Origin of the sequence: Micromonospora sp. NPDC048868, from assembly GCF_043198195.1 — a bacterium.
GTDB classification, from domain to species: domain Bacteria; phylum Actinomycetota; class Actinomycetes; order Mycobacteriales; family Micromonosporaceae; genus Micromonospora; species Micromonospora reichwaldensis.
Window position 1 is genome coordinate 233266 of sequence record NZ_JBICUN010000005.1, and the last position, 115343, is coordinate 348608.

At 73.3% G+C, this 115343-nt stretch carries 92 protein-coding genes, 2 pseudogenes and 1 riboswitch (2 of these 95 only partly in view); of the genes and pseudogenes, 48 read left to right on the forward strand and 46 right to left on the reverse strand.

The genetic code is table 11. From position 1 onward, the window contains the following. Nucleotides 1-871, forward strand: partial view of an ATP-dependent RNA helicase HrpA gene (gene hrpA, locus ACGFNF_RS10560; RefSeq protein ID WP_393167134.1) — the final stretch only. Its footprint begins 3155 nt before the window's first position; 871 of the gene's 4026 nt are visible here — the last part of the coding sequence; its start codon lies off the left edge, out of view; it ends in the stop codon at nucleotides 869-871. Here the strand turns inward: hrpA and ACGFNF_RS10565 are convergent. Beyond that, entirely contained in the window at nucleotides 838-2178 is a 1341-nt protein-coding gene (locus ACGFNF_RS10565) for an FAD-dependent oxidoreductase (RefSeq protein WP_393167136.1), read from the reverse strand. The genes hrpA and ACGFNF_RS10565 overlap by 34 nt on opposite strands. 77 nt (nucleotides 2179-2255) lie before the next feature. Further along, nucleotides 2256-3185 (reverse strand): LysR family transcriptional regulator, encoded by a 930-nt coding sequence (locus ACGFNF_RS10570; RefSeq protein ID WP_132235862.1) that lies wholly within the window; start codon nucleotides 3183-3185, stop codon nucleotides 2256-2258. A gap of 35 nt (nucleotides 3186-3220) precedes the next feature. On the opposite strand from ACGFNF_RS10570, the gene ACGFNF_RS10575 reads away from it, so the two are divergent. The 7 genes from ACGFNF_RS10575 to ACGFNF_RS10605 all read left to right on the forward strand — a co-directional run bounded on the left by ACGFNF_RS10575 (nucleotide 3221) and on the right by ACGFNF_RS10605 (nucleotide 11892). Next, entirely contained in the window at nucleotides 3221-3952 is a 732-nt protein-coding gene (locus ACGFNF_RS10575) for a succinate dehydrogenase cytochrome b subunit (protein WP_357580610.1), read from the forward strand. Between the two features lies 1 nt (nucleotide 3953). Beyond that, nucleotides 3954-5891: a fumarate reductase/succinate dehydrogenase flavoprotein subunit gene (locus tag ACGFNF_RS10580; RefSeq protein WP_357580611.1), complete on the forward strand. Its 1938-nt coding sequence runs from the start codon at nucleotides 3954-3956 to the stop codon at nucleotides 5889-5891. After that, nucleotides 5888-6652, forward strand: a complete 765-nt coding sequence (locus ACGFNF_RS10585; protein ID WP_132235856.1) for a succinate dehydrogenase/fumarate reductase iron-sulfur subunit — start codon at nucleotides 5888-5890, stop codon at nucleotides 6650-6652. Before ACGFNF_RS10580 ends, ACGFNF_RS10585 begins: the two co-directional genes overlap by 4 nt. 769 nt (nucleotides 6653-7421) lie before the next feature. Then, nucleotides 7422-8606, forward strand: coding sequence for a zinc-dependent alcohol dehydrogenase (locus tag ACGFNF_RS10590; RefSeq protein WP_357580612.1), 1185 nt, complete (start codon nucleotides 7422-7424; stop codon nucleotides 8604-8606). After that, entirely contained in the window at nucleotides 8603-9547 is a 945-nt protein-coding gene (locus ACGFNF_RS10595; RefSeq protein ID WP_393167139.1) for an SDR family NAD(P)-dependent oxidoreductase, read from the forward strand. The genes ACGFNF_RS10590 and ACGFNF_RS10595 overlap by 4 nt, the downstream gene beginning before the upstream one ends. Nucleotides 9548-9633: 86 nt before the next feature. Beyond that, nucleotides 9634-10635 (forward strand): serine hydrolase, encoded by a 1002-nt coding sequence (locus ACGFNF_RS10600; RefSeq protein WP_393167141.1) that lies wholly within the window; start codon nucleotides 9634-9636, stop codon nucleotides 10633-10635. Between the two features lie 111 nt (nucleotides 10636-10746). Next, on the forward strand, nucleotides 10747-11892 hold the full coding sequence (locus ACGFNF_RS10605) for an MBL fold metallo-hydrolase (RefSeq protein WP_393167143.1): 1146 nt from the start codon (nucleotides 10747-10749) through the stop codon (nucleotides 11890-11892). A 6-nt stretch (nucleotides 11893-11898) separates the two neighbouring features. Here ACGFNF_RS10605 and ACGFNF_RS10610 read toward each other — a convergent pair whose 3' ends face one another. Continuing rightward, the gene (locus ACGFNF_RS10610) at nucleotides 11899-13410 is read right to left on the reverse strand and encodes a dGTP triphosphohydrolase (protein WP_311412862.1); all 1512 of its coding nucleotides are present in this window, start codon (nucleotides 13408-13410) and stop codon (nucleotides 11899-11901) included. A gap of 148 nt (nucleotides 13411-13558) precedes the next feature. Here ACGFNF_RS10610 and ACGFNF_RS10615 point away from each other — a divergent pair, with 148 nt between their 5' ends. Continuing rightward, nucleotides 13559-16045: a Tex family protein gene (locus tag ACGFNF_RS10615; protein ID WP_393167145.1), complete on the forward strand. Its 2487-nt coding sequence runs from the start codon at nucleotides 13559-13561 to the stop codon at nucleotides 16043-16045. A 506-nt stretch (nucleotides 16046-16551) separates the two neighbouring features. Next, on the forward strand, nucleotides 16552-16986 hold the full coding sequence (locus ACGFNF_RS10620) for a hypothetical protein (RefSeq protein WP_357578513.1): 435 nt from the start codon (nucleotides 16552-16554) through the stop codon (nucleotides 16984-16986). A 78-nt stretch (nucleotides 16987-17064) separates the two neighbouring features. On the opposite strand, the gene ACGFNF_RS10625 is transcribed toward ACGFNF_RS10620, so the two are convergent. Further along, nucleotides 17065-18024, reverse strand: a complete 960-nt coding sequence (locus ACGFNF_RS10625) for a DUF389 domain-containing protein (protein WP_393167147.1) — start codon at nucleotides 18022-18024, stop codon at nucleotides 17065-17067. A 218-nt stretch (nucleotides 18025-18242) separates the two neighbouring features. Here ACGFNF_RS10625 and ACGFNF_RS10630 point away from each other — a divergent pair, with 218 nt between their 5' ends. The 4 genes from ACGFNF_RS10630 to ACGFNF_RS10645 all read left to right on the forward strand — a co-directional run bounded on the left by ACGFNF_RS10630 (nucleotide 18243) and on the right by ACGFNF_RS10645 (nucleotide 22760). Beyond that, entirely contained in the window at nucleotides 18243-18953 is a 711-nt protein-coding gene (locus ACGFNF_RS10630) for a sugar transferase (protein WP_393167149.1), read from the forward strand. After that, nucleotides 18950-20098, forward strand: coding sequence for an aminotransferase class I/II-fold pyridoxal phosphate-dependent enzyme (locus ACGFNF_RS10635; protein WP_357578510.1), 1149 nt, complete (start codon nucleotides 18950-18952; stop codon nucleotides 20096-20098). The genes ACGFNF_RS10630 and ACGFNF_RS10635 overlap by 4 nt, the downstream gene beginning before the upstream one ends. Then, complete coding sequence (locus tag ACGFNF_RS10640; RefSeq protein WP_393167151.1) at nucleotides 20095-20739, forward strand: acetyltransferase; 645 nt, start codon at nucleotides 20095-20097, stop codon at nucleotides 20737-20739. The genes ACGFNF_RS10635 and ACGFNF_RS10640 overlap by 4 nt, the downstream gene beginning before the upstream one ends. A 149-nt stretch (nucleotides 20740-20888) precedes the next feature. Further along, complete coding sequence (locus tag ACGFNF_RS10645; protein ID WP_393167153.1) at nucleotides 20889-22760, forward strand: polysaccharide biosynthesis protein; 1872 nt, start codon at nucleotides 20889-20891, stop codon at nucleotides 22758-22760. 60 nt (nucleotides 22761-22820) lie between these two features. Here the strand turns inward: ACGFNF_RS10645 and wecB are convergent, their stop codons facing one another. From wecB to ACGFNF_RS10665, 4 genes are read right to left on the reverse strand one after another with little or no spacing between them, the layout of a single operon-like run. After that, a complete protein-coding gene (wecB, locus tag ACGFNF_RS10650; RefSeq protein WP_357578507.1) occupies nucleotides 22821-23945 on the reverse strand; it encodes a non-hydrolyzing UDP-N-acetylglucosamine 2-epimerase in 1125 nt (374 codons plus the stop codon). Continuing rightward, on the reverse strand, nucleotides 23942-25180 hold the full coding sequence (locus ACGFNF_RS10655) for a glycosyltransferase family 4 protein (protein ID WP_393167155.1): 1239 nt from the start codon (nucleotides 25178-25180) through the stop codon (nucleotides 23942-23944). The genes wecB and ACGFNF_RS10655 overlap by 4 nt, the downstream gene beginning before the upstream one ends. Beyond that, complete coding sequence (locus ACGFNF_RS10660; protein WP_393167157.1) at nucleotides 25177-26304, reverse strand: NAD-dependent epimerase/dehydratase family protein; 1128 nt, start codon at nucleotides 26302-26304, stop codon at nucleotides 25177-25179. The genes ACGFNF_RS10655 and ACGFNF_RS10660 overlap by 4 nt, the downstream gene beginning before the upstream one ends. After that, nucleotides 26298-27338: an SDR family NAD(P)-dependent oxidoreductase gene (locus tag ACGFNF_RS10665; RefSeq protein WP_393167159.1), complete on the reverse strand. Its 1041-nt coding sequence runs from the start codon at nucleotides 27336-27338 to the stop codon at nucleotides 26298-26300. The genes ACGFNF_RS10660 and ACGFNF_RS10665 overlap by 7 nt, the downstream gene beginning before the upstream one ends. Before the next feature lie 299 nt (nucleotides 27339-27637). Here ACGFNF_RS10665 and ACGFNF_RS10670 point away from each other — a divergent pair, with 299 nt between their 5' ends. Beyond that, a complete protein-coding gene (locus ACGFNF_RS10670) occupies nucleotides 27638-29077 on the forward strand; it encodes a hypothetical protein (RefSeq protein ID WP_393167161.1) in 1440 nt (479 codons plus the stop codon). A gap of 46 nt (nucleotides 29078-29123) precedes the next feature. Here ACGFNF_RS10670 and ACGFNF_RS10675 read toward each other — a convergent pair whose 3' ends face one another. The 6 genes from ACGFNF_RS10675 to ACGFNF_RS10700 all read right to left on the reverse strand — a co-directional run bounded on the left by ACGFNF_RS10675 (nucleotide 29124) and on the right by ACGFNF_RS10700 (nucleotide 36431). Next, nucleotides 29124-30275, reverse strand: coding sequence for a glycosyltransferase family 4 protein (locus ACGFNF_RS10675; RefSeq protein ID WP_393167163.1), 1152 nt, complete (start codon nucleotides 30273-30275; stop codon nucleotides 29124-29126). Then, entirely contained in the window at nucleotides 30272-31594 is a 1323-nt protein-coding gene (locus ACGFNF_RS10680) for a glycosyl transferase family 1 (RefSeq protein ID WP_393167165.1), read from the reverse strand. The genes ACGFNF_RS10675 and ACGFNF_RS10680 overlap by 4 nt, the downstream gene beginning before the upstream one ends. Next, nucleotides 31591-32883, reverse strand: a complete 1293-nt coding sequence (locus tag ACGFNF_RS10685) for a lipopolysaccharide biosynthesis protein (protein WP_393167167.1) — start codon at nucleotides 32881-32883, stop codon at nucleotides 31591-31593. Before ACGFNF_RS10685 ends, ACGFNF_RS10680 begins: the two co-directional genes overlap by 4 nt. Nucleotides 32884-33049: 166 nt before the next feature. Further along, a complete protein-coding gene (locus ACGFNF_RS10690; RefSeq protein WP_393167169.1) occupies nucleotides 33050-34168 on the reverse strand; it encodes an acyltransferase family protein in 1119 nt (372 codons plus the stop codon). A gap of 61 nt (nucleotides 34169-34229) precedes the next feature. After that, nucleotides 34230-35342, reverse strand: coding sequence for a glycosyltransferase (locus ACGFNF_RS10695; protein WP_393167171.1), 1113 nt, complete (start codon nucleotides 35340-35342; stop codon nucleotides 34230-34232). A gap of 144 nt (nucleotides 35343-35486) precedes the next feature. Continuing rightward, nucleotides 35487-36431: an NAD-dependent epimerase/dehydratase family protein gene (locus tag ACGFNF_RS10700; RefSeq protein WP_393167173.1), complete on the reverse strand. Its 945-nt coding sequence runs from the start codon at nucleotides 36429-36431 to the stop codon at nucleotides 35487-35489. Between the two features lie 209 nt (nucleotides 36432-36640). Between ACGFNF_RS10700 and ACGFNF_RS10705 the strand changes: the two genes are divergently transcribed. Next, complete coding sequence (locus ACGFNF_RS10705) at nucleotides 36641-37570, forward strand: NAD(+)/NADH kinase (RefSeq protein WP_393167175.1); 930 nt, start codon at nucleotides 36641-36643, stop codon at nucleotides 37568-37570. A 588-nt stretch (nucleotides 37571-38158) separates the two neighbouring features. Here ACGFNF_RS10705 and pgm read toward each other — a convergent pair. Both pgm and glgC read right to left on the reverse strand, forming a co-directional pair. Next, nucleotides 38159-39805 carry a phosphoglucomutase (alpha-D-glucose-1,6-bisphosphate-dependent) gene (gene pgm / locus ACGFNF_RS10710; protein WP_393167177.1) on the reverse strand — a complete coding sequence of 549 codons (1647 nt, stop codon included), beginning with the start codon at nucleotides 39803-39805 and terminating at the stop codon, nucleotides 38159-38161. Further along, nucleotides 39802-41034 carry a glucose-1-phosphate adenylyltransferase gene (gene glgC / locus ACGFNF_RS10715; protein ID WP_132235810.1) on the reverse strand — a complete coding sequence of 411 codons (1233 nt, stop codon included), beginning with the start codon at nucleotides 41032-41034 and terminating at the stop codon, nucleotides 39802-39804. The genes pgm and glgC overlap by 4 nt, the downstream gene beginning before the upstream one ends. 95 nt (nucleotides 41035-41129) lie before the next feature. Here glgC and glgA point away from each other — a divergent pair, with 95 nt between their 5' ends. Both glgA and ACGFNF_RS10725 read left to right on the forward strand, forming a co-directional pair. Beyond that, nucleotides 41130-42329: a glycogen synthase gene (glgA, locus tag ACGFNF_RS10720; protein WP_393167179.1), complete on the forward strand. Its 1200-nt coding sequence runs from the start codon at nucleotides 41130-41132 to the stop codon at nucleotides 42327-42329. Nucleotides 42330-42398: 69 nt separating this feature from the next. After that, entirely contained in the window at nucleotides 42399-42953 is a 555-nt protein-coding gene (locus tag ACGFNF_RS10725; RefSeq protein WP_357578494.1) for a Uma2 family endonuclease, read from the forward strand. A 30-nt stretch (nucleotides 42954-42983) separates the two neighbouring features. Here ACGFNF_RS10725 and ACGFNF_RS10730 read toward each other — a convergent pair whose 3' ends face one another. Next, nucleotides 42984-43217, reverse strand: a complete 234-nt coding sequence (locus tag ACGFNF_RS10730) for an AbrB/MazE/SpoVT family DNA-binding domain-containing protein (RefSeq protein WP_393167181.1) — start codon at nucleotides 43215-43217, stop codon at nucleotides 42984-42986. Between ACGFNF_RS10730 and ACGFNF_RS10735 the strand changes: the two genes are divergently transcribed. Beyond that, entirely contained in the window at nucleotides 43167-43757 is a 591-nt protein-coding gene (locus ACGFNF_RS10735; protein ID WP_393167183.1) for a class I SAM-dependent methyltransferase, read from the forward strand. The genes ACGFNF_RS10730 and ACGFNF_RS10735 overlap by 51 nt on opposite strands. Here ACGFNF_RS10735 and ACGFNF_RS10740 read toward each other — a convergent pair. Then, complete coding sequence (locus ACGFNF_RS10740; protein ID WP_393167185.1) at nucleotides 43754-44986, reverse strand: helix-turn-helix domain-containing protein; 1233 nt, start codon at nucleotides 44984-44986, stop codon at nucleotides 43754-43756. The two genes, ACGFNF_RS10735 and ACGFNF_RS10740, sit on opposite strands and share 4 nt — an antisense overlap. 500 nt (nucleotides 44987-45486) lie before the next feature. Here ACGFNF_RS10740 and ACGFNF_RS10745 point away from each other — a divergent pair, with 500 nt between their 5' ends. The 3 genes from ACGFNF_RS10745 to glgB all read left to right on the forward strand — a co-directional run bounded on the left by ACGFNF_RS10745 (nucleotide 45487) and on the right by glgB (nucleotide 50279). Continuing rightward, a complete protein-coding gene (locus tag ACGFNF_RS10745; RefSeq protein ID WP_327027548.1) occupies nucleotides 45487-45714 on the forward strand; it encodes a winged helix-turn-helix domain-containing protein in 228 nt (75 codons plus the stop codon). A gap of 381 nt (nucleotides 45715-46095) precedes the next feature. After that, complete coding sequence (locus tag ACGFNF_RS10750; RefSeq protein ID WP_357578490.1) at nucleotides 46096-48189, forward strand: maltotransferase domain-containing protein; 2094 nt, start codon at nucleotides 46096-46098, stop codon at nucleotides 48187-48189. Further along, entirely contained in the window at nucleotides 48177-50279 is a 2103-nt protein-coding gene (gene glgB / locus ACGFNF_RS10755) for a 1,4-alpha-glucan branching protein GlgB (protein WP_393167187.1), read from the forward strand. The genes ACGFNF_RS10750 and glgB overlap by 13 nt, the downstream gene beginning before the upstream one ends. 43 nt (nucleotides 50280-50322) lie before the next feature. Here the strand turns inward: glgB and ACGFNF_RS10760 are convergent, their stop codons facing one another. The 3 genes from ACGFNF_RS10760 to ACGFNF_RS10770 all read right to left on the reverse strand — a co-directional run bounded on the left by ACGFNF_RS10760 (nucleotide 50323) and on the right by ACGFNF_RS10770 (nucleotide 55299). Next, nucleotides 50323-51570, reverse strand: coding sequence for a PQQ-binding-like beta-propeller repeat protein (locus ACGFNF_RS10760; RefSeq protein ID WP_393167189.1), 1248 nt, complete (start codon nucleotides 51568-51570; stop codon nucleotides 50323-50325). 102 nt (nucleotides 51571-51672) lie between these two features. After that, entirely contained in the window at nucleotides 51673-53721 is a 2049-nt protein-coding gene (locus ACGFNF_RS10765; RefSeq protein ID WP_393167191.1) for a family 10 glycosylhydrolase, read from the reverse strand. Between the two features lie 537 nt (nucleotides 53722-54258). Beyond that, on the reverse strand, nucleotides 54259-55299 hold the full coding sequence (locus ACGFNF_RS10770) for a phosphatase domain-containing protein (RefSeq protein WP_311412832.1): 1041 nt from the start codon (nucleotides 55297-55299) through the stop codon (nucleotides 54259-54261). Between the two features lie 210 nt (nucleotides 55300-55509). Between ACGFNF_RS10770 and ACGFNF_RS10775 the strand changes: the two genes are divergently transcribed. The 4 genes from ACGFNF_RS10775 (at nucleotide 55510) to ACGFNF_RS10790 (ending at nucleotide 59877) form a co-directional block, all read left to right on the forward strand. Further along, on the forward strand, nucleotides 55510-57129 hold the full coding sequence (locus tag ACGFNF_RS10775) for a hypothetical protein (protein WP_393167193.1): 1620 nt from the start codon (nucleotides 55510-55512) through the stop codon (nucleotides 57127-57129). A gap of 61 nt (nucleotides 57130-57190) precedes the next feature. After that, complete coding sequence (gene yaaA / locus ACGFNF_RS10780; RefSeq protein WP_393167195.1) at nucleotides 57191-57988, forward strand: peroxide stress protein YaaA; 798 nt, start codon at nucleotides 57191-57193, stop codon at nucleotides 57986-57988. Between the two features lie 102 nt (nucleotides 57989-58090). Further along, a complete protein-coding gene (locus ACGFNF_RS10785) occupies nucleotides 58091-58765 on the forward strand; it encodes a hypothetical protein (protein WP_151454376.1) in 675 nt (224 codons plus the stop codon). A 137-nt stretch (nucleotides 58766-58902) separates the two neighbouring features. After that, on the forward strand, nucleotides 58903-59877 hold the full coding sequence (locus tag ACGFNF_RS10790; protein ID WP_393167197.1) for a TAXI family TRAP transporter solute-binding subunit: 975 nt from the start codon (nucleotides 58903-58905) through the stop codon (nucleotides 59875-59877). A 40-nt stretch (nucleotides 59878-59917) separates the two neighbouring features. Here ACGFNF_RS10790 and ACGFNF_RS10795 read toward each other — a convergent pair whose 3' ends face one another. The 3 genes from ACGFNF_RS10795 to ACGFNF_RS10805 all read right to left on the reverse strand — a co-directional run bounded on the left by ACGFNF_RS10795 (nucleotide 59918) and on the right by ACGFNF_RS10805 (nucleotide 62488). Further along, nucleotides 59918-61369 (reverse strand): ATP-binding protein, encoded by a 1452-nt coding sequence (locus ACGFNF_RS10795; RefSeq protein ID WP_393167199.1) that lies wholly within the window; start codon nucleotides 61367-61369, stop codon nucleotides 59918-59920. Nucleotides 61370-61378: 9 nt separating this feature from the next. Continuing rightward, nucleotides 61379-62035 carry a response regulator transcription factor gene (locus tag ACGFNF_RS10800; RefSeq protein WP_132235788.1) on the reverse strand — a complete coding sequence of 219 codons (657 nt, stop codon included), beginning with the start codon at nucleotides 62033-62035 and terminating at the stop codon, nucleotides 61379-61381. A gap of 141 nt (nucleotides 62036-62176) precedes the next feature. Then, nucleotides 62177-62488: a hypothetical protein gene (locus tag ACGFNF_RS10805; RefSeq protein WP_393167201.1), complete on the reverse strand. Its 312-nt coding sequence runs from the start codon at nucleotides 62486-62488 to the stop codon at nucleotides 62177-62179. A 115-nt stretch (nucleotides 62489-62603) separates the two neighbouring features. Between ACGFNF_RS10805 and ACGFNF_RS10810 the strand changes: the two genes are divergently transcribed. Beyond that, a complete protein-coding gene (locus tag ACGFNF_RS10810; protein ID WP_393167203.1) occupies nucleotides 62604-62942 on the forward strand; it encodes a DUF952 domain-containing protein in 339 nt (112 codons plus the stop codon). Between the two features lie 159 nt (nucleotides 62943-63101). Then, nucleotides 63102-63644, forward strand: a complete 543-nt coding sequence (locus ACGFNF_RS10815; RefSeq protein ID WP_357578476.1) for an acyltransferase — start codon at nucleotides 63102-63104, stop codon at nucleotides 63642-63644. A 57-nt stretch (nucleotides 63645-63701) separates the two neighbouring features. On the opposite strand, the gene ACGFNF_RS10820 is transcribed toward ACGFNF_RS10815, so the two are convergent. From ACGFNF_RS10820 to ACGFNF_RS10835, 4 genes are all read right to left on the reverse strand, one after another. Beyond that, nucleotides 63702-65447 carry a CDP-glycerol glycerophosphotransferase family protein gene (locus ACGFNF_RS10820; RefSeq protein WP_393167205.1) on the reverse strand — a complete coding sequence of 582 codons (1746 nt, stop codon included), beginning with the start codon at nucleotides 65445-65447 and terminating at the stop codon, nucleotides 63702-63704. Between the two features lie 175 nt (nucleotides 65448-65622). Next, entirely contained in the window at nucleotides 65623-66906 is a 1284-nt protein-coding gene (locus tag ACGFNF_RS10825) for a nucleotide sugar dehydrogenase (protein ID WP_357578474.1), read from the reverse strand. Between the two features lie 4 nt (nucleotides 66907-66910). After that, nucleotides 66911-68482, reverse strand: coding sequence for a glycosyltransferase family 2 protein (locus ACGFNF_RS10830; RefSeq protein WP_393167207.1), 1572 nt, complete (start codon nucleotides 68480-68482; stop codon nucleotides 66911-66913). Further along, nucleotides 68479-70050 (reverse strand): glycosyltransferase family 4 protein, encoded by a 1572-nt coding sequence (locus ACGFNF_RS10835; protein ID WP_393167346.1) that lies wholly within the window; start codon nucleotides 70048-70050, stop codon nucleotides 68479-68481. Before ACGFNF_RS10835 ends, ACGFNF_RS10830 begins: the two co-directional genes overlap by 4 nt. Nucleotides 70051-70336: 286 nt before the next feature. Between ACGFNF_RS10835 and ACGFNF_RS10840 the strand changes: the two genes are divergently transcribed. Continuing rightward, nucleotides 70337-71653: a hypothetical protein gene (locus tag ACGFNF_RS10840; RefSeq protein ID WP_393167209.1), complete on the forward strand. Its 1317-nt coding sequence runs from the start codon at nucleotides 70337-70339 to the stop codon at nucleotides 71651-71653. Between the two features lie 15 nt (nucleotides 71654-71668). Here the strand turns inward: ACGFNF_RS10840 and ACGFNF_RS10845 are convergent, their stop codons facing one another. Beyond that, the gene (locus ACGFNF_RS10845) at nucleotides 71669-73480 is read right to left on the reverse strand and encodes a hypothetical protein (RefSeq protein ID WP_393167211.1); all 1812 of its coding nucleotides are present in this window, start codon (nucleotides 73478-73480) and stop codon (nucleotides 71669-71671) included. Nucleotides 73481-73495: 15 nt separating this feature from the next. Continuing rightward, nucleotides 73496-75061, reverse strand: a complete 1566-nt coding sequence (locus ACGFNF_RS10850) for a glycosyltransferase family 4 protein (protein WP_393167348.1) — start codon at nucleotides 75059-75061, stop codon at nucleotides 73496-73498. A gap of 231 nt (nucleotides 75062-75292) precedes the next feature. Between ACGFNF_RS10850 and ACGFNF_RS10855 the strand changes: the two genes are divergently transcribed. Then, on the forward strand, nucleotides 75293-76468 hold the full coding sequence (locus ACGFNF_RS10855; protein WP_393167213.1) for an acyltransferase family protein: 1176 nt from the start codon (nucleotides 75293-75295) through the stop codon (nucleotides 76466-76468). Between the two features lie 140 nt (nucleotides 76469-76608). Here ACGFNF_RS10855 and ACGFNF_RS10860 read toward each other — a convergent pair whose 3' ends face one another. From ACGFNF_RS10860 to ACGFNF_RS10875, 4 genes are all read right to left on the reverse strand, one after another. Further along, the gene (locus ACGFNF_RS10860; RefSeq protein WP_357580615.1) at nucleotides 76609-79173 is read right to left on the reverse strand and encodes a glycosyltransferase; all 2565 of its coding nucleotides are present in this window, start codon (nucleotides 79171-79173) and stop codon (nucleotides 76609-76611) included. Nucleotides 79174-79256: 83 nt separating this feature from the next. After that, a complete protein-coding gene (locus ACGFNF_RS10865) occupies nucleotides 79257-80294 on the reverse strand; it encodes a Gfo/Idh/MocA family oxidoreductase (protein WP_357580616.1) in 1038 nt (345 codons plus the stop codon). Then, entirely contained in the window at nucleotides 80291-81400 is a 1110-nt protein-coding gene (locus tag ACGFNF_RS10870; RefSeq protein WP_393167215.1) for a DegT/DnrJ/EryC1/StrS family aminotransferase, read from the reverse strand. Before ACGFNF_RS10870 ends, ACGFNF_RS10865 begins: the two co-directional genes overlap by 4 nt. Nucleotides 81401-81494: 94 nt before the next feature. Continuing rightward, on the reverse strand, nucleotides 81495-82175 hold the full coding sequence (locus ACGFNF_RS10875) for a TetR/AcrR family transcriptional regulator (RefSeq protein ID WP_327031067.1): 681 nt from the start codon (nucleotides 82173-82175) through the stop codon (nucleotides 81495-81497). A gap of 151 nt (nucleotides 82176-82326) precedes the next feature. Between ACGFNF_RS10875 and ACGFNF_RS10880 the strand changes: the two genes are divergently transcribed. From ACGFNF_RS10880 to ACGFNF_RS10895, 4 genes are all read left to right on the forward strand, one after another. Further along, a complete protein-coding gene (locus ACGFNF_RS10880) occupies nucleotides 82327-83223 on the forward strand; it encodes an ABC transporter permease (RefSeq protein ID WP_357580618.1) in 897 nt (298 codons plus the stop codon). Beyond that, on the forward strand, nucleotides 83216-84031 hold the full coding sequence (locus ACGFNF_RS10885) for an ABC transporter ATP-binding protein (RefSeq protein ID WP_121395673.1): 816 nt from the start codon (nucleotides 83216-83218) through the stop codon (nucleotides 84029-84031). The genes ACGFNF_RS10880 and ACGFNF_RS10885 overlap by 8 nt, the downstream gene beginning before the upstream one ends. A gap of 144 nt (nucleotides 84032-84175) precedes the next feature. Beyond that, the gene (locus tag ACGFNF_RS10890) at nucleotides 84176-85678 is read left to right on the forward strand and encodes a D-ribitol-5-phosphate cytidylyltransferase (RefSeq protein WP_393167218.1); all 1503 of its coding nucleotides are present in this window, start codon (nucleotides 84176-84178) and stop codon (nucleotides 85676-85678) included. A gap of 36 nt (nucleotides 85679-85714) precedes the next feature. Further along, nucleotides 85715-87442 (forward strand): CDP-glycerol glycerophosphotransferase family protein, encoded by a 1728-nt coding sequence (locus ACGFNF_RS10895; protein ID WP_393167220.1) that lies wholly within the window; start codon nucleotides 85715-85717, stop codon nucleotides 87440-87442. A 66-nt stretch (nucleotides 87443-87508) separates the two neighbouring features. Here the strand turns inward: ACGFNF_RS10895 and ACGFNF_RS10900 are convergent, their stop codons facing one another. The 3 genes from ACGFNF_RS10900 to ACGFNF_RS10910 form a co-directional block, all read right to left on the reverse strand. Next, nucleotides 87509-88252, reverse strand: coding sequence for an alpha/beta fold hydrolase (locus ACGFNF_RS10900; RefSeq protein ID WP_393167222.1), 744 nt, complete (start codon nucleotides 88250-88252; stop codon nucleotides 87509-87511). A 105-nt stretch (nucleotides 88253-88357) separates the two neighbouring features. Beyond that, entirely contained in the window at nucleotides 88358-89203 is an 846-nt protein-coding gene (locus ACGFNF_RS10905; RefSeq protein ID WP_357580622.1) for a C39 family peptidase, read from the reverse strand. A 228-nt stretch (nucleotides 89204-89431) separates the two neighbouring features. Continuing rightward, nucleotides 89432-89572, reverse strand: a riboswitch (cyclic di-AMP (ydaO/yuaA leader). 319 nt (nucleotides 89573-89891) lie between these two features. Next, a complete protein-coding gene (locus tag ACGFNF_RS10910) occupies nucleotides 89892-91130 on the reverse strand; it encodes an acyltransferase family protein (protein WP_393167224.1) in 1239 nt (412 codons plus the stop codon). A 311-nt stretch (nucleotides 91131-91441) separates the two neighbouring features. Here ACGFNF_RS10910 and ACGFNF_RS10915 point away from each other — a divergent pair, with 311 nt between their 5' ends. From ACGFNF_RS10915 to ACGFNF_RS10925, 3 genes are all read left to right on the forward strand, one after another. Beyond that, nucleotides 91442-92767, forward strand: coding sequence for a polysaccharide pyruvyl transferase family protein (locus ACGFNF_RS10915; protein ID WP_393167226.1), 1326 nt, complete (start codon nucleotides 91442-91444; stop codon nucleotides 92765-92767). Nucleotides 92768-92870: 103 nt separating this feature from the next. Further along, complete coding sequence (locus ACGFNF_RS10920; protein WP_393167228.1) at nucleotides 92871-93506, forward strand: alpha-ketoglutarate-dependent dioxygenase AlkB; 636 nt, start codon at nucleotides 92871-92873, stop codon at nucleotides 93504-93506. 166 nt (nucleotides 93507-93672) lie between these two features. Beyond that, the gene (locus ACGFNF_RS10925; RefSeq protein WP_393167230.1) at nucleotides 93673-95031 is read left to right on the forward strand and encodes a uracil-xanthine permease family protein; all 1359 of its coding nucleotides are present in this window, start codon (nucleotides 93673-93675) and stop codon (nucleotides 95029-95031) included. A gap of 161 nt (nucleotides 95032-95192) precedes the next feature. Here ACGFNF_RS10925 and ACGFNF_RS10930 read toward each other — a convergent pair whose 3' ends face one another. The 4 genes and pseudogenes from ACGFNF_RS10930 to ACGFNF_RS10945 all read right to left on the reverse strand — a co-directional run bounded on the left by ACGFNF_RS10930 (nucleotide 95193) and on the right by ACGFNF_RS10945 (nucleotide 101074). Further along, the gene (locus ACGFNF_RS10930) at nucleotides 95193-97772 is read right to left on the reverse strand and encodes a DNA topoisomerase (ATP-hydrolyzing) subunit A (RefSeq protein WP_393167350.1); all 2580 of its coding nucleotides are present in this window, start codon (nucleotides 97770-97772) and stop codon (nucleotides 95193-95195) included. A 150-nt stretch (nucleotides 97773-97922) separates the two neighbouring features. Beyond that, nucleotides 97923-98753, reverse strand: a pseudogene (locus ACGFNF_RS10935) (LAGLIDADG family homing endonuclease); the annotation flags it as partial. Continuing rightward, nucleotides 98727-98987, reverse strand: a pseudogene (locus ACGFNF_RS10940) (DNA gyrase subunit A); the annotation flags it as partial. The pseudogenes ACGFNF_RS10935 and ACGFNF_RS10940, both read right to left, overlap by 27 nt. 29 nt (nucleotides 98988-99016) lie before the next feature. Further along, nucleotides 99017-101074, reverse strand: a complete 2058-nt coding sequence (locus ACGFNF_RS10945; RefSeq protein ID WP_393167232.1) for a type IIA DNA topoisomerase subunit B — start codon at nucleotides 101072-101074, stop codon at nucleotides 99017-99019. Nucleotides 101075-101533: 459 nt separating this feature from the next. Here ACGFNF_RS10945 and ACGFNF_RS10950 point away from each other — a divergent pair, with 459 nt between their 5' ends. Continuing rightward, the gene (locus ACGFNF_RS10950) at nucleotides 101534-102793 is read left to right on the forward strand and encodes a hypothetical protein (protein WP_393167234.1); all 1260 of its coding nucleotides are present in this window, start codon (nucleotides 101534-101536) and stop codon (nucleotides 102791-102793) included. Between the two features lie 94 nt (nucleotides 102794-102887). Here the strand turns inward: ACGFNF_RS10950 and ACGFNF_RS10955 are convergent, their stop codons facing one another. Further along, a complete protein-coding gene (locus ACGFNF_RS10955) occupies nucleotides 102888-103529 on the reverse strand; it encodes a class I SAM-dependent methyltransferase (RefSeq protein WP_393167236.1) in 642 nt (213 codons plus the stop codon). A 9-nt stretch (nucleotides 103530-103538) separates the two neighbouring features. Continuing rightward, nucleotides 103539-104150, reverse strand: coding sequence for an RrF2 family transcriptional regulator (locus ACGFNF_RS10960; protein WP_393167239.1), 612 nt, complete (start codon nucleotides 104148-104150; stop codon nucleotides 103539-103541). A gap of 102 nt (nucleotides 104151-104252) precedes the next feature. Here ACGFNF_RS10960 and ACGFNF_RS10965 point away from each other — a divergent pair, with 102 nt between their 5' ends. From ACGFNF_RS10965 to ACGFNF_RS10985, 5 genes are all read left to right on the forward strand, one after another. After that, nucleotides 104253-105533 (forward strand): globin domain-containing protein, encoded by a 1281-nt coding sequence (locus tag ACGFNF_RS10965; RefSeq protein WP_393167352.1) that lies wholly within the window; start codon nucleotides 104253-104255, stop codon nucleotides 105531-105533. 221 nt (nucleotides 105534-105754) lie between these two features. Continuing rightward, on the forward strand, nucleotides 105755-106972 hold the full coding sequence (locus ACGFNF_RS10970) for a glycosyltransferase (protein ID WP_357580654.1): 1218 nt from the start codon (nucleotides 105755-105757) through the stop codon (nucleotides 106970-106972). Between the two features lie 98 nt (nucleotides 106973-107070). Beyond that, nucleotides 107071-107934 carry an alpha/beta fold hydrolase gene (locus ACGFNF_RS10975; protein WP_393167241.1) on the forward strand — a complete coding sequence of 288 codons (864 nt, stop codon included), beginning with the start codon at nucleotides 107071-107073 and terminating at the stop codon, nucleotides 107932-107934. A 141-nt stretch (nucleotides 107935-108075) separates the two neighbouring features. Further along, nucleotides 108076-108711 carry a hypothetical protein gene (locus ACGFNF_RS10980; protein ID WP_357580656.1) on the forward strand — a complete coding sequence of 212 codons (636 nt, stop codon included), beginning with the start codon at nucleotides 108076-108078 and terminating at the stop codon, nucleotides 108709-108711. A gap of 162 nt (nucleotides 108712-108873) precedes the next feature. Continuing rightward, nucleotides 108874-109239: a hypothetical protein gene (locus tag ACGFNF_RS10985; protein ID WP_357580657.1), complete on the forward strand. Its 366-nt coding sequence runs from the start codon at nucleotides 108874-108876 to the stop codon at nucleotides 109237-109239. 96 nt (nucleotides 109240-109335) lie between these two features. Here ACGFNF_RS10985 and ACGFNF_RS10990 read toward each other — a convergent pair whose 3' ends face one another. The 3 genes from ACGFNF_RS10990 to ACGFNF_RS11000 form a co-directional block, all read right to left on the reverse strand. Beyond that, entirely contained in the window at nucleotides 109336-109863 is a 528-nt protein-coding gene (locus tag ACGFNF_RS10990) for a DinB family protein (RefSeq protein WP_393167244.1), read from the reverse strand. Nucleotides 109864-109923: 60 nt separating this feature from the next. Continuing rightward, on the reverse strand, nucleotides 109924-110115 hold the full coding sequence (locus ACGFNF_RS10995) for a hypothetical protein (protein WP_393167246.1): 192 nt from the start codon (nucleotides 110113-110115) through the stop codon (nucleotides 109924-109926). A gap of 102 nt (nucleotides 110116-110217) precedes the next feature. Next, entirely contained in the window at nucleotides 110218-111129 is a 912-nt protein-coding gene (locus tag ACGFNF_RS11000; protein ID WP_151455864.1) for a DUF72 domain-containing protein, read from the reverse strand. Nucleotides 111130-111342: 213 nt separating this feature from the next. Between ACGFNF_RS11000 and ACGFNF_RS11005 the strand changes: the two genes are divergently transcribed. The 5 genes from ACGFNF_RS11005 to ACGFNF_RS11025 all read left to right on the forward strand — a co-directional run. Further along, entirely contained in the window at nucleotides 111343-112197 is an 855-nt protein-coding gene (locus tag ACGFNF_RS11005) for a hypothetical protein (RefSeq protein WP_393167248.1), read from the forward strand. Between the two features lie 156 nt (nucleotides 112198-112353). Further along, nucleotides 112354-113109, forward strand: a complete 756-nt coding sequence (locus ACGFNF_RS11010; protein WP_393167250.1) for a Pr6Pr family membrane protein — start codon at nucleotides 112354-112356, stop codon at nucleotides 113107-113109. Between the two features lie 119 nt (nucleotides 113110-113228). Further along, entirely contained in the window at nucleotides 113229-114275 is a 1047-nt protein-coding gene (locus ACGFNF_RS11015; protein WP_393167252.1) for an NAD(P)-dependent alcohol dehydrogenase, read from the forward strand. A gap of 24 nt (nucleotides 114276-114299) precedes the next feature. Next, on the forward strand, nucleotides 114300-114815 hold the full coding sequence (locus ACGFNF_RS11020) for a 2'-5' RNA ligase family protein (RefSeq protein WP_393167254.1): 516 nt from the start codon (nucleotides 114300-114302) through the stop codon (nucleotides 114813-114815). A 101-nt stretch (nucleotides 114816-114916) separates the two neighbouring features. Then, a protein-coding gene (locus ACGFNF_RS11025; RefSeq protein ID WP_357577515.1) for a S1 family peptidase crosses the window boundary here: on the forward strand, nucleotides 114917-115343 show its start. The gene runs 440 nt beyond the window's last position; only the first 427 of its 867 coding nucleotides appear in the window; its start codon is at nucleotides 114917-114919; its stop codon lies beyond the right edge, outside the window.

Consider the following 115343-nt stretch of genomic DNA (forward strand, 5'->3'; position numbering starts at 1 on the left):
GGCCCGTACCGGGCTGCGCGAATGGAGCATCGGCGATCTTCCTCGCACCATCGAGCAGGTCCGCTCCGGCTACGCGGTGACCGCGTACCCGGCCCTGGTCGACGAGGGCGACACCGTCGGGGTGAAGGTCTTCGACTCGCCCGCCGAGCAGGAGGCCGCGCACTGGGCGGGCACCCGGCGGCTGCTCCGGCTGACCGTGCCGTCGCCGGCGAAGTTCCTCCAGGGGCGGCTGTCCAACGAGGCGAAGCTGGCGCTGAGCCGCAACCCGCACGGCGGCGTGCAGGAGCTGATCTCCGACGCGGCCGGGGCGGCCATCGACAAGCTGATCGGCGACGCGGGCGGCCCGGCCTGGGACGCCGAGGGCTTCGCCGCCCTGCGGGACAAGGTCCGGGCCGACCTGGTGGACACCGTGGTCGAGATCATGGACCGGGTACGCCGGGTGCTCGCCGCCGCGTACGCCGTGGAGCAGCGCCTCGGCGCCACGCGGAACCTGGCGGTGGTGGCCGCGCTGGCCGACATCCGGGCCCAGCTGAACGGCCTGGTGCACAAGGGCTTCGTCACCGAGACCGGGTACGCGCGCCTGCCCGACCTGCTGCGCTACCTCACCGCGATCGAGCGGCGGCTGGACCGGCTGCCGGGCAACCCGCAGCGCGACAAGCAGCAGCAGGACCGGGTCGCGGTGGTGCAGAAGGAGTACCAGGAGATGCTCGCCGCGCTGCCCCCGGGGCGCCGGCAGTCGACGGCCGTCCGGCAGATCCGCTGGATGGTCGAGGAGCTGCGGGTGAACGTCTTCGCCCAGGCGCTGGGCACCCCGTACCCGGTGTCGGAGCAGCGGATCTACCGGGCGATGGACGAGGCCGAGGGCAGGTAGGACGACCCGCGCAGCACCCGCAACAGCACCGGCGGGGAGAGCAGCCGCGTCGGCGGGTCGACGAGGTTCACCACCCGCAGGAACGCCGCGCCCAGCGCCGGGTCCCGGGTCGCCGCCTCGTGCAGCCGGCCCACGTACGCGTTGACCAGGCGTACCCGCGGCGAGCGGCGGCCGGGCACCTCGGGGAAGCGCAGGTCGGTGCCGACCGCGATGGACCACGGCCCCTCGATCAGCCGGGCCGCGCCCCGGAAGAACCGCCGGGCGAGCCGGTCGGACGGCCGCCGCAGCAGTCGGCGCAGCAGCAGGGCCTCCAGCGCGGCCACCGTCATGCCCTGCCCGTAGACCGGGTTGAAGCTGCACACGGCGTCGGCCACCACCAGGTAGCCGGCCGGGAAGCGGCGCAGCCGCTCGTAGCGCCGCCGCACGCTGGCCGGAAACTTCATCGTCGCCGGTGGGCTCTCCGGCCGCGCCGTACGCAGCAGGTCGGCGATCTGCGGGGCGGCGAGGGTCTCGGCGAAGGCGGTCATCCCCTCGTCGTCGGCCGGCGGCTCCTCGCCGAGCATGCCGCTGAGCGCCACCGCGAACCGGCCCTGCTCCTGCACGGCGACGATGCCGCCCCGGGGCTGGCCGGGCACGGCGTTGGTGAGCGCGCCGAGCAGCCCTTCCAGGTGGTGCGCCTCCCGCCGGTAGGTGCGGGTGAGGTAGGTGACGCCGACCTTGACCCGCTCCTCCGGCGCCGGCCGGTAACCCAGCTCGGCCAGCCACACCGGGCTGCGGGTGCCCCGGCCGCCGGCGTCGACGACGAGGTCGGCGGCGACGGTGGTCGGATCCCCGTCGCGGGGGCGCAGCCGTACGCCGGTGACCCGTCCCCGGTCGAGGGTGGTGGTCAGCCCCTCCACCTCGCAGCCCGCCACGATCCGCACCCCGGGCAGGGCGGCGACCCGCTCCCGGACGACCTGCTCCAGCAGCGGCCGGCTGACCCCGAGCGCGAACAGCGGGGACGGCGCGCGCCGCATCCGGTGGCCGTTGTTGTACCAGTGGACCTGCTCGTGCAGGTCGACCGTGGGCACGCCCCGCGCGCTCAGCTCCGCCGAGATCCCGGGCAGCAGCTCCTCGAACGCCTGCCGGCCCCGGGTCAGCAGGACGTGCAACTGCCGCCCCTGCGGTACGCCCCGGCGGCTCTCCGCCTGCTCGGGCAGCAGGTCACGGTCCACGAGGGTGACCCGCTCGTACGCCTCGGTGAGTGCGCAGGCGGTCAGCAGCCCGCCCATGCTCGCGCCGATCACCACGGCGCTGCCCGTTGCCATGCGGGCAGCGTAGGCGGGCCGGCGGGGCCCGGTCGTCTTCCGTCGTGCGCACCTGGCGGCGTCGGACGTCGGCGGCGTCAGAGGGGCTCGACGCCCGGCGGCAGGTCCCCGCCGGTGGTGGCGTCGCGGACGTAGTCCAGCAGTATCCGACGCAGCTCCCGGCCGGCGTGGGTGGGCACCACGTCGCGGCGCCGGGCGACCGCGATGGTCCGCCGGACGCCGGGTGGGGCCAGCCGGGTGACGCGCACGCCGGGACGCCGGGCCACCACGATGCCGGGGACCAGCGCGACGCCCAGCCCGGCCTCGACGAAGCTCAGCACCGCGTCCATCTCGCCGCCGTCCACGGCGATGGTCGGCTCGAAGCCGGCCTCCCGGCAGGCCTGGAGGGTGGCGTCGCGCAGGTCGTAGCCCTCCCGGAACATCACCATCGGCTGGTCGCGCAGGTCGGCGACGCGCAGCTGACCGGTCTCCGGGGTCACCGACAGCTCCTCGACGGAGGCGACCACCAGGCTCTCCCGCAGGATGGGGTCGGCGCGCAGCCCGGGGTCGGTGCCCTGGGCCGGCATGATGATCAGTGCCAGGTCGAGGTCGCCGCGGAGCAGGCCGCGGACCAGGTCCTGCGAGCCGCTCTCCTCCACCCGCAGGTCGATGGTGGGGTGGGCGTCGCGGAACCGGCGCAGCACGGGCGGGGCGAGCGAGGTGGCGAGGCTGGGGGTGGCGCCGAGCCGGACCCGGCCACGGCGCAGGCCGACCAGTTCCTGCACCTCGCGGGTCGCGGTGTCGACGTCGGCGAGGATCCGCTTGGCCAGCGGCAGCAGCACCTCACCGGCCGCGGTGAGCGTGATGTTGCCCCTTACCCGCTCGAACAGCGGGGCGCCGAGGCCGTCCTCAAGGGCGTGAACTTGCTTACTCAACGAAGGCTGGGTGATGCCCACGATGTCGGCGGCTTGGGTGAAATGTCGTACTTCTGCCACCGCAACGAAGTACTTCAGCTGATGGAGCTGCATCTACATAGCCTATAGCTATCAAGACTGCGAGGTCGATGCATTGGACGACTGAATCAAGTGCTCCTAGCGTCGATCGCGTGGTAGTCACGAGAACTCGGTCGCCCATCCGCTCCAGCGTCGGCCTGAAGGCCGTCATGGCGGTGACGGGCATCATCCTGGTGCTGTTCCTCATCGCGCACATGCTCGGCAACCTGAAGATCTTCACGGGGGCGACCTCGTTCGACCACTACGCGCACTGGCTGCGCGAGATCGGCGCCCCGATCCTGCCCGGCGTGTGGTTCCTGTGGATCCTGCGGATCGGCCTGCTGGCGTCGGTGCTCGGCCACATCTGGGCCGCGACCGCCCTCGCCGTGCGCGCCCGCGCCGCCCGCCCGGTGCAGTACGCGCACCGCAAGAAGGTCCAGGGCAGCTACGCGGCCCGCACCATGCGCTGGGGCGGCGTGATCATCCTGCTCTTCGTGATCTACCACATCCTGGACCTCACCACCGGCACGCTGAACCCGGTCGGCGACCCGAGCCGGCCGTACGCCAACGTGGTGGCCGACTTCGCCCCGGAGCGCTGGTACGTCACGCTCTTCTACACCCTGGCGGTCGTCACCCTCGGCTTCCACCTGCGGCACGGCCTGTTCAGCGCGCTGCGCAGCCTCGGCCAGCAGAGCCCGCGCGGCGAGCGGCGGGCCCGGGCCGTGGCGCTGGGCTTCGCCGTCGTGCTCTGCGCCGGTTACCTGGCGGTCCCGTTCGCCGTACTCACCGGATTGGTGTCCTGACATGGATCTCTACACCGAGGGCGACCCGATCGCCGACACCAAGGCTCCCGACGGCCCCATCGAGACCCGCTGGGAACGCCGCCGCTTCGAGGCCAAGCTGGTCAACCCGGCCAACCGCCGCAAGATGACCGTGATCGTGGTCGGCACCGGCCTGGCCGGCGGCTCGGCCGCCGCCACGCTGGGCGAGCAGGGCTACCGGGTCAAGACCTACTGCTACCAGGACAGCCCGCGCCGGGCGCACTCCATCGCCGCGCAGGGCGGCATCAACGCCGCCAAGAACTACCGCAACGACGGCGACTCGGTGCACCGGCTCTTCTACGACACCGTCAAGGGCGGCGACTTCCGCTCCCGGGAGTCCAACGTGCACCGGCTGGCCGAGGTCTCGGTCAACATCATCGACCAGTGCGTCGCCCAGGGCGTCCCGTTCGCCCGCGAGTACGGCGGCCTGCTGGACACCCGCTCCTTCGGCGGCGCGCAGGTGCAGCGCACCTTCTACGCCCGGGGCCAGACGGGCCAGCAGCTGCTGCTCGGCGCGTACCAGGCGCTGGAGCGGCAGATCGGCCTCGGCAACGTGGAGATGAACACCCGGCACGAGATGCTGGAGCTGATCGTCGTCGACGGCAAGGCCCGCGGCATCGTGGTCCGGGACATGGTCACCGGCGAGATCACCACCGAGTTCGCGGACGCCGTCGTGCTCGCCTCCGGCGGCTACGGCAACGTCTTCTACCTCTCCACAAACGCCAAGGGCTGCAACGTCACCGCCACCTGGCGGGCCCACCGCAAGGGCGCGTACTTCGCCAACCCCTGCTACACGCAGATCCACCCGACCTGCATCCCGGTCTCCGGCGACCACCAGTCGAAGCTGACCCTGATGAGCGAGTCGCTGCGCAACGACGGCCGGGTCTGGGTGCCCAGGACCAAGGGCGACACCCGCAGCCCGCGGGAGATCCCCGAGGACGAGCGGGACTACTACCTGGAGCGGATCTACCCCTCCTTCGGCAACCTGGTCCCCCGCGACATCGCCTCCCGCGCCGCCAAGAACGTCTGCGACGAGGGGCGCGGCGTCGGCCAGACGGGGCTCGGCGTCTACCTCGACTTCTCCGACGCGATCGACCGGCTCGGCCGCAAGGCCATCGAGGCCAAGTACGGCAACCTCTTCGAGATGTACGAGCGGATCACCGGCGAGGACCCGTACGAGGTGCCGATGCGGATCTACCCCGCCGTGCACTACACGATGGGCGGCCTCTGGGTCGACTACGACCTCCAGTCGTCCATCCCGGGTCTGTTCGTGATCGGCGAGGCGAACTTCTCCGACCACGGCGCGAACCGGCTCGGCGCCTCGGCGCTCATGCAGGGCCTGGCCGACGGCTACTTCGTGCTGCCGAACACCGTCGCCAACTACCTGGCCTCCGGCCCGTTCGAGAAGGTCGACGCCACGCACCCGGCGGCCGTGCAGGCCCGCGCCGACGTCGAGGACCGGATCCAGCGGCTGCTGGCCGTCGACGGCGACCGGACCGTGGACTCGTTCCACCGCGAGCTGGGCCAGATCATGTGGGAGCACTGCGGCATGGAGCGCAGCGAGGCCGGGCTGCGCAAGGCGATCGACGAGATCCGTGCCCTGCGCGAGCAGTTCTGGCAGCGGGTCCGGGTGCCGGGCACCGGCGAGGGGCTCAACCAGTCGCTGGAGAAGGCCGGCCGGGTGGCCGACTTCTTCGAGCTGGCGGAGCTGATGTGCATCGACGCCCTGCACCGCGAGGAGTCCTGCGGCGGTCACTTCCGGGCCGAGCACCAGACGCCCGACGGTGAGGCGGAGCGCGACGACGACCGCTTCGCGTACGTGGCGGCCTGGGAGTTCACCGCCACCGGCGAGCCCTCGGTGCTGCACAAGGAAGACCTGAACTTCGAATACGTCCACCCCACGCAGCGGAGCTACAAGTGAACCTGACCCTGCGCATCTGGCGCCAGTCCGGCCCCGAGGACAAGGGTCGGATGGTGACCTACAAGGTCGACGACGTCTCCCCGGACATGTCGTTCCTGGAGATGCTCGACGTCCTCAACGAGCGGCTGATCCTCGCCGGCGAAGAGCCGGTGGCGTTCGACCACGACTGCCGCGAGGGCATCTGCGGCATGTGCGGCCTGATGATCAACGGTGACGCGCACGGGCCGCAGCGCGGCACCACCGCCTGCCAGCTGCACATGCGGCAGTTCTCCGACGGCGAGACGATCGACATCGAGCCGTGGCGGGCCCGGGCCTTCCCGGTCATCAAGGACCTGGTGGTCAACCGGGGCGCCTTCGACAAGATCATCGCGGCCGGCGGCTACATCACCGCGCCGACCGGCAGCGCCCCCGAGGCGCACTCGACCCCGGTCGCCAAGGCCAACGCGGACGCCGCCTTCGAGGCGGCGGAGTGCATCGGCTGCGGCGCCTGCGTGGCGGCCTGCCCGAACGGCTCCGCCATGCTCTTCACCGCCGCGAAGGTCACCCAGCTCTCGCTGCTGCCGCAGGGCCAGCCGGAGCGCTACACCCGGGTCATCGGCATGGTCGACGCGCACGACGAGGCCGGCTTCGGCGGCTGCACCAACGCCGGTGAGTGCACCGTGGTCTGCCCGAAGGGCATCCCGCTGAACACCATCGGCCGGCTCAACCGCGACTTCCTGATGGCCACCTCGAAGCGGGGCGACAACACCCCCGGTTCCTGAGCCCGCACACCTCACGCCGGCGAGGTCGGCACAGGGCCGTCGCGTCTTCCGAACGCGGCGGCCCTCGCCGTAGCACCTGCCGATCGCCGGCCCGCCGTCCCCGTCCCCACCGCGACGCCCGCGCCCCGATTTCGACTTCGACTTCGACTTCGACTTCGACTTCGACTTCGACGGAGTTTGGTCTGCCCCGATACGGCCCACTGTCCCGCCCGGCCGGATCTCCCTGCTCGCCCGCCCGGCCGGATCTCCCTGCTCGCCCGCCCGGCCGGATCTCCCTGCTCGCGCCCTGTCGAGCTGAATCGTTTGCGACATCAGCTGAGTCGTCTGCGACATCAGCTCGACAGGCAGCCACCGGACCACCAGACCGTCGCACGCCACACCACCGAACCACCAGACCGCCGCACGCCACACCACCGAACCACCAGACCGCCGCACCATCGGACCGCCGGGCCACCGGACGCCAGGCCACCGGACACCGGGCCACCGGACACCGGGCCACCGGACACCGGGCCGGAGCCGCTTCGGGGACGACGCCCGGCCATGCGCATCCGGCTTCGACCATCCCCGCGGCGGCTGCGGGCCGTCACCCACGCGATCCCGGCCCTCGATGCCGCCCGAACCACCCGCCCCCGGCCCGGCTGTCGCGACCCGCCCCCTGGCCCCGCCATCGCGACCCGCCCGCCATCGGCCACCTCGGCGCTCCGTGCCGGTTCAAGTCGTCGGGGGCGGGTAGCAACCTCGGGGACGGCACGAGGAGGGACGACGGGACATGAAGGCACTGACCTGGCAGGGCAAGCGGGACGTACGGGTGGAGGAGGTGCCCGATCCGCGGATCGAGGAGCCGACCGACGCCGTCGTCCGGATCACCTCGACCGCGATCTGCGGCTCCGACCTGCACCTGTACGAGGTGCTCGGGCCGTACCTGAAGCCCGGCGACGTCCTCGGCCACGAGCCGATGGGCATCGTCGAGGAGGTGGGCGCGGGGGTGACCCGGCTCAAGCCGGGCGACCGGGTGGTGGTGCCGTTCAACATCTCCTGCGGCTCCTGCTGGATGTGCGACCGGCAGCTGTACGCGCAGTGCGAGACCACCCAGGTGACCGCCGAGGGCAAGGGCGCCGCGCTGTTCGGCTACACGTCGCTCTACGGCTCGGTGCCCGGTGGGCAGGCGGAGTACCTGCGGGTGCCGCACGCCCAGTTCGGCCCGATCAAGGTGCCCGACACCGGGCCCGACGAGCGCTGGCTCTACCTGTCCGACATCCTGCCGACCGCCTGGCAGGCGGTGAAGTACGCCGACACCCCGCCCGGCGGCACCCTCGCCGTCTTCGGGCTCGGGCCGGTCGGCCAGCTCTGCGCCCGCATCGGCCGGCACCTCGGCGCGGACCGGGTCATCGGGCTGGACCTGGTGCCGGAGCGGTTGGCGATGGCCCGCCGGCACGGCATCGAGGTGCTCGACGTCAGCCAACTGGACGACGTGCCCAGCGCGCTGATCGACCTCGTCGACGGGCGCGGCCCCGACGCCGTCATCGACGCGGTGGGCATGGAGGCCCACGGCGCGCCGCTCGGCAAGCTCGCCCAGACCGCCGCCGGGCTGCTGCCGGACAAGCTCGCGCAGACCATGACCGACAAGGCGGGCGTCGACCGGCTGGTCGTGCTCAAGGCCGCGCTCAAGGCCGTCCGCCGTGGCGGCACGGTCTCCATCTCCGGCGTCTACGGCGGCGAGGTCGACCCGATGCCCCTGATGGAAATGTTCGACCGGGGCGTCCAGCTGCGAATGGGGCAGTGCCACGTGCGCCGGTGGACCGACGAGATCATCCCGCTGCTCTCCGGCGACGACGACCCGCTGGGTGTGGAGGACCTGCGTACCCACCGGGTGCCGCTGGTGGAGGCGCCGCAGGCGTACGAGATGTTCCAGAAGAAGGAGGACGGCTGCGTCAAGGTCGTGCTCGCACCGTGACCCGGACGGTGGTCGTGACCGGCGCGACCAGCGGGATCGGCCGGGCGGCGGCCCGGGCCTTCGCGGCACGCGGGGACCGCCTCGTGCTCGCCGCCCGCTCCCCCGCCGCCCTCGCCGCGGTGCGCGACGAGTGCCGGGCCGCAGGCGCGCAGGTGCTCCAGGTGCCCACCGACATCACCGCCGACGGCGCGCTGACGGCGCTCGCCGACGCGGCCCTCGACCGGTTCGGCGGCATCGACGTCTGGGTGCACACGGCGGCGGTGATAGCGTACGGCCGGTTCGAGGAGACCCCGGAGCGGGTCTTCGAGCAGGTGGTGCGCACCGACCTGCTCGCCGCCGCCGCGGTCGCCCGGGTGGCGCTGCGCCGCTTCTCGGCGGACGGCGGAGGAACGCTGATCCTCACCGGGTCGGTGCTCGGCCACATCACCGCGCCCTACATGAGCGGCTACGTGGCGAGCAAGTGGGGGTTGCAGGGGCTGACCCGCACCCTCCAGCAGGAGGCCCGGGAGACCCCGGGGGTGCACGTCTGCATCGTCAACCCGGGCAGTGTGGACACCCCGGTCTACCAGCGGGCCGCGAACTACCTCGGCCGGGCCGGCCGGCCCCCGCCGCCCGTCACCACCCCGGAGCGGGTGGCGCGGGCCATCGTGGACTGCGCCGACCGGCCCCGCCGGGAGGTGTCGGTGGGCCGGGTCAACCTGGTCATGCGGGTCGGCTTCACCATGCTGCCGGGTGTCTACGACGCCCTCGTCGGGCCGTTGATGCGACTGCTCGGGCTGACCGACCGGCCGGTCGCACCGCACGACGGCACGGTGTTCGCGCCGGACCCGGCCGCCGCGTCGGTGCGCGGCGGCTGGCTGCCCGACCTCCAGCGGGTGGCGCGGGCCGTCGGGGAACTGCCCGGCCCGGTCGTGGCGGCCGTCCGGCGCCGGCTGCCGTGAGCGCCGGGCGGGATCACCGGCGTCGATCATTTCGCCTAGGGTGGTGGGCCGGCCCACCACGACGGGAGAGACGATTGACTATCCGGGTGAACCGCAGGACCGCGCTGGGACTGGGCACGGTGGCCACGGCGGGAACGGTGCTCGGCGCCGCCGCGCCGGCGTCCGCCGCCCCCGAGGTCGCCGAACCGGCTCCGGCGACGCCCGCGCAGGCCGCCCGCCGGGTGGCCGCGATCTACGAGCGGCAGACGGTGGCAGCGGGCGGCAACTGGCAGGCGTACGTCAGCGTCGCCGACCCGGCCGGCCCCCCGGTGGTGGCCGTGTCCGACGAGCCGGACCGGCGCATCGAGGCGTACAGCGTCAACAAGATCGCGGTCGCCGTGGCGGTGCTCGACAAGGTCGACCGGGGACTGCTGACGCTCGACCAGCGGGTCGAGGTGACCGAAGCGATCGTGGTGCCCGGCGGGGACGGCATGTTCAGCCTCGACGGGGCGTACCCGAGCTTCGTGACGCTCGGGCACGTGCTGGCCAACCTGCTGACCGTCTCCGACGACACGGCGGTACGGCTGTGCGGCCTGGTCTGCCCGGCCGCCGAGCTCAACGGGATCCTGCGCGGCAAGGGCTTCCCGAACACGCAGGTGCAGCCCGTCGCCAACCCCAACCGGTTCTTCCTCGGCACCAGCACCCCCCGGGAGACCCACGACCTGCTGCGCGCGCTGGTGGCCGGCACGCTGCTCTCGCCAGCCGGCACGGCGTTCGTGCTGCGGCTGCTACGCGCCCCCGTCGCGTACACCGACGGAATCCGGCGGGTCATGTCCTCGACCGAGCGGGCCCGCGTCGCCACGAAGGCCGGCTGGTTCGCCGACGCCCGGCACGAGGCCGGGGTGATCTTCGACACGGCCGGCGCGCCCGTGCTGACGTACGCCCTCTTCGCCGACGGGCAGGCCGAGCCGGGCGACTACGGCGCGACGCACCCCGCCGTCGAGGCCCGCGCCCGGATGGGCCGGCGCTTCCTGGCCTCGGTGGACCGCCTCACCGGCACCGGCGTCACCCACCGACCGACCGCCCAGCGGCCCAGCAACGGCGGCTGAGCCGCCCCGCGACGTGCGGGGCCCGCCGTCCCGGCGGGCCCCGCCGACCTTCCGCCGGTCCGCTGGTGGCCGGGCTACCGTGTACGACGGGACACCGGCGGAGGGACGACGATGGGCGCAGCACCGCGACGCGCGGGACTCGACCGGGCACTCGGGCGGCGGCTACGCGGGGCGGCCGGGCTGGCCGCGCTCGCCGGGCTCGCGTGGGTGGCCCGGGACGTGCCGGCGGCGCTCGGCGGCCGGCTCACCGGCGCCCGCGCGGAGCGGGCCGCCCGCTCGCCCCGGTTCCACGACGGCGTTTTCCGCAACCCGGGCGGCTCCCGCTCGATGGCCGGCACCCCCGACCGCAACCTCGTCCGTGAGCTGATCTTCGGCAAGCAGAAGCGCCGGCCGGGCGTCGCCGTGCCGCTGTCGCGCCCGGGCGCCGCCCCGGCCACCGACGCCGGGCGTGAGCTGAACGTCGTCTGGTACGGCCACGCCTCCGCGCTGATCGAGATCGAGGGCCGCCGGGTGCTGCTCGACCCGGTGTGGAGCGACCGGTGCTCCCCGTCGAGCCTGGTCGGCCCGCGCCGCCTGCACCAGCCGCCGGTACGCCTCGACGAACTGCCCCCGGTCGACGCGATCCTGATCTCGCACGACCACTACGACCACCTCGACATGTCGACCGTCCAGGCGCTGACCGCCCTGCAGTCGGCGCCGTTCCTGGTGCCCCTGGGCGTGGGCGCGCACCTGGACCGCTGGGGCGTACCGGCCGGACGGATCGTCGAGCTGGACTGGGAGGAGAGCCACCGGGTGGCGGGGCTGGAGATCACCGCCACCGCCGCGCAGCACTTCTCCGGCCGGGGGCTGCGCCGCGACGGGACGCTCTGGAGCTCCTGGGTGGTCGCCGGCGCGCACCGCAAGGTCTTCTACACCGGCGACTCCGGCTACTTCGACGGCTACGCCGAGATCGGCGAGCGGCACGGGCCGTTCGACGTCACGCTGGTGCAGATCGGGGCGTACGACCGGGCCTGGCCGAGCATCCACATGTTCCCCGAGGAGGCCGTCGCCGCCCACCTCGACCTGCGCGGCGGGCTGCTCCTACCGGTGCACTGGGCGACGTTCAACCTCGCCCTGCACGACTGGTCCGAGCCGGTGGACCGGATCTGGGCCGAGGCGAAGGCCCGGGACGTACGGCTGGCCGTGCCCCGCCCCGGGGAGCGGGTGGTGGTGGACGACCCGCCGGCCGTCGACGGCTGGTGGCAGGCCGTCGCCTGAGCGGCCTCAGAGGACGAAGGCGTCGGTCCAGAGCGCCCCGGAGCGGCCCGACAGGGCGTCCAGCATGGCGACCGCCTGGCCGTCGGTGAGCTGGGCGACGAAGTCGACGATCGCCCGCCCGCGGGCCTTGCCGATCCGGTCCGGCGTACGCGGGTGCAGCTCCGCCTCGGCCAACTCCACGAGGTCGTGCAGGCGGCGCGGCAGCCGGGACTCCTCCTCGGGGTCGAGCAGCCACTCCAGCAGCGCCTCCACCAGGGTGCCCAGCAGCCGGGCCTGCCCGCGCTGGTGCAGGGCCAGGTCCGGCCGGGCCAGCACGAACCGGTGGTGGACGAACTTGAGCACCTGCACCTCGTGCCACTGCGCGGGGGCGAGCAGCACGTGACCGGAGCGGACCGCCGGCTGCTCGACCACGGTGATCGCGTCGACGAAGCGGGTCGTCCACCGGGCGGAGAACCGGGCCACGTACTGCTCCGCCTCGATGGAGCCGTCGAAGGGCATGGCGAGCAGCCCCTCCACCAACTCCTCGCGGACGTGCTCGACGGCGGCGGCGAACGCCTCGTCGTCGGCGATCCAGGCGTCCTTGCGGTGCAGTTGCCGGCGCAGCCGCTCGATCGCCGAGCCGGGCCGACGGGCGGCGGCGGCCAGGGCCGCGTCGGTGATGGCCCGGAAGTGCCCGCTCTCGCGCTGCCAGGCCATCAGCTCGGCGGCCACCGCGCCCTGCTGGAGCACCCCGACCCGGTAGAAGTCCTCCACGTCGTGGATCGCGTACGCGACGTCGTCGGCAGTGTCCATGATCGACGCCTCGGGGGTCTGCTGCCAGTCCGGGATGCGCCCCACGAACGGCTCCCGGGCCTGCCGCAGGTCGCCGAGCTCGGTCCGGTACGCCCCGAACTTCGACGAGCCGCTGTCCGGGTCGTCCGGCGGCGGGGTGGCGCCGCGCGGCGGCGGGTCCAGCAGCCGGGGGTGCGGGTCGGGATGGTCCAGCCGCGTCCACGGGTACTTCAGCAGCGCCGCCCGCACCGCCGCCGTGAGGTCAAGGCCGGTGGTCGCCGCGCCGCGGATCTCGGTGCTGGTGACGATCCGGTACGACTGGGCGTTGCCCTCGAACCCGTCGGTCAACCCGAGCCGCTGCCGGGCCAGCCGGTCCAGCACCCGCTCCCCCAGGTGCCCGAACGGTGGGTGGCCGAGGTCGTGCGCGAGCGCGGCGGCCTCCACCACGTCCGGGTCGCAGCCGCCCAACTTCTCCAGCAGGTCGCGGTGCGCCTCGTCGGCGGTGAGCCGCTCGGCGATGGCGCGCGCCACCTGCGCCACCTTGAGGCTGTGGGTCAGCCGGTTGTGCACGAGCAGGCCGGAGCCGCCGGGGCTGACCACCTGGGTCACGCCGTTGAGCCGGGCGAAGAACGGCGAGGCGACGATGCGGTCGCGGTCGGCCCGGAACGGGCTGGTGGCGAGGTCGCCGAGCGCCCGGGCGCTGCCGCCGAAGAGCCGCCGGGCGCGCGGGTCCACGGGATGTTCCATGATCGCCACGCTAGCGCAGCGGGCGGCGTCGCGGGCGGGGCGGTGTAAGGAAGGGGTGGGGCGGCACGCCGGGGCGGGGGCGGCGACGGGCGTCGGTGCGGGCCGGCACAATGCAGGGCGGAACCCACACCGAAGGCGGATCGAGATCGTGACCCTCTCTGTTCATCAGCGGATCGCCGAGGAAATCGGCGTCGCCGAGCGTCAGGTACGGGCGGCCGTGGAGCTGCTCGACGGCGGCGCCACCGTGCCGTTCATCGCCCGCTACCGCAAGGAGGCCACCGGCCTGCTCGACGACACCCAGCTGCGCACCCTGGAGGAGCGGCTGCGTTACCTGCGCGAGCTGGACGAGCGGCGCGCGGCGGTGCTGGAGTCGATCCGCGGTCAGGGCAAGCTCGACGAGGCCCTGGAAGCGCAGATCATGGCGGCCGACTCGAAGTCCCGCCTGGAGGACATTTACCTGCCGTACAAGCCCAAGCGCCGGACCCGGGCCCAGATCGCCCGCGAGGCCGGGCTGGAGCCGCTCGCCGAGTCGCTGCTGGCCGACCCGGGGCAGGATCCGCGCCAGGCCGCCGCCGGCTTCGTGGACGCGGAGAAGGGCGTGGCCGATGCCGCCGCCGCCCTGGAGGGCGCCCGCGCGATCCTCATCGAGCGCTTCGCCGAGGACGCCGACCTGATCGGCACGCTGCGCGAGCAGATGTGGTCGCGGGGCCGGCTGGCCTCCCGGGTACGCGACGGGCAGGAGTCGGCCGGTGCGAAGTTCGCCGACTACTTCGACTTCGCCGAGCCGTACCCGAAGCTGCCCTCGCACCGGATCCTGGCCATGTTCCGGGGCGAGAAGGAGGGCGTGCTCGACCTGACCATGGAGCCCGAGGAGGCCGGCGAGGCCGACGCGGTGGTCACCGGGCCGAGCCGCTACGAGGCGGCGATCGCCGGGCGCTTCGGCATCACCGACAAGGGCCGGCCGGCGGACCGGTGGCTGGCCGACACGGTGCGCTGGGCCTGGCGTACGCGGATCCTCATCCACCTCGGGGCGGACCTGCGGATGCGCCTGTGGCAGGCGGCGGAGGAGGAGGCCGTGCGGGTCTTCGCCACCAACCTGCGGGACCTGCTGCTCGCCGCGCCGGCCGGCACCCGGCCCACGATGGGGCTGGACCCGGGCCTGCGTACCGGCGTGAAGGTCGCCGTCGTGGACGCCACCGGCAAGGTGGTCGCCACCGACACGATCTATCCGCACGAGCCGCGCCGGCAGTGGGACGCCTCGATCGAGACCCTCGCCCGGCTGGCCGGGGCGCACGGCGTCGAGCTGGTCGCCATCGGCAACGGCACCGCCAGCCGGGAGACCGACAAGCTCGCCGGCGAGCTGATCAAGCGGTACCCGCAGCTCAACCTCACCAAGGTGGTGGTCTCCGAGGCCGGCGCGTCGGTCTACTCCGCCTCCGCGTACGCCTCCCAGGAGCTGCCCGGGCTGGACGTCTCGCTGCGCGGCGCGGTCTCCATCGCGCGCCGCCTGCAGGACCCGCTCGCCGAGCTGGTGAAGATCGACCCGCGCTCGATCGGGGTCGGCCAGTACCAGCACGACCTGTCGGAGGTGAAGCTCTCCCGGTCGCTGGACGCGGTGGTCGAGGACTGCGTCAACGCGGTCGGCGTCGACGTCAACACCGCCTCCGCGCCGCTGCTGACCCGGGTCTCGGGCATCGGCGCCGGGCTGGCGGAGAACATCGTGCTGCACCGCGACGCGAATGGTCCGTTCCGCACCCGGTCGGAGCTGAAGAAGGTCGCCCGGCTCGGGCCGAAGGCCTTCGAGCAGTGTGCCGGCTTCCTGCGCATCCCCGGCGGCGACGACCCGCTGGACTCCTCCAGCGTGCACCCCGAGGCGTACCCGGTGGTCCGCCGGATCCTGTCCACCACGGGGCAGGACCTGCGGTCGCTGATCGGCAGGAGCGCCATCCTGCGGGGGCTGCGGGCCACCGACTTCGTCGACGACACCTTCGGTCTGCCCACCGTCACCGACATCCTCGCCGAGCTGGAGAAGCCGGGCCGCGACCCGCGGCCGGAGTTCCGCACCGCCACCTTCGTCGAGGGGGTGGAGAAGATCAGCGACCTGGTGCCCGGCATGGTGCTGGAGGGCGTGGTCACCAACGTGGCCGCGTTCGGCGCGTTCGTGGACGTCGGCGTGCACCAGGACGGGCTGGTGCACGTCTCGGCGATGTCCCGGACGTTCGTGAAGGACCCGCGCGAGGTGGTCAAGTCGGGCGACGTCGTACGGGTCAAGGTGCTCGACGTCGACGTGCCCCGCAAGCGGATCTCGCTGACCCTCCGGCTGGAGAACGACGCGGAGGCGGGCGCCGGGCGCGGCGGCCCGGACAGCGGGCGTCGCGACCGTGGCGGGCAGGGCGGGCCACGCGGCGACCGGGGCGCCTCGCGGGGCGAACGTGGCGGGCAGGGCGGCCAGCCCGGCCAGGGCGGTGGACGCGGTGACCGGGGCGCGCAAGGGGCCCAGGGCGGCGGGCGCGGCGGTCAGCCCGGGCAGGGCGGCGGGCGCGGCGGGGCGCAACGGCAGGGCCGTGGCGGAGCGGGACCCGCGCCGGCCAACGACGCCATGGCGGACGCGCTGCGCCGGGCCGGACTAGCCTGACACGACCCGGACCGGACTGGCCTGACACGGCCCACGCCCGGAGCGACGCGGCACGCAGGGTCTGGAATCCGGCCAGGGTCCAGGCCACCTGGCCTGACTCCGGGGCGGCGCGGGACGCACGCACGACGCTGTCGAGCTGATGTCGTAGACGATTCGACGACGGTTCAGGCAACCGCCCGATGTCGCAAACGACTCAGCTCGACAGCGTCGTGCCGACCTGTCGCCTGCGCGCCTGCGCGCCTGCGCACGACCATCAGCACGCGGCGGTGCGCTGTCGACCGACCGGGCCGGCGGCAGGGCGCGGTGGTGCTCCCGGAGCGCGCCACCCGACGGGCCGGACCGGGGCGAGGCGCGCCGGTGCGTCCCCGAGACGCGCCACCGCCAGACCGGACCGGCGGGGGCACGCCTGAGCTCCCCGGAACTCGCCCACCGGCAGACCGGGCCAGCGGCGTGGATCTCGCGGTGGTGTTTTCTGGTGGCGGGCGGCGGGGCGTACCGTCGCGGTCGTGAATCGAGGCGACGGCCTGGAGTGGCGGGAGCGGCAGCAGCGGGCGGTGCGGGCGCACGCGGCGGCCGACGAACGCCGGCGGGCGGCGGAGCACGCCGAGGCGGCGGAGCTGGTCGCCTGGTTCGTCGCCGAGGCGACCCGGCGCGGGCTGCCCACGGAACGGCTCACGGCCCGAGGGCTCGACGGGCGCGGGAGCTACCGGACGAGGCTGCGCGGCTGGTACGTCGACCGGGCCCGCACCCGGGCCGTCGACGTCGACGGCCGCTTCCATCTGCTGACCGTGGCGGGCGGCCCGCGCGCCCTGCTGCTCGGGGCCGAGCCGCAGCCCAGCCCGCCGCCGCTCGTGGTCGGCGCGGGCGGTCGCGACGGCGAGTCGATCCCGCTGCGCACGCTGCTGGAGCGCCGGTTGGAGGCGGGCGGCGCGACGCCCTGAGCGGGGCGCGGTGTTCGGAGCAGCGCGTGGGGGCAGGCCTCCGGGCTGGGGCGCGGGCGGCCAGGCGGCCCGGGCGGGTCAGCGGATGACGCCGCCCGGTCGGCGGAGCCGGCGCCGCCGGCCCAGGTGCCACCACCACGCCTGCTGCACCAGCAGTGTGGCCAGGCCGGCGAGCAGGATCGCGCAAAGGTTGATCACCAGTTGGAGCGCTGAGCCGGACGCCTCGTGCCAGACGCCGTAAGCGACGGCGACGGCCGCGTTGGCGGCGGCCGGCACGGTGGTCACCGAGATCAGCACGCCGACCAGGCTGCCGGACTTCTTCGAGGTCAGGGAGAGCATGCCGGCGACTCCTGCCAGCAGGCCGACCACCCAGGACAGCGCGTCGGGCCGCCAGATGAAGTCAGTCAGGGGGCGTTCGGACTCCAGCATCCCGCGCTCGACCAACCCCACCGCGTCCAGGCCCCAGGTGCTGAGGACGGTGACCACCATCGCGGCGAGGAAGCCGACCACGAGGGCCTGCACCGACCGGCCGATGACCATCGGGTTGCGGCGCAGCAGCGCGACGCAGAGCGCCGCCAAGGGGCCGAACTCGGGGCCGACCACCATCGCGCCGACAATGAGGATCGGCTGGTCGAGCAGGACGCCGACGCCGGCGAGCATGGTGGCGACGGTGAGCAGGACGAGGTACGTGGCGGAGAGTTCGGTCTGCTCGCCGGTCTTGGCGGCGATCTCGTCCCAGACCACCGCGTCCGCCCCGCTGCCCGGCGCCTTCTCGGCCGCCCGGCCGGCCGCCGCGGAGATGGACAACTCGACGTCGTCGGCCGAGATGGCGCCGCGCTCCTGCACGCCGAGCTGCCGTAGCGCGTGCAGGACGCTGTCGGCGCTCTCCCGGACCACGTCGCAGAGGATGAGGTCGCCCGCCGGTTGACGGGCGGCCCCCGGGAGCACCGCCAGGTGGGTCACCCCGGGATCGGCGGCCAGCAGGTCCGCCACGGCGGAGGACTGGTCGCTCGGCGCGATGACCCTCAGGTGCAGCACCGGCTCTCCCCCGCGTCGTGGACCGTCGAGCACTCTACCGCCGGCGCGGGCGGGTCGAGGTGCCACGTCTTCGGCGTCGGGCCGCGTCCTGACGGGCCGTTGCGCGGTTGACCTGTCGGGAACGGCGTGAGTGTCGCGATTTCGCACCACTGGCGCTTTCGCCCCTGTTAGAACGTGTTTGTCGACTGGTGCCCGACTCTGCCCTGGAGGTCGAAGCCTTGCCTGGTTCCGTGCACACGCCGGGAAGAAGCCTCGCGGAGCGGCCCCGACCGGAGGCCCTGAAGCGGGCGATCGACGTGCTGGCGGCCACGGTGCTGCTCGTCCTGACCGCGCCACTGGTCCTCGTCGTGGCGGTGCTGGTGGCGGTGGGACTCGGTCGGCCGGTGCTGTTCCGGCAGCCCCGCGTGGGACGGCACGGTCGGGTGTTCGAGCTGGTCAAGTTCCGTACCATGCTCCCGCCGGATCCGCTGCGGGGACGGGTGCGCGACGGGGACCGGCTGACGCCGCTGGGGCGCTTCCTGCGCTCCACCAGCCTGGACGAGCTGCCGACGCTGTGGAACGTGCTGCGCGGCGACATGAGCCTGGTCGGCCCCCGGCCCCTGCTCACCGAGTACCTGCCGCGCTACTCCCCCACCCAGGCCCGCCGGCACGAGGTCAGGCCGGGCGTCACCGGGCTGGCCCAGGTGCGTGGCCGCAACAGCCTGGGCTGGGAGGAGAAGCTGGACCTGGACGTCTGGTACGTCGACCACCGCAGCCTGCGGCTGGACCTGTCGATCCTCGCCGCGACCGTCCGCACCGTGCTGCGCCGCGAGGGGATCTCCGCGGCGGGCTCGGCCACGGCGCCCGAGTTCCTCGGCACGCCCCCGCTCGCTCCCGCAGTGCCGGCACCGGACGCCACCCTCACCGTCCCGGCCGGAGGTGGCCGATGAGCGGGACCATCCACCTGTCCCCGCCCGACGTCGGGCCGCTGGAGGAGTCGTACGTCGTCGCGGCCCTGCGGTCCGGCTGGGTCGCGCCCGTCGGCCCGGACCTCGACGCGTTCGAGCGCGAGGTAGCCACGCGGGTGGGCACCCGCGGGGCCGTCGCCGTGAGTTCCGGTACGGCGGCGCTGCACCTGGCGCTGCTCGGGGTGGGAGTCGGGCCCGGCGACGCCGTCATCGTGCCGACGCTGACGTTCGTGGCGAGCGCGAACGCGGTCCGCTACGCCGGCGCCCGGCCGGTCTTCGTCGACTGCGACCCGCACTCCGGGAACCTCGACGTGGCCCTCGTGGACGAGCTGATCCGGGCCCTCGTCCTGCGGGGACAGCGCGTCGGCGCGGTCGTCCCCGTCGACCTCTTCGGCAGCTGCGCCGACCACACCGCGCTGGCCCCGGTCTGCGCGGCGGCGGGCGTACCGGTGGTCGAGGACGCCGCGGAGGCCCTCGGCGCGACCCATCACGGCCGGCCCGCCGGCTCCTTCGGGCAGGTGGGTATCCTCTCCTTCAACGGCAACAAGATCATGACCACCTCGGGCGGCGGGATGCTCGTCTCCGACGACACGGCCCTGCTGGCCCGGGCCCGGTTCCTGTCGACCCAGGCCCGCGAGCCGACGCCGCACTACGAGCACCGCGAGACGGGCTACAACTACCGGCTGAGCAACCTGCTCGCCGCGTTGGGCCGCGCCCAGCTCGTCCGGCTGGACGGGATGATCGCCCGGCGCCGGCACCTGCGCGACCAGTACGCCAAGCTCTTCGCCCCGATCCCGGGTGTGCGGCTGCTCGGCGTGGAGGACCCGGGCTCCAACTGCTGGCTGACCACCATCGCGGTCGACCCGCAGCGGGCCGGCTGGCGGGCCGCCGACCTGGCCGCCCACCTGGCGGGGCGGGACATCGAGACCCGCCCGGTCTGGAAGCCGATGCACCTGCAACCGGCGTACGCCGACGCCGAGTGCCTCGTCACCGGGGTGGCCGAGCGGCTGTTCGCCGACGGGTTGGCCCTGCCCAGCGGCAGCGCGATGAACGAGCGCCAGGTCGGCCTCGTCCTCGCCGCCGTCGACGAGTTCCTGGCGGCCCGCACGGGAGGGTCGACGGCGTGACGGTCCCGCTGGTGGTCGTCGGCTGCGGCGGGCACGGCCGGGAGGTCCTCACGATCGCGCGGGCGATGGACGTCGCCGCCGGCCGGCCCCGCTGGCGCCTCCTGGGGTTCGTCGACGACCGGCCCTCCGAGGAGAACCTGAAGCGGGTGCAACGGCTCGACGTGCCCTATCTCGGGGGCGTCGCCTGGCTGCGCGACGCGCCCCCGGACGCGCACCACGTCATCGGCATCGGCGACCCGCGCGTCCGGCGGGCGGTCGCCGCCCGGGTCGAGGCGCACGGCACGCCGGCGGCGAGCCTCGTGCATCCGGCGGCGACGATCGGGCCGGACACGGTGCACGGCCCGGGCCTCGTCGCCTTCGCCGGGGCCCGGGTCACCACAAACGTCACGCTCGGCCGGCACGTGCACCTCAACCAGAACGCCACGGTCGGGCACGACTGCACCCTCGCCGACTTCGTCTCGGTCAATCCGCTGGCCGCCGTCTCGGGCGACTGCCACCTGGCGGAGGGGGTGCTCGTCGGCACGACGGCGGCCGTGCTGCAGGGCCTGCGGGTGGGCCGGGACAGCACCGTCGGGGCGGGCGCCTGCGTCGTCCGGGACGTGCCGGACGGTGTCGTGGTCAAGGGCGTGCCCGCCCGTTGACCCGACGAGCCCTCGGTCCCACGGACCAAAAATCGGTCATCGAACCCGAAAGACGCCAAAAATCGTGTTCGGGCATGTATCAACCTAAAGAGCCCTAAAGCTCCTTTCGCCCTGTGGCGGAAGCCCTCGGAGACGGACAGGGAGCACAGATGCCGCCCGCAACAGAGGCCACCCGACTCGGTGAACAGAGTTCACACCGGGCCAGGGCGCGTCGCCGCACCATCGGATTCCTCGCCACCGACAGCACCGCCTGGGTCGGTGGGTTCACCGCAGCGGTCTGGTTCCGGTACGAACTCGACCTGGCCTCCGGCCAGCTCGCGCGCGCCGCCACCTGCGGCGCGCTCGCCGCCGTCGTGCACGTCGCCGTCGCGGCGGTCCGCCGGATCTACTCCGGACGCCACCCGCTGGGCAGCCTCCAGGAGGTGCAGGGGGTCGCGGGCACGGCGGCCACCACGGCCGCGATCATGCTGATCGGGCTGCTGCCGGCCGGCGTACGACCGGTGCCGGCGAGCACGCCGCTGGTCGGCGGCGCCCTGGCGCTGCTGTTCATGCTGACCGCCCGGTTCACCTACCGGCACCGCCGTGACCTCGCCATGCGGCCCGACGCCCGGTCCTCCAACCCCGTGCTGCTGTTCGGGCTCGGCGACGCCGGGCAGGGGCTGCTGCGGGCCATGCTCGGCGATCCGCGCGGACGCTACCGGCCCGTGGGCGCCCTCGACGACGACCCCGACAAGCGGGACCTGCGCATCGGCGGCGTACGCGTGCTCGGCGGCCGTCAGGACGTGGCGGCGGCCGTACGGCGCACCGGCGCGACGACGGTGATCTTCTCCGTCGCCAACGCCGACGCCGCGCTGATCCGGCAGATCCGCGAGGCCACCCTCCGGACCGGGGCGACGTTCAAGGTGCTGCCTCCCGTCCGGGACCTCGTCGACCACCGGATCACCGTCACCGACGTCCGCGACGTGCAGATCGACGACCTGCTCGGCCGCCGGCAGGTCGTCGCCGACATGGCGCTGAGCGGCAACGGGCTCAGCGGCCGACGGGTCCTGGTCACCGGGGCAGGCGGCTCCATCGGCTCGGAGCTGTGCCGGCAGGTGATGAAGGCGGACCCGGGCGAGCTGATGATGCTCGACCGCGACGAGTCGGCCCTGCACGGCCTCCAGATGTCGCTCGCCGGCCGCGCCCTGCTGGACGGCCCCGAGCTGATCCTCGCCGATCTCCGCGACGACGAGGGCATCCGGCGGATCATCCGCGAGCGCCGGCCGGACGTCATCTTCCACGCCGCCGCGCTCAAGCACCTCACGCTGCTCCAGCGGCACCCCGGCGAGGCGGTGAAGACGAACGTCTGGGGCACCCTCTCCGTGCTCGACGCGTGCCGCGACGTGGCCCGCTTCGTCAACATCTCCACCGACAAGGCGGCCGACCCGATAAGCGTCCTCGGCTACTCGAAGCGGATCACCGAGCGGCTGACCGCGCACGCCGCCTCCCGGTTCCCCGGCACCTTCCTCAGTGTCCGCTTCGGCAACGTGCTGAGCAGCCGCGGCTCGGTGGTGACCGCGTTCCAGCGGCAGATCGAGCTGGGCCACCCGCTCACCGTCACCCACCCGGAGGTGACCCGCTACCTGATGACGGTGCAGGAGGCGGTGCACCTGGTGTTGCAGGCCGCCGAGATCGGCCGCGACGGGGAGGCGCTGGTGCTGGACATGGGCGAGCCCGTCCGCATCGCCGACCTGGCCCGACAGATGGCCGAGCAGGCGGAGAGCGGCGTGCCGATCGTCTACACCGGGCTGCGCCCCGGCGAGAAGCTGCACGAGGACCTGTTCGGCACCGGCGAGACCGACGCCCGGCCGCTGCACCCGCTGGTGTCGCACGTGGCGGTGCCCGCCCTGGACCCGATCGAGGTCAGCGGACTCGACCCGTACGACGATCCGGAGAAGGTGGCCGCGCAGCTGGCCGCGCTCTGCGACCACCCGGTCGTGCCGGTCCCCCGCGCCTCGGTGCAGGTGCCGTTGTCGCGCTGACGCCCACACGGTGAGGGCCGGCGACCGGGAAGCTCCGGTCGCCGGCCCTCGCGGTACGGCTCAGCGGCGGATGCCCGCCCAGTCGTGGTGCCGGCGGACGGTGGAGAGGATGAAGTCGACCACCCGGCGGGAGGTGTCCGGGACCCGGTAGTCCACGGGGCACGGCACCCCCTGGGCGGCGACCTGGGCCACGGTGACCTCGACCGCCTCCACGACGCCCTGCGGGTCGAGCCCGGTCATGATGATCCCGCCGGCGTCCAGCGCCTCGGGGCGCTCGATCGACTCGCGCAGCGTCACGGCGGGGAAGCCGAGGATCGCGGCCTCCTCGCTGATCGTGCCGCTGTCGGAGAGCGTGCAGAACGCCCTGGTCTGCAGGTGCACGTAGTCGAAGAGGCCGAACGGCTCGTGGAACGCGATCCCGTCGAGGGCGGCGGCGTCGGGCGCCAGGGCCTCCAGCCGCTTGCGGGTACGCGGGTGCGTGGAGACCAGCACCGGGTGCCCCCACCGGTCGCGGACGGCCCGGAGGCAGTCGAGCAGGCGCTGGAGGCGGTCCGGCTGGTCCACGTTCTCCTCGCGGTGCGCGCTGACCACGAAGTACCGGCCGGGTGCGAGGTCGAGCTGGCGCAGGACGCCCGACGCGGCGACGTCGGCGCGGTAGTGCTCCAGCACCTCCCGCATGGGCGAGCCGGTGTGCAGGATCCGGCGCGGGTGCAGCCCTTCGGCCAGCAGGTTGCGTCGGGCGTGCTCGGTGTAGACCAGGTTGAAGTCGGCCACGTGGTCGACGAGCCGCCGGTTGGTCTCCTCGGGGACGTTGAGGTCGAAGCAGCGGTTGCCGGCCTCCATGTGGTAGACCGGCACCCGCATCCGCCGGGCCATCAGCGCGGCGATGCAGCTGTTGGTGTCGCCGAGCACGAGCAGCGCGTCCGGCCGCGTCTCGGCGATCGCCGTCTCCATGCCGACCAGCACGCCGCCCAGCACCCGGCCGAGCGACGAGGTGTCCACCCGCAGGAAGCGGTCCGGCTCGCGCAGCCGCAACTCCTTGAAGAAGACGTCGGAGAGGGTGCTGTCCCAGTTCTGCCCGGTGTGCACCAGCAGGTGGTCCACGGTGTCGTCGAGCCGGGCGATCACCCGGGACAGTCGGATGATCTCCGGTCGCGTGCCGACCACCGTCATGATCCGGGTCATGCCCGTCCTCTCTCTGCTGCCAGCTTGGTCATGATGTCCTCGAACTGGTCCACGCCCACCCGCAGCGACATGCGCTCCTGGTAGACCCGTCGGGCCCGCCGGCCCAGTTCCGCCCGGGCGTCCGCGGACTCGGCCGCCGCGACGGAGAAGCGCGCGGCGAGCGCACGCCAGTCCCCCGGCGGGGAGACCAGGCCGACCCCGGCCGAGCGGACCAGGGCCGCGGCGTCGCCGCCCACCGACGCGATCACGGGACTGCCGCAGGCCAACGCCGCCTGCAACTTCGACGGGATGCTGCCGCGCAGCGCCGGCAGGTCGCGCAGGCAGACCAGCTGCCAGTCCGCGGCGGCGTACAGCGCGGCCATCCGTTCGGCGGGCCGCCGGCCGACGAAGCGCACGTTGTCGGCGCCGAGATCCGCGGCGAGCCGGCGCGCGGCCTCCTCGCCGGCACCGGAGCCCACCAGCACCAGGTCGATCCGGTCGCGCACGACGGCCGCCGCCCGGATCGCGGTCTCGATTCCCTGCAACAGGCCGATGTTGCCGGCGAACATCACCGTGCAGCGCCCACGGTGGCCGAGCACCGCACGGGCCTCGTCGGTGGCCGGCACCGGCCGGAACAGCGCGTCGTCGGTCCAGTTCCACACCACCCGCACCCGGTCCGGGTCCGCGCCCCGGGTTACGACCAGGTCGGCCATCGCCGGCGAGATCACCACCACGGCGCCGGCGAGGCGGTACGTCGCGCGCATCAGGGCGGCGACGCCGCGCTCCAGGGCCCGGCCCGCCCGGCCGGCGGGCGCCATGCCCGAGCCGAGCACCGACTCCGGCCACAGGTCCTGGACGTGCAGCACGATCGGCGTACGCCGGGCCAGGCGGACCAGCGCCGCCGCGGCCGCGGAGGTGGGTGGCGGGTGGTAGACGTAGGTGACGTCGACGCCCGCCAACCAGCGGACGCCGCCCAGCGCGCTGCTGGCCCCGAAGGACAGGTGGCTCAGCGCGCGCCGGGCGGCGGACGTGTCGTGGCTGGGATAGGCGGGCACCCGCCGCACGGCGACCGGCCCGTCGGCCTCGGTGTGTCGCCAGCGCTGCCGCCAGCCGGGGAAGATCCGGCCGTGCGGGTAGCTCGGGAAGGTGGTGAGCACCCGCACGTCGTGGTCGCGCTCGGCCAGTTGCCGCGCCAGGTTGCCGGGGATGAACACCCCTTCGGGCGGGTACCACTGGCTTACCAGGCCGATCCTCACGTGGCGGCCACGGCGCGCTCCGGCCGGCCCGTCTCCACCGGCTCGGGCCAGGTGTCCGGCCGTTCCGGGTCGAACAGCTCGTTCGTCCAGAACATGGTGACCAGGTCGTCGGCGCCGGTGTTGACCAGCTTGTGCGCCCACATGGTGGGCATGTCCACGAGTGCCGGCGCGTCGCCGGAGACCGCGAACCGCACCACCCCGGTGTCGCCGACCCGGCGCAGGCTGATCTCCGCCGTGCCCCGCAGCACGACGAAGCGTTCCACCTTGGCCAGGTGGAAGTGCTCGCCCCGGGTGATGCCGGGACGGGTGGTGGAGCAGAAGGTCTGGCCGCCTCCCCCGTGCGTCCGGACCGTCTCGACCAGCTCGCCCCGGGCGTCCGCCCGGCGCGGCAGCGCCAGCGGGTAGTGCGCCGGGAAGCAGTGCGAGCGGTAGGTGTTGAACAGCCGCACGTCGTGCCGGTCCACCAGGGCCGGCAGCTCGCCCGTGCGGTAGGTGGCGGCGACGTGGGCGAGCCGGTCGGCGAGGGCCCGTACGCCGGTCCGCAGCGCCGGCATGGCGGGGTCCCAGGAGCCGCCGGCCGGGACGCCGACGAGCCGGGCCGCCGCGTCGGTGACGTGCACCAGGCTCAGCTCGCGGTCGCCGTGCACCTCCGGTTGCCCGCCCTCGGCGAGCAGCCGGCAGAACGTCGCGACCGCCGAGTTGTAGTAGGGCTGGCCGTGCTCGCCGTAGAGGTTGGGCAGCAGGACGTCGTCGAACGGCAGGCCCGTGTCGGCCAGGATGCCGGCGGCGGCGGCCTTGGCGTCGCCGTAGGGGGTGCCGTTGCCGGCCTGCACCGAGTTGGCGAAGACCACCGCGCCGGGTGGCGTCGGGCAGTGCTTGAGGCCCTGCGCGAGCTGGGCGGCGAGCTGCACGTTGCCGGCAGCCACGTCGGCCGGCTCGCCCCGGTTGACCCCGGCCAGGTGCAGCACCCGGTCGACGCCGTCGAGCTTCGCCGCGACCCGCTCCGGGTCGGTCAGGTCGGCCCGGGTGACGACGACCGGCTCCGGCCGGCCGAGGACGCGCAGCAGCACCCGCACGTGCCAGCCGAGGAAGCCGCCGGCGCCGGTGACGGCCAGCCTCAGCACGCCAGCACCGGGTCCCGCAGGGCCAGCTCCGCGCGTACCTCCGGCAGCGTCCTCAGCAGCTCGACGATCTCCGGTACGCCCAGCCGCGGCGCGTCGGCGGAGTTGAAGTCCTCCCGCGGCCCCCGGCCCAGCTCGCCCTCGGAGACGTAGAGCGCGTAGTTGAGGTCGCGGGCGTCCAGCGGCACCCGGAGGAAGTCGCCGAAGTCGTCCGCCTGGGCGAGTTCCTCCCGGCTGGCCAGCGTCTCGTCCTGCTTCTCGCCGTGCCGTACGCCGATCACGTCGAGCTTCGCGGGCACGTCGAAGAGTTCGCAGACCGCCTCGGCCAGGTCGCCGACGGTGCAGGCGACGGCCTTGCGGATGAAGATGTCGCCGGGCCGGGCGTGCTGGAAGGCGTGCTCGACCAGCTCCACCGAGTCGTCCAGCGACATCAGGAAGCGGGTCATCCCCGGGTCCGTGACGGTGGGCGCCCGGCCCGCCTTGATCTGCTCGATGAACAGCGGGATCACCGAGCCGCGCGAGTACATGACGTTGCCGTACCGGACGCAGGAGACCGTGGTCGCGCTGTTCGGGTTGTTGCGGGCGTGCGCCTGGGCGACCTTCTCCATCATGGCCTTGCTCATCCCCATCGCGTTGACGGGGTGGACGGCCTTGTCGGTGCTCAGCACGACCACGGAGCCGACGCCGTTGCGCTCCGCCGCCTCGACGACGTTGGCGCTGCCCAGGACGTTGGTCCGCACCGCCTCCAGCGGGAAGAACTCGCACGAGGGCACCTGCTTGAGCGCCGCCGCGTGGAAGACGTGGTCGATCCCCCGGCTGGCCCGCAGCACCGAGTCGTAGTCGCGCACGTCCCCGACGTGGTAGCGGACCCGGTCGTCGCCGAGCTGCCGGCGCATGTCGTCCTGCTTGGCCTCGTCGCGGCTGAGCACCCGGACCTCGCCGACGCCGCGGTCGAGGAGGCGGCGGACCATCGTCTTGCCGAAGGAACCCGTGCCGCCGGTGATGAGGACCCGCTGGCCGTTGGTCGAATACGTCACTGGTTGCTCCCCGTCTCGGTTCTGGGATCGCGACAGCCTTGCCGCAGGTCACGGGCGGCGGTCACACCTCGCGCAACGAGCCAGGCGAGCGGGGGGAACGCTCAAAACGGACGAACATGCCGTCAAGTCGGCATCGCAACTGCTGGCCTTCGGTTGCCGGCCTTCGGGTCGACCGGCATTCATGAAACACCCGAGAACGCCCTCCCGGTGCTGCTATAACCAGGGCACTCACCCATCGAGCGGACATCCGTCGGACGATCCTCCGCCGACAAGGCCGTAAGGGCAGGAGCGCGGACCACATGACGACGACCATCTCGACGAGGGCGACGCCGCGCGGCGCGATACGGGACGACACGGGCGGCTGGAACGCCGCCTACATTCCACTCAAGCTGGCCGTCGCCTATCTGGCCGGCACCTACGTGCTCTTCCTGACGCTCGGCAGAGCGGCGGAAAGCCCCGACCTGACGACGCTCACCCTGTTCGTGTCGGCAACGATGGTGGCGTTGTGCGTCGGGTACGTCATATACGCGGCCCGTCGATCCTCGACCATGTCACTCCGGCCGGCCGCCGGCCGCCGTCATGCCGCACCGCGCACGCTGGTGGTCGTCTGCGCCACGTACGTTCTGCTCCTCGGGATCGCGCAGCTCAACGTGATCGGCATATCAGGTCCGGCCGAACTCGCACACGCCGTCACCAACCCCGGCGAGCGCTATTTCCTGCAACTACAGCAGGAGGGACAGTTCTCGCGCCCGGTGCAACTGCTCACGCTGCTATCCGCGCTGTACCCCCTCCTCATACCAGTCGCCGTTCTCCACTGGTCGAAGCTTGGTCGATTGCTGCAGCTCTACGTTCTCGGCAGTCTTGCCTCCTACGCGGTCTACTACATGGCGATCGGCATCCTCAAGGGACTGGGTGACATGCTGATCTGGTGGGCCGCCAGCTACCTCCTGCTGCTCGGCTCCAGGTCGACCCGCACGAGACGCGCGATGAGACTGGCGAACTGGCGGCACCTGGCGGCCTTCGCCGCAATGTTGGTGATCTTCCTCGGTTACATGTCCTTCAACCAGAGCGATCGAGCCCGGACATCGGGACAGGGCCCGGCCGTACAGGGCAGCCCCCTGGTCGCGGGTTTGATCGGAGAAGATCTCGCCGCAGGTCTCGCGATCACCATTTCCTATCCCACACACGGATATCTGGGCCTCAGTCACAACCTGAGCGTGCCCTTCGAATGGACCAGGGGAACCGGGTCGTCACCGGCGCTCAGCAGCTACCTGGAGCAGTACACAGATCTCGACTCCCAGCACGAGAAGCGGTACACCACTCGCACCGAGGCGGCGACCGGCTGGCCTGACGGGATGTACTGGTCGACCATCTACCCATGGCTCGCCTCAGATCTGACATATCCCGGTGCCATTCTGCTCATGGCGGTGGTGGGATGGTTCCTTGCCAAGTTCTGGCACGAGGCCGTCCTCCAGCGACGCGTCCTGTCGATGGCTCTCTTCGGCCAACTCGCCCTGCTGATCGCGTTCGTGCCCGCCAACAATCAACTCGGCCAGACAAGACCAGCACTGATCGGGTTCGTCTCGCTGTGCACGTTGTCGATACTTGCCCGGATCCAACGACGTGTGCCGCTGGAAGCCGCGCCTGCTGATTCGTCGTTCCCCACCGGTCGACACCACCGGGGAGCCACTGGTGGTGCCATCCGAGGTCGTCGTCCTGTCAGCCTCTCCAGGGCCTGAGCCGCCACCGGCAGCGCGGCCCGGCCGCCCTTGCCACGTGCCCTTCTCAGCCAGCGGCATCCTGGGTGACGGTCGACCTTGCACCGATCTCGGCCGACGCCGATCCATCGGTACGGGAGACCCTCCGCCACAGCCCCTCGTAGCGGTCGAAGACCACGGGCAGTGCGTACTCGTCGGCCGCCTTCGCGCTGGCTCGCTCGCCGAGCCGAACACGACAGGCCGGGTCGCCCATCACCGCCGCCAGCGCGGCAGCGAGTCGATCCGGCTCACGCGGCGGAACCACCACCCCGCACCCGTCACCCAGCATGTCCCCCACCGCCCCCACGTCGGTGGCCACCACCGCCCGTCCGAGAGCCATCGCCTCGAGGATCGCGTTGGGGAAGCCCTCCGAGTGACTCGGCAGCACGAAGACCTCGCAGGTGGCCATGAGCTCAAGCAGATCCTGTCCCCCCAGCTCGCCCGGGAAACTCACGGCAAGCCCGTCCGCCAGCGGTCGGATCCGCCGCAGGTAGCCGCTCTCGCAGGGACCGGCGACCACCAGCTCCCAACCGGACGTGTCGATGCCGGACCAGGCGGACAGCAGGTCCTCGACACCCTTCGCGGGAATCACCCATCCGGCGAAGAGCACCCGTTTGCGCGGAGTCTCGTGGTCGGACGGCTGCGGCAGCGTCGACGTGTCGATGCAGTTGGGAATGCGCAGGAGAGGACCGTGGTCGGCGTACGTCCGGATGGCGCGTTCGGTGCGTTCGTCGAGGACCACCACCGCCGCGGCCCGCGCGATGACCCGCCGCATCAGGCGCCACTCCCTGCGATCCCCTGCTGCGATCTGCGGCACCCTGCCGAACCGGATGTGGTAGACGAACGGCACCCCGAACGCCCGGGACATCTGGAGCAGTACGAGATCGCGAACAGTGCCCAGGTGCCCGGACGTGTTGACATGCACGACGTCCGGCCGCCGCCGCACCATTTCCCAGGCGAGTGACCACGAGCTGCGTGCGATCTGGATGACTCCCGCGGCGACCCGCCGGAAGAGCGAGGTCTGATGGATCGACCGACCTCTGAGCGCGATGTCCACCACGACCAGGTCGACGGCGTCGGCGTCCCGCGCGGCACCGTCGATCATGCGGGTCCACCGTGCGATGCCCCCCTGCGGTGGCGGCAACGGCGAGACGAGCGCAACCCGGAGCGGACGGTTCACGACCGCGTCTCCTGCGCCGCACCCGCCACCTGGGCGAGATGGGACGCGAACTCCGCGGCCACCTCCTGGCGGGAGTGGTGCACCTTGGCGTAGGAGTGGCCGGCGTCCCCGAGCCGCTGCCGCAGCAGGGGGTCCTCACACAGTTGCGCGATCCGCCGCCTCAACTGCTCCACGTCCTCCTCCCCCACCACCAGCCCGGCGCCCGCCGTCCCGATGTGCCGCATCGAGGCGAGTCCGGCCGGACCGTGCCCGAGGATGGGTCGGCCTGCCGCCAGGTACTGCGGCAGTTTCGTCGAGAGCGACAGACGGGTGTACCGCGCGAGTTCAGGCTCGAAGGACTCGACGTGGACGAGAACGTCCGCACGCCGCAGGATCGGGACCACCTCCGCGCTGTCGACCGACCGAGCCAGGTGCACCGTTGGCACGTCGGCGAACGCGTGGGCGTAGCGCCCCAGGTCATGCTCCGGCGCGTACACCGTCAGCCGGGCAGGCGGACGCGGCGAACCCGTCCGCTCCAGCGCCGATCCGATCCGGGCCAGTGCGGACCAGCGACCCAGGTGCAGGCCGCCGACGTAGACGAATTCCAGCCCGTCCGCGACCGGCACCGACCCCGGCGCCTCGGGGCGCTCGCGATACCCGTCGAAGGCGGCGCTGTCCACGCAGTTCATGAAGGCGGCGAAGGGGATCCGGTAGCGACGGCGGTACTCGTCGGCCATGGGCCCGCTGATGCACAGCCCGGAACGGGAGAGCTGTACCGCCTCGCGAAGGCCCGCTTCGACCGCCCGCCGGCCGAGGCCAAGCAGTTCCCCGTCGGCGTAGAGCGTGCTCGGCCAGTCGTCCATGAAGTGCGGAACGATCGGCACCCCGCAGGTGCGGGCCAGGCCACAGGCCAGCCGCATGACCCGGACGCTGCCGAGCACCGAGTAGACGACGTCCGGGCGGTACCGGCGGGCCCATCGGCGCAATCCCTGTGGAACGACGAGAGGGCTCAGGTCCGCCATGGCCCGCATGTGCTGCCGCAGTCGCCCCTGCCACGACGGAGCGGTAGAAGCAGAGCCCGGCGCGGGTGTGCCGCCGGCCGGGTCCCTGGCCAGCAGGCGCCGTACGCAGTAGTCGAGCGGCGCGCTGCGCGGGTCCAGCGCGTAGTAGTGCCGGCACACGTCGGTGGAGGGCGTCGTCGCGGAGATGTGGACCTGCGCCAGACGATCCGCCGGCCAGCCGCCGAAGAGGTTGGACAGCGTGATCCCGGTGCCGGTCGTACGCCCGAAGGGTTCGGCACCGACCACAAGTACGCGAGGGTGCGGTGTCAGGTCCGTCATCGATGAGGTTCCTTTGCTTGTGCCACATGGGTCCTGCACGCCACGCGGTATCCGTAAAGGGCCCCCGGAACCACCGTCAGCAGGTAGACCAGGGTGCCGGTGACCGGTACGGCGGCCACGCCGTACCGATCGGCCGCGTACCACTTGAGGGGGATCGAGACGGTCAGGTAGAGCGTCCAGCCCCACAGTTGCGGGCGGACGACGCCAGCGGCGTTCTGGACCATGAAGCACGGCGACATCGCGGCCAGCAGAGTCCACCAGCCGGCGAGCCCGGCGAGCAGCCACACTCCCCCGGCAGGTCGGATGCCCGCCCACGTCTCGAGCAGCGGGCCGCCGGCGAGCACCAGACCGGCTCCCACGGTGACGCCGGTACCGGCCGACACGATCGTCATCCGGCGGTTCGTCCGCCGTACCCAGTTCAGTTCACCGCGCGCGAGGGCGTCCCCGTTCGCCGACCAGAGCGGCACGTTCACCAGCGAGATCAGGACTCCCAGTTGAGCGAAGAGTCGCGCGGCGACTGCGAAGTCGGTGACATCCCGCATCTGCAACACGTGCGCGATCACGAGAGCGTCGGCGTTGGTTGCTACCGACATGACGACCGTCAGCAGCAGGAACAGCCCTCCCAGGGCCAGCAGTTCCCGCGCCCCTGCGCGATCGGCCGCGCGCAACCTGGGCCGCAGTTCCGGCAGCGCGCGGCCGTACACCCAGCAACTGGTGAGCAGGTTCGTCAGGACCGGACCCGCCACGCTGGCCGTCACCACGCCGACGGGCGGCAGGTCGGCGTGCACGGCGAGCAGCACCAGCGGCACAGTCATCAACCCGCCGAGCGCCTGCCACAGGTTGCTCTGTGCGACCTGCTGGTACGCGAACTGCACCCGGACGACCAGGGAGAGAGGCACGTTGACGACGAAGGCGGTGAGGCACGCGAGCACGAACGGCTCCGCGGCGGCGCCGACCGTTACGCCGGCGCCGAGGAGCCCCGCCCACGGGACCAGCGGCGAAGTCGACCACAGGCACAGCAGGATCAGGCCGGCGATGGCGGTGAGCAGGAGATAGGCGCTCGACACGTACCGGCGGGCGCGAGCGGTGTCACCCGTCGCGTAACAGGGTGCGAGTTTGGTCATCAGGCCGTTGCCGAGACCGAGGTCGGCGAAGGCCGCCATCGCCGTCACGGTGCCGACCGCCGCCCACAGGCCGTAGAGATCCGGCCCGAGTTCCCTGAGCATCACCGGTATCAGGACGAGTGGCGTCACGACGCCGACCGCTCGGCAGACCACCGTTGCCGCCATGCCGGTGAGAAGACGTCGTTGGCGGTCACGGGCGGGTAGCAGGTCCGCCTCCGCCACCGGGGGCGCGGACCGCACCATAGCTGCAACGGCCTTCTCACGGTGCAAGGACACGGATCACCCACCGGTCCACGGCGTGGGCCCCGGTGCGCCGGTCATGGCCGCCCGCTCACGCTGCCCTGGCGGAGTAGCGCTTCAGCCGCAGGGCGGGCTTCTCCACCAGGTGCCAGGAGGCAGCCGCGCAGGCCAGGGTGAGTGCGAGCATCAGGACCACCAGGGCGGTGCCTCGCACCGGCCAGTGGTCCCGGCCGAGCCAGATGAAGAAGTTGACCAGGGGCATGTGCCAGATGTACGCCCCGAAGCTCAGGTCGCCGATGCGAGCGGTGAGGCCGTGGAGTGCGGCCGGGCCGCGATACGCCAACCAGAACACCAGGTAGGAGAGGGGAAAGCCGGCCAACATGCCGAGCACGACCCGCCCCGATGGGCCGGTCAGGTGCTGTGCCCCGGTGAGCGCCAGGTATCCGCAGAGCGCGGCGAGCGCGACCACCCCCGACCGGGGTGCCCGCTGCCAGAGCCGCGACCACATGACGCCGAGCAGGAAGTAGCCGAGCCAGGGCAGGGTCGAGACGCCGAGCAGTTGCGCGACCCGGTGTTCGCCGGCCAGGCTCAACGACCAGGCGTACAGGCCACACCCTGTCACGGCGACGAGTGCCGCGCTGCACATCATCGCGCGGAACGAGCGACGAACGGTCACCATCACCAGCACCGGCACGATTATGTAGAAGCCGATCTCGGCGGGAATCGTCCAGAGGCTGCCGTTGATCACACCCGTACCGAAGTCGCTGAAGAGAGACGGATGGTAGACCGGCACCAGCAACAAGGTGCTGCCGAACCAGCCGGCGAACCGGGTGTCGGCCAGAGACCGAACACCGATGACGCCGATGAGCAGGAGGGCCGCCGTCGCCACCAGCAGATAGACGTGGATAGCCGGCGCGACCCTCAGGAGCCGGTTACGGAAGTACTCGGTCCAGCCCCGGCCACTCTGCTGGCACCTGAACGCCGAGGAGAAGACCAATCCGCCGCTGATGATGAAGAAGACGGCGACCCCGTCGCCGAACCACCTGGCGCTGCCCGGTTCGTACCAGAGAAAGCTATTGCCCGTGTGCTCCACGGCGTGCTGTACGACGACCGCGAGCGCCGCCAGCAGTCGGAGCAGATCGAAGCAGTTGCCGCCCTGCTGTTGCGGGAATCCGGTTCGGCGTTCCGCCGAGCGGGCGATGGTCGTCATGTGATGTCGTCTCCCAGCGATCGACATGTCCGTACAACTGCCGCAGCCGCTGCCTGAGCGCCTACCGCCATCCGGGTAGTGATCCGAGAAATGCGGCGAGCGGGTCAGCGAACCTGCGATAGTCGAAGAAGGACTCGGCGGTGACGCGCGCGGCCACGCGCATCTCCTCCCGCTGAGGGCGGGGAAGCACGGCCGCCCGCCGCAACACCCGCTGGAGTTCGTCGCTGCGGTGATCGACGCAGACAAGGCCTTGCCGACCGTCCTTCAGGTATTGCCCGATGTCGCTCGTCAGGTTTGCGATCACGGGAGTCCCGCAGGCCATGCTCTCGACGAACTTGGTGGGGAAACCGGCGTGCGTGAACCTCTCGGACGGGCGGACCAGGACGCTGAAGTCCGCTTCCCGGACGATATCCTCGACGTCCTGCTGCGGCACCCGGCCGGGCACCCGCACCGAGGGCGGCAGTTGAGCGCCACCGAGCAGGCCTCGGACCTCATCGATCGAGGGCCCGTAGACGGAGAGGGTGAGCCGCGTCGTACGCCCGACCGCGTCGGCCGCGCGGATGACCGGCGTCAGCAGGTCCTTCCGGCCCGGTGTTCCGAAGTACACGATGTCGAGCGGACTGCCCTCCGCTCTGATCGCCTGGCCGCCGGTCTTCACCCCGAGAACGTCCAACGTCGGCGGTACGCGCAGGACCCGGCATCCGCGTGCCCGGTAGTGGTGTTCCAGGAGGGAACTGATCGCGATGATCCCCTGACAGCGGGGGTAGTAGTGATGCAACGCGAGCTTGGCGCTCAAGTGGGGTGGGCCGAGGGCTCCACCCGGTAGCTGATGCGGGGCGTACCACTCCACGACATCCGCGACCAGGGCGACGCCGTTCCGACGGCACCACCGACCCACCCGAGCCATGTACTGCGCCCCACCGCCGTAGACGACGACGCAGGACGGGCGGGTGGGCCGCTCGTCGAGCCACCGCACGGTCCGCTCGCCGAGCCCGACGACCAGCTGGACGGCTTTCGAGACGGCGCTGGCGCCGCGCGCGGGTCTCTCCCCCGCGCCGACATGCCACACGGTGCCCGAGCCCGACGTCCCGGTGACCGCGACCGGCGTCGTCGGCCCGCTCTCACCGCTGACCACGAAGACGTCCGTGCCGGTCGCGGCGACCGACTGGGCCATACCGAAGACGCGTCGAGAACCGGGCTCGCCCCACGGGAACCGGAACGGCCCCACGTAGGCGACCCATGCTCCTCTACCTGTCATCGTCGCGCCAATCCCGTCGGACCCATCCGGCACCACTTTCCTGTGTCGGCGGAGAGAGCGTCACTGCTCGATGAGCACACGATCCGACATCCAGCGGACGGTCTCCGCCAAGCCGTCGCGGAGCAGATACCGACGTACGTCGGGAAACAACTCCAGCAGCTGTGCGCAGTCCGCCTGGGAGTCGCGCACGTCGCCGGCGCGCGGCGGGCCGTGCACCACCTCGAGCCGTCTGCCGAGCGCCTCTTCCAACTCCGCGATCAACTCCAGCAGGGAGATCCGCGCGCCGAAGGCGAGGTTCACCACGTCCGGTGCGCAGACGCGGCGCAGGACCGCGTCGACGATCACGTCGGTGACGCTGCCGACGTAGGTGAAGTCGCGGGTCTGGGTGCCGTCGCCGTGCACCTGGAGCGGGCGGCCATGCAGCGCCGCGGAGACGAAACGCGGCACCACGGCGGCGTACGCGTGGTTGGCGGCCTGACGGGGGCCGTAGACGTTGAAGAAGCGGAACGGCAGCACGTCGATGCCGTAGCAGGAGGCGTACGCGAGCGTGTAGGCCTCGGTCGCGAGCTTGGAGACCGCGTACGGGCTCACCGGCATCGGTCGCAGGGACTCCTGCCGGGGGAGGACGGGGTTGGCGCCGTAGACGGAGGACGACGAGGCGACCACGACATGCGGGACCTGATGGCGGCGGACCGCCTCCAGCACGCTCAGCGTGCCCGTGGCGTTGGCGTGGTGGCTGCGCAGCGGGTCGTCGATGGAGCGCGGCACCGACCCGAGGGCGCCGAGGTGGACGACACTGGCCGCCCCACCGACCGCCTCGTCGAGCAGGTCGCGGTCGAGAATCGTCCCGGTGAACAGCCGGACCGGCAGGTCGATCAGGTTGTCCAGCGATCCGGTGGAGAGGTCGTCCACCGCGACTATGTCGGTGACGGCCGGCGCTTCAGCCAGGGCGCGTACCAGGTTGGAGCCGATGAATCCGGCACCACCGGTAACGACGATCTTCAAGGGTTCCTCCTCGTGCTGCTCGCCCGGCGCACCATCTGCGCGCAGGCACGGGACGCCGAGCCCTCAGAACCCCGCCCGCCTCAACCAACGACCGGCACACCCGCACGTCACGCAGAGCGCCCAGACTGTGACGCAGCGACATGGCGTAAGCCCACCGGCGGGCCTTCGATACGCCCGTCGGAACGTCCGGGATGTGGTGAGCTGTAGGCATGGACCGGAGCCGGCTCGGGCTGGTGCTGCACCCCACCCGGGACGTCTCCGAGGTGGTCGACACCATCGTGACCTGGGCCGCCCGGCACCACATCGCCCTGGCCGTACGCGCCGAGGACCGGCACCGCGTACCGGCCACGGTCGAACCGCTGCCGGTGGGCGAGGTGGCCCTCCGGTCGGACGCGCTGATCGCCATCGGCGGCGACGGGACGATGCTCGGCGCGCTCCGGTCGGCCGTCCACGATCCGAAGCCGGTGCTCGGAGTACACGTCGGCAAGCTCGGCTTCCTCGTCGAGGTGGAGCCGCCGGAGCTACCGAGGGCCCTGGACCGGCTGGTGGCGCACGACTTCACGGTGGAGAACCACAGCTGCCTTGCCTGCGACGTCTGCGGCGACGACCTCGTCGCGTTCAACGACATCGCGCTGATCCGCCAGCCCGGTGCCGGCTTCGTCAGCGCCTCCCTCGCCGTCGACGGGCAGCAGTACGGGTACTACCGCTGCGACGCGCTGGTGGTCAGCACCCCGACCGGCTCGACCGCCTACAGCTACGCCGCCGGCGGCCCGCTCGTCTCGCCGGCCACCGAGGCGGTGGTGGTGACCCCGTCCGCCCCGATGGCCGGCATCTCCCGTGCGCTGGTGCTCTCCCCCCACGAGACCGTCCGCCTGCAACTGCGCGAGGGCTCCGGCCCGGTCGCGGTGGAGGTGGACGGCCTGGTCATCCGGGACGCCGCGACGGAGGGCGTCGTGCAGATCCGCTACCGGCACGACGCCGGCCTGGTCGTCCGCCTGGACCCGCGCCGCTACCAGGAACGCAACCAGCTCAAGCTGAGCCTGCTGGACCTGCCGCTGCTTCCCGACCAGCTCCGCGAACTGCTGCCGGAGGGCCTGCGACAGAAGTTCAACCGCCGCGAGCTGCCCCCGCCCCGCTGACCAGGCCCCCACGCCCCGCCCCGGCCCTCGGCACCCGGCGGCCCGAGTGCCTGGCGGCTGACTGCTGGCTGGTGGCTGCTCACGGCCGGCTGGTGGCTGGCTGCTGGTGGCTGGCTGCTGGCGTGCGGCTGGTGTGCGGCTGCTGATCGTGCGGCGGTTGCGGGACCGGCGCCACGGACCTGGTACAACGCTGTCGAGCTGCCCCACATGTGGGACCACTTTCGCGCAGCCTCCCTGCCCCAGCTATAGGGGCAGCTCGACAGCGCGCACACTGCGCCCAGGACCCTGGCACCACACCACGCCGATCCGGCATCACAGGACCCGACACCGCACGGTTGAAACACCGCACGGTCCGATATCGCACGGTCCGGCCCACGCGACCCGCGGCGCGTCAGCGCACCGCACGACGATGCTGGACCAGGCGGCCGGGTAGCCGGGCGAGATGGCGACGGCGCCGAAGGTGCCCAGCACCCGGCCAAGCCGGAAGGCCGCCCGGGACTGGTGTGCCCGGGCGGACTCGGCTCCGGGGCGACGAGGTGACCGATGAGTAGCCGGCGAGAAGGTGGTTGACGAGGGTGGCTCGGGCGTTCAGGCCTGCTGGAGCACCTCGGAGACCAGGTCCTTCGCCTCCTGCTGGATCCGGGCGAGGTGCTCCGGGCCCTGGAAGGACTCGGCGTAGATCTTGTAGACGTCCTCGGTGCCCGACGGCCGGGCGGCGAACCAGCCCGACTCGGTGGTCACCTTGAGCCCGCCGATCGACGCGCCGTTGCCCGGGGCGGTGGTGAGGGTCGCGGTGATCGGCTCGCCGGCCAGCTCGGTGGCGGTCACCTGCTCCGGCGAGAGCTTGCCGAGCACGGCCTTCTGCTCGCGGGTCGCCGGCGCGTCGATGCGGGCGTACGCGGGCGCGCCGAAGCGCTCGGCCAGCTCCGCCCAGTGCTCGCTGGGGGTGCGGCCGGTGGTGGCGATGATCTCGGCGGCCAGCAGGCAGAGCAGGAGGCCGTCCTTGTCGGTGGTCCAGGTGCTCCCGTCGCGGCGCAGGAACGACGCGCCGGCGCTCTCCTCGCCGCCGAAGCCCACCGCGCCGTCGAGCAGCCCGGGGACGAACCACTTGAAGCCGACCGGCACCTCCAGCAGCGGGCGGCCCAGGTCCGCGGCGACCCGGTCGATCATCGAGGAGGAGACCAGGGTCTTGCCCACGGCGGCGGCCGGGCCCCACTGCGTCCGGGTGCGGAACAGGTGGCCGATCGCCACCGCGAGGTAGTGGTTGGGGTTCATCAGGCCGCCGTCGGGCGTGACGATGCCGTGCCGGTCGGCGTCGGCGTCGTTGCCGGTGGAGACCTGGTAGTCGGCGCGGGCGTCGATCAGGGAGGCCATCGCGTTCGGCGACGAGCAGTCCATCCGGATCTTGCCGTCGCCGTCCAGGGTCATGAACCGCCACGTCGGGTCGACCGTCGGGTTGACCACGGTCAGGTCCAGCCGGTGCCGCTCGGCGATCTCGCCCCAGTAGGCCACGCTCGCGCCGCCGAGCGGGTCGGCGCCGATGCGTACCCCGGCGTCGCGGATCGCGTCGATGTCGATCGCCGCCGGCAGGTCGTCGACGTAGCGGGCGAGGAAGTCGTACGACCCGGTGGTGTCGGCGGCGCGGGCCCGGGCGTACGGGATCCGCCGGACCTCCTTCAGGCCGTCGGCGAGGATGGCGTTGGCGCGGTCCTGGATCCACCTCGTGGCGTCGGTGTCCGCCGGGCCGCCGTGGGTGGGGTTGTACTTGAAGCCGCCGTCGTCAGGCGGGTTGTGCGACGGGGTGATGACGATGCCGTCGGCGAGCCCACTGGTGCGGCCCCGGTTGTGGGTGAGGATGGCGTGCGACACCGCCGGGGTGGGCGTGTAGCCGTCGCGGCTGTCGAGCAGCACGGTGACCTCGTTGGCGGCGAGGACCTCGAGCGCGTCCACGGCAGCCGGGGCGGAGAGCGCGTGGGTGTCGCGGCCGAGGAAGAGCGGCCCGTCCAGGCCCTGCTCGCGGCGGTAGTCGCAGAGCGCCTGGGTGACCGCGAGGATGTGGTCGGAGTTGAACGCGTGGCGCAGGCTCGACCCGCGGTGCCCGGACGTGCCGAAGGAGACCTGCTGCGCCGGGTCCTGCGGATCGGGGTGCTCGGCGTAGTAGGCGGTCACCAGCCGCGGCACGTCGACCAGGTCGGCGGGCTGGGCGGGCTTGCCGGCCCGGGGATGACTGCTCACGGTTCCACCTTCTGTCCCTTGCCGATCACCACGATGCCGTTGTCGGAGACCGTGTAGCGCTGCCGGTCCTTCTCCAGGTCGACGCCGATCTCGGCCCCCTCGGGCACGATCACGTTCTTGTCGAGGATCGCCCGGCGCACGACGGCGTGCCGGCCGATGTCGACCCCCTCCATCAGCACCGCGCCGTCCACGTGCGCCCAGGAGTGCACCTTCACCTTGGGCGAGACGACCGAGTTCTCCACCAGCGAGCCGGAGATCACCGCGCCGGGCGAGACCATCGAGGCGACCGCCCGGCCGACCCGCTCACCCCACTGGTGCACGAACTTGGCCGGCGGGTAGGTCAGCTGCCCGGTGTAGATGGGCCAGTCGAAGTTGTAGAGGTTGAACACCGGGTGCACGTTGATCAGGTCCATGTGGGCGTCGTAGAAGGAGTCGAGCGTCCCCACGTCGCGCCAGTAGCCGCGGTCCCGGTCGGTGCTGCCGGGCACCTCGTTGTCGCGGAAGTCGTAGACGTTGGCCTCGCCGCGCTCGACCAGCATCGGGATGATGCTGCCGCCCATGTCGTGCTTGCTGGTCTTGTCCTCCGCGTCGCGCTCGACCGCCTCGCACAGCGCCTTGGTGCTGAACACGTAGTTGCCCATCGAGGCGTAGATCTGGTCGGGCGCGTCGGGCAGGCCGACCGCGTCGGTGGGCTTCTCGCGGAACGCCCGGATCCGCCGGCCGTCCTCGCCGACCTCGATGACGCCGAACTGGTCGGCCATCGACAGCGGCTGCCGGATGCCGGCCACGGTGACGCCGGCGCCGGAGGCGATGTGGTCCTCCACCATCTGCCGGGGGTCCATCCGGTAGATGTGGTCGGCGCCGAAGACGATCACGTGGTCGGGCTGCTCGTCGTGGATGAGGTTGAAGCTCTGGTAGATCGCGTCGGCGGAGCCGGCGAACCACCACGGGCCGCGGCGCTGCTGCGCCGGCACCGGGGTGACGTAGTTGCCGAGCAGCGTCGACATCCGCCACGTCTTGGTGATGTGCCGGTCCAGCGAGTGGGACTTGTACTGGGTCAGCACGACGATCTTGAGATAGCCGGCGTTCGCCAGGTTGGACAGGACGAAGTCGACCATGCGGTACATCCCGCCGAACGGGACGGCCGGCTTGGCCCGGTCCGTGGTGAGCGGCATCAGGCGCTTGCCTTCTCCGCCGGCCAGGACGATCGCGAGCACCTTGGCAGCCATGTCCAGACGCTATCTACCCCGCCGTCACTTCACCACTCGTACGGCACAGTTCCACAGCCGGGTGCGGCGGCGCGTTCTGCACTAGGGTGCCGTTCATGAACGACTCCGCCGGGCTGCGCGTCGACCTGCTGACCCGTGAGTACCCGCCCGAGGTGTATGGCGGCGCCGGTGTGCACGTCGAGTACCTGGCCCGGGAGCTGCGCCGGCTCGCCGACGTACGGGTGCACTGCTTCGGCGCGCCGCGCACCGAGGCGGGTGTCACCGCGTACGCCGAACCGGCGGGCCTGACCGGCGCGAACGCCGCGCTGCGGACGATGGGCGTGGACCTGGAGATGGCCGCGGCCTGCGCCGGCACCGACGTGGTGCACAGCCACACGTGGTACGCCAACTTCGCGGGGCACACGGCGAAGCTGCTGCACGGCGTGCCGCACGTGGTGACCGCGCACAGCCTGGAGCCGCTGCGGCCGTGGAAGGCCGAGCAGCTCGGCGGCGGCTACGCGCTCTCCTCCTGGTGCGAGCGCACGGCGTTCGAGGCGGCCGACGCGGTCGTCGCGGTCAGCGAGGGGATGCGGCGCGACGTGCTGACCGCCTACCCGGCGGTGAACCCGGACCGGGTCCGGGTGGTGCACAACGGCATCGACACGGCGCAGTACGCCCCGGACCACGGCACGGACGTGGTGGACCGGCTCGGCATCGACCCGGCCCTGCCCAGCGTGGTCTACGTGGGGCGGATCACCCGGCAGAAGGGCCTGCCCTACCTGCTGCGCGCGGCGCGCGACCTGCCGGCGGACACCCAGCTGGTGCTGCTCGCCGGCGCGCCGGACACCCCCGACATCGCCGCCGAGGTCGAGGGCCTGGTGGCGGAGCTGCGGGCGAAGCGCTCCGGGGTGGTGTGGGTCGCGGAGATGCTGCCCAAGCACGAGGTGATCCAGGTGCTGACCCACGCCACGGTCTTCGTCTGCCCCTCGGTCTACGAGCCGATGGGCATCGTGAACCTGGAGGCGATGGCCTGCGAGACGGCGGTGGTGGCCACGGCCACCGGCGGCATCCCCGAGGTGGTCGCCGACGGCGAGACGGGGCTGCTGGTCCCCATCGAGCAGGCCACCGACGGCTCCGGCCGGCCGCTGGACCCGGACCGCTTCGTGGCCGACCTGGCGGCGGCGATGAACGAGCTGCTCGCCGACCCGGCTCGCACCGCCAGCTTCGGCCGGGCCGGGCGGCGACGCGCCGTGGAGCACTTCTCCTGGGACACCATCGCCGCCCGCACCCTGGAGGTCTACCACTCGGTGCGGTGAGGACCCCTGGCCGTGTCCGGCGCGTGTCCGGCGCGGTCGTCAGCCCGCCGGGGCCGGTACTATGCCGGCATGAGCGCAGAGGCGGTCGGCAGGTCGATGCCCCCCGTGGTGACGCTCGACGATCTGACCGCGATGATGGCCGCGGACGAGCACCATCGGTACGAGATCAGCCCTGAGGGAGTTCTCTCGATCATGCCGCCGCCGGGATACGCCCATGCGATCATCGCGACCCGGCTCATGGTGTGGCTCGCCCAGGGCGGTGTGCCGGCGGACCGCATCGCCCAGGCGGTCGGGCTGCGCATCCCGGGTCGCGGCGGCGGGGTCGGCGGACGCATTCCCGACCTGGTGGTCTGGAGCAAGGCCCAGTCCGACGGCGTGTGGCTGCCGGCCGGTGACGTCCTTCTCGTGGTCGAGATCGTCTCGCCGGGGTCGGAGGGCACCGACACGGTGACCAAGCGCGGCGAGTATGCCACGGCCGGCATCCCGCAGTACTGGATCGTGGAGCAGGACCCGGCGCAGACCGTCACGATGCACACCCTGGACGGCGAGGTCTACGACGTGCGGGCACGCATGCCGCTCGCCTGGTTGCTCAACACCAGCCCCGCCGAGCACGACCTCGGCTGACCGAAGACACGCGCAACGGCGCGAAGCCGGTCACTCGCCACGTAGCAGTTCCATCAGCTCGTCGGTGGACATGCCCTCGGTCTGCTTCGTGCTACCGCGACCGCGCATGTGCCGCACCAGGCGCTGTCCTCTGCTTTCGGCACCGGCTACCCGGACGATCCGCAGCGTCCCGTGCTCCTCCACCACGTCGATCTCGTCGCCCTCGTGCAGCCCGTGCCGTGCCCGCAAGGCGGCCGGGATGGTGACCTGGCCCTTGAGCTTCATCCGGCCTCCCCGGCGGAGGCGTCACTCGACGTGGCGCGGTCGAAGGATCCGACGGGGAAGGTCCGCTGGCTCCGGGGCGACGCCACCGCGCTGCCAGCGGTCGGGGCCGATTTGGCCACGATGACCGGGAACGTCGCCCAGGTCTTCCGCACCGACGCCGACTGGGCACAGGCCCTGCGGGGTATCCACGGCGCGCTGCGCCCGGGCGGCCACCTCGTCTTCGAGACCAGACGCCCCGAGCGTCGCGCGTGGCAGGAGTGGTCGGACGCCGCTCCGGTCAGCCGTGACGTCCCGGGCGTCGGGCCGGTGGAACAGCGGCTGGAGGTCACCGACGTCGACCTGCCGTTCGTCTCCTTCCGGCACACGTACCGGTTCCTGGCCGATGGTGTTGTCGTCACGTCGGACTCGACCCTGCGGTTCCGCAGCCGCGACGAGGTCGAGTCGAGCCTGGCCACCAACGGCTACCGGGTCCTCGACGTGCGGGACGCACCCGACCGCCCGGGCCGGGAGTTCGTGTTCGTCGCGCAACGATCGAGCTAGACGCGCAGGGTGGCGGCGAGGCGGGTGAGGTCGGGCGGGGCGGCCGGTGAGCGGGCCACGGCGGCGACCAGGTCGCGTACCGCCGGCCGGTCGTGCACCTCGCCGCGCGCGGTACGTTCGGCGTCCAGCAGCGCCCGGCCCGCCCGGGGCACGTCGCCGGCGAGGGCCTGCGCGCGGGCCACGTCGAGCAGGTACGCCGCCCGGTGCTCGGGCGGCAGCCACCGCCACTGCCCACCGGCGACCAGCCGCTCGTGGCGTACCGTCGCCGCCGGCATGTCCCCGACGGCGGCCTCGGCCACCACGCGCACCGCCTCGACGGCGGCCTCGGCCACCACCCGCGCCGCCTCGACCGACGCCCGGCCGAAGCCGCCGCCGACCGCTGCCGCCGCCTCGGCCTGGTCGAGCAGGGCGGCCATCCGGCGCTCGTCTCCCCGGCCAGCAGCGGCGAGGGCGGCCTGGAGCAGCAACGTCACGTGCAGCGACGGGGCACCGTCACCAGCCGGCGGCAGGGCACCCTCGGCCGACTCGCCCGGCGGCAGGGCGCCCTGGGCCGACTCGCGCGGCGGGAGACGGCGGGCGGCCACGAGCGCCGTCTCCATCGCGGAACGCCGCCGGCCGACGGCCCGCAGCGCCTGACTCAGCGGTACGGTGGCGACGGCGGCCAGCCGTGCGTCGTCCGTGGCCAGCGCGACGGCCATCCCCCGGTCGGCGGCCAGCCACGCCAACTCCCCCTGTCCGACCTTGACAAGCACCAGGGCGACGAGCCCGTACGCGCGCACCAGCAGTTCGCCGGTGACCGGGTATGGGCGGGCAACCCGCGCCTCCCGGGCGGCGTCGAGCAGCCCGGGCAGCAGGCCGAGCAGGATCGGGTACCGGGCGTGCCGGTAGCTCTGCTCGGCATGGTCGAGGCGAGCCCGCACCTTCGCGACGTCGGGCGGCCGGGACGACGCCTCGACGTGGTAGCGGGCCAGGGCGGCCCGGACCCGCGCCACACCGGCAACGGCGACGTCCGGTTGCCCGATCCGCTCCGCGAGCAGTACCTCCAGGTCGATCCGCAGCGCCTCGGCGACCTCCCGCAGGTTGGACATCCGTTCCAGCGGGCGCACCCCGCGCTCGACCTTGTCCACCCAGCTCTTCGACTTGCCGAGGCGGTCGGCGAACTGCTGCTGGGTCATGTTGCGCCGCACCCGCCACTGGGCGACCCGCCGGCCCACCGGCAGGCCGGTCACCGCCGGCCCGTCCCGCTCACCGCAGGATCCCGGCCACGACGAGCACGAGTACGAGCAGCGCCACCGTGATGCCGTAGGCGTACTGGCGACGGGTGAGCGGCGCGCGCTGCGGGCGGGGCGGACAGGGCACCTGATCTCCGTCGGGGTGCCGAGCGCGGGCACCCGGAACCGGATGCGCCGCCGGCAGCGGCCCGTCAGGCGGACGTTCCTGCATGGTGAGCCTCCTTGCGGTGAGTACGAAGCGTGCAGGTCAGGACGTGGTGCGCGAAGCGTGCGGTGTGGATCAGGGCGCGGTACGGCTCAAGGCGAGGTGCGGGTCAGGGCGGGTCGGGCGGAGAGGACGATCCGCGTTCCCTCGCCCGGCCCCGGGGCGCTCCGCTGCTGACGAGAGAACCCCTGCCATGCCAACTTAGAAGGCACTGCCTTCACAGCCAACAGAGCATGCACGGCGCGTCACTCCGGGTGCGAAGATCGGTTCGCTGACGAGAGGTGGCGCCACCATGCCGCAAGCACCGCTGTATGAGCAGATAATCGCCGACGTCACGGCCTCAATCCGCGCGGGCACCCTTCAGCCCGGCGACAAGCTGCCGTCTATCGCCGAGATGCGCGAGCAGTACCAATCGAGCGCATGGCCCGTGCGATACGCGCTGCGGATCCTGGAGGAGAGAGGCTGGATCGTGACCCGGCAGGGCAAGGGCTCCTTCGTGGCAACCGAACCGCCCGCCTGAACCCCGATCTTCCACCGGCTGGGCATAGCGTTCCGAATCTCGGGATGGCAGTAGATCTTGGTAGGAAACGGCCCTTGGAGGGGCCATTTGGTACCAAGATCTACAAGGCCCCTACCCGCACCCCGCCACCGCGCCCCGCCAACCACCTGCCGCCGGCCGACGCCCCGCCACCGTGCGCCGATGGCCCTGCCGGGGCGCGTCGTCATGCCCACGCCCGCCACCGCCCACCCTCGCCACCGCCCACTCGCGCCACCGCCCACCCTCGCCACCGCCCACCCTTGCCACCGCCCACGCGCGCCACCGCGCCCACGCCCGCTATCGTGGCCAGGGCGATGGGTGCTTGGCCGCGCGCGAAAGGATCTCGCGCAGTAGGTTGAACCGGTGACTGGACGGTTCCCGATCGAAGACGTCTCCCCCGTCGTCTCCTGCGGTCGCTACCCGGCCAAGGCGGTGGTCGACGAGCCCGTGCCGGTGTCGGCCCGCGCCTACCGGGAGGGGCACGACGCGCTCGGCTGCAACGTGGTCTGGCGCGGTCCCGACGGGCGGGCCCGACCGTTCACCCGGATGCGCCCCGGCGAGCCCGGGCAGGACCGCTGGCACGCGGTGATCCGCCCCGACGCGGTCGGCGAGTGGGTGTTCACCGTCGAGGCGTTCCAGGACCCGTACCTGACCTGGCAGAACGCGGTCACCAAGAAGATCGCCGCCGGGCAGGGGCCGGCGGACCTGGCCAACGACCTCGCCGAGGGCGCCCGGGTGCTGACCGCGGCCGTGGAGCTGGTGCCGGCCGGCGACGCGGGGCGGGTCCGCGCGGCGGTGGCGGCGCTGGGCGACGCCGACAGGGAGCTGCCCCGGCGGGTCGCCCCCGCGCTGGAGCTGGCCGACCTGCTCTGGGAGCACCCGGTCCGCGAGCTGGTCACCACCGGCGCGGAGCACCGGCTGTGGGTGGACCGCCGGCGGGCGCTCTTCTCCGCCTGGTACGAGTTCTTCCCCCGCTCGGAGGGGGCCGTCCCGGCCACCGCCGACGCGCCGGCGCGCTCCGGCACGTTCGCCACCGCCGTCGAGCGCCTGCCCGGCGTCGCGGCGATGGGCTTCGACGTGCTCTACCTGCCGCCGATCCACCCGATCGGCCGGGTCAACCGCAAGGGCCCCAACAACTCGCTGACCGCCGGGCCGGACGACGTCGGCTCGCCGTGGGCGATCGGCGCCGCCGAGGGCGGCCACGACACCATCCACCCCGACCTGGGTACGCCGGAGGACTTCCGCGACTTCGTCGCCGCCGCCGCCGAGCAGGGCCTGGAGGTGGCGATGGACCTGGCGTTGCAGTGCGCGCCGGACCACCCGTGGGTGACCGAGCACCCGGAGTGGTTCACCACCCGGGCCGACGGCAGCATCGCGTACGCGGAGAACCCGCCGAAGAAGTACCAGGACATCTACCCGGTCAACTTCGACAACGACCCGGAGGGCATCCGGGCCGAGGTCCTGCGGGTGGTGCTGCACTGGATCGGCGAGGGCATCCGGATCTTCCGGGTGGACAACCCGCACACCAAGCCGTTCGACTTCTGGCACTGGCTGATCGCCGAGGTGAAGAAGGTCGACCCGGACGTGCTCTTCCTCGCCGAGGCGTTCACCCGGCCGGCGATCATGCACGGGCTGGGCAAGGTCGGCTTCACCCAGTCGTACACGTACTTCACCTGGCGCACGTCGGCGGCGGAGATGCGGGCGTACTGCGAGGAGCTGGTCGAGGCGGCCGACTACATGCGGCCCAACTTCTGGCCGAACACGCCGGACATCCTGCACGAGTCGTTGCAGCACGGCGGCCCGCCGATGTTCAAGATCCGGGCGGTGCTGGCCGCGCTGCTCTCCCCCTCCTGGGGCATGTACGCCGGCTACGAGCTGTTCGAGCACGTCGCCCGCCCCGGCGCGGAGGAATACCTGGACAACGAGAAGTACGAGCTGCGCCCTCGGGACTGGGCCGGCGCGCAGGCGCAGGGCCGCTCCCTCGCGCCGTTCGTCGCGGTGCTCAACCGCGTACGCCGGGAGAACCCGGCCCTGCACCAGCTGCGCAACCTGGTCTTCCACGAGATCGACAACCCGGCGCTGCTCTGCTGGTCCAAGCACGACCCGGAGACGGGCAACACCGTGCTCGTGGTCTGCTCGTTCGACTCGCGTGAGGTGCAGTGGGGCAACACCACGCTGGACATGCCCGCGCTCGGCCTCGACTGGCACGACCGGTTCACCGTGCGCGACGAGCTGACCGGCGCCAGCTACGACTGGGGGCAGCGCAACGCCGTACGCCTCGACCCGTACCTGCAACCGGCGCACGTGCTGACGGTGCGGCGACCCGCGCCCGGTGCCGGCCCCGTGCCGGCGCAGGCGGCGCCGGACCTGACCGTCGAAGACGTCCCCGACGACCTCTCGGGCGGCACCGCCCCCACCACTCCCGCCCAGAAGGACGACGCCCGATGGACCAGTTGATCGCCGGCGCCACGCACGACCCGCACGCCATCCTCGGCGCGCACCCGGCCGACGGGCGGACGGTCGTCCGGACGCTGCGCCGGGGCGCCGCCGACGTCGCCCTCGTCGTCGACGGCGAGCGGCACCGGATGCGGCGGGTGCACGACGTCGGCGTCTTCGAGGCGGAGGTCGCGGGCGAGGTGCTCGACTACCGCGTCGAGGTCGACGGCCGGACCCACGACGACCCGTACCGCTACCCGCCCACCCTGGGCGAGCTGGACCTGCACCTGATCGGCGAGGGCCGGCACGAGCGGCTCTGGGAGGCGCTCGGCGCGCGGGTCTTCGACGAGGGCGTGGCGTTCACCGTCTGGGCGCCGAACGCGCGCGGGGTGCGGGTGGTCGGGGACTTCGCGGGCTGGGCGCCGGACGACGGCTGGCCGATGCGCTCGCTCGGCGGCAGCGGGGTGTGGGAGCTGTTCGTCCCGGGCGTCGGGGCCGGGGCCCGCTACAAGTACCGGATCCTGGGCGCCGACGGGCAGTGGCGGGACAAGGCCGACCCCCTGGCGGCGTACGCGGAGGTGCCGCCGGCCACCGCGTCGGTGGTGCACCACTCGACGTACGAGTGGGGCGACGCCGACTGGCTGGCGCGGCGGGCCCGGCGGCAGCCGCACCAGGAGCCGATGAGTGTCTACGAGGTGCACCTCGGCTCGTGGCGCCCCGGGCTGAGCTACCGGGAGCTGGCCGAGCAGCTGACCGCGTACGTCACGGAGCTGGGCTTCACCCACGTGGAGTTGCTGCCCGTGATGGAGCACCCGTTCGGCGGCTCCTGGGGCTACCAGGTCACCGGCTACTACGCGCCGACGTCCCGCTTCGGCGACCCCGACGAGTTCCGGCACCTCGTGGACGCGCTGCACGCCGCCGGCATCGGCGTGATCCTGGACTGGGTGCCGGCGCACTTCCCCAAGGACGAGTGGGCCCTCGGGCGCTTCGACGGCACCGCCCTCTACGAGCACCCCGACCCGCGCCGGGGCGAGCACCCCGACTGGGGCACGTACGTCTTCGACTTCGGCCGCCCGGAGGTGCGCAACTTCCTGGTCGCCAACGCGCTCTACTGGTGCGACCAGTTCCACGTCGACGGGCTGCGGGTGGACGCGGTCGCCTCGATGCTCTATCTGGACTACTCCCGCCAGGAGGGGCAGTGGCTGCCCAACCGGCACGGCGGCCGGGAGAACCTGGAGGCCATCGCCTTCATGCAGGAGGTCAACGCGACGGTCTACAAGCACCACGCCGGGGTGACGATGATCGCCGAGGAGTCCACCGCATGGCCGGGGGTCACCCGCGCCACGGCCGACGGCGGGCTCGGCTTCGGGTTCAAGTGGAACATGGGCTGGATGCACGACACCCTGCTCTACACGTCGAAGGACCCCGTCCACCGGCAGCACCACCACCATCAGCTCACGTTCTCCCTGGCGTACGCCTGGAGCGAGAACTACGTGCTGCCGATCAGCCACGACGAGGTGGTGCACGGCAAGGGCTCCCTGGCCGGCAAGATGCCCGGCGACACCTGGCAGCGGCTGGCCAACGTACGCGCGCTGCTGGCGTACATGTGGGCGCACCCCGGCAAGCAGCTGCTCTTCATGGGCTGCGAGCTGGCCGACGACCGGGAGTGGAGCGAGGAGCGGGGCCTCGACTGGTACCTGCTGCACGACCCGGCCCGCGCCGGGGTGCAGCGGCTGGTCGGCGACCTGAACCGCGTCTACCGGGACACCCCGGCGCTGTGGGCGCAGGACACCGAGCCGGCCGGCTTCCGCTGGATCGCCGGCGACGACGTCGCCAACAACACCGTCTCGTTCGTCCGGATCGCCCCCGACGGCGCGACCCTGGTCTGCGTGGCGAACTTCTCCGCCCTGCCGCTGGAGGACTACCGGATCGGGCTGCCGGCCGGCGGCACGTGGGCGGAGGTGCTCAACACCGACGCCCACCACTACGGCGGCTCGGGGGTCGGCAACCTGGGCGCCGTGCACGCCGAGGACGTGCCGTGGCACGGGCTGCCCGCCTCGGCGGCGCTGCGGGTGCCCCCGCTCGGCGTGCTCTGGCTACGCCGCGACTGACCGTACGCCGGAGACGCCTCGGCCGTCCTCCTCGCTGCACGGCTCAGCCGACCGCGGGATGGACAGTCATCTCCCTCTGTTCGACCTCGATCCCGAAGCCCGGAACGACGACCTCGGGGGCGAAGGGGAGCTCCGTGAGCCTGTCCTGCCCCGTGCGCGCGTCGAGGATCAGCGGCCCGTTGCTGGTGGTTCCGTAGACCACGCCACGTCGGGCCGCCGTGATCCTGGGCGCCTCCCGTCCGGAACCCTTCCCGGACACCTGCCACAGTCGCTCGTGGGACGTGGCGTCGTACGCGACCATGGTCCCGTTCCGGTTGGTGAGGTGCTGCGAGCAGACGACGACGCTCTCGTCGTCGTATCGACAGACGCTGGCGCCACCTCCCGTCTCCAGGCGGATGACCTCGCGACCGGTCCTGACGTCGACGATCCCGTTGGGCCCGTCGCCGCGGCGGCCCACCGGGTGCACCTGGAGCAGCCCGCCGCCGAGTGGGCCGTTGATCAGGTTGCCGGCGGGCTTCGTCTCCTCGTGGGTCCACACCTGGGCACCGTCCGACGCGGCAAGCCCGATCGTCGAACTCGGGACTTTGTACGCATCCGCTCCGGACGTCATGCCGGCGACGACGTCGCCGTCGAGGGCTCGGGCCTGAAAGTCGGGCTTCGTCCACCGGATCTTGCCGGTCCTGGCGTCGAGGACGGCGGTGAAGTCGCCGCTGACGCCCGTGTCGTACGAGTCGGTGGACAGCACGACATGGTCGGCGCTGGCCGCCACCACCTTGTCGACCCCGAGGCTGCCGTCCTCGGGGATGCCCCTGTCGTCCACGTCCGACTGCCAGCCGGGCGCGCCATCGGCCAGCCCGAAGCTCGCCACCCGCAGCACGGTGCGGTCGGGAACCGTTCCGCTGCCTGCGATCTTCACCCGGTAGGTCACGAAGGCGGTCGGCCTGCCGTCCACCTCCGCGATCATCGGCCCGGTGTTGCCCAGCCTGACGGGCGGACCGGGCAGCGGCGCACTCCAGCGACGCGCACCAGTGGCCAGGTCGTACGCGGCGAGGGCCTTGTTGCCCTCCAGCAGGTAGGCGGCCCCGTCCCGGAGCTGGAACATCCTGCTGGGCAGAGGTATCCGGACCGGCTTCGCGGCGAAGGCCAGCGGAGGGTCGAGTGCCGACGACTCGGAAGGGCTCGCGGTGGCGGTGGTCTTCGGCGGCGGCGGTGGCGTGTCGTCACTACATCCCGAGACACCCACGGCCAGCGCCAGCACGGCTGCCGAACCGGCGGCAACACGTCGACGCATGAGCCCTCCCGCGATCACGGAAAACGTATCTATCGGCCCGACCCTATCGTCGGCCGGCCAGTTCCCCGGGGCGGCGGGACGCCCCGGGGAACGGGCACGCGCTCAGAGGCGGGTGATCCGGACGGCGTCGGCGACGACGTACCCCTGGGTGCTGGTCCAGCGGCTGACCCCGACGACCTGGCGCGTGCCGGCGGCGAGGTCGTAGGTGCCGAGCACCCGCCACTGCCCGCCGCCGCTGCGCTGGTCGACGGTGGCGGTGACGTTCCCGTTCGCCGTCGCCACCAGGTGCGGGGTGGCGCTGTTGTAGCCGGGGTCGGCCGGGTACCAGACCTCGACCCGGTACGAGCCGGCTGCGGGCAGCGTCGCGGTGAACCAGGCCGGGTCGCTGACCGCCTGCGGGCTGGCGAACCGGTAGTTGGCCCCGTAGCGCGCCGGGAGGTACGACGACGTGCCCCAGGTGGTGGCTGCGGTGAAGCCGCCGGCCGTGGCGTTGTCCACGATCACGCTGAACGTACCGCCGGTGCCGGTGACCACCCGCGCGTTGCTGGCGGCGCTCTCGTGGTGCAGCCGGTCCAGCGCCGTCACCAGGTAGCGGTACGTCGAGCCGGCCGCGGCGGTGGCGTCGGTGAACGTCCCGGTGCCGCCCGAGGCGCGGACCGTGCCGAGCAGGTTGCGGGCGTCGGCCAGGTCGCAGGCGTCGACCGCGCCGTCGCCGGGCAGCCGGTACACCGCGTAGGCGGCGGTGCTGCCGGTGGCGCCGCGCTGCCAGGTGAGGGTCACGCCGCCGGTGCCGCGTACCGCCGAGGTGAGGTTCGGGGCGGCGGGCGCGGTGCCGCCCACCCCGGCCGGTGCCAGCGCGGGCCGGCGGTAGTGGTCGGTCGCCGTCCGGGAGACGGCGCCGATGCGGTCGGCGCGGACGTCCTTGGCGCTGAAGTGGATGTCGCCGACGATCCTCGGGTAGCTGCGGTTCAGCGTGAGGTGGTCGGTCAGCTCGGCCGGGTCCTGCCAGGCGGCGTCCTGCCCGGACGCGCCGGCGCGGTAGGTGGCCTGCCCGACGAGCAGCTGCACGTCGGTGCCGGTCACGGTCTCGGACCACCAGCGGACCAGCTCCGCGTAGTCGGCCGCCGGGTGGCCGATGTGCCAGTAGATCTGCGGGGCGATGTAGTCGACCCACCCCTGCCGCACCCAGCGCCGGGTGTCGGCGTAGATCGCGTCGTACGACTGGAGGCCCGTGGTGCGCGAACCGAGCGGGTCGGTGCCGGCGTTGCGCCAGATGCCGAACGGGCTGACGCCCAGCTTCACCCACGGCTTGGCCGCCCGGATCTTGTCACGCATCTCCCGGACCAGCAGGTTGACGTTGTTGCGCCGCCAGTCGGCGATGGTGCTGAAACCGGCGCCGTACTGGGCGTAGGTGGCCTGGTCGGGGAAGGCCACCCCGCTGACCGGGTACGGGTAGAAGTAGTCGTCCCAGTGCACCGCGTCGATGTCGTAGCGCTTGACGGCGTCCATCATCGCGTCCTGCACGAAGGCGCGGACGGCGGGAATGCCGGGGTTGTAGTAGATGTGTCCGCCGTAGGTGACGGTCCAGCCCGGGTTCTTGCGGGCCGGGTGGCTGGCCGCCAGCTTGGTCAGGTCGGTGTGGTTCGCCACCCGGTACGGGTTGAACCAGGCGTGGAACTCCAGGTTGCGGGCGTGCGCCTCGGCCACCATGAAGGCCAGCGGGTCGTAGCCGGGGTTGCCGCCCTGGGTGCCGGTCAGCCACTGCGACCACGGCTCGTACGTCGACGGCCAGAACGCGTCGGCGGCCGGGCGGATCTGCACGACGACGGCGTTCATCCGACGCTGCTTGGCCAGGTCGAGCCAGCCCCGGTACTCCGCCTGCTGGGCGGCGGGGGTGAGCCCGGTGCGACTGGGCCAGTCGATGTTGGCCACGCTGGCGATCCACATGCCGCGCAGCTGCCGCTTCGGGGTGGCCGGGTCGGTCACGCAGGCCGCCTGGGCGGCGACGGGCACGGTGTCCGGCGCGGTATCCGACGCGGCCCCCGGCTCGGCGGGCGGGGCGGTGGGGGCGGCCGTGGGGAGGGCCGCGCCGAGCGCCAGCGCCGCCACCAGCGCAAGCCCGGACAGGTATCGACCATAATCTCTACGCACGAAAAGATGTTCAATGTTGCCGGCTGGTTGCGCAAGTATCCTTCACAATTTTTCGCCCCGCGAACCTCGCCCCGGGGCCGGACAAGAGAACCCGATGACGCGCCGACCACGGTGCGTGACCATCCAGCCGAAGAGCCCCAATTCTCACCCCGCGTAATCGGCACTTGCCCTGCGGAAAGGTCAGGACTCCCAACCCGACACCAGAAACGGGCGCTACAGGGCACTTCGCTCATTCCGCCGGGGGAACCTCAATGCCTCCGCGCTCGCTTTGCTCTGCAGCCATATACGCGCCACTAACGCAGCGTGCCTGGTGCCGATATGGCTACAGAGCAAAGCGAGCGGAGCGGAAGTAGCCGGAAGGAGGATTCGACCACTCTGCGTAACGCGAGTCGCTGTGACGGCTGCCAAGGAACGCTCCCCCGAGGGCGCGCCGCTCCGGGCGAAGCAGGGCGCTCCGAGCGAAGCAGGCTCCCCGCCACCCGCTTGCCCGCAGCCGCAGCCCGCAGCCGCAGCCACCGCCTGCCGGCAGCGGCGGCGTCAGACGAGGCCGGCGTCGCGCAGCAGCTTCCACAGGCCCGCGCCGTCGGGCGCGGAGAGCCACTTCTGCCCCACCGGCCCCGCCGACGACTCGCCGGCCGGGGTGGGCAGGCTACCGGCCAGCACCGCCTGCGTGGGCGAGAGCCGGCGGATGCCCACGCCGGCCACGTTCTCCGGGTGGGCGGCGGCGAACTCGCGGTAGATCTCCGGGTCGTGCTGCCCGTCGTCGCCGACCAGCAGCCACTTCACGTCCGGGAACTCCTTGGCCAGCCGCGCCAGGGTGACCCGCTTATGCTCCCGCCCGCTGCGGAACCAGCGGTCGGCGGTCGGCCCCCAGTCGGTCAGCAGCAGCGGCCCGGCCGGGTAGAGGTGCCGGGACAGGAACCGGGTAAGCGTCGGCGCCACGTTCCAGGCGCCCGTGGAGAGGTAGAAGACCGGGGCGCCCGGGTGCGCGGTGACCAACCGCTCGTAGAGCACCGCCATGCCGGGCACGGCGTTGCGGGCGTGCTCGTCGAGGACGAACGTGTTCCAGGCGGCGAGCAGCGGCCGGGGCAGCGCGGTGACCATGACCGTGTCGTCGATGTCGGAGAGGATGCCGAAGCGCACCTCCGGATCGAGGATGCGCACCGGCGCCTCGACCGGCTCGGCGTCCGGCAGGCTGATCCGCACCGAGCCCCAGCCGGGAGGCAGGTCCGCCTCGACCACGGCGTCGACGAACCCGCTGCGGTCGGCCCGCGCCTCGTGCCGTTCCCCGCCGGCCTCGATGGTGACCGTGACGTGCTTGGCCGGCAGCGTGGTGAAGCTGCGCCACCCGCGCACCTTCTCCAGCCGGCCGCGCTGGCGGGTGTCCGGCCGGCTGAGCAGCACCCGGCACATCACCCGCACCCAGCCGGGCGCGCCGTAGCCGGTGTACGCGATGACGTTCGTCCGCCAGCCGGTGCGCCGCAGCCGGCGCTCGACCAGCGAGTGCACGGCGTCCTCGATCCGCGCGGCCCGGTGCAGGTTCGGTACGGCCAACTGGCCGGCGGCAGTGGGTGGCACGCCAGCAACCCTGCCACAACCTGGCCACCTCGGCCACGCGAGGCGATCTTCCCCCGGCCGCCGGGAGGGCCCGACGCCCTCCCCGGCCGCCGGGAGGCCCGACGCCATGCCCGCCGTGGTCCGGCGGATCGTCCGCGCTGCGCCGATCCGCCCCGGCCGGCCCCGACGGCGTGAAACACTCCGGTCGGGACGACGACGGGGGCGTTGGTCGTGTCGCAACCAGTGCGCAAGCGTGGGCGGTGGCGTCCGCAGCCCGACCGGCCGGCGCTCGTGGCGCTGCTGTTCGGGCTCGCCGGGGTCGGCTACCGGCTGGTCCTGACCCTGCACACGGTGCCCGTCTCCAACAGCGACGAGGCGACGTTCGGGCTGGCCGCGCTGCACATCGCGCAGGGCCGCGAGCTGCCGGTCTTCCTCTACGGGCAGCGCTACATGGGGGTGCTGGAGTCGTACCTGGCCGCGCCGCTGATCGCGGTGGCCGGGCCGGGCTGGCCGCTGCTGCGCCTGCCGCTGCTGCTGCTCTACGCCCTCTTCCTCTGGCTGATCCACCGGCTGACCCGGCGGATCGGCTCGCCCTGGTTCGCCACCGGGATCGTCGGCCTGCTGGCACTGGGCGGGGAACGGGTCGTCCGGGACCAGCTGACCGCGGTCGGCGGCCGCCCGGAGGTCAAGGTCGCGGTGCTGCTGATGCTGCTGATCGCGGTGGGACTCGCCCGGGGAACGGTGCGCCACCGCCGGCTGGCCGTCGGGCTCTTCGGCCTGCTCGCCGGGGTGTCCGTCTGGTCGGACTGGCTGATCCTGCCCTACCTGGCGGTGGCCGCGCTGGTGCTGGCGTGGGTGGCCCGCCGGGAGCTGCTCGGTTGGGCCGGGGCGCTGCTGCTGGCCGGGTTCGCCGTCGGGATCGCGCCGATGATCCGGGACAACCTGCTCGCCCCGCCCGGCGAGGACTCGCTGTCGGTGTTCCGCGAGATCAGCACCAAGGCCGGGCCGACGCCGCCGTGGTCGCGGCGCCTCGACGGCGGGCTGCTGGAGGGTGTGCCGCTCGCCGCCGGCCTCTGCCCGGTGGACGGCTGCGCCCGCTGGCAGGGCTGGTTCGGGCTGCTCTACCCCGTGCTGCTGGCGGTCGCCGCCGCGCTCGCCGTCCTCGCGTACCGCCGGGCCGCGGGCGCCCCGCGCGGAGAGCGGGTCGGCCCGGTGGTGCATCTCGCGCTGGTCGTCGGCGCGGCGCTGACCCTGCTGTCGTACGTGCGCAGCCCGCTCGCGGCCACCAGCCCGCTGGACAACGCCCGCTACCTGTCGGTGCTCCAGCTCTCCCTGCCGGCGGTGCTCTGGCCGCTCTGGGTGGCGGCGGTCGCCTGCTGGCGGGGCACGGTCGGCGCGTTCGGCCGCCTGGCCGGCGCGCTGGCCACCGCCGTGCTCGCCGCGCTGGCCGCGACCACGCTGGTGGTCACCGTGCTGTTCGCGGTCACCGGCACCGCGGCGTCCCGGACCGAGGAGCGGCAGGCCCGCGAGCTGGCCGACACGCTCCGCGCGGGCGGGCCCCGCGAGGTGTACGGGGACTACTGGACCTGCAACCGGCTGATCTTCAACACGGCCGAGGCGGTGGTGTGCGCGGTGCTCGACGGCGACCTCACCCCCGGGCAGAACCGCTATCCGGCGTACTGGCGGCAGGTGGGGCGGGCCGACCGGCCCGGGTACGTGCTGGCGGCCGGCTCGGCGGCGGAGCGGCGGCTGCGCCGGCTGCTGGGCGACCGGGCCGACGCCGCGCTCATCGCCGACGTGGGCGGGTATCGCGTGTACCACCCCCAGACGCCGGTGCGGCCGTGGCGGTAGGGCCGGCCCGTACGCTGGCCGGACCGGCGCGCGGACGCCGCGCCGAGCCGAGGAGTCACCGATGCTCATCCTGCTGCCGCCCTCCGAGGGGAAGGCCGACGCCGGCACCGGCCGGCGGCTGGACCTCGCCGGGCTCTCCCTGCCGGAGCTGACCGGTGCCCGGGAGGAGGTGCTGACGGCGCTTGTCGCGCTCAGCGCCGACGGCGACGAGGGGGCGGCCCTGGCGGCGCTGGGGATCAGCGAGGGCCAGCGCGGCGAGCTGCGCCGCAACGCCCGGCTGCGGGCGGCGGCCACCGCGCCCGCCGGCCGCGTCTACACCGGGGTGCTCTACGAGGCGCTCGATCTCGCCTCGCTGCCGGCGCCCGCGCAGCGGGCCGCCCGCCGGTCGGTGCTGATCAGCTCGGGGCTCTGGGGCGCGGTACGCCTCACCGACCGGATCCCGCCCTACCGGTGCCCGATCGGGGCGCGACTGCCGGGGCTCGGCGCGCTGTCGGCGTACTGGCGGCGGGCGCTCGCGCCGGCGATGGCCGCGGCGGTCGGCGACGGGCCGGTGCTCGACCTGCGCTCCGGCGCGTACGCGGCCACCTGGGCGCCGCGCGGCGAGGTGGCCGACCGCACGGTGACCGTCCGGGTGCTGCACGAGCGGGAGGTCGACGGCGTGCCCGTCCGGTCGGTGGTGAGCCACTTCAACAAGGCGACCAAGGGCCGGCTGGTCCGCGACCTGCTGACCGCGGGCGCCCGGCCGCGTACCGTCGGCGGGCTGCTGACCGCGCTGCGCGACCTGAAGTATCCGGTGCTGGAGCAGCCCGCCCCGCCCGGTCGGCCACGCCAGGTCGACGTGATCGTCACGGAGCTGTAGGACAGCCGCAAGATTTCCTCAAGGCTGGGGCCGATCGGTTTCCCCGGCGGCGTCGAGCGACCACGGTAGAGGGACCCCCGACGCCGACAAGGAGTGCCCACGTTGGCTCCCGAACAGATCCTGCTCGATCGGCCGCGCCTGCCCGCGACGCCGCCGCCGTTGGACTGGTCCACCCTGGCCGACGCGTTCGAGGCCGCCTGCCTGCTGCGCTGCACGCCCCCGCCGGCCGTCGTCGGCACCCGCCGGCCGGCGGCGGAGCACCGCCCCCCGTCGGTGGAGTTCAACCGGGAGGAGGCGGCGCACCGCATGCGTCAGCTCCTCCACCGGCTGGACGTCCCCATCGAGCACGAGGTGACCGTGGGCGGCCTGCGCCGCCGCTTCGAGCTGCACCGGCTCTCCGTGCCGCACCAACACCGGCCGGCGTATGCGAGGACGCTGGAGGCCGGTTGGCGGCAGGGCCGGCGCGAGCTGCTGGGCGGGCCGGTCCCGGGCGCGTCGACCGTACGGCGGGCGTGGCGGCCCCGGCTGGCGGCGGCCGCCTGGCGGGCCGCCCTGCTCGCCGGTGGGCGGCACGTCCGCCGGCACATCCTCGGCGTCCGGATCACCGACCGGGAACTGGCCGCCATCCTGGTGCGCGGGGCCGCCCTGCTGGACGTTCCGGCGCTGCTGCGCCCCGGCACCGGCTGTTACCTGGTCTGTGTCGCCGACGGCCCGGACCGCCAGCGGATCCTGCACAGCACCGCGCTGGATCCCGCCCACCTGCGCGAGCGGTCGTGATGGCCGGATGAGCACGTTCGGCGGCGCTGCGGACCGGTCGCGTACCGCAGCGAGCTGACAATCGTCACCGACACGCCGCCGGGTTCCTAGCCCGGTCGGTGGGCGGCGGGTTGCGGCGACGGCCCGCACGGCGCAGAGTGCAGCGCGTGAGTCGCACCGGGTTCCGCCGTGTCCGCCCGCGCCGTGTCCGCCCGCCGGCGCTGCTGGCGCTGCTGCTGGTGGTGGCGTTGCCCGGCGTCGCCGGCTGCCAGGACGCTCCCGAGCCACCGGTACGGATCCGGATCGCGACCGGCAGCCCGACGGCGGTCTACCACGCCTTCGGGCAGTCCCTGGCCGCCGTGCTCAACCGGGAACTGCCGGACGTCCGGGCCAGCGTGGTGGTGACCGCCGCCTCGGCGGAGAACGTCCGGCTGGTCGGCTCCGGCGAGGCCGAGCTGGGTTTCACCCAGGCCGACGTGCTGCCGGCGGCGCCGGCGACGCACCCGTCCGTGGTCGCGGTCGCCCGGGTCTACGACGACCTGCTGCACCTGGTCACCACCGCCGGCGGTCCCGTCCGCACCCTGAGCGACCTGCGCGGGCGGCGGGTGTCCGTGGGCGCGCCCGGCTCCGGCACCGAGATCACCGCCGTCCGGCTGCTGGAGGTGGCGCGCCTCGGTGGTGACCGGGTACGCCAGGAGCACCTCGGCCTCGACGACTCGGTCGCGGCGTTGCGGGCCGGCACGATCGACGCGTTCTTCTTCTCCGGCGGGCTGCCGGTCAGGGCGCTGGAGCAGCTCACGGACGACAGCGCGACCCGGATCGTCGACCTCGGCGAGTGGACCGGGCCGCTGTGCGAGAGCAACCCGGAGGTCTACGTCTCCCGGGACATCCCCCGCTCGGTGTACGGCACCGACCCGGTGACCACGGTGGCCAACCCGAACTTCCTGATCGTCCGGGCCGACCTGCCGACGCCGCTGATCCGGGAGGTGACCCGGCTGCTGATGGAACGCCGCCAGGAGTTGGCCGCCGCGCATCCGGCCGCCGGGCGGATGAGCCCCCGCTCGGCCATCGCCACCGCTCCCCTGCCGCTGCACCCCGGCGCCGCCGACTGGTACCGCGCCGCCAAGCCCTGACCCGCGGCACGGCATCCCCGCGCCCGCCGCCAGGCCCGCCCTACGGCACGTCAGCGGGGCCAGCGGCGGCGTCGGCGAGGGCGGGGGTGGCGTCGGCGGAGGCGAGTGCGGCGGGGCCAGCGGGGGCGGGGGCGGGGAACCAGAGGCCGGCAATCAGGCCGCGCGGCTCGCCCCCGCGCATGGTGAGCCGCCCGTCCGAGGCGTCGACAAGCACGGCGACGATGGTGAGGCCCAGCCCGGCCCCGTCGATGTTCTGCACCTCGGGGGCCCGCCAGAACCGCTCGGTCGCCTGCCCGAGCTGGCTCGCCGTCATGCCCGGCCCGGTATCCCGGACCTCCAGCGCGGTGCCGTCGCCGTCGTGCCGGACCGTCACCGTCACCTCGCCACCGGCGTCGCTGAACTTGACCGCGTTGTCGATCAGCGCGTCCAGGGCCTGGTCGATGGCGGTCGGCACGGTCCGCGCGTACGCCGGGGCGTCCCCGGCCACCAGCCGGAGGGTGATGCGGTGGTGCCGGGCGAGCGGTTCCCAGGCGGCCACCCGGGACGCGGCGACGGCCGCCGCGTCGACGGTGACCCGCTGGTTCTCCCGCCGCTCGGCGCGGGCCAGGGTCAGCAGCGCGTCCAGCACGAGGGCCAGCCGGTCGGTCTCCTCCAGGGCCAGTTGGTGCTCGGCACGCCCGTCCGCGTCGGTCAGGCTCGGGCCCAGCTCCTCCACGCGCAGCCGCAGCGCGGTCAGCGGGTTGCGCAGCTGGTGGCTGGCGTGGGCGACGAAGGCCCGCTGCCGGTCCATCACGTCGGAGACGACGTCGGCCATGTGGTTGAAGCTGGTCGCCAGGCGACGCAGCTCCGGCGGGCCGAGCCGGTGCTGCACCCGTGCGCCACGGTCCCCCTCGGCGATCTCATGGGTGACCGCGTCCAGCTCGGTGACCGGGCGCAGCACCCAGCCGGCCAGCCCGAACGCGGTAAGCACGCAGGCCAGCACGGCGAGCAGGCCCGTTCCGGCCAGCGCCAGCCACCAGACGGTCACGGCCCGCCGGACCGGATCGGCGGGGGTGGTGATGACCACCGCCCCGAGCACCTCGCCGCCGTCGTTGATCGGCACCGCCACGACGATCGGCCCGTCGACCCACGGCCAGACCGAGTCCGGCCCGCTGGCCTGTTGGCCGGAGAGCGCCATGTCCAACGCCTCGCGGGAACCCGGGGCCATCCGCCAGCTCCCGGAGGCCGCCACCGTCCGACGTTCCCGGTCGACCACCGCCGCGCCGATGTCGTACAGGGCGTCGTAGCTGCGCAGCTCGTTGGCGAGCGGGCCGGGGGGGCCGCCGCGCAGCGCCGGGCCGGCCAACGAGGCGAACCGGGTGGCGTCGGCGAGCCGGTCGGCGCGTACCCGGTCGGTCTCCCGGTTGGCCAGGGTGACCGCCAGCGGGGTCTCCAACGCGATCAGCACCAGCACCATCAACAGCAGATAGCTGATCACCAGCCGACGTCGCACGGCGTCCCCTCACTCGCCGCGCAGGCGGTAGCCGACCCCGCGTACGGTCTCCACCAGGCCGGGGTCGCCCAGCTTGCCACGCAGCGAGCCGACGTGCACCTCGACGGTGTGCCCGTCGCCCCAGGTCGAGCCCCAGGCGTCGAGCAGGATCCGTTCCCGGGCCACCGCCACGCCGGGCTGCCGGGCCAGGGAGAGCAGGACGTCGAACTCCTTGCGGGTCAACGCCACCGGCCGGCCCCCGACGGTGACCGTCCGGGCGGCCACGTCGACGCGTACGGGCCCCACCTCGATCAGGTTGCGCTCCGGCACGGCGTGCGCCGCGCGGCGCAGCACCGCCTCGATGCGCGCCTGGAGTTCGGTCATGGAGAAGGGCTTGACCACGTAGTCGTCCGCGCCGAGCCGCAGTCCGAGCACCCGGTCCCGTTCCTCGCCCCGGGCGGTCACCGCGATGATGCCGAGCTGGCTGCTGCGCCGCCGCAGCTCCCGGCACAGGTCGGTGCCGTCGCCGTCGGGCAGGGTCAGGTCCAGCAGCACCAGGTCGCAGGGGGCGGCGCAGAGGGCCGCGGCGACGGTGGCGGCGTGCTCCACCTCGTACCCCCGGCGGGTGAGGGCGGAGGAGAGCGCGGCGGCCACCCGGCGGTCGTCCTCGACCAGCAGGATGCGCACCCGGGGCCCCCATTCGTCGGTCCGTCGACCCCGAATGGTGGCAGAAGTACGCCCGCGACGGGAGGGCCGGTCCCGCACCGACCCGGCGACAGCCCCGTCGGCGCGCCGGCGCGGGGGCGCCGGTGATGGTCGACCGGCAGGTCAGAGACCGAAGACCTCGTCGGCCGTGGCGTCGCGGACCCCGTCGACGAAGCCCCGGAAGCCGGGGTCGTCGTGGCTGGCGGGCACGCTGGTGACGATCTCGCCGGTTGCCTGGGTGACCGCGTCGACCAGGGGCGGATAGTCGATCTCGGCGTCCGGGAGGGTGTCGTCGTCGGCCTGGCCGAGGTTGATCACGTGCTGCACGTCCTCGGTCGGCGTGTCCGGGTCGGCGGCCCACTCGCCGCCCGCCCGGTGGCACTCGTCGTACAGCGCCCGCTGGCTGTCGGTCCAGTCCTCGTCGTAGCTCTCCATCGCCATCCCTCCGCGACCCGCTGCCCCGAGCATGCCCGTCGGCGGCGGCCACCCGGGGCGGTACCGGGAAACCGGGACGGCCGCCGGCGGGACCGGCCGCGCGTAGGCTGCCCGGGTGATCTACAAGCTGCTCACCACCACCGAGTGGGACGACGCGCTGGCCGCCGGCCACCTCGACGGTACGGCGCTGGACCGGCAGTCCGGGTTCATCCACCTCTCCGGCGCCGACCAGGTGGTCGGTACGGCCCGGCGGTACTTCGCGGGCGCCACCGGGCTGACCCTGCTGACCGTCGACCCGGACCGGCTGGGCGACGCGCTGCGCTGGGAGCCGTCGCGCGACGGCGCGTCCTTCCCGCACCTGTACGGCCCGCTGCCGGTGCCCGCCGTCGTGGCCGCCGACGCGCTGCCCGCCGACCGGCCGGCCGCCGACGCGGTGGCGGCGCTGCTCGCCTGACGGGTCGCTATGCTACGCCGAGTCCGCTCCCCCGGCCTCGCCCGCGCGCCCCGGGGCGGGTGTGGCAGAACCGATCCGCGCGATCGACGCCCGCCCGGCGTACGCCGACGCGGATCACCGACGGCGCGACGCCGCGCCCCGAGCCATGCGAGTTGAAGGATGACTGACAACAGTTCCCTGCCCCCCTCCGTCTTCGTCCACCCGACGGCCGACGTCGAGGAGGGTGCCCGCGTCGGCGACGGCACGAAGGTCTGGCACCTCGCCCACATCCGGTCCTCGGCGCAGGTCGGCGCCGGCTGCGTCATCGGCCGCAACGTGTACGTCGACGCCGGCGTCACGGTCGGCGACCTGGTGAAGATCCAGAACAACGTCTCGGTCTACCAGGGCGTCACCATCGAGGACGAGGTCTTCGTCGGCCCGTGCGCCGTCTTCACCAACGACTTCCGGCCCCGGGCGCAGAACCCGGACTGGACGATCACCCCGACCCTGGTCCGCAGGGGCGCGTCGATCGGCGCCAACGCCACCCTCGTCTGCGGCATCGAGGTCGGCGAGTACGCGATGATCGCGGCCGGCTCCGTGGTGACCCGGGACGTGGCGCCGTACCAGCTGGTCGCCGGCAACCCGGCGCGCCCGAAGGGCTGGGTCGACGAGCGCGGCGAGGTCGTCTCGCGGGACGTGGAGAACCCGCCGCAGCGGGGCTGAACGGACGACGCGGGGGCGGTGACCGGCACGACCGGACACCGCCCCCGCGTCGACGCGTCAGCCGCAGAGCCGGTCGACCTCCGCCCGGAACCGGTCCATCGCGTTCGGCTCGTCCGGGCCCAGCAGGTACGTCTTCAGCTCCCGACGCGCCTCGGTCATCGGGTCGTCACCGGCCCGGGTCACCGCGACGATCTTCGGCAGCTCCCCGCAGTCCGCACCGAGCAGGTACGCGGCCCGCGCGGTGGGGTACCGGCGGCGGAACTCGTCCTCGGGCAGCCCGGCCGGGTTCGCCACGACGTACGGCCGCTGGCTCTGCATGAAGTCCGAGACGACGCTGGAGATGTCGCTGACCAGCAGGTCGGTCTGGTTGAAGCAGTCGAACAGCCCTGGCGCCCGGCCGGTGACCACGAGGTGCGCGTCGCCGGCCAGCGAGGTCGCGTCGCTCTGCCCGCCGGCGGCCCGGATCCGACGGACGATCCGGTCGTTGGCCGACCGGGCCTTCGCCGACCGGCTGCCGGTGAGCGGGTGCGGCTTGTAGATCACCCGCACCCCGGGGGTCGCCAGCAGGCCGGCGACGATCCGCTCGCCCATCAGCACGACGGAGGTGTGGTAGACCTCCTCCTCCAGCCAGCCCTCCCAGGTCGGGGCGTAGAGCACGGTGAACGGTCGCTCCGTGGCTGTCGAGCCGAAGGTGTGCACGCCGGCCAGCTGCGGCCGGCCGATCTCGACGATGTCGCGGTCGAGCACGCCGACGCCGCTGAGGGCGTAGCGTTCCCGCCCCGCCGGACCGGCCACCCAGACCTCGTCGTACACCTTGCTGTAGGGGTTGACGCTGGCCTGCTTGTCGCTGTCGCCGTGGCCGACGAAGACGTGCTTCACGCCCGGCTCGCGCAGCAGGTGGATGTTGGCGCCGACGTTCGCCACGTAGAGGGCGGCCCGGAGGCTGCCCAGTTCGAGGTTCATGAAGTCGGTGCCGGCGGGTACGCAGACCACCGGCAGGCGGGTGTCGGCGAGCGCCCGGAACGCCTCCTCCTGGCGCATCAGCACCACCGCCCGCCGGCCGGTCGCCTCGACCGGGGCGAGCCACATGTTGGCCTGGTAGACGTCCTTGACGGGGCCGGCGAAGTAGAGCGCCAGGTCCGGCTGCTCGCGGGCGAGCCAGCTCTGCACCGCCGGGAGCGCCGAGGTGGCCCGGCCGCGCCCGCGCAGCCAGGTCAGCGCGAGCACGGCGGCGACCAGCGCCCCCGCCACCAGGGTGACCGCCGCGGTGAGCACCACCGGCGCCACGTCGTCGGCCAGCACCGCGATCACGGCCGCCGGCACCAGCGCCAGGTTGAGCAGGGGCAGCCGGTCGCCCTCGACGGCGACGGCCCAGGCCGGCGGCCGGGGCGCCCCGGAGGACCGCCCGACCTCGATGTTGCGGACGAAGGCGACGGCGGCGGCGCCCCGCTCGCCGAGGCGCGCCAGCACGCCCGTGCCGAGGGCGAGCGCCAGCAGCGCTGCGGGCAGCAGCAGCACCAGGACCAGCGCCGTCGGGCCGGGGCGGACCGTCGTCACGATCAGCAGGACGACCGCCAGGTCCCGGGCCAGGTGCCGGTACAGGCTCCCGATCCCGGCCTTGTCCAGCAGTTCCCCGCCGGCCGGGCGGCGCAGCAGGGTGAGTTCACCGGCGACCACGGCCAGGCCGGCGACCGCGAAGGGGATCATCCAGCCGAGGGCCCCGGCCAGCACCATGACGGCGTACGACAGCAGTAGCGCGCCGATGAGGCCGGCGTCCGGCTGCCTGCGCAGTTTGCTGAACAAAGACACACTCCCCTATCGATCACCGGCGAATCCGGGCAGGTGCGACCTTAACGTGGCATGTCCTTCGAGTATTGCCGGGGTGTCGCGCAGCCCACCAGCGGGCCACGGCGGCACCCCGCTCGACGCGACGGGGCCCCGGCCGTTGTCGACCGGGGCCCCGTGACGCGACGGCGGATCAGCCGCCGATGACCACCCGCCGCACGCCGGCCCAGCGGGCCGCGTCGGTGACCCGGCGGCCGTCGACCAGGACGGTCACGCCGGGCAGGTCGGCCGGGCTGAGGGTGCGGTACTCCGCGTGGTCCGCCTGCACGACGGCCGCGCCGAGCGGCTCACCGTCGTACGGCGGCAGGCCGTGCGCGGTGAGTTCCTCGGCGGTGTACATCGGGTCCGAGACGTACGGCCGGGCGCCCCGCTGCCGCAGCGCCTCCACGGTCGGGAAGACACCGGAGAAGGCGGTCTCCTTGACCCCGCCCCGGTAGGCGGCGCCCAGCACCAGCACCCCGACGTCGGTCAGGTCGCCGTACGCGGCGGCGAGCAGGTCCACCGCGTACTCCGGCATGGCCGCGTTGGCCTCGCGGGCCGAGCGGACGACGGTGGCGGCCGGGTCGTTCCACAGGTACATCCGGGGGTAGATCGGGATGCAGTGCCCGCCGACCGCGATGCCCGGCTGGTGGATGTGACTGTACGGCTGGGTGTTGCACGCCGCGATGACCTTGGTGACGTCCACGCCGACGGTGTCGGCGAAGCGGGCGAACTGGTTGGCCAGCCCGATGTTGACGTCCCGGTAGGTGGTCTCGGCCAGCTTGGCCAGCTCGGACGCCTCGGCGGAGCCGAGGTCCCAGACGCCGTTGGGCTGCTCCAGGTCGGGCCGCTCGTCGAAGTCCAGCACCGCCTCGTAGAAGCGCACGCCGTGCTGCGCCGACGCCTCGTCGACGCCGCCGACCAGCTTCGGGTAGCGGCGCAGGTCGGCGAAGACCCGCCCGGTGAGCACCCGCTCGGGGCTGAAGACCAGGTGGAAGTCCTTGCCCGCGGTCAGCCCCGAGCCCTCCTCGAGCATCGGCGCCCAGCGGTTGCGGGTGGTGCCGACCGGCAGGGTGGTCTCGTAGCTGACCAGGGTGCCCGGCTTGAGGCCGGCGGCGATGGCGCGGGTCGCGTCGTCCATCCAGCCGAAGTCCGGCACGCCCTCGGCGTCCACGAAGAGCGGCACGACCACCACGACGGCCTCGGACTCGGCGACCGCGGCGGCGGTGTCGGTGGTGGCGCTCAGCAGCCCGGCAGCGACGGTCTCCTTGAGCTTGACGTCCAGGTCGGTCTCGCCCGGGAAGGGCACCGCCCCGTCGTTGACCAGCCCGACGACCCGCTCGGAGACGTCGGCACCGATCACCCGGTGGCCCTTCGTGGCGAACTGCACGGCGAGCGGCAGGCCGATCTTCCCCAGCGCGACGACGCAGATGTTCATGGAACTACTTTCCTCCTAGTGGAAGCCTGCGTCGCAGGCGGGCCACCACCCGGCGCAGCGTCACCGGCGAGACGGCGATCACCAGGTGGCCCTTGTGGTTCGTGGTCGTGGTGAACACGTACAGCTGTCCGCCGTGTCGGTGGAGCACCCGCTGCCGGACCGGCGGACGTGGCCCGCGCAGCGGGGTGGAACCGCTCTCCCCGGCCGCCACGGCGGTGACCCGGACGGTCCGGGTCCGGCCTCCCGGCGGGAGGCCGGCGAGCAGGTCGACGGCCCGGAACGTGACCCGGACGGTGGTCCCCAGCGGGTCCTCCGTCAGGCCGGTGACCGTGCCGGCGGCCGAACCCACCTTGAAGGTGAGCCCGCCGTCGGCGAGCTCGGCGAGCTCCGGCCAGGGGCTGCGCGCGACGACCGTCAGCGTCCTCTCCCCGCCCCGGTCGGGGGACCAGGTCGCGGAGACCGCCTCCAGCCGGGCGAGCCACTTGGGGTCGGAGCGACTGACCTCGAACCACTCCTCGGACAGGGCGGAACGGGGGTCGCCGAAGCCAGGGTACAGGGCGTACCAGCGCTCGTCCTGCACCACCGTGGGCGGCAGCCCCTCCTCGACGTCCTGCCTGATCACCGCCCGCAGGTCGGCGAGCGACCCGAGCCAGGCGGCGCCGATGCGCACCCGGGCGGTGACGCCCAGCCGGTCCCGGATGGGGTCCGTGAGGTGCTTGCGGGCCAGGTTGGCCACGCCCGCGCGGACCTGCTCCTGGACGTCGGGCTCCAGCGTCAGGAAGTCGTCCTGGAGCAGCTTGGCGATCTCCCAGGTGAAGTGCCGGTACAGCACCGCGTCGCGCCGCTCGCCGGGCTCGATCAGCTCCGCCACCACCTCGACGACGCGCTCGACGCCGCGCAGCCGGGCGAGGTGGTTGCTGCGGTAGGTGATGTTGCCGGCGTTGAGCCGCTTGACCGCGTAGTAGTAGTCGTAGTCGGCGAGCACCGAGATGCGCCCGGCCCGCAGGCACGCCTCCAGGGTGAACGGCTGGTCGCTGCCGACCGGCATGTCCTCCGGGTAGCGCAGCGCGTACTTCTCGATCAGGTCGCGCCGGAACAGCTTGGTGTTCGACAGGGCGAACGGCAGCGCGGAGGCGAAGAGGTCCACCTCGGCCCGGGTGCTCTCGAAGATCGCCTGGTGGACGTAGCGTTCGTTGACCCCGACCATCCGGCCGAGCAGCACGTCGGAGCCCCACTCGTCGGCCGCGGCGACCATCCGGGCCAGCGCCTCCGGCCCGAGGTGGTCGTCGGCGCCGATGAACAGGACGTAGCGGCCGGTGGCGTGCTCCAGCGCGCGGTTGCTGGGGGCGGCGGGGCCACCAGAGTTCGCCTGGTGCAGCACCTTCACGGTGCCCGGGTACGCCGCCGCGAAGCGGTCCAGCTCGGCACCGCTGCCGTCGGTGGAGCCGTCGTCGACCGCGACGACCTCCAGCCGGTCCAGCCCGATGGTCTGCTCCACCAGGGAGGTCAGGCACCGGGTCAGGTCCGGCATCGTGTTGTAGACGGCCGTCACCACCGTCACGTCGGGCGTGGTCACGCGCCGACCCGCAGGGCTGGCGGCTCGGCGCCCGGGGTGGTGTCGTCACCGCCGGCACCGCGACCGGCGGGCAGCAGCCGGGAGTAGACGCCGTCGAGCACCCGCGCCTGCGCCTCCCACGTCCACGACTCCAACAAGCCCGGACGCTCGTACGCCTCCCGGTAACGCCCCGGATCCCCCAACACCCCACGCACCACCCGCACGAAGTCCCCCACATCCTCCGCCCGGAACACCTCACCCTGCCCCGTCGACCGCACCGTCTCCGCCATCGTCCGCACATCACTGACCACCAACGGCAACCGCGCATGCGAATACTCGAAGAACTTCGTGATCAACGCAATCTCATGATTCGGCCAATGATGAATCGGAATGACCCCCACCGAAGCCCCCGACAAGAACGGCACCACCTGATGATGCGGCACGTACGACAACACGTGCACCCGCTCAGCCACCCCCAACTCACCCGCCCGCACCACCAACCCCTTCACGTACGCGGAGTCGGGCTTGTTGACCACGAAGGCGGCGTGCGCCCCGGGCAGTTGCGGCAGCGCCTCGACCATGACGTCGAGGCCCCGCCGCGCGGCGGCGACACCGCTGTAGACCAGCAGCGGCACGTCCGGCCCGATCCCGCAGAGCTGGCGGATGTCGGGCGCGGGCTCGTCGCCGGGGCCGGGAAGCTCGGCCAGCGAGGGGGCGTTGAGCACGACCTCCGGCCGTTCGGCCAGGCCGTGCTCCTGCTGCAACAGGTCGGCCAGCCCGCCGGAGACGGTCGTCGCCGCGTCCGCGTACGGCACGAACTCCCGCTCGTGCGCCATGTTGCCCGGCAGCCACCGGACGTTGTCGCGCCACGCCTGCACGCCGGGGAGGTACTCGTGGGCGTCCCAGACGACCGCGACCCGCCGGCCCTTGGCGGCGGCCCGCAGCTTGGCCCGCGCGGCCACCCCGAGCATGCGGAAGTCGTTGGCGTGGATCAGGTCCGGCCGCAGTTCGTCGACCGTCGGGCCGTAGGCCAGCTCGTAGTCCCACAGCCCCGGCTCCAGCCGCCGCCAGGCGCCGTCGCCCTGCACGGCCTGCCAGAACCTGGTGTACGCCCGGTCCAGCGGCCCGTCCAGCTTCTTCCGGCCGCGCCGCGACCGGGTGAGCTGCCAGTGGCGGAACGAGACCCAGCGGCGGGTCGCCCCGGCGACCAGCTCCTCCGCGCGCAGCGCGTGCCACCGCAGCGGTGACGGGCGGCCGGCGCCACCGGCGCGCGCGGCCACCGTCAGGGCGGCCCGCCGGAAGGTCAGGTCCGCCCGCCATGCCTTCATCGCCTGGCTGCGGTGCGCGGCGATCCCGGTGGGCGGGTACGCCAGCGGCCAGCGCAGCCAGCCACGGCGGAACTCGTGCCGGCGCTTGGCCAGCGGCTCGGGCATCGGCAACAGGCGCACCTCGGCGTCGCCGAGGTGCCAGCTCTGTTCGCGCCCGGCGGCTGTGCGGCCGAGCAGGACGACCTCCCAGCCGGCGTCGGCGGCCGAACGGGCGGCCTTCTGTACCCGGGAGTCACCGTTGACCCCGTTGTCGACAAGCATGACAACACGCCCCCGGGCGCCGGCGCCGCCGTTCAGCCCCATCGTCTGCTACTCCGCCTCTGCCCGGTGCCGTCCGGCCGGGTCACCCGGCCCGGATCCCGAGCGATTGTACGAGACCGCCGGCCGGCACCCTCGCACCATGGATGTGGGAAAGCGCGGGTCGACTTCGCCTCCGCGCGCCCCGGAGCGTACCCTCCCCGCTGTCCGTCCCGGCGCCGACCGCGTCGATGCGCGCTCCGCGCGAGGAAACTGTCAGCCGGATACCTTCCGCCGGAAGTAGGGCGAGATGTCGAGTAGCCAAAACCTCGGTGGCGCGCCGGTGGCCGCGCCGGACGCCCGCCGGGCCCGCCTCCGGCTGGTGCTCGGCCTGCTCGCCGCCGCCGCGCTCGGCAGCCTGCTGTGGGTGGCCCGCTGGGAGACCGCGCCGCAGCACGCCTACCCGGACACCTACTGGTACGCCCGGCAGGCGGTCACCATGACCGGCACGCCGTCCGCCGAGGCGGACCGGTTCGCCGCCCGGCTGGTCTGCCGCCAGGGCATGCCGAGCCCGCGCCCGGGTGTCTCCTGCGTCGCCGCCACCCGGCAGTGGGCCGCCAGCATGCCCCCGCGCTACCAGCGGATCTTCACCACGCGGCCCGGCTACTCGCTGACCGTGGCACCGTTCGTGCTGGCCTTCGGGGAGCGGGGAATGGTGCTGGCCACGGCCGCGCTCGCCGTGCTGGCCGGCGTGTTGGCGGCCCTGGCGGTCCGGCTGCTCGGTGGCGGCCTGGTCAGCTCGCTCGCGGCCACCGCGCTGCTCTTCCTCCTGCCCACCGGGTTCTGGCTGAGCCGGCTGCTGGCCGAGGCCGGCGCGACGGCGTTCGCGTTGGCCGCGCTCTGCGCCGCCGTACCCCTGCTGCGGCCGGGCGGTTCGACGCGCGGCCGGCTGCTGCTCGGCGGCGCGGTGCTGGCCGGGCTGCTCGGCTCGACCGTCACCCGGCCGGCGACCGGTCTGCTGCTGTCGGGCGCGCTGACGGCGGTGCTCGGCGCGCTGACCCTGGCGCGCCGCCGCCGGGCCGGCTGGGAGCCGGGGCTGGTCGTGCTCACCGCCGCCTGCGGCGTGGCCACGGCGGTCTGGCTCGGCCTCAGCGCCGCGCTGGACATCCCCGGCGCGGCGGAGACGCTCCAGGACAAGTTCACCGTGCACTTCACCCGGCCGGACGTGCCCGACCCGTGGCCCCGCCTGGTGGAGCTGAACCGGGACTTCTGGCCCGCCCAGCTCAACGCCTGGTGGAACGGGGGCGCGCCGCTGGCCGCCTCGCCGTTCCTGGCCCTGCTGCTGGTCGGCTTCGCCGCCCTGTTCCGGGCACTGCCCGGCCGGGCCGCGCTGCTCTTCGCCACGGCCGGGGCGACCGGACTGCTCACGCTGGTGGCCCACCCCAAGGAGTCCGAGGCGGACCGGCTGGTCCTGGTCATCTGGCTGCCGGTGGTGGTCGGCCTCGCCATGCTGCTGGGCAGACCCGCCCGACCCGCCCCGGCGCCCGCCCCCGACACGGCGGCCGGGTCGGACACGGCGGCCGGGCCGGACACGGCGGGCGGGCCGGGGCGGCAGCCCTCGGCGTAGGAACCGCTCGGGCGGTCAGCGGGTCAGCGGGCGGACGTCCCAGAGCCAGACGTCGTCGACGCGGCGACCCGGACCGAAGCACGCGTCCAGCACCGCGCGGAGCGCCTCGGCGCGGGGATGCCGGGGCAGCGCCACGGCGTCCGCCCGCCAGTGCCGCACGTCCAGCTCCGCCTGCGCGCGTTCCGCGGGGGTGATGGTGACCGGCGCCGGGCGTTCCCCGGTGGCCACCTGGGTCAGCAGGACCGCGGTGGGCCGGGGGTCCACCCCCCACCGGCCGGTGTCGTCGGTGGGCGAGGTCGGTCCGAGGAAGTAGCCCTGCGGCACGGCGAAGCCGACACCCGCGGCGGCGCCCCAGCGCACCGAGGTCATGTTCTCCACCGGCACCGGCACGAGCGTCCGCCCGGGCGCGACGTGCTCCCGCCACCCGCCGGCGGTGACGAAGTCGGGCACCTCCGGGCGGCCCACGGCCGGCAGCGGGGTCGGCAGCAGCGGCACCAGCGCGACGGCCAGCGCCACCGCTACCAGCGGCCGGACCGGCACGACGCCCACCCGGGCCGGGACCCGGCCGGAGAGCAACCGGTCCACCACGATCGCCACGAGCACCCCGAGGGCGGCCGTGGTGATCAGGGCGAAGCGGGCCACCACCATCGCGTCGACCACCGGCAGGCCGTTCAACAGCCGGAACGGCCCGGGGACCCCGGGCCCGCGGACCGCCCAGTTGATCGTGTTGCCCAGCGAGAAGAGCGCCGCCAGCACCGCGGTGAACCCCAGCACCCGGACCAGGTGCTCCCGGCGCAGCCAGGCCACCGCGGCGACCGCCACCAGCACCAGCGGCCAGCCGTAGAAGCTGGCCTCCTCGGTCACGTTGGCGGCCAGCCGGCGGTCACCCTGCGGGCCGCCGCCGAGCGACTCGGTCGCGTAGCTGAAGTAGGAGGCGAGCCGCAGGGCGTACTTGTCGGGGTCGGTGGGGTGTCCGCTGCGGTGCTGCGGGCCGAGGAACTGCATCCAGAGCGGGTACGCCGTCACCAGCAGGATCAGCGCGCCGGCGACACCCAGCACGGCCAGCGCCCGGGGAGCCGCGGCCAGCGCGGCCCGGGGCCGGAACAGCACGTGGCCCAGCAGCGCCATCACGCAGGCCAGGGCGAGGATGAAGAGGATCTCGACGCTGACGAAGAACTGCGCGGAGACCAGCGCACCGAGGATGAGCCCGTCGCGCAGCGGGCGCCCGCCGCGGGTGAGCCGGGCCACCCGCCACACGATGAGCGGGACCAGCCACTGCGCGGTGATGTGCGGGTGACCGTTGCTGTGCGAGATCAGGGCCGGCGCGAAGGCGCAGCAGGCGGCGCCGACCAGCGCCGCCGCGCGGTTGCCGACCACGTGCCGGGAGAGCACCCAGTACCAGGCGAAGCCGGTGCCGGCGAGGTTGAGGGTCATCAGCACCAGGTAGGACAGCGAAGCGCCGCCGAGCAGGGTGACCGGCGCGAGCAGGATGCCGGGCAACTGGATGCCCACGTTTGTCATCAGGTTCACGCCGTCCGGCGCGTTCTGCAACGTCGTGAAGAACGGGTTCTCCAGGTTGGCCACCGCGTGCGCCGCGTGGGCCAGCATCCACTCGTTGAAGTCCTGGTCCGCCGGCTGCGCGCCGAGCACCCGGCCGTGCACGTCGCGCCAACCCCGGGCGGTCACCCAGAGCGCGCCGGCGAGGAGGACGAGCACGGCGAGGAGGTCCGGCCGGCGCCGGCGGGGCTCCCTTGGCGGATCAGCCGGCGCGCGCTCCTCGGCGGCGTCGGTGGAGAGGTCTGTCGCCGGGGGATGCGCTGCGGTCACGGTGCCCGATCCTACTCATGGCGACGTGCTCCACGGTGCCTCCGCTCCGGCCGCCGGGGGGTGCGTCGGAGCGGGCGGGTGGTCTGGCAGCAGCCGGGAGTAGACGCCGTCGAGCACCCGCGCCTGCGCCTCCCACGTCCACGACTCCAACAACCCCGGACGCTCGTACGCCTCCCGATAACGCCCCGGATCCCCCAACACCCCACGCACCACCCGCACGAAGTCCCCCACATCCTCCGCCCGGAACACCTCACCCTGCCCCGTCGACCGCACCGCCTCCGCCATCGTCCGCACATCACTGACCACCAACGGCAACCGCGCATGCGAATACTCGAAGAACTTCGTGATCAACGCAATCTCATGATTCGGCCAATGATGAATCGGAATGACCCCCACCGAAGCCCCCGACAAGAACGGCACCACCTGATGATGCGGCACGTACGACAACACGTGCACCCGCTCAGCCACCCCCAACTCACCCGCCCGCACCACCAACCCCTGCACGTACGCGGAGTCGGGGCGGGGCACCACCAGCGCCACGTGCGCGCCGGGCAGCTCGGTGAGCGACTCGATCATGATGCCGAGGCCCCGTTGTTCCGCGGCGGCACCGCTGTAGACCAGCAGCGGCACGTCCGGCCCGATCCCGCAGAGCTGGCGGATGTCGGGCACCCCGTCGCCGCCGCCCGCCGCGTCCGCGCTGCTCGGGGTGTTCAGCACGACGGTGGGCTGCTCGGGCAGGTGGTGCCGCTCGCGCAGCAGGTCGGCCAGCCCGTCGGAGACGGTGAGCACCGCGTCGGCGTACGGGGCGTACTCCCGCTCGTGGGCCGTGTTGGCCGGCAGCCACCGGGGGCTGTCGTTCCAGCGCCGGATGCCGGGCAGGAACTCGTGGGCGTCCCAGACCAGCGCGACGCGCCGGCCCTTGGCGGCGGCCCGCAGCTTGGCCCGCGCGCCGACCCCGAGCATGCGGAAGTCGTTGGCGTGGATCAGGTCCGGCCGCAGCTTGTCGACCACCGGCCCGTAGGCCAGCTCGAAGTCCCACAGCGCCGGGTCGAGCCGGCGCCAGGCGCGGTCGCCGGCCACCGTCTGCCAGAACTTGGCGTAGAGCTGGTCGACCGGGGTGGCCAGGTCCTTGCGTGCCTCCTGGGCCCGGCTGAGCTGGCGGCGACGCAGCGACACCCAGCGGCGCGACACCTTCGTCGCCAGCAGCTCACCCCGCAGCAGCTGCCGGCTCAGCGTCAGCCCGGCGGAGGAGCGCCCCTCCCCCCGGGCCTGACTCAGCGCGCCGAGCCGCGCCTCCAGGTCGGCGCGGCGGGCGCGCACCTCCTGCTCGCGGCGGGCGGCGATGCCGGTGGGCGGGTACGCCAGCGGGCCGCGCACCCAGTGGCGGCGGAACTCGTGCGGCGCCCGGGCGAGCGAGGTGGTCATCGGCAGCAGCCGGACCTCGGCCCCGCCGAGCTGCCAGGTCTTGACCTTGCCGGTGGCCGAGCGGCCCAGCAGGACCACGTCCCAGCCGGCCTCGGCGGCCGAGGCGGCGGTCTTCTGCACCCGGGAGTCGCCCTCGACGGCGTTGTCCACGAGCATGACCACCCGACCCCGGGTGGCGGGGGTGGCCGGTCCGGCGGCGCCGTCGGTCATGGGTGTCTCCTCCGTCCGTGCGGCCCCGTCGGGCCCCGGCGAGTGTACGGCAGCGGCGGCCGCCCGGACGCCACGCTCCCGGTGCGCCGGGGCGGTCGACGGCCGTCGTACGGCGGTCCACCCACCGGCCGCGGCGGCGTCGACGGACACCCCCGCCCGGGGCACTAGCATGGCCCGGTGACCGCCTCCCACCCTGTCAACGTCGCGCCGGCCGTCGGGGCCGGCCCCGCACCGTCACCGACCCCGCCCCGGTCGGACGGCGCCGTCGCCACCGCGCACCCGGAGGGCCGGGCCGGCGGACCACCACCCCGCGAGTACGGGCTGGACGCGCTGCGGGTCGTGGCGATCTGCGGCGTGGTGGCGATCCACGTCTTCGGCGTCATCGTCGGCCAGGACGACCTGCGCGGCAACCTCGGCTGGTGGGTCGCGACCGCGATCGACATCGGCGCGATCTGGACCGTGCCCGCGTTCATCATGATCAGCGGGGCGTTCGTGCTCGATCCGCGGGCGCACCGGGCCGGCCCGGCCGCGTTCTACCGCAAGCGGTTCGCCCGGATCCTCCCCGCCATGATCGTCTGGCACGTGGTGTACGTGGTCGTGGTGCGGATGGCGATGCGGGGCGAGGAGGTGAGCCTCACCCTGCTCACCCGGCTGCTGATCGACGGCAAGGTCTTCACCGCGCTGTACTTCCTCTGGCTGATCGCCGGGCTCTACGTGCTCGCGCCCGTCATCGCGCCGTTCCTGCACGCCGGCGGGCGGCACCGCGCGCTGGTCACCGCCGGGGTGGCGCTGGGCTGGACCATGGTGGCGTACATGATCCCGGGCATCGCCCTGATGCTGGGCGACTCCCGGCCGAACATCCTGACCAGCTGGAACCGGTGGTGGCCGTACGTCGGCTTCTTCATCGCCGGCTGGGCCCTGCGCCGGGTGGTGCTCAACCGGCTCTGGACGGCGCTCGCCCTGCTCGGCGCCGGCCTGCTGCTGGCCGAGGCGATCTGGCAGTTCGGGGTGGCGCCCGAGCACCGCCTGCTCCAGGCCACCTTCCCGGTGATGGCGACCGGCACCCTGGTCGCCGCCGCCACCCTGCTGATCTTCATGGCCTCGGTGAGCATCGGGTCCCGGGTCACCTGGCGCCCCGCCGTGGGCCGCCTGGTGACGCGCCTCTCCGACGCCTCGTTCGGGGTGTTCCTGATCCACCTGCTGGTCTTCGAGGTCTTCCGGCAGCTCATCCCCGACGTGGAGGCCGGACGGTCGTTGGTGGTCATCGGGCTGACCTACCCGGCCGTGCTGGTCATCTCCTTCGCCGTCTCCATACTGGCGTCGAAGATCCCGTACGTCCGCGCGGTCTTCTGACCGCCCACACCGCGAGCACCGACGGCGGCCCGGACGATCGCGATCGTCCGGGCCGCCGCCTGTCGGACGTGGCCATTACGCCGACGGCCGCCCGCCGCCCGCGGTTGCGGGGGACGGGCGGCCGTCGGACCGGCGTGGCCTCAGCCGAGGAACGAGGTGAGCTGGCGGGCCGTCCAGGTGCCGTCGTGGTAGGTGCGGGCGTACTCGGCGGAGGCGAGGCCGATCTTGGCGGTCGCCTCCCGGTCGTCGAGCAGGGACTCGACGACCGTGGTGAGGTCGGTCGGGGTGGCGTTGACGATCGGCAGGTCGCCGCCGACGGTCTTGGTGACCTGCTCGCTGAGGTAGGCCACCACCGGCTTGCCTGCGGCCATCGCCTCCACGGCGAAGGTGCCGAAGCTGCCGGTGGTGAACTGGTCGAGCACCAGGTCGCAGTCGCGGACCAGCTCGCGCATCTCCGCCCAGGCGACCCCCTCGGCCAGCCGCAGCTCGATGACGCCCCGGTCGTGCAGGGCCTGCATCGCCGGCAGGATCCGGTCGGTGCCCTTGGTCCACCGCTTGGAGGGGGCGTGCAGCACCAGCGGGCGGGACCGCTGCATCACCGGCCGGTCGCACGCCCAGGCGTCGACGTCCACCACCAGCGGGGCCCACGTCGCCCAGGGCAGGTCCTCGAGCAGGTCGGGCGTGGTCACGAAGGCCGGCAGCCCGGACTCCTCGGCCACCCGCCGGTTGCGCTCGGCCTTCTTCCGCAGCTTCGCCGCGATCCCGTCGGGAGCGTCGGTGAACAGGGAGAACTCGTGGCGCTGCTGGTGGCGGTCCGGATGCCGGATCTCGCTGCCGTGCGCCAGCAGCGCGACCTTGATCCCGGCCTTGCGCAACGCCGGCAGGTCACCCTCGATGTTGTCGCCGTTGAGCTGGCCGAACAGCGGCATGAACGCGTCCACCAGCACGTGGGTGTACTGGCTGAGCACCCGGTTGACCTGCTCCAGCTGGAAGTCGAGCTCCGGCTGGCGCAGCGAGTCGAGGTAGACGTCGGCCGGGTAGTCGAACGAGCCGGGCAGCTTGTTCATCACCACCTGCACCGACACGTCGGCGTTGTCCCGGCAGATGGCCCTGGCGAAGGCGGCGGCCTGACCGGCGTAGTTGGCCGGGCCGAGGCCGAGGCGGATCGACGTGTCACCGATCTCGCGCCAGCCGCCCAGGGGCCGCGGCTCGGCCGTGCCCGTCGACGGCGCGGTGACCGGACGCTCCTGCACCGTCCAGGGCACCTCGCGCGGGCCGGCCGGCGCGACGCCGGAGAGGTCCCGGTAGAGCTGGAGCAGCTTGCTGCTCTGCCGCTCCCAGGACAGCTCGTCGAGGATCGGCTCGCTGATGTGCGCGGCCAGCTCGGCCCGCCGGGCGGTGGCCCGCCGCGTCGCCTCCACGAAGCCCGCCACGTCGCCGGAGGTGAAGGTCTCCCCGATGTCGTGCCCCTCGACGAACGCCCGGACCACCTGCACGTCGCTCGTGACCAGGGGAAGGCCGGCGTGCAGGTACTCGGAGACCTTCGTCGGCAGGGACAGCTCGCAGTTCGGGGTCCGCTGGAACGGGATCAGGCCGAGGTCGGCGGAGCTGAGGTAGTCGGCGACCTCGTACGGCGCGACGTAGGGGACCACGTGCACCCGGTCCCGCGTGCCGGTCGCCTCGGCGCGGGCGAGCAGGTCCTCCAGCAGCGGGGTCATCCGGCCGCTGACCAGGGCCAGGTGGTGCTCCGGCAGCTGCGGCAGCGCCGCGATGACGGTGTCCAGCCCGCGTTCCTTGCCGATCCAGCCCGCGTACACCATCAGCGGCACGCCCTCGGCGACGCCGGCGCGCTCCCGCACGGAGGCGGTCACGGCGCCGCTGCGGATGCCGTCGCGCACCGGCGAGTTGCCCACCACCATCGGGGTCTTCGGCAGCCCGTACTCGGTCTGGAGCTTTTCCGCGATCTGCTCGGAGACGGTGACCACCGCGTCGGCCCGGCCGATGAACTCCCGCTCGGCGGCCCGCACGCCACTGGCCTGCTGCGGCTTGGGCCAGGCGACGCCCTGCACGTACTCGTGGGCGTCGTAGAGCCAGACGCAGCCGCGCCCGCGCGCCCGCAGCCGCGCGGCGCTCATCGCCGCCGTCGGGATGGTGTTGATGTCGTTGGCGTGGATGACGTCCGGCTCCAACTCCTCCAGCACCGGCCCGAACGCCAGGTCGATGTCGACAAGCGTCGGCCAGTCGGTCCGCCAGTCGCCGGTCGGCGGCAGCGGCTGGGTGCTGTGGAACTGTTCCCAGCCCCAGGCCCGCAGCCGGAACTGGTGCACCGCCTCGTGCGCCCGCAGCCAGGCGCGCGGCGGAGGCTTGCGCTTCGCCGTCTGCGTCCGGAGCCAGGCCTGGTGCGAGGCGCGGTAGCGGGCCAGGGCGGACTTGTCCGGGATGCCGAACTGCGTCAGCGTGCGGCGGATCCGGTGCTCGCGGGCCGGCCGGCGCGACAGGGTCTGCGGCACCGGCACCCGGATGACCTGGATCGGCCCCATGGCGGAGCGCTCCGGCTCGCCCTTCTTGCGGCTGCTCCGGCCCACCAGGACCACGTCCCACCCGTCCCGGGCGGCGGCGATGGCGGTCTTCTGTACGCGGGAGTCGCCGGTGATGCCGTTGGCGACCAGTACGACGAGCCGCGGCGCTCGGCGGGGCGTTGACATGCGCTGTCCTTAGGTGGGAGGAGGGCTGGCGGTGCGAGGTGCCGGACCGCGGCCCGCCGGACGCGGACCGCGGTCGCCCATCGTCAGCGGGTGGGAACGGTGTCCCCCGCCGGGGACGCGGTGCCCGTCCCCACGGTGATCGTGCTGCCGTCGGTCGCGGAGCGCAGGACGGCGCCGGCCACCTCGACCGTACGCAGGCCCTGGCGCAGGGTCACGATGTCGCTCTCCTTGCCCTCGACCGCGTCGCGGAAGCGCTCGTGCTCGACCAGCAGCGGCTCCCGCTTCGGGATCGCGTAGCGCACCATGTCGCCCTCGGCGACGCCGCGGAACGCGCGCAGCGCCTCCCACTCGGTGTCGATGGCGCCGTTGGCGTAGAAGGTGAGGTCGGCGGTGAGGGTGTCGGCGACGAAGCAGCCCCGGTCACCGGTGATCACCGTGGACCGCTCCTTGAGCGGGCTCAGCCAGTTGACCAGGTGGTTGACCATGGTGCCGTCGGCGAGCTGCCCCACCACGGCGACCATGTCCTCGTGCAGCCGGCCGCTGCGCGACACCGTCCGGGCCGACACCGAGGTGTATTCCTGGCCGGTCACCCAGCTGGTCAGGTCGATGTCGTGGGTGGCCAGGTCCATCACCACGCCGACGTCGGCGATGCGGTGCGGGAAGGGGCCCTGTCGGCGGGTGACGACCTGGTAGACCTCGCCCAGCTCGCCCGCCTCCAGGCGGGTGCGCAGGTTCTGCAGGGCGGGGTTGTAACGCTCGATGTGCCCGACCCCGGCCACCAGGCCGGCGGCCTCGAAGGCCTCCACGAGCCGCACCGCCGCGTCCACGCTCTGTGCGAGGGGCTTCTCGATCAGGGCGCTGACGCCGTTGGCGGCCAGCTCCAGGCCGACCTGCTCGTGCAGCGCCGTCGGGCAGGCCACCACCGCGTAGTCGACGCCGAGGGCGAGCAGGTCGCTGAGCTCGGGCACGACCGGCGCCCGCAGCGTGCCGGTGGTGTCGCCGGCCGGGTCGACGATGCCGACCAGCTCGACGCCGTCCAGGCCGGCGAGGACGCGGGCGTGGTTGCGGCCCATCGCGCCGAGGCCGATCAGGCCGGCGCGCAGCTTGCGGCCGGCGCTCACCGGGCACCCCCGGCCAGGTTCGCGCCCTCGGCGATGCGCTCCAGCTCGGCCTCGGTCAGCGAGGGGTGCACCGGCAGGGAGACGACCTCGGCGGCGGCGCGCTCGGTCTCCGGCAGGTCCCAGGGACCGGGCTTGCCGTCCTCGGTCAGGTAGGGCTTGAGCCGGTGGATCGGGGTCGGGTAGTAGACGGCGTTGCCGATGCCCAGCTCAGTGAGGCGCTGCTGGGCGGCGTCCCGGTCGCCCTGCACCCGCACCGTGTACTGGTGGTAGACGTGCCGGGCGGCGTCGGCGACCGGCGGGGTGACCATGCCGGTGATCTTCGAGTCGAGGAACTTGGCGTTCGCCCGGCGCTGCTCGGTCCACTCGCCGAGCTGGCCCAGCTGGACCCGGCCGATGGCCGCGGCGACGTCGGTCATCCGCATGTTCGCGCCGACGATCTCGTTGGCGTACCGCTGCTCCATGCCCTGGTTGCGCAGCAGCCGCAGGGTGCGGGCCAGCTCGGCGTCGCCGGTGCTGACCATGCCGCCCTCCAGGGCGTGCATGTTCTTGGTCGGGTAGAAGCTGAAGCAGCCGGCGGTGCCGAACGCGCCGACCGGGGTGCCGTTCAGCGCGGCGCCGTGCGCCTGGGCGGCGTCCTCGACGACGGCCAGGCCGTGCCGCTCCGCGATCGCCATGATCCGGTCCATGGCGGCGGGGTGGCCGTAGAGGTGGACCGGCATGATCGCCACGGTGCGCGGGGTGACCGCGGCGGCGACCGCCTCCGGGTCGAGGCAGAAGCTGCCCGGCTCGATGTCCACGAAGACCGGCTCGGCGCCGACCAGCCGGACGGCGTTCGCGCTGGCCGCGAAGGAGAACGACGGCACGATGACCTCGTCACCCGGGCCGAAGCCCAGGGCCATGAGGGTGAGCTGCAGGGCGGAGGTGCCCGAGTTCACCGCGACGCAGTGCCGCCCGGCGACCAGCTCGCCGAACTCCTCCTCGAAGGCCGCGACCTCGGGACCCTGCACCACCCGGCCGCTGCGGAGCACCCGGACAGCCGCTTCGATCTCGGCGTCGCCGATGATCGGCCGCGCTGGGGGAATGAACTCTGGGTGCGGCCCAGCCATGGGGCATCCTCCTGTGTCAGATGGTGCTCGGGTGGGGGTTCGGGGTGCGATACTAGCCCGTTGCGAATCAGGCCGAGACCGACGAGGTCAACGTTCACGCACCGGCCCGATGGGGTTCAGAAGTGGTCAGGGACCGGGTGTCCCACACCGCCGGCTCGTCGAGGGACGGACCGGTACATGCTACCCGCAGGGCCGCGACGATCGCGGCGGCCATGCGCGTGATCTCCGGCGTGTCAAGAGGTGTCCGCGAAATCGCCAGCCGCCAGTAGACCGGCCCGACGATCAGATCCGCCGCGCCGCGCCGGTCGGCGCCCGCCGGCAGCTCACCCCGCTCGACCGCCCGGCCGATGACGAGCTCGCCGACCCGGTCCTGGTAGCCGGTGAGCGCCCGCTGGAGGGTCTCGGCGATCTGCGGGTTGCGCGCCGCCTCGGCGAGCAGGTCCGGGATGATCTGCGAGGCCAGCGGGTGACGTAGCGCACCGGCGGCCACGAGCAGCAGCAGCTCCACGTCGCCGTGCAGGCTGCCGGCGTCCACCATCGGCAGCTTGCGGCCGGCGACCGCGGAGACCATGTCGAGCACCAGCTCGAGCTTGGAGCGCCACCGGCGGTAGATCGCCGTCTTGCTGACCCCGGCCCGCCGGGCCACCGCCTCTATCGACAACCGTCCGTAGCCGACCTCCGCCAGCTCCTGCGTGACCGCGCGGCGGATGGCCGTGGTGATGTCGTCACGGAGCACCGCCGCACCGGCCGGCACCCGCCTCTTATCGGTCTTCACGTGCAACAATGTAGCGCAGCGACGGTACGGTTGCGTCCCGACGTGTTTTCCACTACGGTTCGCCCGGCGACGAGGCGGCGCTCCGCACTGGCCACGCTCTCCCGTCGTCGCGCGCAACCCGTTGGCACGAAAGAGATCGGAGCGCCTAACCATGGCCAACACCACGGTGGCAGACCCGGATTCCGGGCTCACCGGGGCCCAGCTCGCCCAGCGCTACGGTCTCCGGTTCGCCGGCGAACGGCCGTCCCTGGGCGAATACGCGGGGCAGCTCTGGCGCTACCGGCACTTCATCGCCGCGTACGCCAACGCCAAGCTGGTGGCGTCGTTCAGCAACGCCCGGCTGGGGCAGCTCTGGCAGGTCCTCACCCCGCTGACCAACGCGGCGGTCTACTACCTGATCTTCGGCGTGGTCCTGGAGCAGAACAGGACCCCGAACTTCATCGCCTACCTCTGCACCGGCCTGTTCATCTTCAACTTCACCCAGACCGCGGTGCAGAACGGCACGCAGTCGATCACCAGCAACCTGGGCCTGATCCGGGCCCTGCACTTCCCCCGGGCCTGCCTGCCGCTGGCCGTGACGATCACCCAGTTCCAGCAGCTGCTCGGCTCGATGGTGGTGCTCGTCCTCATCGTGCTGGTGACCGGTGAGCCGATCACCCTGGCCTGGCTGATGCTGCCGCTGGCGATCCTGCTCCAGACGATCTTCAACGCCGGGCTGACCATGGCGATGGCCCGGATGGGCTCGAAGCTGGCGGACCTCAAGCAGGTCATGCCCTTCGTCATGCGCGCCTGGATGTACGGCTCCGGTGTGCTCTACAGCGTGGCGCTCTTCGAGGAGCAGCTGCCCTCCTGGGCCTCCAGGCTGGTCGAGCTCAACCCCGCGCTCGTCTACATCGAGCTGGCCCGGGTCTCGCTGCTGGAGAACACGCCGACGCTCAGCTCCTCCCTGCCCCAGCTCTGGGTGACGGCGCTGGGCTGGGCGATCGTGATGGGCGTCGGAGGTTTCATCTACTTCTGGCGAGGCGAACAGGAGTACGGCCGTGGTTGATCACTTCGAGTCGTCCAACGACGTGACGGTGACGCTGCCCAAGGTGCAGGAGCGCATCCCCACCGTGGTGGTGGACGACGCCCACGTCATCTACCGGATCCACAAGGGCGCCGGTGGGGGCGGCGGCCCGGTCGGCGCGCTCAAGCGGATCATGAGCCGCACCTCGGCGCCGAACATCCAGGAGGTGCACGCGGTCAAGGGGGTCAGCTTCACCGCGTACCGGGGCGAGGCGGTCGGGCTGATCGGCAGCAACGGCTCCGGCAAGTCGACCATGCTGCGCGCCATCGCCGGCCTGCTGCCGGTCAACCGCGGCGCGGTCTACACGCAGGGGCAGCCCTCGCTGCTCGGGGTCAACGCGGCCCTGCTCAACGACCTCTCCGGCGAGCGCAACGTCGTGCTGGGCTGCCTGGCCATGGGCATGTCGCCCGAGGAGGTGCAGCGGCGGACCCCGGAGATCATCGACTTCTCCGGCATCAACCAGCGGGGCGACTTCGCCTCGCTGCCGATGCGCACCTACTCCTCCGGCATGGGGGCCCGGCTGCGCTTCTCCATCGCCGCCGCCAAGAAGCACGACGTGCTGCTCATCGACGAGGCCCTCGCCACCGGCGACAAGATCTTCCGCAAGCGCAGCGAGCGGCGGGTGCGGGAGCTGCGGGAGGGCGCCGGCACGGTGTTCCTCGTCAGCCACCAGCTCTCCTCGATCCGGGACACCTGCGAGCGGACGATCTGGCTGGAATCGGGCGTCCTGCGCATGGACGGCCCGACCGACGAGGTCGTCCGGGAGTACGAGGCGTTCAGCGGCAAGTAGCGCAACGGCGCACGTACGGCATCCGCCCGGTGCCGGCCGACCGCGTCGCCCCGTGGGGGCGGCGCGGTCCGCGCGTTAAGGTTCATCCGGTCGCCGCACGGGCGGAACCTTCTGTTCACGCACCCTGAGAGTGAGGCTTCGGCAATGACGCAGGACCACACCACTGACCCGGACGCCGCACCGGAGGACCCGGCGCCGTGGCGGCCCTCGCGGACGGTGGCGGTGGTGCTGGCCGGCGGCACCGGGACCCGGCTGGGCCTCGGCATCCCGAAGCAGCTGCTGAAGATCGCCGGTAAGCCGATCATCGAGCACACCCTGGCGGTCTTCGAGGCGGCGCCCGAGATCGACGAGATCGTCGTGCTGATGGCCACCGGTCACGTCGCCGACGCGCAGCAGATCGTCGACAAGGCCGGCTTCCGCAAGGTCACCAAGGTCATCGAGGGCGGCGACACCCGCAACGCCACCACCCGGATCGCGCTCGACGCCGTCGGCGAGGGCGACTGCAACATTCTCTTCCACGACGCGGTGCGGCCCCTGGTCAGCGGCCGGATCGTGCGGGAGTGCGTGAACGCGCTCTGGACGTACTCGGCGGTCGACGTGGCCATCCCGTCGGCCGACACGATCGTCCAGGTCGACGAGGACGACTGCATCACCGACATCCCCGTGCGCTCCTCGCTGCGCCGGGGCCAGACGCCGCAGGCGTTCCGCTCGGGCACCATCCGCGAGGCCTACCGGCTCGCCGAGGACGACCCGCACTTCGCCGCGACCGACGACTGCGGGGTGGTGCTGCGCTACCTGCCCGGCACCCCGATCAAGGTCATCGACGGCTCCGACGAGAACATCAAGGTCACCCACCCGGTCGACGTGCACCTGGCGGACAAGCTGTTCCAGCTCGCCGCCGCGCAGGCGCCCCGGGTGACCGACGAGCGCAGCTACACCGAGGAGCTGACCGGCCGGACCATCGTGATCTTCGGCGGCAGCTACGGCATCGGCCACGACCTCGCCGAGCTGGCCCGCCGCTACGGCGCGCAGGTCTTCCCGTTCAGCCGCTCCAGCACCGGCACCCACGTCGAGCGCGCCGAGGACGTCGGGGCGGCGCTGAAGACCGCCTTCGAGGCCACCGGCCGGATCGACCACGTGGTGGTCACCGCCGGCGTCCTGGAGAAGGGTCCCCTGTCCGAGATGGACCAGGAGACCATGGACCGGGTGCTCCAGGTCAACTTCGTGGGGCCGGTCATCGTCGCCCGCCAGTCGCTGCCCTACCTCCAGCAGACCAAGGGCCAGCTGCTGCTCTACACCTCCAGCTCCTACACCCGGGGCCGCGCCGACTACGCGCTCTACTCCTCCACCAAGGCGGCCCTGGTCAACCTCACCCAGGCGCTCTCCGACGAGTGGGCGGAGTTCGGCGTACGCGTCAACTGCGTCAACCCCGAGCGGACCGCGACGCCGATGCGCACCAAGGCGTTCGGCGAGGAGCCGGAGCACACCCTGCTCGCCGCCGAGACCGTCGCCCAGGCGTCGCTGGACGTGCTGATCTCGGACCTGACCGGCCAGGTCATCGACGTACGTCGCGCGCCCGGCGAGGTGCCGGCCCAGCCGGGGCCGGCGCGGGTCGAGCGGGACGCCAGCCCGGCCGACGCCGGCTGACGCGGATTTCGGGCCACGGCGGGAAACGGAGCCGACATGCGTGGTGACCTGGTTCGGAAGCTGCTCGCCCGCGCGCTGGCCACCGGCCTGGCGGTGCTGGCGTTCCTCGTCGTCGCGCTGACCGGCGCGACCGGCTGGGGGCTGGGGCTGGCCGTGGCCGCCCTCGCGGCGGCCACCTGGGAGCGGCGGGTGCGCCCGGGCGCCGACAACGCCGCCGAGACCACGCTTGTCGCGGCGGCGATCCTGGTCGGCTACGCCCGCCGCCTCGACGCCGGGTTCGATCCCGCGCTGGCCGTGACCGCACTGGCCCTGCTGGGGCTGGTGCTGCTGGTCAACCCGCTCCGTGACGCCGGCGGCCTGGAGGTGCGCGCCGCGAACCTGCCGGTGCGCTCGTGGACGCCGCTGGTCGCCACCCGCCTCGGCGACGCGCTGGCGGGGCTGCTCGCCCTGCTGGCGCTGGCGGCCGTCGCGGGCCTGCCGGCCGGTGTCGCGCTGGCGGCCGTCGCCCTGGTCGCCGCCGGCGCCGCGGCGGTCGGGCTGGACCTGGCCCGGCGCAAGTTCCGGCCGGGGGCCGGCGGTTCGGCGGTGTCCCGCGCGCTGCGCCGGCACCAGCCCGAGTTCCTGCTCCACTTCTCCGCGCCGCCCGGCTCGGAGTACCAGGTCACCATGTGGCTGCCGTACCTGGAGCGGATCGGCCGGCCGTTCCTGGTGATGGTGCGCGAGCCGGAGTTCCTGCCCCTGGTCGCCGCGGCCACCAGCGCGCCCGTGGTCTACTGCCCCACCACCAGGGCCATGGACGAGGCGCTGGTGCCGAGCCTGCGGGTGGCGTTCTACGTCAACCACGGCGCGAAGAACAGCCACTGCATCCGCTACACCCAGCTGACCCACGTCCAGCTGCACCACGGCGACAGCGACAAGGCCCCCAGCGCCAACCCGGTCTCGGCGATCTTCGACCGGATCTTCGTCGCCGGCCAGGCCGCCGTCGACCGGTACGCCCGCGCCGGGGTGGACATCCCGGCGGAGAAGTTCGTCGTCGTCGGCCGCCCGCAGGTCGAGTCGATCGAGGTACGCCCGGAGCCGGCGCACGGGCGGGCCAACCCGACAGTGCTCTACACGCCGACCTGGACGGGGCACAACGCGGACGCGAACTACTGCTCCCTGCCGGTGGCCGAGACGCTGCTGCGCCGGCTGCTCGACCGGGGCGCGACGGTGATCCTGCGGGCCCACCCGTACACCTCGCAGAACCCGGCGTCCGCCCGGCAGCTGGGCCGGCTCACCGAGCTGCTGTCCGCGGACCGGGCCCGCAGCGGCCGGCAGCACGTCTTCGGGGCCGCCGCCAGCCGGGAGCTGACCCTGACCGAGTGCGTGAACCGCTCGGACGCGCTGGTCTCCGACGTGTCCGGGGTGATCTCCGACTACCTCTACTCCGGCAAGCCGTACGCGGTGACCGACATGGTGGACTCCGGTGACCGGTTCCCCGAGCAGTTCCCGCTCGCCGGGTCGGGCTACGTGCTGCGGCGCGACATGGCGAACGTGGACGAGGTGCTGACCGCGCTGCTGGACACCGATCCGCTGGCCTCGGCGCGGTGGGCCACCCGGAGCCGCTACCTGGGCGACTTCCCCGCCGAGTCGTACGCCGAGGCGTTCCTGGAGGCCGCCCGGCGCCAGCTCGACGAGGGCTGGAAGACGCCCGCCCCGCGCACGGGCGGCGCGACCGGCCTGCCGCTCGACCCGGACGAGGCGACCCTCTCCCCCGCCACCTGACGCCCCGGTCGGGAGGCAGACCGGTCGCGACGGCGGACCTGTGGGCCGGGCCGTTCGTGGGGCACGTCAGCGGTACGGCTCGACGAGGTCCAGGACCGCCTCGGGGGCCTCGACGTGGGCGTTGTGCCCGAGGCCGGGCAGGACGGCGACCGGCACCCCCAGCTCCGTGAGCTGGGCGTCGGTGACCATGGGGTCGTGCTCGCCGCGGGCCAGCAGCACGGGCACGTCGGTCGCCGCCAGCAGGGCGGGCAGCTCCGGCGCGCCCACGCCGAACGCGGCCGGGTCCATCGCCAGCCGCCAGCGGCCGTCGACCTGCCGCAGCCCCGCCTCCACGACGGGGTGCTCCGGGGCGAAGAGCCCGGTCAGGCCGGCCACCCGCAGGTAGCGGCGGGCCGCCTCGTCCCGGCTGGCGAACCAGGTCACCGGCCGGGCCGCCAACTCACCCGCCTTGGCCAGCTCCGCCGGCGACCAGACGGCCTTGATGCCGAGCCCGACGACGGCGTCGACGGGCAGTCCGGCGCCCCGGGCGGCCAGCGCCAGCCCGACCACCCCGCCGAGGGAGTGCCCCAGCACGACGAGCCGGTCCCCCGCCGCGAGCCCCGCGCCGATCCGCGCGGCCAGCCCCGGGAAGGAGTACTCCGGCAGCGGCGGCGACCAGCCGTGGCCGGCGAGGTCCGGCGCCAGCCACCGCCCCGCCCACCGACGCTCCAGCAGCGGCGCCCAGGGCAGCCACACGTCGCCGGTCGCGCCCATGCCGTGCAGCAGCAGGAGCACCCGCCGGCCGGCCCCGTCACCCGACTCATCGACCATGGGCGCAGTGTGCCACCCGTCGGACGCCGCGGGCGAGGGCCGTGACCCGGACACGACATCGGGCGCCGACCCCCCGGGTGGGGAGCCGACGCCCGACGGAGTCGCTCAGGCGGAGTAGCCGCGGGTGGCGGCCCAGTTCGCCAGGGCGATGGTGCTCATCCAGTACGACGCGGTCGCCGGGTTCGCCGAGTCGGCGATCTTCACCAGCCGCCCCTCGTCCTGGTAGCCGACCACCGCGACGTAGTGGCCGCCGGGGAAGGAGTGCCAGCCGCCGTCGGTGTCCGTGGCGCTGCCGGCGACGTTGACCACGACGCCCCGCCCGTCGGCGATGGCCGCGACGACGTCGGCCTGGAGCCGGTCCATCTGGGCCGGGGTGGCGGCGCCACCGGGGATCATCCGGGTCCGGTACGGGTCGCCCTTCACCGTCGCGTTCAGCACGCGGGTGGTGTCCTGGGCCGAGTCGGTACCCATCTGGTCGGTGCCCAGCTGGGCACCGAGGGCGTCCTGGCTGCGCGCGATGCCGGCGGCGCTGAGGGCGTGCCGGACGGCCGCCGGACCACAGTTGTAGAAGGTGGTCTGGGCCTGGTAGTCGTAGTCCAGGCTCTTGGCGGCCGGAGGCTTCGGCGGCGCCGGCTTGCGGGTCAGGTCCGGGTCCGGGGCGGCGCTGGACGCGCTGGCCGACGGGGCGGCGCTGGACGCGGCCGGGGCGGCGCTGGACGGGGCGGGCGCGACCCGGGCCTGGCTGCGCGAGGCCGCGGCGTCGTCCCGCAGCTCGGTGGCGGCCACCGGGGCCTGCGCGACGGCGGGGTCCTCGTCGGCTCCGGCCAGCAGCGCGCCCGTGCCCGACGCCAGCACGAGCGCCGCGGCGGACGCGGCGGCCAGCTGGTACGGACGCTCGGACGTGAGGCGACGCAACTGTCGCTTGAGGTGGTGCTTCACGGTTTCCTCCACGGGCTCGGGGGTGAGCGGCCGTCGGTCCGCGCCGAGGGCAGGGCGGACCGCCGCGCGGACGGGAGTCCGGGCGGGTGGTGGACCACTCAGGGGATGCGCCCGGGACGCCGGGCGACGGACGGTGACCGGTGGGTCAGCTCATGACCTGCGGGCGGACGAGCGCGGTCACCGCGGCGCCGTGGAGACGGCGGCACAGCCGAGGGGTGTACGGGTGTGGCATGAAGATGGAACTCCTTCCGACACCGCCGACCGGGTTAGCTGACGGATTCGGGCGGGAAGAACGCCCTACCACGGGCCCACGGCCCACGGATTCACCCCAACGAGCACTGGGTCCCCGGTTCGTCGTTCACGATTAGGCGGGTCGGCGCGGCGTCGCCTCTGGCGATCGGGTACCGCACCGGACGCGCCGACATTACTGGCCGGTCCGCGCCCTGCCAACCCCGTCCCACCTGCCTAAACCTTGATCGGGAGACAATTTTTGCGGGCACTTCGCCACTGACGCGACTCAATGGGACGACCGTTTCTGCACGCACCTTGGGGCGACAACGGGACAAGTGGCGGACATCGGCGCCGAAACCCCGGCTGGAATCGACCGGGCCGCGCCCGATGACCGGTTCGACGGCGTGGTGACCGGCGTCACCGAAACGGTGGGGATTCGTCGCCCGGACTCTCCGGCCGCCGGGGGCGCTCAGCGCGAGTCGGCGTACGTCGTCCGGTGGTCGTCCTGCGGATCGGCGGCCCGGGGGCGCGGCACGGCGTTGCCCCGGTCCCCCGGCGCCGCCCCGGGGCCGCCGGGGTCCTGCCCGGCGGCGTCCCCGTCCCGCGGCGCCCGGGCCGGCCTACGCGGGGTGAGCAGCCGCATCATCGGCGTCTCGACGAGACGGTGCAACAGGCCGGCCAGGGCCAGGTTGACCAGCAGGAAGCCGAGCACCACCGCCAGCCCCCACCAGCCGGTGAAGCCGACGCCCCAGTCACCGGTGAGCCGCAGGACGGTGATCATCACGAGGACGTGCACCAGATAGAAGGCGAAGGAGACCTCGCCCAGCCAGATCATCGGCCGGGACCGCCACGGCGAGCGCCGCCCGCGCACGTCCGCGTCCGCCGCCGCGGCGATGACCAGGATGTACGCGATCGAAAGCAGCGCCGCCCACAGTTCGGCGCGGACCCACTGCGCGGCGACCACCCAGGTCGCCACGAAGAGCAGGCTGGCCAGCGGCAGGCCCGGCCCGCGCCACCGGCCACGCCGCATCAGCTCGGCGGCGGCGACGCCCATCCAGAACTCCAGCGACCGCACCGGCGGGAAGATCTGGGTGAACCACCAGCGGCTCTCCTCGGGCACCAGCACCTGGGCCGGCCAGAGCGCCAGGATGAGCAGCGGCACCGCGACCACGACGGCCCACAGGGCCCACGGCCGGGCCCGGCGGATCAGCGGCAGCGCCAACGGCAGGCAGAGGTAGAAGAAGAACTCGCAGGACAGCGACCAGCTGACCGTGTTGATGCTGTAGAAGTGGCCCGGCCGCGGGTCCCACGCCTGGAGGAGGAACAGGTTCTCCACCGCGACGAACCGGTCCACGGGGTCGGCGAACCAGGCCGCGACCGCCAGGGCCGCCACCCACAGCACCACGTGGCTCGGCCAGATCTTGGCCACCCGGCGCCGCCAGAACGCCCGACGGGTGTCGGTGGGTCGGGCCGACCAGACCAGCACGAAGCCGCTGAGGATGAAGAAGAACTGCACGCCCGACAGCCCGAGGGCGAAGGCCCAGTCCACGACGGCCTTCTGGCCGGGCTCGGCGATGATGCCCATCGTCGCGACGTGGAACCCGAAGACGAGCAGGGCGGCGACCCAGCGCAGCCCGGTCAGCGACGGCAGGCGGCTGGCCGGGGACGCGGGCCGGGCGGCCGGCGCGACGGTCGCGGCGTCGTTCATGCCGGCATCCCGACGATCCGCAGGGTCACCAGCACGTACGTCTCCTCCTCGACCCCGTCCTCAGGCGCCCCCGAAGGGGCTCCGTGGCGGTCCACCGGTCGGCGCCGCCCCGCCGGGCACCCTACCCGCCGGGCCTGAGGCTCTGTTCCGTCCCGTCCGCGAGTGCCCGTTCTGTCCCGTGGGGGAATCCCGTTCCTCCCGTCCCTCCGTGACCGTTGCGTCCCCATCCGTGACGACGGTGGCGGGCATCCGGGTTGCGGCCGAACGGGTGGCTAGTATTCCCAGACCCGGAGGTGACGAGAGGCGGGCGAATGCACAAGCGAATCCTGATGCGGGCGAAGAAGGGCCCGTTCGACGTCTACTCGCCGGAGGAGACGCACGAGCGGAACTGGATCGGCGACAACAACGGCAACCTCGTCTTCAGCCACGCCGCCCACAAGCTCCTGCGCACCGCCACCGCCGAGATCACCTCGACCGAGTTCAGGATCGACCCGCGCGACGCCGACATGATCAACGAGCGGTACGACGTCTACGTCGTACCGCTCGCCAACGCCTTCCGCCGCAGCTACGCCCACCGCGTCGAGGCCATGACGAAGCTCATCGAGCAGTTGAAGATCCCGGTGGTGGTGCTCGGGGTGGGCGTCCAGACCGACGTCAACGGCGACCGGGAGTACCTCCGCCCCATCGACGACGTCGTGACCCGCTTCGTACGGGCGGTACTCGACCGCTCGCACAGCATCGGCGTACGTGGCGAGATCACCCGTGACTACCTGCGCGCCCTGGGCTTCTCGGCCGTCGACGTGATCGGCTGCCCGTCGATGTTCCTGCACGGCGACAGCCTGCGGGTGGAGAAGAGGAAGGCGTCCCTGTCGCCCGACGACAGGCTCGCGCTCACCGTCTCCCCGTACGTCACGTCGATGGCGGAGATCATCGCCCGGCACCACGAGCGGTACCCGAACCTGCGCTACCTGCCGCAGGACCTCAAGACGCTCGGCACGCTCCTCTACGGCGACGCCCCCGACGACCGGGGCAGGACCAGCAAGATCCCGATCCACACCTCGCACCCGCTGTTCACCGAGGACAAGGTGCGGATGTTCGTCGACCCCTGGACCTGGATGGACTACCTCTCCGGGTTCGACTTCGCGTTCGGCACCCGGATCCACGGCACCATCACCGCCCTCATCGCCGGCACGCCCGGCTACCTCTTCGCGCACGACTCGCGCACCCTGGAACTCGCCCGGTACTTCGAGATCCCGCACCGGGTGATGAAGGACGTGCCGGTCGACGTCGACGCCGCCCAGCTCTACGCGGAGGCGGACTACACGGCGCTCAACGACGGCCACAAGTCGCGCTACGAGACGATGCTCGCCTTCCTCGCCAGGCACGACCTGGGCCACGCCTTCGCCGACGGCGACAGCGCGGCCCGGTTCGACGCGCAGGTGCGCTCCACCGCCTTCCCGCCCGCCGTACGCCCGGCCGCCGCGACCGCCCCCGACGCGCTGCTGGAGCGGATCCAGTGGCTGCGCGACCGCAACGTCGAGCTGCGCAAGGAGACGGAGACGCTGCGCGGGCAGCGCCTGCAGACCCGGGTCAAGCAGGTGATCGGCGGCCGGGTGCGCCGGATACTGAACCGCTGAGGCGGGGTTCGCACCGCCCGACCGGCCTCCCTCGCCGGCGGCCGGCGGGCGGGCGGGCGACGCGTCCGTACACCTGTACCAACACGGCAGGTACGCTGGGCGGATGACCGGGGCCGCCTACCAGCCGTCGATGTTCGACCTCACCGCCGCCGGACCGTCGCTGAGCCCGCTGGCCGACCGGCTGCGCCGGCACCCGCTCACCCACGGCGCCTGGGTCGACCATCTTCCCGGCTGGATCACCGGCTCCGACCAGGTCTTCGACGTCCTGCTGCGGGACGTCCCCTGGCGGGCCGAGCGCCGCACGATGTACGACGCCGAGGTCGACGTGCCCCGGCTGCTCTGCTGGTACGCCGGGCACCGCCCGCTGCCGCACCCGCTGCTCACCGAGGCGCGCGCCGCCCTCACCCGGCACTACGCCCCCGAGCTCGGCGAGCCCTTCGTCACCGCCGGCATGTGCCTCTACCGCTCCGGCCGGGACAGCGTCGCCTGGCACGGCGACACCCAGGGCCGCTCCGCGCACACCGACACCATGGTCGCCATCGTCTCGTTCGGCTCGCCGCGCACACTGCTGCTGCGGCCCCGTGGCGGCGGCGACAGCCTGCGCTTCCCACTCGGCCACGGCGACCTCGTGGTGATGGGCGGCTCCTGCCAGCGCACCTGGGAGCACGCCGTGCCCAAGACCGCCCGCCCCGTCGGGCCCCGCATCAGCGTCCAGTTCCGCCCCGCCGGCGTCGCCTGACCCGCCCCGACGGGCGGCAACGGTTCGCGGGCCCGAACAGCCCCGCCCAGGCCACCAGCCGAACCACTGCCGGGCCACCGGCCGGGCCGCACCGGGCCTCTGCTAGAAACGACTCCTGGGTTTCACCTGCGCCCCCGTCACCTCTTCACGACGCGAAGGGCGTTCCATGACCCAGTCCTCCACCGAGCCGCGCTCCCGTTGGTCCGCCTGGGCGGTCCACGGCGACGGCCGGTCCATCCGCCCCGGCGACGTGGTCCACCCCGACGAACGCCTCTCCTGGCCGCGCACCCTCGGCGTCGGCGTGCAGCACGTCGTCGCGATGTTCGGCGCCACCTTCACCGTGCCGCTCATCACCGGCTTCCCGCCCGCCACCACGCTCTTCTTCTCCGGGCTCGGCACGCTGCTGTTCCTGCTGATCACCGGCAACCGGCTGCCCTCGTACCTCGGCTCGTCCTTCGCCTTCATCGCGCCGGTGCTGGCGGCCAAGGCCGGCGGCGACATCGGCCCGGCGCTCGGCGGCATCGTCGTCGCCGGCGTGGCGCTGGCCGCCGTCGGGCTGGTCGTCCAGCTCGCCGGGTCGCGCTGGATCGACGCGCTGATGCCGCCCGTGGTCACCGGGGCGATCGTCGCGCTGATCGGCCTGAACCTCGCCCCGGTCGCCTGGGACGGCGACGGGAGCGGCACCGGCGTGAAGGCGCAGCCGCTGATCGCGGTGGTCACCCTGGCCGCCATCCTGCTCGCCACGGTGGCCTTCCGGGGCTTCCTCGCCCGACTCTCCATCCTGCTGGGGGTGGTGGTCGGCTGGGTCCTCGCCGCCGTGCTCGGCGACCTGGATCCGAAGGCCGTCGACGGCCTGCGGGACGCCGCCTGGGTCGGCCTGCCCGAGTTCCACGCGCCGAGCTTCAGCCTACGGGCGGTCGTGCTGGTCATCCCGGTGATCCTGGTGCTGATCGCCGAGAACGCCGGGCACGTCAAGGCGGTCGCCGCGATGACCGGCCGGAACCTGGACCGGGACATGGGCCGGGCGTTCATGGGCGACGGGCTGGCCACGATGCTCGCCGGCTCCGGCGGCGGCTCCGGCACCACCACCTACGCGGAGAACATCGGCGTGATGGCGGCGACCCGGGTCTACTCTACCGCCGCGTACTGGGTGGCCGGCCTGACGGCGGTGCTGCTCGGGCTCAGCCCGAAGTTCGGCGCGCTGATCCTCACCGTGCCGGCCGGCGTCCTCGGCGGCGCCACCACCGCCCTGTACGGCCTGATCACCATCCTCGGCGCGCGGATCTGGATCGAGAGCCGGGTGGACTTCCACGACCCGGTGAACCTGATGACCGCCGCCGTCGCGGTGATCGTCGGCGCGGCCAACTACGCCCTCACCGCCGGCGACCTCTCGTTCAACGGCATCGCCCTGGGCACCGCCGCCGCCCTGGCCGTCTACCACGGCATGCGCCTGGTGACCCACCTACGCGGCACCACCCCCACCCCGGACCCAACCCGGCCCCCGCCCCGGCCCTCGCAGCGTTGATCATGAAGTTAGCGGGGCAATATGCCCGATTCCGACCAGCCAACCTCATGATCGACGGGGGCAGGTGAACCGGCGGGGGCGGGACCGTCGAGCAGGGCTGGGTGGGGCGCAGGGAGCAGGAAGGGCCGGCTGCGGTGCAGCCGGCCCTTCCTGCTGACAGGTCAGTCGCGTTCGATCTGGTGGCCGACGACGGTGGGGCCCAGCATCACGGCGAAGCCGGAGCCGTCGCGGCGCGGGTCCGCCGCCGGCAGCTCCACCGGCTCGCCGGTGGCGGTGGCGGCCACCGGACGCGACCCGACCCAGGCGACGGCCACGTCGGTCTCACCCTTGAGGAAGCGGTGGGCGCGCACTCCGCCGGTCGCCCGCCCCTTCGCCGGGTACGCCTGGAACGGCGTCACCTTCACCGTGGCGCCCGTGGAGGTGACCACCATCGGCTCGCCGTGACCCGGATCGTCGGTGCGGACCGCCCCGAAGAACACCACCCGGGCACCGGCGGGCAGGTTGATGCCCGACATGCCGCCGCCCTTGGTCCCCTGCGGCCGGACCAGCCCGGCGGCGAACCGCAGCAGCGACGCCTCCGACGTGACGAAGGTGAGCGTCTCCGCGCCGTCGGTGAGCCAGGTCGCCCCGACCACCTCGTCGCCCTCCCGCAGGCCGATCACCTCGAACTCGTCCGAGCGGACGGGCCACTCCGGTGCGCAGACCTTGACCACGCCCTGCCGGGTGCCCAGGGCGAGGCCCGGGGAGCCCTCGGCCGTCGGCCCGAGCGGTGCCAGCCCGACCACGGTCTCCCCCGATTCCAGCGGCACCAGCTCGGCGGCGGCCATCCCGCCGCGCAGCGACACCGTCCCCGCCTGCTCGGGCAGGACCGGCAACGGCAGCACGTCGACCTTGAAGGCCCGGCCGGCGCTGGTCACCAGCAGCACCTTCCCCCGGGCGGTGGAGTGCACGACGGCGCGTACGGCATCGTGCTTGGTCCGGCCGTGCCGCCGGCGGCCCTCGGACGCCTCCTCCGACTCCGCCGCCGTCCGGGCGACCAGCCCGGTCGCGGAGAGGATCACCTGGCAGGGGTCGTCGGCGACCTCCAGCGGGCCGGCCGGCGCGGACGCGGCCAGCACCTCCTTGAGGTCCCCGTCGACGAGCGTGGTGCGACGCGCCGCGCCGAACTGCTTCACCACCGCCGCCAGCTCGTCGGAGACGACCTTCTTCAGCACCTTCGGGTCGTCGAGGATCGTGGAGAGCTCGGCGATCTCCTTGCGGAGCTTCTCCTGCTCGGCCTCCAGCTCGATCCGGTCGTACTTGGTCAGCCGGCGCAGCGGGGTGTCCAGGATGTAGGTGGCCTGGATCTCGGAGAGCCGGAACTTCTGCATCAGGCCGTCCTTGGCGGCTTGGGCGTCCTCGCTGGCCCGGATGAGTTTGACCACCTTGTCGATGTCGAGCAGGGCGATCAGCAGGCCGTCGACCAGGTGCAGCCGCTCCTGGCGCTTGCGACGGCGGTACGAGCTGCGCCGGGTCACCACCTCGTAGCGGTGGGCCAGGAAGACCTCCAGCAGCGCCTTCAGCCCGAGGGTCTGCGGCTGCCCGTCGACCAGCACCAGGTTGTTGACGCCGAACGACTGCTCCAGCGGGGTGAGCCGGTAGAGGTCGGCGAGCAGCGCCTGCGGGTTGACGCCGACCTTGCACTCGACGACCAGGCGGGTGCCGCTCTCCCGGTCGGTGAGGTCCTTGACGTCGGCGATGCCGGTGAGCCGCTTGGTCTTGTTGACCTCGTTGGTGATGGCCGCGATGACCTTCTCGGCACCGACGCCGTACGGCAGCTCCACGACGGTGATCGCCTGCCGGCCCCGGCTGCCCTCCAGCGGGCCGATCTCGACCTTGCCCCGCATCCGCACGACGCCGCGCCCGGTCTCGTAGGCCCGACGCACCTCGTCGAGCCCGAGCAGCAGCCCACCGGTGGGCAGATCCGGGCCGGGGACGAACTCCATGAGCTTGTCGAGCGTGGCGTCCGGGTGGTTGATCAGCCAGCGGGCGGCGGAGACGACCTCGCCGAGGTTGTGCGGGATCATGTTGGTCGCCATGCCGACCGCGATCCCCGACGCGCCGTTGACCAGCAGGTTGGGGAACGCGGCGGGCAGCACGGTGGGCTGGGTCAGCGAGCCGTCGTAGTTCGGCTCGACGTCGACCGTGTCCTCGCCCAGCTCGCCGACGAGCAGCATCGCCTCCCGCGACATCCGCGCCTCGGTGTATCTCGAGGCCGCCGGTCCATCGTCCGGACTACCAAAATTTCCATGCCCGTCGATGAGGGGAACGTTCAACGAGAAGCTCTGCGCCAGCCGCACCATCGCGTCGTAGATCGCGGTGTCGCCGTGCGGGTGGTACTTGCCCATGCAGTTGTGGACCACGTAGCCCTCAGCTACGAAGGCGTGCTCGTCGGAGTCGACCTGGATGTCGTAGGTGGTAGCGGACGCCACGGCTTCGACGGCGACAACCTGCAGGAACGACCGCCCAGCCAACGACTCGAGTCGGCCGGCGATGGGCGAACCGATGCGCCGGAGTTTGCGAACCCAACCGTCCCGCTCCGCGCGCCAAAGCGGAAACGACCGCTCCGACAAGGGCAGACCGTTGCGGTCCTTGCCGTACCGCACCTTGCTCCCAGGGCCTGACAGGGACGCCCGGAAGGCGTTGCCGTCCTCGTCGCGGAACCATCCACCGCCCTGATGGGCATTGGTGAACTCCTGCATCACCGGCCGGCACGGCAGGCGGTCGTTGCCCTGTTTGCCCCCGTATCGATAGCCCAGCTCGACCACCCGCCGGAGGCCGTCGCTCTTGTAACCGATGCGCACCCAGGGCAGGAGCAACTCGGCGATCACAGCAGCATCCCGGCCGGTGACGGAGAGGCCGAGAAGCGGGCGGTGGCCGTCGCGTCCGCTGTTCCAGTGGTGACCATGCACCCCTAGGTCGGCGAGCATGGAGTAGATCTGACGCACCAACACTTCGCTGGTGCTCACGAAGACGAGTTCGCGGAAACGCTTGCGGATGTAGCCGTCACCGTCGAAGAAGCCGGCGAGGAACGGCGACCACGCGGAACGATCTGCGAGCACGTCGTCGGGCACCCGCTTCGCGTGACTGAGTGGCGTGCCGGCCTCGAGCAGCCCCTCGTGCCTGGCGAAGGTGAGGATGTGCTGGTCGCGATGGCGCGGATCGCTTGCTTCGCGCTTGCCTCGGGAGGCGTTCAACCCGTTCTCGATGGCCCATCCGTGGGCGACGTCGAGCGGTTCGACGTCGCACATGTGCAGCCGTACGCGGCCGTCAGCGTCGCGAGACCGGTCGACGGCGAAACCTTCGGCCACCACGAGCCCACGGACGTAGTCGTACGGGTCGCCGCCGGATGCGGGTGCCGGTGCCGCCCCGCGGCGCGTCCCGTACGCGACAGTGAGATGCCCAGTCAGGTCTCGGGCTTCCACCCACCGGACAGCCAGGTCCTCATCCACCACACGGAAACGCTGTCCGGGCGTCACGACCATGGTGTGGCCGTTGCTCCACGTGACCCGGACCAGCTCCGAATCCGGATTCCGATAAGCAGCGGCCACCGGGATGGCAGCCCCGTCGCCGTCCAACACGAGGTCACCGACGTCGACATCCTCGATCGGCCGCAGGCCCTCGGGCGTCGAGACCAGGGTCCCGGCTACGAAGCAGTCCCCGACGATGCGGGCGGACTTCACGTGCCCCCGGTCGGGGCGGTGGCCCTGCTCGTACATGGACCAGAGGATGCGCCGGTGCACCGGCTTGAGGCCGTCGCGGGCGTCGGGCAGGGCCCGGGAGTGGATCACCGAGAAGGCGTACTCCAGGTAGGAGTCGGAGACCTCGGTGACCAGCGGGTTGTCGAAGACCCGCGCGCCGGCCTGGTCGAAGGCGGACAGGTCCACCTTGGCGCGGTCGTCCTTGCGGCGTGCCATCGTTCAGCTTCCCTCTCGGCGGGCGGTGCTCATGCGTCGATCGCCTCGCGGTCGACCCGGTCGGCGGAGTCGATCAGCCAGTTGCGGCGCGGCTCGACCTTCTCCCCCATCAGCAGTTCGAGGATCCGCTCGGCGGCGTCGACGTCGTCGATGGTGATCCGGCGCACGGCCCGGGTGGCCGGGTTCATCGTCGTCTCCCACAACTCGTCGGCGTCCATCTCGCCGAGACCCTTGAAACGCGGGATCGGAGTGACGATCTGCTTGCCGGCCTTCTCCAGCTTGCGGACCGTCGCCTCCATCTCCGCCTGGGTGTAGGTGTAGATCGTCTGCGGGTTGCGCCCCCTGGTGGTGATCTTGTGCAGGGGCGGCATCGCCGCGTAGAGCCGGCCGGCCTCGATCAGCGGTCGCATGTAGCGGGCGAAGAGCGTGATCAGCAGGGTGCGGATGTGGGCGCCGTCCACGTCGGCGTCCGCCATGATCAGCACCCGGCCGTACCGCATGGCGGACAGGTCGAACGTGCGGCCGGAGCCGGCGCCGAGCACCTGCACGATGGCGGCGCACTCGGCGTTGTCCAGCACCTGCTGGAGGTTGGCCTTCTGCACGTTGAGGATCTTGCCCCGAATCGGAAGAAGTGCCTGGTATTCGGCAGACCGGGCAAGTCGCCCCGTCCCCAACGCGCTGTCGCCCTCCACGATGAACAATTCACTGCGTTCGATGCCCGCCGCGCGGCAGTCGACCAGCTTCGGCGGCATCGACGCGCCCTCCAGGGCGGTCTTGCGCCGGGCGGCGTCCTTCTGCTGCTTCTGGGTCAGCCGTACGCGCGCCGCGTCGACGATCTTCTGGAGGACCGTACGTGCCTCGGCCTTGGTCCGGCGGTCCTCCAGCCACGCCTTCAGGTGCTGCTCGACCAGCCCCTGGATCACCTTCGTGATGCCGGCGGTGGAGAGCTCGTCCTTGGTCTGCGAGGTGAACTGGGGCTCCGGGATCCGGACGTGCACGACCGCGGTCATGCCCTCCAGGACGTCGTCGAGGGTCGGCGGGTCCTCCTTGGCCTTGAGCAGGCCACGGGTGTTGCGGACGGCGTCGGCGAGGGTACGCGCCAGGCCCCGCTCGAAGCCCTTGCGGTGGGTGCCGCCGTGCGCGTTGCGGATGGTGTTGGTGAAGCACTCGACGGTGCGCTCGTAGCCCGTGCCCCAGCGGAAGGCCACCTCGACCTCGGCCCGACGCTGCACGTTGGACTGCATGACCCCGTTGGCGTCGGCGGCGTTCTCCCGGTAGGTGCCCTCGCCGGTGACCATCAGCATGCCGGAGACGGGCCGGTCGCCGGCCGGGGCGAGGAACTCCACCATGTCCGTCAGGCCATCGGGGTAGTGGAAGCTCTCCTCGGTCGGCTCCTCGCCGGTCTGGTCGCGCAGCGTGTAGCTCACACCCGGCACCAGGAACGCCGTGTTGCGCAGCTTCAGCCGCACGGCGTCGGCGTCGAGCGAGGCCCCGGTCTCGAAGTAGCGCGCGTCGTGCCACCAGCGGATCGAGGTGCCGGTGCGCTGGCCGCGCTTCATCGCGCCGACGATCTGGAGGCCGGGGCCCGGGGTGAACGCCGCGTCGGGGCCGTCACCGTCGAAGATCCCCGGCACGCCGTGCCGGAACGACATCGCGTGGACCTTGCCGCCCCGGCGTACGGTCACGTCGAACCGGCGGGACAGCGCGTTGACCGCCGAGGCGCCCACGCCGTGCAGACCGCCGGAGGTCTTGTAGCCGGAGCCGCCGAACTTGCCGCCCGCGTGCAACCGGGTGAGCACCAGCTCGACGCCGGAGATGCCGGACTTCGCGTGCACGTCCGTGGGGATGCCCCGACCGTCGTCGTCGACCTGGACCGAGCCGTCGGCGTGCAGCGTCACCTCCACCTTCGTGGCGTGGCCGGCGACGCCCTCGTCCGTCGAGTTGTCGAGGATCTCGTTGACGAGGTGACCCACGCCACGGCTGTCGGTGGAGCCGATGTACATGCCGGGCCGCTTGCGGACGGCGTCCAGCCCCTCGAGGTGCGTGAGGTCGTCGGCCCCATACAGGGTCTCAGGCTCTGCGGTCAACTGGTCGTACTCCCAGGTCTCGGCGATGTGGTGCCGCGTCCGACGTCGTCGGCCGGCCCGCGCGCCGCAGCGAGCCTAACCGGGAGATGCGACAGGACGACGGCGCCCCGCAGCGAGGCACGCGCCTCGCCGTGGGTCGGGCCCGGGCGGCAGGGTAGCGCGTTCCGTCCGGTTCCGGCGTATCGGAGCCACCGTGACCGGTTTGCGATGGCACCGGCCGGCGGGCGGCTCCACCCGGACAACAACGATGCCGTGGCCGGCCTTCCCCCACGCGGCGGGCGCCACCACGGACGCCCCGGACCTGCGCTCCGACCGCCGGCGCCGCCGGGGTCGCGGCCGGGGCGAGTGTGTCCCTCTCGGAAAGATCTTGTTACGGGCCATTGACGCCCGTCGTGCCGGAGTGATCTGATCGCGCCCTCGGAGGATCTTTCACGTTTCGATGGACAGTTAGGGGACGACATGTCCAGGTTCCGTCGTACCGCACTCGCGGCGGTGCTCGCCGTCGCCACCGCCACCCTGTCGACCGCCGTCGGGCTGAGCGCCCCGGCCTCGGCGGCCCCGCCCACCGCCGCGGTGGCGCTCGGCGACAGTTTCATCAGCGGCGAGGGCGCCGGGGCGTACACCCCGGTGGCCGACGTCAACGGGGTCGCCCAGGGTTTCCCGGGCTGGACCGCCGCGAACAACAACGCGTTCTTCTGCCACCGCTCGGCGAACGCCTCACTGCACCGGGCCAACCTGCCGGGCATCCAGGACCGGTTCAACCTCGCCTGCTCCGGCGGGCAGCCGCACGACATCGCCGCCGCCTCCTCGGCCCGGGCCAACGGCCGTCAGGTGGCCGCCCAGCTCGACCAGCTCCGCGCGGTCGGCCGGACCCACGACATCGACCTGGTCCTGCTCGGGCTCGGCTCGAACAACAGCTCGTTCACCTTCGGCAGCGTCGCGGAGAAGTGCGCCAACCGGTTCATCGCCGACGCCTGGACCGGCTGGTGGGAGTTCTGGGCCTACCTGGGCGGGCCGGTGGAGCAGAAGCCCTGCTCCGACGCCGACCTGGCCACCGCCGCCCAGTGGAGCGCCGCGACCGCGGAGACCACCTCGGCCGTACGCCAGCTCCTCGCCACGCTGCGCGAGATCGACGCCGACGGCCAGCACCGGATCGTCTTCCAGGACTACACCAACCCGCTGCCGTTCGACCTCGCCCCCGGGTTCCACGAGGAGGACAGCCGGGACGACACCCGGGACAAGTTCCGCGCGCTGGGTGCCGAGCGGTACGCGGCCGGCTGCCCGATCCACCGGGCCAGCCTGCTGCCGGGGCACCGCTTCTCGCAGGGGCTGGGCACCCTGGTGAAGTCCACCCGGGACACCCTGGCCGCCGAGTTCCCCGGCGCGGACCTGGTCTACCTCAACGTGCAGCGGGCCTTCGACGGCGCCCGGCTCTGCGAGTCGGCGTCCAGCCCGGCCGGTACCCTGGCCACCCCGATCCGGCTGCAGGACAGCCCGCCCAACGGCGTCTTCGTCACCAGCCTCGCCGGCAAGGACAAGATCGCCATCCAGCGGATCGCGAACACCTGCGTGAGCTACTTCCAGACCTGCCAGGAGTCGTGGCACCCGAACGCCGCCGGCCACCAGGTGCTCGGGCAGTGCCTGACGGGCGCGGCCACCACCGGTGCGCGTTCCGTGGCCTGCGTCCGCGCCGGGGACGGCTCGATCACGGTCTCCTGACCGCGACCGCGTCCCGGAACCCCGTGCCGCCCGGCGCGGGGTTCCGCCACGTCCGGGCCCGGAACGGACCGGCACGGCAACGGGCGAGGGTGGATCAGTCGCGGGTGGCCACGCCGAGCACGTGCGGGGCGGCGGGGGCCGGGAGCCGGCTGTCGGGGAAGCGGAACGCGTCCAGCTCGGTGACGGTGAAGCCCGCGGCCCGGATCGCGGCCACCGTGTCGCGGCCCGTGTGGCAGCCGCCGCAGAGCAGCGGCCAGACGGTCGCGTCGGCCAACCGCTGCACGCGGCGCAGGCCGGGACTCTGCGCGCGTACGTGCTCGAAGAAGCGCACCTGCCCACCGGGCCGCAGCACCCGGCGGGCCTCGCGCAGCGCGGCGGCCTGGTCGGGCACCGAGCAGAGGACCAGGGAGAGCACCACCGCGTCGGCGTCGCCGTCGGGCGCCGGCAGCGCCTCGGCGAGGCCGTCGACCACCTCGACGGGTACGGGAGCCGTGGCCGCCGCCTCCCGGGCCGCCGCCCGGAGCCGGGGCTCCGGCTCCACCGCCAGCACCCGCCCGACGGTGCCCGGGTAGTGCGCGAAGGTGCGGCCGTTGCCGGCGCCGACCTCGACCACCCGGCCCGCGAGGCAGGCGACGAGGCGCCGCCGGTGAGCGGCCGCACCGGCGCGGTCCATCGCCACGCTCGCCCGCTGGAACACCCGGGCGAAGACCGGGTGGGAGACCTCGTTGGCGGGCATCGTCACTCCTCAGACCGGACCGGGTACGGCCGGCCGGGCTCCGGCGGGCCCGACAGGCGACGGCGGTGCGTGGGGCTCCGGCGGGCCGGGCACGGTCGCGGAGGGCGACGCATCGCGCCCCGGCGGCCCCCCGGACGGCGACACGTCGCGCCCCGGCGACCCGCCGGACGGCGGCGCGTCGGGCACCGGCCGGGGGCGGGGCAGGCCGAGGGCGAGCAGCGCCGGGCCGGTCGGCCCGGCGACGAGCTCGCCGAGGGTCACGTCGTCCAGCACGGCGAGGAAGGCGTCGCGGGCGCGGCGCAGTTCGCCCCGCAGCCGGCAGGCCGCGCGCAGCGAGCAGGCCGGCTCGTCGCAGGACACCACCTCGTCGTCGCCCTCGAAGGCCCGGACCACGTGCCCGACCGTGGTCCTCCCGCCGTCCTCGGCGAAGGCCACCCCGCCGGAACGGCCCCGGATGGTGACCAGCACCCCGAGCCGCTGCAACCGCTGCACCACCTTGGCGACGTGGTTGCGGGGCAGGCCGAGCTGGTCGGACAGCTCGTCCACGGTCATCCGTCGCGGGTTCGCGGCGGCCAGCATGGCGATGCGCAGCGCCATGTCGGTGGACCGGTTGAGCTTCACGCCTCGACCCTAGCCAGCGCTGTCGACCGCCCACCACGGCCGGCCGGGCCCCGGATGTGATCCGGACGACCCTCGACCCGGGACCTTCGGCCCTGAAGAGGTATTTCGAATACCTGTTTTGCTGTCGGGGCCCGAAGCGGTTCAGCCCAGAAGGAGACAGTCGTGCTCTCGGAGTCCTCAGCAGCAGTGGTGACGGCGACCCTGCCCGCCGTGCAGGCGCACGGCGAGGCGATCACCGGCCGGTTCTACGAGCGGATGTTCGACGCGCACCCCGAACTGCTGAACATCTTCAACCGCAGCAACCAGGCCACCGGCACCCAGAAGGCCGCCCTCGCCGCCGCCGTGGTCGCGTACGCGGAGCACCTGACCGGCGGCAGCCACGCACCGTGGGGGCCGATCCTGGACCGCATCGCGCACAAGCACGCCTCGCTCGGCATCACCGCCACCCAGTACACGATCGTCGGCCGGCACCTGCTCGCCGCCGTCGGCGAGGTGCTCGGCGACGCCGTCACCGACGAGGTCGCGGCGGCCTGGGACGAGGTCTACTGGCTGCTGGCCTGCGAGCTGATCGCCCGGGAGGCCCGCCTCTACACCGTGGCCGGGCTGGCCGAGGGCGAGCCGGTCTGGCGGGACTGGCGGGTCGTCGCCCGGGCCACCGAGGCGCTGGACGTCGTGTCGTTCACCCTGGTCCCGGCCGACGGCGGCCCGGTGCCCTCCTTCGTCCCGGGCCAGTACACCTCGGTCGCCGTCGACCTCGACGGCGGGCGCGGTCAGCAGATCCGCCAGTACAGCCTCTCCGGCCGCCCCGGCGCCGACCACTGGCGGATCACCGTCAAGCACGTACGCGGCGTCGGCGACGCCCCCGACGGCATGGTCTCCACCTTCCTGCACGAGCGCGTGGGCGTCGACGACGTCCTCCGGCTCAGCCCGGCGTTCGGCGAGGTCAGCGCCGTGGCCGGGGAGGGCCCGCTGCTGCTGGTCAGCGCGGGCATCGGCCTGACCCCGGCGATGGCCGCCCTGGAGCACCTGGCCGCCACCGAGCCGCAGCGCCCGGTGGTGCTGGTGCACGCCGACCGGGCCGGCGCGGCGCACGCGTTCCGCGGCGAACTGCCGCGCCTGCACGCCGCGCTGCCCAACCTGCGCACCGCCCTCTGGTACGAGGACCTCACCGACGGCGAACTGGCCGGGGTGACCGCCGAGGTCATCGCCGGCCGGGTCGACCCGGCGTTGATCCCGCTCTCCCCCGACGCCCACGTGCACCTCTGCGGGCCGCTGCCGTTCATGAACACCGTCCGGGGCGGCCTGCTGCGCCGGGGGGTGCCGGTGGAGCGGATCGCCTACGAGGTCTTCGGGCCGGGCATGCTCCACGACGACCGGTCCTGACCGGCCGCGACCGGGCGGTCACGGGCGGTGGGGCGGTTCGCCCCGCCGCCCGTCGGCCGCTCCACACCCGACGGACGGCCCGTCAGGACGAGCCGGGCAGGCGGCGGTTAGGAGGGGAGGTCGGGGGTAGGGACTTCTGCGGCGGGGTCCGCCAGGCGGCGAGGAGACGCCCCGGGGCTCGACCGGGTCCCCGCCGACGGGCCGGCCGATGGAGGAAGCACATGCGTATCGCGATGATCTCGGAGCACGCCAGTCCGCTCGCCGTCGGAGGGGTGGAGGAATCCGGCGGTCAGCACACGCACGTGGCGGAGCTCGCCGCCGCGCTGGCCGGCGAGGGGCACGACGTCCGCGTCTACACCCGCCGGGACTCCACCGTGCCGCCCGACTCCGTGGTCACCCCGGACGGCTACCGGGTGTGCCACGTGCCCGCCGGTCCGGCGCTGCGGGTGCCGAGGGACGAGCTGCTGCCGCACCTGGGCGAGTTCGGACGCTGGCTGGCCGGTCAGTGGCGCGACGGCGACTGGGCGCCGGACGTGGCGCACGCCCACTTCTGGACGAGCGGGCTGGCCACCCTGCACGCCGGCCGGCGCACCGGGGTGCCGGTGGTGCTGACGTACCACAGCCTCGGCTCGGTGAAGCGGCGGTTGCAGGGCGCCCGGGACACCAGCCCACCGGGCCGGGTGGGCTACGAGCGGGCCCTGGGCCGGGCCGCCGACCGGATCATCGTGCAGTGCCAGGACGAGGTCGGCGAGCTGGTCCGCCTCGGCGTGCCCCGGTCCCGGATGACGATGGTCCCCGCCGGGGTCGACCAGGAGCTGTTCCGTCCCGACGGGCCCGTCGCCCCGCGCGACCCGGCCCGCCCCCGGATCATCACCGTCGGCCGGCTGGTGGAGCGCAAGGGCATCCAGGACGTCATCCGGGCGCTGCCGGCCGTGCCGGACGCCGAGTGCGTGGTGGTCGGCGGCCCGCCGGCGGAGTTGCTCCCCGCGGACGGCTTCGCCCGTCGGCTCCGCGCGCTCGCCGAGTCGTGCGGGGTCGCCGACCGGGTGAAGCTGCTGGGCGGGCTGCCCCGGGAGGAGCTGGCCCCGTGGTACCGCTCGGCGGACCTGCTGGTGGCCGCCCCCTGGTACGAGCCGTTCGGGCTCACCCCGCTGGAGGGCATGGCGTGCGGCGTACCGGTCGTCGGCACGAACGTCGGCGGGATCGCCGACACCGTGGTCGACGGCCTGACCGGCGACCTCGTGCCGCCCCGGGACCCCCGGGCCCTCGGCACCGCGGTCCGCCGGCTGCTCGCCGACAAGGTCCGTCGCTTCGCGTACGCGACGGCGGCGCTGGACCGGATCCGCAACCGGTACTCGTGGAAGCGCTGCGCCGAGCAGCTGAGCACGGTCTACGCCACGGTCAGCACGGTCGGGCGACCCGCTCCGGCGGTGGCGTAGCGCAGGGTGGTGGTGGGCGGCCCCCGGTCGTCGCCCGGGACGTGACGCCCACCACCTCGCGGTTACCCGTCGGTAGCCACGGGCCGTAGCCTGGGCCGGTGAACGCGACGGGGGAATACCGGCAGGAGTTCGTCGAGGTCGACGGGGCCCGCATCGGGCTACAGGTGTATCCGGATCCGGAGGGCGTCGCCGATGCCCCGCTGGTGCTGATCACGCCCGCGATGGGCGTCCGGGCACGCTACTACCGGCCGTTCGCCGCCGCGCTGTGCGCCGCCGGCCTGGCCGTGGCGGTGGCCGACCTGCGCGGCACCGGGGAGAGCACCCCGAAGCCGAGCCGCGCCTGCCGGTACGGCTACCCGGAACTGGCCGCCGACGTGGGCGCCGCGCTGGCGGCGCTCAAGTCCCGGCGGGACGGGCGCAGGACGCTGCTGCTCGGGCACTCCCTCGGCGGGCAGGCGGCGCTGCTGCACCTCGCCCTGCACGGCGAGCACGACGTCGACGGGCTGGCGCTGGTCGCCGTCGGCGTACCGTGGTGGCGCAGCTACCCGGGCCTGCGCGGATACGGCGTCCTGCCGTACACCCAGGGGATCGCGGCGACCGCCCGGCTGCTCGGCGTCTGGCCGGGCTGGGGCTTCGGCGGCCGGCAGGCGCGCGGGGTCATCCGGGACTGGGCGTACACCGCGCGGACCGGGCGCTTCCCGCACCTCGACGGGGTGGACGCCGAGGCGGCCGTGCGGGCGCTGCGGACCCCCGTCCTCGCGGTCAGCGTCGACGACGACCAGTACACCCCGCACGAGACCGTCGACCACCTGTGCGCGAAGCTGGCCGCGGCGCCCGTCGCGCGCGAGCGCTACACGCCGGCGCAGGCCGGCGCCCGGATGGACCACTTCACCTGGGTACGCGCGAGCGCCCCGCTGGCGGCCCGGGTGGCCCGCTTCGCCGCCGACCTGCCGGCCCGCTGACCCTGGCGGCGCGCGGCACGAGCGGGTGCATCAGCCGGGTCCGGTATCTGTGCGGCCGAGGCGTATCGGCAGGTCACGGGTGGGATTAGCCGGCCGGGCGGCGGGTATGCCGCACCGCCCGACACGGTGGAAGGGGATCAGATGTCCGAACGGCACACCGCACTGCGCTCGATGCACGACCTGGGCCTGGCGGCCTGGTTCGGGGGCTCCCTGATGGGAGCGTTCGGCGTCAACGGCGCGGCGGCACAGATGAACGACTCGACCCAGCGGTTGCCGATGGCCTCGGCCGGCTGGGCCCGGTGGACCCCGGTGAACGCCGCGGCGATCGGCGCCCACCTGGCGGGGGCCGTCGGGGAACTGGTGACGGAGAGCCCCCGGGTGGCCGCCCAGGCGGGGGTGGCGCGGGCCAGCACGCTGAAGACGGCGTTGACGGTCGGCGCGCTCGCGGTGACCGGCTACAGCCGACTGCTCGGCATGAAGCTGGAGAAGGCCGGCGGGCCGGCGGTCGAGGGGGTCACCGAACCGAACTCGCACACGCCGTCGAACGTGGCGTCGTGCCAGCGGCAGATGCGGATGCTCCAGTGGGCGATCCCGGCGATGACCGGGGCGCTCATCGTGATGACCGCGTACATGGGCGAGCAGCAGAAGCCCGGCGAGGTGTTCCGGGGGATGTTCGGGCGCATGGGCGGCATGCGGAACGCCCCGAAGGGGATGGGCGCGCTCATGGCGATGGGCGGGGCCAGGCAGAAGCGGATGGCGAAGTCCGGCCGCTGCTGACGGACGTGCCGCCGGACGGCGTCCCGCCGACTCCTCGGCGGCGGGGCGCCGCTGCGCGCGTCCCCACCCGCCGGCACCGCGGCCCCGGGCGCCGGCGAGGCATGACCGCCCCGGTGACGGGCACTCGGGGCCGGTACCGGCGGACCGAGCAGCGAGGTGGCCATGACGGCAGGAGAGGGACGCGGCGGGGGCCGACGCCCACCGGAGGCGACCACGCCCTGGGTGACCAGGGACGGCATGGACGTGGAGGCGCCGTGGGGCGTCGCTGAGCACGACCCCATGAACGAGGGCAGCGAGGAGACCGCCGTGCCGGAAGGGCGGCGCGGGGAACGGCGGGCCGACGAGCCGGCGGGACCGTCCGGCCCCGCTGGGCGGCACGGCTTCGGCCCGGTCGAACCGACACCCACGCGGCCGGCGGGCCCCGGCGCGCCGCCCGACCCGGCGCCGACCCGACGGTCCTTCCCCGACGCCGCCGACGTCGAGGAGCGGACGGAGGACGCGCTGCGGACCAGGGGCCGACGTTCCTGACGGGCGCCCCCCGGCACGGGGCCGCACGAGGCGTGGTCGCCCGACCTGGACCCCGCGCTGCGCGGACGGGACCGCCCTCGGCGGAAGGCCTCACGGTCAGGCGCGCCCCGCCGCCCGCAGCAGCCGGAGCTGACCAATCTCGGCCACGTTCTTCATCAGCTCGGCGTTGACCCAGGCGAGCATGTGCGCCACCGTGTGGCCCGGGTCGTCCTGCCACGGGAACGGCGCGGCGCCGTCGAGGTCGGCGTCGGTGAGCCGGTCGAGGTGCCCCAGCCACTCGGCGCGCAGGCCCCGCAGCCAGGCGACCGTCGGCTCGCCCGCGCCCGGCCATCGCACGTCGGTGCGCTGCCGTGCCGGCCGTCCCCCGAGCTGGTCCATGGTCACCGTCCACCACCAGCCGATGTGCCAGGACAGCCAGCCGATCGTCGGGACCGGCACGGGGTCGGGTTCGGTGTCGGCCCAGTCGGGTGTCCAGCCGCCGGCGGGGTCGCGACGCACCGTCCAGCAGAGCGCGGCCGGTTCCCAGAGGAAGTCCGCCGCGTCGAGGCGCTCGAGGTGGTACTCGAACAGCGACCACGTCAGGTCGAACTGCCAGCGCAGGAGCGCACGGGAGGTTGTCGCCATCCGGCGATCATGCCGGAGGGCACCGGCCGGGTCCACGGAATTGGACCCCGCGCGACGGGGTCAGCCGCCGGCGGTGTCCTCTCCGGCGACCTCGGCCGGGTCCGCCGCCACCGGGTGACCGGTGTCGTCCACCAGAGCGGGCGCCATGCTGCCGCCGTGCGCCTCCTGCGCCTCCCGGGTCTCGCGCGCCGCCGCGTCCCCCGGTGCACCCGGCGTCGCCTCTTCGAGGTGCTCCTGCCGCTGCTCACCCATCACCGCGTCCCCTTCCGTCGCTCACGCCCCCGCCGGTACCCGGGCGGCCGGCGGGGAAACCTGGCCGCCACGCCGACGATCCCGGGTGGCGCCGGCGCGTGCTCAGGACGGCGAACCGGCTCCCGCCCGGTCGCGTCCCGCCGGGCGGACCCCGAGCAGCTCCGCGAGGCGGGCGGCGTCACGCTGGGCCTGGTCGCCGCAACAGTTGTTGAACAGCGCGTGCAGCTCCCCCGCCTGCCCGGCCAGCTCGACCAGGAGTTCCGACCAGCGGCGCAGCTCCTCGTCGCCGTACGCGTAGCGGAACTTCTCCTGCTTGTCCCCCGTCTCCCAGGCGGTGCTGTGGCCGTGGAACCGGACGACCGCCAGCTCCGCCGTGGCGAACAGGATGGGCGGCACCGACGAGGCGTGCCCCTGCGGCATGTCGACGCAGACGAACGACAGCCCGCGCTCCCGCAGGAACCCGAGCGTGTCCAGCGCGGCGGTGCCGTCGAACCAGGACGCGTGGCGCAGCTCGACGGCGACCCGCCACGGCTGGCACCGCTCCGCCAGCTCGGCGATGCGCCGCTCGGCGGCGGCCCCACGGGCCAGCCACGGCGGAAACTGGAGCAGGACCGCGCCGAGCCGGTCGGCCGCCGCGATCGGGTCCAGCGCCGCCCGGAACCGGTCCCACAGCTCGTCGTACGCGGCCGCGGGGAGGTCCCGGCGGCGGATCCGGCTCGGGCCGCCGGCCGGGCGCAGGTCGCGCGGCAGCGCCGCCACCGGTGTCGGGTGACCGGTGAAGAGGCTGAACGCCTTCACGTCGAAGGTGAAGCCCTCGGGCGTGGCGTCCACCCAGCCTCGCGTCGTCTCGGGCACGGGCACCGCGTAGTAGGAGGTGTCCACCTCGACCAGCGGGAAGCGCCCGGCGTAGAAGTCGAGCCGACCGGCCGGGGTGTTGGCCGCGCGGGGATACCAGCCCGAGCGCAGCAGCATCTGGTCCGCCCAGGACGACGTGCCCACCTTGATCACACCCATGTGATTCAGTGCACCGCGCACCGGACGAATCGGCAACCGCTGGCGGAAACCCGGCGTCCGGACGACCTGCGCGAGGCGATCGACCGACGCCAGTGATCATGGGCGGACCCGCGGAACCGGTCGGTCCCGTCCCGCCCCCGGCCCGGCACTTGTCGGACGTCACACCCCGACCCGTGTGACGGCCCGACGGCCCGTGGCGCTGAGGGACACGAGATGAACGCACACCGGATGGACCAGGAAACCGTCGAGCGGCTGCTCGACGGCCCTGTCCTCGACCCGCAGGACGGCCCGCACCCCCTCACGTCGCTGTTGACGGCGGTCCGCGCCACGCCCCACGCCGACGAACTGGCCGGCGAGGAGGCAGCCGTACGGGCCTACCGGCTGGCCCGGGCCGGCAACCCGCTCGGCCGGCCGGAGCCGCGCCGCCGGCGCGCCCTCACGGGGTTCGGCGTACGCGCCGCGCTGGCCGGTGCCGCCCTCGCCCTCACGGGCGGGGTGGCCCTCGCCGCCACCGGGGGCGCGCTGCCCCACCCGCTGCGGGGTCCGGCACCCACCACCGCCGCGCCCGGGCCAGCCCCCACCACGGGCGCCGCCCCCACGACGGCCCACCATCCGCCGTCCGCCCCGACGGGCGGGGTGGACGGTCGGCCGGAGCCGGACGCAGCGGTGCGGGAGTTGTGCCGGGCGTACCGGGCGGACGCCGGCGACGGCGGTCTCCCGGACGAGGCCGCCTTCGGTGACCTGATCCGCGCCGCCGGCGGCCACGGGAAGGTGGCCGGCTACTGCGAGCGGGTGCTGGCCGGCGAGCCGAAGAGCCCCGCCCCGCACGGCAGCCCGTCCGGCGGGCCGACAGTCACGCCGACCGGCCGACCCGGTACCGACCCGACCGGCCGCCCCGGGGCGGAGCCGACCGGCCGCCCCGGGGCCGACCCGAGCCGGCGGGCCGGGTCGCCGCCCACGGCGTCGCCGTCGGCCACGGCCGCGCGACCGGCCCGCCCCGGCCCCGTCCAGGTCTCGCCGGAGCAGGGACGCCACACCGCCGCACCGAGCGGCGGCGAGGCGGACTGACCGGACCGCCGAACCGCCGGGTTGAGCGGCAGCGAGGCGGGCTGACCGGCGGCCGACGGGTGGGGCGCGTCCCTGCCGGCACGCCCTCCTCCGGCGGCGTGGCCCGCGCGACGTCGGCCGGTGACCTCGGCTCCAGGCGGCTGATAGCTTGCCCCGATGAGTCTGCGGCGTCGACGCGTGGCGGTGGTCTTCCGCCTGGCGATCGTGATCAGCGTGCTGGCCGGGATCGTGCTCACCGCGCTCGGTTTCGCCACGCTCACCGGCCTGCTGCCCTACTTCACGATCCAGAGCAACCTCGCCGTCGGGCTCTTCGCCGGATACGCCGCCTGGCTGGCCCGGCAGGACCGGCCCGAGCCGCCCTCGGCGCTCAAGGGCGCGGTCACGCTCTACATCACCATCACCGGCGTGGTCTACCACCTGGTGTTGGCCAACCCGGCCAGCCCGTTCGCGATGCCGCAGGCCGACCGTACGCTCGGCGAGGCGCTGGGCAACCAGTTCCTGCACACCGTCGTGCCCCTGCTGGCCGTGGCGGACTGGGCGCTGTTCGACCGCCGGGGCCGGCTCCGCCCACGCTACGCGGCCTGGTGGCTGGCGTTCCCCCTCGGATACCTCGGCTTCGCGCTGCTGCGGGGGCTGGTGGTGGACACGTACCCGTACCCGTTCATCGACGCGGGCGAGTTGGGCTACGCCGGGGTGGCCGTCAGCGCGGTCTTCTTCGCCGCCGCGTTCTGGCTGCTGGGCCTGCTCTTCGTCGCCGTCGACCGGGGCCTGGGCCGCCGTGCCGGAGCGCCGGCCGCCCCCTCGACCAGCCCGGACGCCCCCTCCATGGCCCCGGACGCCCCCTCGAGGACCCCCGACGCCCCTTCCACGGCCCCGGACGCCGCCCGGCCCGACGCCACGGCCCTGTCCTGACGTCCACGCCTGCGGCGGCTCACCGCCACGGGGCGGACGGAGCGTCGCGGCGGGCCGTTTGGGCTCCCGCGGAACGGGCAGCCGGCAGACGGACCGGAAGCGGGAGAACAGGAGGCGTCATGCGCGCGCTGCGATTGCCCAACTGGAAGTCGGAGCCCGAACTGGTCGAGGTCGACGAGCCGACCCCGGGCCCGGGTCAGGTGGTCGTCAAGATCGGCGGTGCCGGCGCCTGCCACTCCGACCTGCACCTGATGCACGACTTCGAGGCCGGCGCGGTGCCCTGGAACCCGCCGTTCATCCTCGGCCACGAGAACGCCGGCTGGGTGCACGCGCTCGGCGACGGGGTGAGCGGGCTGACGGTGGGCCAGCCGGTGGCCGTCTACGGGCCGTGGGGCTGCGGCAGCTGCGAACGCTGCCGGGTGGGCGTCGAGTCGTACTGCGAGAACGTCGCCGAGGCGCCGGTGCCCGGCGGGGGCGGCGGCCTCGGCCTGGACGGCGGCATGGCCGAGTACATGCTGGTGCCGCACGCCCGGCTCGTCGTGCCGCTGCCCGACGGGCTCGACCCGGTGCTGGCGGCGCCGCTGACCGACGCCGGGCTCACCCCGTACCACGCGATCCGCCGGTCCTGGCTGAAGCTGGGCCCGACCAGCACCGCCGTGGTGATCGGCGTGGGCGGGCTCGGGCACGTCGGCGTGCAGATCCTCAAGGCGACCACCGCGGCCCGGGTGATCGCGGTGGACACCCGCGAGGAGGCGCTGAAGCTCGGCGAGGAGTGCGGTGCCGACCTCACCATGCTCTCCGGCGCGGACACCGCCCAGGAGATCCGCCAGGCCACCGGCGGCCGGGGTGCCGACGTGGTCCTGGACTTCGTCGGCGCCGATGCGACCCTCGCGCTCGGCGCCGCCGCCGCCCGCACCGTCGGCGACCTCACCATCGTCGGTATCGGCGGCGGCACCCTGCCGGTGGGCTTCTTCTCGGTGCCGTACGAGGTGAGCATCCAGACCACGTACTGGGGCAGCCGGCCGGAACTCATCGAGGTGCTCGAGCTGGGCGCCCGGGGCCTGGTGAAGCCGAAGGCCAGCACCTTTTCTCTGGACGAGGCGGTCGTCGCGTACCGGAAGATGCGCGACGGCACGCTGGAGGGCCGGGCGGTCGTCGTGCCGTGACCACCGCGACCCTAGGATGATCATGTGGTCGCGGCGCTGGAGCTCTACCTGGACACCGACGCCACCCGGCGGATCCGGGTGCTCTGGGACGCGCTGGAGTCCGAGGGTGTGCAGAGCATGCGGTCGCTGCTGGAGCAGCGCCACCGGCCACACGTCTCACTCGCCGTCGCGACCCGCTTCGATCCGGAGCGGGTCGCGGCGGCGTTGCGCGGGACGGTGGTGGCCGCGCCGCTGCGGCTGAGCTTCGAGCACGCCGGGCAGTTCGTCGGCCGGGTGCTGTGGCTGGGCCCGACCCCCACCGCCGAACTGCTCGCGCACCACGCGCGGGTGCACGACCGGCTGACCGAGGCGGGGATCGGGCTGGTCGAGCACTACCGGCCGGGGCGTTGGGTGCCGCACTGCACGCTGTCGATGCGGGTGCCGAACGCCCTGATGGCCGCCGCCGTGCGCCGCTGCCTGGAGATGCTGCCGCTGGAGGCGACCGTGGTCGGCGCGGCCCTCACCGACCACGCCCGGGGCATCTCCCAGCCGTTGCCGTAGCCGGACCGCGGACGGGTCGCCGGCACGACGAGCCGCTTGTCCGTGTCACGCCGGGGGTGGATCCTGTAGGGAATCGACAGAAACGAATCTATGGAGGTTCGATGCGTCGTCTCCCGCCCGCCCTGCTCCTGCTCGCCGCGCTGCTGCTCGGCCTGCCGACGCCCGCCCACGCCGCCCCCGGCCCCGGCGGGGCCACCCCCGACCACGACCCCGGCCGCGCCGCGGCCGCGCTCGCACAGGTCCGCACCGCCGGCACCGCCTGGGGGCTCGACCCCGCCACCGGCCGGATGACCCTGACCGTCGACGACACCGTCTCCGCCCGGGACGTCGCCGCGCTGCGGGCGACCGCCGCCCGGGCCGGTGCGGTGCTCCGGCACGAACCGGGCGAGCTGCGCATCCTCATCGCCGGCGGGCAGGCGATCTACAGCGGCGGCAGGTGCTCCCTCGGCGCCAACGTCCGCAGCGGCACCACCTACTACTTCGTCACCGCCGGCCACTGCACCGCCGTCGGCACGACCTGGTACGCCA

What these genes read in the sequence shown, in the direction of transcription:
- ACGFNF_RS11015 (WP_393167252.1), top strand. Translation starts at nt 113,229, where the DNA reads ATGCGCGCGCTGCGATTGCCCAACTGGAAGTCGGAGCCCGAACTGGTC.
- ACGFNF_RS10805 (WP_393167201.1), bottom strand. Translation starts at nt 62,488, where the DNA reads ATGGAGAGCTACGACGAGGACTGGACCGACAGCCAGCGGGCGCTGTAC.
- ACGFNF_RS10860 (WP_357580615.1), bottom strand. Translation starts at nt 79,173, where the DNA reads ATGTCAACGCCCCGCCGAGCGCCGCGGCTCGTCGTACTGGTCGCCAAC.
- ACGFNF_RS10880 (WP_357580618.1), top strand. Translation starts at nt 82,327, where the DNA reads ATGGCCAACACCACGGTGGCAGACCCGGATTCCGGGCTCACCGGGGCC.
- glgC (WP_132235810.1), bottom strand. Translation starts at nt 41,034, where the DNA reads ATGGCTGCCAAGGTGCTCGCGATCGTCCTGGCCGGCGGAGAAGGCAAG.
- ACGFNF_RS10610 (WP_311412862.1), bottom strand. Translation starts at nt 13,410, where the DNA reads ATGGAACATCCCGTGGACCCGCGCGCCCGGCGGCTCTTCGGCGGCAGC.
- ACGFNF_RS10980 (WP_357580656.1), top strand. Translation starts at nt 108,076, where the DNA reads ATGTCCGAACGGCACACCGCACTGCGCTCGATGCACGACCTGGGCCTG.
- ACGFNF_RS10990 (WP_393167244.1), bottom strand. Translation starts at nt 109,863, where the DNA reads ATGGCGACAACCTCCCGTGCGCTCCTGCGCTGGCAGTTCGACCTGACG.
- ACGFNF_RS10950 (WP_393167234.1), top strand. Translation starts at nt 101,534, where the DNA reads ATGTCCAGGTTCCGTCGTACCGCACTCGCGGCGGTGCTCGCCGTCGCC.
- ACGFNF_RS10840 (WP_393167209.1), top strand. Translation starts at nt 70,337, where the DNA reads ATGTCGAGTAGCCAAAACCTCGGTGGCGCGCCGGTGGCCGCGCCGGAC.
- ACGFNF_RS10870 (WP_393167215.1), bottom strand. Translation starts at nt 81,400, where the DNA reads ATGGCTGGGCCGCACCCAGAGTTCATTCCCCCAGCGCGGCCGATCATC.
- ACGFNF_RS10890 (WP_393167218.1), top strand. Translation starts at nt 84,176, where the DNA reads ATGACGCAGGACCACACCACTGACCCGGACGCCGCACCGGAGGACCCG.
- ACGFNF_RS10690 (WP_393167169.1), bottom strand. Translation starts at nt 34,168, where the DNA reads ATGACGACCATCGCCCGCTCGGCGGAACGCCGAACCGGATTCCCGCAA.
- ACGFNF_RS10635 (WP_357578510.1), top strand. Translation starts at nt 18,950, where the DNA reads ATGAGCGGGACCATCCACCTGTCCCCGCCCGACGTCGGGCCGCTGGAG.
- ACGFNF_RS10920 (WP_393167228.1), top strand. Translation starts at nt 92,871, where the DNA reads ATGACCGGGGCCGCCTACCAGCCGTCGATGTTCGACCTCACCGCCGCC.
- ACGFNF_RS10680 (WP_393167165.1), bottom strand. Translation starts at nt 31,594, where the DNA reads ATGACGGACCTGACACCGCACCCTCGCGTACTTGTGGTCGGTGCCGAA.
- ACGFNF_RS10835 (WP_393167346.1), bottom strand. Translation starts at nt 70,050, where the DNA reads ATGCTTGTCGACAACGGGGTCAACGGTGACTCCCGGGTACAGAAGGCC.
- ACGFNF_RS10985 (WP_357580657.1), top strand. Translation starts at nt 108,874, where the DNA reads ATGACGGCAGGAGAGGGACGCGGCGGGGGCCGACGCCCACCGGAGGCG.
- ACGFNF_RS10695 (WP_393167171.1), bottom strand. Translation starts at nt 35,342, where the DNA reads ATGGCCCAGTCGGTCGCCGCGACCGGCACGGACGTCTTCGTGGTCAGC.
- ACGFNF_RS11010 (WP_393167250.1), top strand. Translation starts at nt 112,354, where the DNA reads ATGAGTCTGCGGCGTCGACGCGTGGCGGTGGTCTTCCGCCTGGCGATC.
- yaaA (WP_393167195.1), top strand. Translation starts at nt 57,191, where the DNA reads ATGCTCATCCTGCTGCCGCCCTCCGAGGGGAAGGCCGACGCCGGCACC.
- ACGFNF_RS10900 (WP_393167222.1), bottom strand. Translation starts at nt 88,252, where the DNA reads ATGGTCGATGAGTCGGGTGACGGGGCCGGCCGGCGGGTGCTCCTGCTG.
- ACGFNF_RS10925 (WP_393167230.1), top strand. Translation starts at nt 93,673, where the DNA reads ATGACCCAGTCCTCCACCGAGCCGCGCTCCCGTTGGTCCGCCTGGGCG.
- ACGFNF_RS10590 (WP_357580612.1), top strand. Translation starts at nt 7,422, where the DNA reads ATGAAGGCACTGACCTGGCAGGGCAAGCGGGACGTACGGGTGGAGGAG.
- ACGFNF_RS10745 (WP_327027548.1), top strand. Translation starts at nt 45,487, where the DNA reads ATGCCGCAAGCACCGCTGTATGAGCAGATAATCGCCGACGTCACGGCC.
- ACGFNF_RS10910 (WP_393167224.1), bottom strand. Translation starts at nt 91,130, where the DNA reads ATGAACGACGCCGCGACCGTCGCGCCGGCCGCCCGGCCCGCGTCCCCG.
- glgA (WP_393167179.1), top strand. Translation starts at nt 41,130, where the DNA reads ATGAACGACTCCGCCGGGCTGCGCGTCGACCTGCTGACCCGTGAGTAC.
- ACGFNF_RS11000 (WP_151455864.1), bottom strand. Translation starts at nt 111,129, where the DNA reads ATGGGTGTGATCAAGGTGGGCACGTCGTCCTGGGCGGACCAGATGCTG.
- ACGFNF_RS10645 (WP_393167153.1), top strand. Translation starts at nt 20,889, where the DNA reads ATGCCGCCCGCAACAGAGGCCACCCGACTCGGTGAACAGAGTTCACAC.
- ACGFNF_RS10580 (WP_357580611.1), top strand. Translation starts at nt 3,954, where the DNA reads ATGGATCTCTACACCGAGGGCGACCCGATCGCCGACACCAAGGCTCCC.
- ACGFNF_RS10825 (WP_357578474.1), bottom strand. Translation starts at nt 66,906, where the DNA reads ATGAACATCTGCGTCGTCGCGCTGGGGAAGATCGGCCTGCCGCTCGCC.
- ACGFNF_RS10955 (WP_393167236.1), bottom strand. Translation starts at nt 103,529, where the DNA reads ATGCCCGCCAACGAGGTCTCCCACCCGGTCTTCGCCCGGGTGTTCCAG.
- glgB (WP_393167187.1), top strand. Translation starts at nt 48,177, where the DNA reads ATGGACCAGTTGATCGCCGGCGCCACGCACGACCCGCACGCCATCCTC.
- ACGFNF_RS10815 (WP_357578476.1), top strand. Translation starts at nt 63,102, where the DNA reads ATGACTGACAACAGTTCCCTGCCCCCCTCCGTCTTCGTCCACCCGACG.
- ACGFNF_RS10575 (WP_357580610.1), top strand. Translation starts at nt 3,221, where the DNA reads ATGCATTGGACGACTGAATCAAGTGCTCCTAGCGTCGATCGCGTGGTA.
- ACGFNF_RS10895 (WP_393167220.1), top strand. Translation starts at nt 85,715, where the DNA reads ATGCGTGGTGACCTGGTTCGGAAGCTGCTCGCCCGCGCGCTGGCCACC.
- ACGFNF_RS11005 (WP_393167248.1), top strand. Translation starts at nt 111,343, where the DNA reads ATGAACGCACACCGGATGGACCAGGAAACCGTCGAGCGGCTGCTCGAC.
- ACGFNF_RS10725 (WP_357578494.1), top strand. Translation starts at nt 42,399, where the DNA reads ATGAGCGCAGAGGCGGTCGGCAGGTCGATGCCCCCCGTGGTGACGCTC.
- ACGFNF_RS10670 (WP_393167161.1), top strand. Translation starts at nt 27,638, where the DNA reads ATGACGACGACCATCTCGACGAGGGCGACGCCGCGCGGCGCGATACGG.
- ACGFNF_RS10970 (WP_357580654.1), top strand. Translation starts at nt 105,755, where the DNA reads ATGCGTATCGCGATGATCTCGGAGCACGCCAGTCCGCTCGCCGTCGGA.
- ACGFNF_RS10605 (WP_393167143.1), top strand. Translation starts at nt 10,747, where the DNA reads ATGGGCGCAGCACCGCGACGCGCGGGACTCGACCGGGCACTCGGGCGG.
- ACGFNF_RS10685 (WP_393167167.1), bottom strand. Translation starts at nt 32,883, where the DNA reads ATGGCGGCAACGGTGGTCTGCCGAGCGGTCGGCGTCGTGACGCCACTC.
- ACGFNF_RS10930 (WP_393167350.1), bottom strand. Translation starts at nt 97,772, where the DNA reads ATGCAGGAGTTCACCAATGCCCATCAGGGCGGTGGATGGTTCCGCGAC.
- ACGFNF_RS10705 (WP_393167175.1), top strand. Translation starts at nt 36,641, where the DNA reads ATGGACCGGAGCCGGCTCGGGCTGGTGCTGCACCCCACCCGGGACGTC.
- wecB (WP_357578507.1), bottom strand. Translation starts at nt 23,945, where the DNA reads ATGACCCGGATCATGACGGTGGTCGGCACGCGACCGGAGATCATCCGA.
- ACGFNF_RS10730 (WP_393167181.1), bottom strand. Translation starts at nt 43,217, where the DNA reads ATGAAGCTCAAGGGCCAGGTCACCATCCCGGCCGCCTTGCGGGCACGG.
- ACGFNF_RS10570 (WP_132235862.1), bottom strand. Translation starts at nt 3,185, where the DNA reads ATGCAGCTCCATCAGCTGAAGTACTTCGTTGCGGTGGCAGAAGTACGA.
- ACGFNF_RS10565 (WP_393167136.1), bottom strand. Translation starts at nt 2,178, where the DNA reads ATGGCAACGGGCAGCGCCGTGGTGATCGGCGCGAGCATGGGCGGGCTG.
- ACGFNF_RS10915 (WP_393167226.1), top strand. Translation starts at nt 91,442, where the DNA reads ATGCACAAGCGAATCCTGATGCGGGCGAAGAAGGGCCCGTTCGACGTC.
- ACGFNF_RS10850 (WP_393167348.1), bottom strand. Translation starts at nt 75,061, where the DNA reads ATGCTCGTGGACAACGCCGTCGAGGGCGACTCCCGGGTGCAGAAGACC.
- ACGFNF_RS10760 (WP_393167189.1), bottom strand. Translation starts at nt 51,570, where the DNA reads ATGCGTCGACGTGTTGCCGCCGGTTCGGCAGCCGTGCTGGCGCTGGCC.
- ACGFNF_RS10995 (WP_393167246.1), bottom strand. Translation starts at nt 110,115, where the DNA reads ATGGGTGAGCAGCGGCAGGAGCACCTCGAAGAGGCGACGCCGGGTGCA.